87 protein-coding genes, 1 pseudogene and 2 other annotated features (1 of these 90 running past the window's edge) are annotated in these 110,262 nt (G+C 44.7%); of the genes and pseudogenes, 35 read left to right on the top strand and 53 right to left on the bottom strand.

Annotated features, from left to right (window positions below; all coding sequences use genetic code 11):
• Positions 1–342 precede the first annotated feature (342 nt).
• The 3 genes from clpB to rluD all read right to left on the bottom strand — a co-directional run bounded on the left by clpB (position 343) and on the right by rluD (position 4,775).
• Positions 343–2,916, bottom strand: a complete 2,574-nt coding sequence (gene clpB, locus FTW16_RS07365) for an ATP-dependent chaperone ClpB (protein WP_146490574.1) — start codon at positions 2,914–2,916, stop codon at positions 343–345.
• 142 nt (positions 2,917–3,058) lie between these two features.
• The gene (gene pgeF, locus FTW16_RS07360) at positions 3,059–3,799 is read right to left on the bottom strand and encodes a peptidoglycan editing factor PgeF (protein WP_146490573.1); all 741 of its coding nucleotides are present in this window, start codon (positions 3,797–3,799) and stop codon (positions 3,059–3,061) included.
• A 1-nt stretch (position 3,800) separates the two neighbouring features.
• The gene (gene rluD, locus FTW16_RS07355) at positions 3,801–4,775 is read right to left on the bottom strand and encodes a 23S rRNA pseudouridine(1911/1915/1917) synthase RluD (protein WP_019820953.1); all 975 of its coding nucleotides are present in this window, start codon (positions 4,773–4,775) and stop codon (positions 3,801–3,803) included.
• Positions 4,776–4,912: 137 nt separating this feature from the next.
• Here rluD and FTW16_RS07350 point away from each other — a divergent pair, with 137 nt between their 5' ends.
• From FTW16_RS07350 to yjjX, 6 genes are all read left to right on the top strand, one after another.
• Positions 4,913–5,641, top strand: coding sequence for an outer membrane protein assembly factor BamD (locus FTW16_RS07350; protein ID WP_061019010.1), 729 nt, complete (start codon positions 4,913–4,915; stop codon positions 5,639–5,641).
• A 138-nt stretch (positions 5,642–5,779) separates the two neighbouring features.
• A complete protein-coding gene (locus FTW16_RS07345) occupies positions 5,780–7,204 on the top strand; it encodes a lytic transglycosylase F (RefSeq protein ID WP_315897541.1) in 1,425 nt (474 codons plus the stop codon).
• A 424-nt stretch (positions 7,205–7,628) separates the two neighbouring features.
• Positions 7,629–7,964: a ribosome hibernation-promoting factor, HPF/YfiA family gene (gene hpf, locus FTW16_RS07340; RefSeq protein ID WP_004735034.1), complete on the top strand. Its 336-nt coding sequence runs from the start codon at positions 7,629–7,631 to the stop codon at positions 7,962–7,964.
• Positions 7,965–8,074: 110 nt separating this feature from the next.
• Positions 8,075–8,196: a sequence feature (Phe leader region), on the top strand.
• Positions 8,197–8,208: 12 nt separating this feature from the next.
• Complete coding sequence (pheA, locus tag FTW16_RS07335; protein ID WP_060983091.1) at positions 8,209–9,384, top strand: prephenate dehydratase; 1,176 nt, start codon at positions 8,209–8,211, stop codon at positions 9,382–9,384.
• Between the two features lie 333 nt (positions 9,385–9,717).
• Complete coding sequence (locus tag FTW16_RS07330) at positions 9,718–12,096, top strand: putative bifunctional diguanylate cyclase/phosphodiesterase (protein WP_146490572.1); 2,379 nt, start codon at positions 9,718–9,720, stop codon at positions 12,094–12,096.
• Positions 12,059–12,580, top strand: coding sequence for an inosine/xanthosine triphosphatase (gene yjjX, locus FTW16_RS07325; RefSeq protein ID WP_146490571.1), 522 nt, complete (start codon positions 12,059–12,061; stop codon positions 12,578–12,580). The genes FTW16_RS07330 and yjjX overlap by 38 nt, the downstream gene beginning before the upstream one ends.
• A 121-nt stretch (positions 12,581–12,701) precedes the next feature.
• On the opposite strand, the gene trpR is transcribed toward yjjX, so the two are convergent.
• Both trpR and FTW16_RS07315 read right to left on the bottom strand, forming a co-directional pair.
• Entirely contained in the window at positions 12,702–12,995 is a 294-nt protein-coding gene (gene trpR / locus FTW16_RS07320; protein ID WP_048615039.1) for a trp operon repressor, read from the bottom strand.
• Between the two features lie 171 nt (positions 12,996–13,166).
• Positions 13,167–15,116 carry a transglycosylase SLT domain-containing protein gene (locus tag FTW16_RS07315; protein WP_146490570.1) on the bottom strand — a complete coding sequence of 650 codons (1,950 nt, stop codon included), beginning with the start codon at positions 15,114–15,116 and terminating at the stop codon, positions 13,167–13,169.
• A 264-nt stretch (positions 15,117–15,380) separates the two neighbouring features.
• Between FTW16_RS07315 and ettA the strand changes: the two genes are divergently transcribed.
• The 3 genes from ettA (at position 15,381) to FTW16_RS07300 (ending at position 18,566) form a co-directional block, all read left to right on the top strand.
• Positions 15,381–17,048 (top strand): energy-dependent translational throttle protein EttA, encoded by a 1,668-nt coding sequence (gene ettA / locus FTW16_RS07310; protein ID WP_017071393.1) that lies wholly within the window; start codon positions 15,381–15,383, stop codon positions 17,046–17,048.
• 90 nt (positions 17,049–17,138) lie between these two features.
• Positions 17,139–17,507, top strand: coding sequence for a PilZ domain-containing protein (locus FTW16_RS07305; protein WP_146490569.1), 369 nt, complete (start codon positions 17,139–17,141; stop codon positions 17,505–17,507).
• Positions 17,508–17,555: 48 nt separating this feature from the next.
• On the top strand, positions 17,556–18,566 hold the full coding sequence (locus FTW16_RS07300; protein WP_060983086.1) for a M23 family metallopeptidase: 1,011 nt from the start codon (positions 17,556–17,558) through the stop codon (positions 18,564–18,566).
• A gap of 141 nt (positions 18,567–18,707) precedes the next feature.
• Here FTW16_RS07300 and tyrA read toward each other — a convergent pair whose 3' ends face one another.
• The 3 genes from tyrA to nagZ all read right to left on the bottom strand — a co-directional run bounded on the left by tyrA (position 18,708) and on the right by nagZ (position 22,263).
• Positions 18,708–19,835: a bifunctional chorismate mutase/prephenate dehydrogenase gene (gene tyrA / locus FTW16_RS07295; RefSeq protein ID WP_146490568.1), complete on the bottom strand. Its 1,128-nt coding sequence runs from the start codon at positions 19,833–19,835 to the stop codon at positions 18,708–18,710.
• A 118-nt stretch (positions 19,836–19,953) separates the two neighbouring features.
• Positions 19,954–21,027 (bottom strand): 3-deoxy-7-phosphoheptulonate synthase, encoded by a 1,074-nt coding sequence (locus tag FTW16_RS07290; protein ID WP_017059354.1) that lies wholly within the window; start codon positions 21,025–21,027, stop codon positions 19,954–19,956.
• Positions 21,028–21,273: 246 nt separating this feature from the next.
• Positions 21,274–22,263 carry a beta-N-acetylhexosaminidase gene (nagZ, locus tag FTW16_RS07285; protein WP_146490567.1) on the bottom strand — a complete coding sequence of 330 codons (990 nt, stop codon included), beginning with the start codon at positions 22,261–22,263 and terminating at the stop codon, positions 21,274–21,276.
• A gap of 121 nt (positions 22,264–22,384) precedes the next feature.
• Between nagZ and FTW16_RS07280 the strand changes: the two genes are divergently transcribed.
• Both FTW16_RS07280 and murQ read left to right on the top strand, forming a co-directional pair.
• Positions 22,385–23,500: an anhydro-N-acetylmuramic acid kinase gene (locus tag FTW16_RS07280; protein WP_146490566.1), complete on the top strand. Its 1,116-nt coding sequence runs from the start codon at positions 22,385–22,387 to the stop codon at positions 23,498–23,500.
• A gap of 44 nt (positions 23,501–23,544) precedes the next feature.
• Positions 23,545–24,465, top strand: a complete 921-nt coding sequence (gene murQ, locus FTW16_RS07275; protein WP_146490565.1) for an N-acetylmuramic acid 6-phosphate etherase — start codon at positions 23,545–23,547, stop codon at positions 24,463–24,465.
• A gap of 96 nt (positions 24,466–24,561) precedes the next feature.
• Here the strand turns inward: murQ and FTW16_RS07270 are convergent, their stop codons facing one another.
• Entirely contained in the window at positions 24,562–24,912 is a 351-nt protein-coding gene (locus FTW16_RS07270) for a DUF2799 domain-containing protein (RefSeq protein WP_146490564.1), read from the bottom strand.
• Between the two features lie 332 nt (positions 24,913–25,244).
• Between FTW16_RS07270 and FTW16_RS07265 the strand changes: the two genes are divergently transcribed.
• The 3 genes from FTW16_RS07265 to btsR all read left to right on the top strand — a co-directional run bounded on the left by FTW16_RS07265 (position 25,245) and on the right by btsR (position 29,513).
• Positions 25,245–26,735 carry a carbon starvation protein A gene (locus tag FTW16_RS07265; RefSeq protein WP_146490563.1) on the top strand — a complete coding sequence of 497 codons (1,491 nt, stop codon included), beginning with the start codon at positions 25,245–25,247 and terminating at the stop codon, positions 26,733–26,735.
• Between the two features lie 270 nt (positions 26,736–27,005).
• Positions 27,006–28,676 (top strand): sensor histidine kinase, encoded by a 1,671-nt coding sequence (locus FTW16_RS07260; RefSeq protein ID WP_146490562.1) that lies wholly within the window; start codon positions 27,006–27,008, stop codon positions 28,674–28,676.
• Positions 28,677–28,781: 105 nt separating this feature from the next.
• Positions 28,782–29,513, top strand: coding sequence for a two-component system response regulator BtsR (gene btsR / locus FTW16_RS07255; RefSeq protein WP_017106772.1), 732 nt, complete (start codon positions 28,782–28,784; stop codon positions 29,511–29,513).
• Between the two features lie 141 nt (positions 29,514–29,654).
• Here the strand turns inward: btsR and ispH are convergent, their stop codons facing one another.
• The 6 genes from ispH to murJ all read right to left on the bottom strand — a co-directional run bounded on the left by ispH (position 29,655) and on the right by murJ (position 37,497).
• A complete protein-coding gene (gene ispH, locus FTW16_RS07250) occupies positions 29,655–30,611 on the bottom strand; it encodes a 4-hydroxy-3-methylbut-2-enyl diphosphate reductase (protein ID WP_146490579.1) in 957 nt (318 codons plus the stop codon).
• 156 nt (positions 30,612–30,767) lie between these two features.
• Positions 30,768–31,199 (bottom strand): FKBP-type peptidyl-prolyl cis-trans isomerase, encoded by a 432-nt coding sequence (gene fkpB, locus FTW16_RS07245; RefSeq protein WP_102321451.1) that lies wholly within the window; start codon positions 31,197–31,199, stop codon positions 30,768–30,770.
• Between the two features lie 149 nt (positions 31,200–31,348).
• Positions 31,349–31,849: a signal peptidase II gene (lspA, locus tag FTW16_RS07240; RefSeq protein ID WP_004735054.1), complete on the bottom strand. Its 501-nt coding sequence runs from the start codon at positions 31,847–31,849 to the stop codon at positions 31,349–31,351.
• Positions 31,850–32,006: 157 nt separating this feature from the next.
• Positions 32,007–34,865 (bottom strand): isoleucine--tRNA ligase, encoded by a 2,859-nt coding sequence (gene ileS, locus FTW16_RS07235; protein WP_146490561.1) that lies wholly within the window; start codon positions 34,863–34,865, stop codon positions 32,007–32,009.
• Positions 34,866–34,928: 63 nt separating this feature from the next.
• The gene (ribF, locus tag FTW16_RS07230; protein ID WP_017062867.1) at positions 34,929–35,864 is read right to left on the bottom strand and encodes a bifunctional riboflavin kinase/FAD synthetase; all 936 of its coding nucleotides are present in this window, start codon (positions 35,862–35,864) and stop codon (positions 34,929–34,931) included.
• Positions 35,865–35,934: 70 nt separating this feature from the next.
• Positions 35,935–37,497: a murein biosynthesis integral membrane protein MurJ gene (murJ, locus tag FTW16_RS07225; RefSeq protein WP_146490560.1), complete on the bottom strand. Its 1,563-nt coding sequence runs from the start codon at positions 37,495–37,497 to the stop codon at positions 35,935–35,937.
• Positions 37,498–37,748: 251 nt separating this feature from the next.
• Between murJ and rpsT the strand changes: the two genes are divergently transcribed.
• Positions 37,749–38,009 carry a 30S ribosomal protein S20 gene (gene rpsT, locus FTW16_RS07220; RefSeq protein WP_004739529.1) on the top strand — a complete coding sequence of 87 codons (261 nt, stop codon included), beginning with the start codon at positions 37,749–37,751 and terminating at the stop codon, positions 38,007–38,009.
• 321 nt (positions 38,010–38,330) lie between these two features.
• Here the strand turns inward: rpsT and FTW16_RS07215 are convergent, their stop codons facing one another.
• Both FTW16_RS07215 and nhaR read right to left on the bottom strand, forming a co-directional pair.
• Complete coding sequence (locus FTW16_RS07215; protein WP_004735028.1) at positions 38,331–38,624, bottom strand: ArsR/SmtB family transcription factor; 294 nt, start codon at positions 38,622–38,624, stop codon at positions 38,331–38,333.
• A gap of 100 nt (positions 38,625–38,724) precedes the next feature.
• Positions 38,725–39,615, bottom strand: coding sequence for a transcriptional activator NhaR (gene nhaR / locus FTW16_RS07210; RefSeq protein ID WP_146490559.1), 891 nt, complete (start codon positions 39,613–39,615; stop codon positions 38,725–38,727).
• Between the two features lie 389 nt (positions 39,616–40,004).
• Here nhaR and FTW16_RS07205 point away from each other — a divergent pair, with 389 nt between their 5' ends.
• On the top strand, positions 40,005–41,150 hold the full coding sequence (locus tag FTW16_RS07205) for a Na/Pi symporter (protein ID WP_048662115.1): 1,146 nt from the start codon (positions 40,005–40,007) through the stop codon (positions 41,148–41,150).
• 265 nt (positions 41,151–41,415) lie between these two features.
• On the opposite strand, the gene FTW16_RS07200 is transcribed toward FTW16_RS07205, so the two are convergent.
• From FTW16_RS07200 to rppH, 7 genes are all read right to left on the bottom strand, one after another.
• A complete protein-coding gene (locus tag FTW16_RS07200) occupies positions 41,416–41,892 on the bottom strand; it encodes a hypothetical protein (protein WP_146490558.1) in 477 nt (158 codons plus the stop codon).
• A 216-nt stretch (positions 41,893–42,108) separates the two neighbouring features.
• Positions 42,109–43,503 (bottom strand): transcriptional regulator, encoded by a 1,395-nt coding sequence (locus FTW16_RS07195; RefSeq protein ID WP_146490557.1) that lies wholly within the window; start codon positions 43,501–43,503, stop codon positions 42,109–42,111.
• A gap of 124 nt (positions 43,504–43,627) precedes the next feature.
• A complete protein-coding gene (locus FTW16_RS07190; RefSeq protein WP_102425317.1) occupies positions 43,628–44,479 on the bottom strand; it encodes a thymidylate synthase in 852 nt (283 codons plus the stop codon).
• Between the two features lie 9 nt (positions 44,480–44,488).
• Positions 44,489–45,310, bottom strand: a complete 822-nt coding sequence (gene lgt / locus FTW16_RS07185; protein ID WP_008221585.1) for a prolipoprotein diacylglyceryl transferase — start codon at positions 45,308–45,310, stop codon at positions 44,489–44,491.
• Between the two features lie 58 nt (positions 45,311–45,368).
• Positions 45,369–46,160: a sulfite exporter TauE/SafE family protein gene (locus FTW16_RS07180; RefSeq protein WP_146490556.1), complete on the bottom strand. Its 792-nt coding sequence runs from the start codon at positions 46,158–46,160 to the stop codon at positions 45,369–45,371.
• An 8-nt stretch (positions 46,161–46,168) separates the two neighbouring features.
• The gene (gene ptsP / locus FTW16_RS07175) at positions 46,169–48,418 is read right to left on the bottom strand and encodes a phosphoenolpyruvate--protein phosphotransferase (protein ID WP_048615014.1); all 2,250 of its coding nucleotides are present in this window, start codon (positions 48,416–48,418) and stop codon (positions 46,169–46,171) included.
• A 2-nt stretch (positions 48,419–48,420) separates the two neighbouring features.
• Entirely contained in the window at positions 48,421–48,939 is a 519-nt protein-coding gene (rppH, locus tag FTW16_RS07170) for an RNA pyrophosphohydrolase (protein ID WP_017059335.1), read from the bottom strand.
• Positions 48,940–49,554: 615 nt separating this feature from the next.
• Here rppH and mutH point away from each other — a divergent pair.
• Entirely contained in the window at positions 49,555–50,220 is a 666-nt protein-coding gene (gene mutH, locus FTW16_RS07165) for a DNA mismatch repair endonuclease MutH (protein ID WP_146490555.1), read from the top strand.
• 69 nt (positions 50,221–50,289) lie between these two features.
• On the opposite strand, the gene FTW16_RS07160 is transcribed toward mutH, so the two are convergent.
• The 8 genes from FTW16_RS07160 to xerD all read right to left on the bottom strand — a co-directional run bounded on the left by FTW16_RS07160 (position 50,290) and on the right by xerD (position 59,765).
• Entirely contained in the window at positions 50,290–50,601 is a 312-nt protein-coding gene (locus FTW16_RS07160; RefSeq protein ID WP_004735016.1) for a DUF6482 family protein, read from the bottom strand.
• A gap of 204 nt (positions 50,602–50,805) precedes the next feature.
• Positions 50,806–51,057 (bottom strand): DUF1127 domain-containing protein, encoded by a 252-nt coding sequence (locus tag FTW16_RS07155; RefSeq protein WP_146490554.1) that lies wholly within the window; start codon positions 51,055–51,057, stop codon positions 50,806–50,808.
• 585 nt (positions 51,058–51,642) lie between these two features.
• Positions 51,643–52,977 (bottom strand): cyclic-di-GMP-binding transcriptional regulator VpsR, encoded by a 1,335-nt coding sequence (gene vpsR / locus FTW16_RS07145; protein WP_086773746.1) that lies wholly within the window; start codon positions 52,975–52,977, stop codon positions 51,643–51,645.
• A gap of 271 nt (positions 52,978–53,248) precedes the next feature.
• Positions 53,249–54,781, bottom strand: coding sequence for a lysine--tRNA ligase (lysS, locus tag FTW16_RS07140; protein WP_060983067.1), 1,533 nt, complete (start codon positions 54,779–54,781; stop codon positions 53,249–53,251).
• Between the two features lie 98 nt (positions 54,782–54,879).
• A protein-coding gene (prfB, locus tag FTW16_RS07135) for a peptide chain release factor 2 (protein ID WP_102300662.1) occupies positions 54,880–55,978 on the bottom strand; the annotation gives its coding sequence in 2 pieces (ribosomal slippage) (positions 54,880–55,902 and positions 55,904–55,978; 1,098 coding nt in all).
• A 236-nt stretch (positions 55,979–56,214) separates the two neighbouring features.
• Entirely contained in the window at positions 56,215–57,951 is a 1,737-nt protein-coding gene (gene recJ, locus FTW16_RS07130) for a single-stranded-DNA-specific exonuclease RecJ (RefSeq protein ID WP_146490553.1), read from the bottom strand.
• An 81-nt stretch (positions 57,952–58,032) separates the two neighbouring features.
• Positions 58,033–58,824 (bottom strand): thioredoxin fold domain-containing protein, encoded by a 792-nt coding sequence (locus FTW16_RS07125; RefSeq protein ID WP_146490552.1) that lies wholly within the window; start codon positions 58,822–58,824, stop codon positions 58,033–58,035.
• Between the two features lie 26 nt (positions 58,825–58,850).
• Positions 58,851–59,765 carry a site-specific tyrosine recombinase XerD gene (gene xerD / locus FTW16_RS07120; protein WP_017059327.1) on the bottom strand — a complete coding sequence of 305 codons (915 nt, stop codon included), beginning with the start codon at positions 59,763–59,765 and terminating at the stop codon, positions 58,851–58,853.
• A 150-nt stretch (positions 59,766–59,915) separates the two neighbouring features.
• Between xerD and fldB the strand changes: the two genes are divergently transcribed.
• Positions 59,916–60,437 (top strand): flavodoxin FldB, encoded by a 522-nt coding sequence (fldB, locus tag FTW16_RS07115; protein ID WP_048606779.1) that lies wholly within the window; start codon positions 59,916–59,918, stop codon positions 60,435–60,437.
• A gap of 130 nt (positions 60,438–60,567) precedes the next feature.
• On the opposite strand, the gene brnQ is transcribed toward fldB, so the two are convergent.
• Positions 60,568–61,881 carry a branched-chain amino acid transport system II carrier protein gene (gene brnQ, locus FTW16_RS07110; protein WP_146490551.1) on the bottom strand — a complete coding sequence of 438 codons (1,314 nt, stop codon included), beginning with the start codon at positions 61,879–61,881 and terminating at the stop codon, positions 60,568–60,570.
• Positions 61,882–62,195: 314 nt separating this feature from the next.
• On the opposite strand from brnQ, the gene FTW16_RS07105 reads away from it, so the two are divergent.
• Positions 62,196–62,924 carry a tRNA1(Val) (adenine(37)-N6)-methyltransferase gene (locus tag FTW16_RS07105; protein ID WP_146490550.1) on the top strand — a complete coding sequence of 243 codons (729 nt, stop codon included), beginning with the start codon at positions 62,196–62,198 and terminating at the stop codon, positions 62,922–62,924.
• Between the two features lie 107 nt (positions 62,925–63,031).
• Positions 63,032–64,297, top strand: a complete 1,266-nt coding sequence (srmB, locus tag FTW16_RS07100) for an ATP-dependent RNA helicase SrmB (RefSeq protein ID WP_017630226.1) — start codon at positions 63,032–63,034, stop codon at positions 64,295–64,297.
• A 113-nt stretch (positions 64,298–64,410) separates the two neighbouring features.
• On the opposite strand, the gene yaaA is transcribed toward srmB, so the two are convergent.
• Complete coding sequence (gene yaaA, locus FTW16_RS07095) at positions 64,411–65,187, bottom strand: peroxide stress protein YaaA (protein WP_048606773.1); 777 nt, start codon at positions 65,185–65,187, stop codon at positions 64,411–64,413.
• Between the two features lie 208 nt (positions 65,188–65,395).
• The gene (locus tag FTW16_RS07090; RefSeq protein ID WP_146490578.1) at positions 65,396–66,823 is read right to left on the bottom strand and encodes an alanine/glycine:cation symporter family protein; all 1,428 of its coding nucleotides are present in this window, start codon (positions 66,821–66,823) and stop codon (positions 65,396–65,398) included.
• A gap of 709 nt (positions 66,824–67,532) precedes the next feature.
• On the opposite strand from FTW16_RS07090, the gene FTW16_RS07085 reads away from it, so the two are divergent.
• On the top strand, positions 67,533–67,721 hold the full coding sequence (locus tag FTW16_RS07085) for a DUF3545 family protein (RefSeq protein WP_017059319.1): 189 nt from the start codon (positions 67,533–67,535) through the stop codon (positions 67,719–67,721).
• Positions 67,722–67,865: 144 nt separating this feature from the next.
• Here the strand turns inward: FTW16_RS07085 and FTW16_RS07080 are convergent, their stop codons facing one another.
• The 4 genes from FTW16_RS07080 to nfo all read right to left on the bottom strand — a co-directional run bounded on the left by FTW16_RS07080 (position 67,866) and on the right by nfo (position 70,503).
• Positions 67,866–68,417: a hemerythrin domain-containing protein gene (locus tag FTW16_RS07080; protein WP_146490549.1), complete on the bottom strand. Its 552-nt coding sequence runs from the start codon at positions 68,415–68,417 to the stop codon at positions 67,866–67,868.
• A gap of 86 nt (positions 68,418–68,503) precedes the next feature.
• Positions 68,504–69,184, bottom strand: a complete 681-nt coding sequence (ung, locus tag FTW16_RS07075) for a uracil-DNA glycosylase (protein WP_146490548.1) — start codon at positions 69,182–69,184, stop codon at positions 68,504–68,506.
• Between the two features lie 180 nt (positions 69,185–69,364).
• Positions 69,365–69,487: a hypothetical protein gene (locus FTW16_RS24715; protein WP_261383420.1), complete on the bottom strand. Its 123-nt coding sequence runs from the start codon at positions 69,485–69,487 to the stop codon at positions 69,365–69,367.
• A gap of 107 nt (positions 69,488–69,594) precedes the next feature.
• Entirely contained in the window at positions 69,595–70,503 is a 909-nt protein-coding gene (gene nfo / locus FTW16_RS07070; RefSeq protein ID WP_146490547.1) for a deoxyribonuclease IV, read from the bottom strand.
• A gap of 326 nt (positions 70,504–70,829) precedes the next feature.
• On the opposite strand from nfo, the gene grcA reads away from it, so the two are divergent.
• Positions 70,830–71,207, top strand: coding sequence for an autonomous glycyl radical cofactor GrcA (gene grcA, locus FTW16_RS07065; protein WP_017059315.1), 378 nt, complete (start codon positions 70,830–70,832; stop codon positions 71,205–71,207).
• Positions 71,208–71,284: 77 nt separating this feature from the next.
• Here the strand turns inward: grcA and thrC are convergent, their stop codons facing one another.
• The 3 genes from thrC to thrA are packed head-to-tail and all read right to left on the bottom strand — an operon-like array spanning position 71,285 to position 75,998.
• Complete coding sequence (gene thrC / locus FTW16_RS07060; protein WP_146490546.1) at positions 71,285–72,568, bottom strand: threonine synthase; 1,284 nt, start codon at positions 72,566–72,568, stop codon at positions 71,285–71,287.
• Positions 72,565–73,521, bottom strand: a complete 957-nt coding sequence (thrB, locus tag FTW16_RS07055) for a homoserine kinase (protein WP_048615050.1) — start codon at positions 73,519–73,521, stop codon at positions 72,565–72,567. The genes thrC and thrB overlap by 4 nt, the downstream gene beginning before the upstream one ends.
• Before the next feature lie 17 nt (positions 73,522–73,538).
• Entirely contained in the window at positions 73,539–75,998 is a 2,460-nt protein-coding gene (thrA, locus tag FTW16_RS07050) for a bifunctional aspartate kinase/homoserine dehydrogenase I (protein WP_146490545.1), read from the bottom strand.
• A 29-nt stretch (positions 75,999–76,027) separates the two neighbouring features.
• Positions 76,028–76,146, bottom strand: a sequence feature (Thr leader region).
• Between the two features lie 315 nt (positions 76,147–76,461).
• Between thrA and FTW16_RS07045 the strand changes: the two genes are divergently transcribed.
• Positions 76,462–76,938 (top strand): ribonuclease regulator, encoded by a 477-nt coding sequence (locus FTW16_RS07045; RefSeq protein WP_146490544.1) that lies wholly within the window; start codon positions 76,462–76,464, stop codon positions 76,936–76,938.
• A gap of 65 nt (positions 76,939–77,003) precedes the next feature.
• Here FTW16_RS07045 and FTW16_RS07040 read toward each other — a convergent pair whose 3' ends face one another.
• Positions 77,004–77,489: a putative 4-hydroxy-4-methyl-2-oxoglutarate aldolase gene (locus FTW16_RS07040; protein WP_146490543.1), complete on the bottom strand. Its 486-nt coding sequence runs from the start codon at positions 77,487–77,489 to the stop codon at positions 77,004–77,006.
• Positions 77,490–77,536: 47 nt separating this feature from the next.
• Here FTW16_RS07040 and FTW16_RS24710 point away from each other — a divergent pair.
• Positions 77,537–77,638, top strand: a pseudogene (locus tag FTW16_RS24710) (ribonuclease activity regulator protein RraA); the annotation flags it as partial.
• A 429-nt stretch (positions 77,639–78,067) separates the two neighbouring features.
• Positions 78,068–78,784 carry a two-component system response regulator ArcA gene (arcA, locus tag FTW16_RS07035; RefSeq protein WP_004741534.1) on the top strand — a complete coding sequence of 239 codons (717 nt, stop codon included), beginning with the start codon at positions 78,068–78,070 and terminating at the stop codon, positions 78,782–78,784.
• Positions 78,785–78,909: 125 nt separating this feature from the next.
• Here arcA and FTW16_RS07030 read toward each other — a convergent pair whose 3' ends face one another.
• From FTW16_RS07030 to FTW16_RS07015, 4 genes are all read right to left on the bottom strand, one after another.
• Positions 78,910–79,353: a hypothetical protein gene (locus tag FTW16_RS07030; RefSeq protein ID WP_146490542.1), complete on the bottom strand. Its 444-nt coding sequence runs from the start codon at positions 79,351–79,353 to the stop codon at positions 78,910–78,912.
• 7 nt (positions 79,354–79,360) lie between these two features.
• Positions 79,361–81,730 carry an aerobic respiration two-component sensor histidine kinase ArcB gene (gene arcB, locus FTW16_RS07025; protein ID WP_146490541.1) on the bottom strand — a complete coding sequence of 790 codons (2,370 nt, stop codon included), beginning with the start codon at positions 81,728–81,730 and terminating at the stop codon, positions 79,361–79,363.
• Positions 81,731–81,904: 174 nt separating this feature from the next.
• Entirely contained in the window at positions 81,905–83,656 is a 1,752-nt protein-coding gene (locus FTW16_RS07020) for a diguanylate cyclase domain-containing protein (protein ID WP_146490540.1), read from the bottom strand.
• A gap of 91 nt (positions 83,657–83,747) precedes the next feature.
• Positions 83,748–84,701 carry a TIGR01212 family radical SAM protein gene (locus FTW16_RS07015; RefSeq protein ID WP_146490539.1) on the bottom strand — a complete coding sequence of 318 codons (954 nt, stop codon included), beginning with the start codon at positions 84,699–84,701 and terminating at the stop codon, positions 83,748–83,750.
• Positions 84,702–85,232: 531 nt separating this feature from the next.
• On the opposite strand from FTW16_RS07015, the gene gltB (FTW16_RS07010) reads away from it, so the two are divergent.
• From gltB (FTW16_RS07010) to FTW16_RS06965, 10 genes are all read left to right on the top strand, one after another.
• Positions 85,233–89,780: a glutamate synthase large subunit gene (gene gltB, locus FTW16_RS07010; RefSeq protein WP_146490538.1), complete on the top strand. Its 4,548-nt coding sequence runs from the start codon at positions 85,233–85,235 to the stop codon at positions 89,778–89,780.
• A complete protein-coding gene (locus tag FTW16_RS07005) occupies positions 89,780–91,249 on the top strand; it encodes a glutamate synthase subunit beta (RefSeq protein WP_146490537.1) in 1,470 nt (489 codons plus the stop codon). The genes gltB (FTW16_RS07010) and FTW16_RS07005 overlap by 1 nt, the downstream gene beginning before the upstream one ends.
• 445 nt (positions 91,250–91,694) lie before the next feature.
• Positions 91,695–96,158 (top strand): glutamate synthase large subunit, encoded by a 4,464-nt coding sequence (gltB, locus tag FTW16_RS07000; protein ID WP_146490536.1) that lies wholly within the window; start codon positions 91,695–91,697, stop codon positions 96,156–96,158.
• A gap of 16 nt (positions 96,159–96,174) precedes the next feature.
• Complete coding sequence (locus tag FTW16_RS06995) at positions 96,175–97,587, top strand: FAD-dependent oxidoreductase (RefSeq protein ID WP_146490535.1); 1,413 nt, start codon at positions 96,175–96,177, stop codon at positions 97,585–97,587.
• Between the two features lie 170 nt (positions 97,588–97,757).
• Positions 97,758–98,186, top strand: a complete 429-nt coding sequence (locus FTW16_RS06990) for a DUF1499 domain-containing protein (RefSeq protein WP_017070085.1) — start codon at positions 97,758–97,760, stop codon at positions 98,184–98,186.
• Between the two features lie 126 nt (positions 98,187–98,312).
• Positions 98,313–99,008 carry a 5'-methylthioadenosine/S-adenosylhomocysteine nucleosidase gene (mtnN, locus tag FTW16_RS06985; protein WP_017630246.1) on the top strand — a complete coding sequence of 232 codons (696 nt, stop codon included), beginning with the start codon at positions 98,313–98,315 and terminating at the stop codon, positions 99,006–99,008.
• Positions 99,009–99,018: 10 nt separating this feature from the next.
• Positions 99,019–99,972 (top strand): cobalamin biosynthesis family protein, encoded by a 954-nt coding sequence (locus FTW16_RS06980; RefSeq protein WP_146490534.1) that lies wholly within the window; start codon positions 99,019–99,021, stop codon positions 99,970–99,972.
• A 1-nt stretch (position 99,973) separates the two neighbouring features.
• Entirely contained in the window at positions 99,974–100,834 is an 861-nt protein-coding gene (gene btuF / locus FTW16_RS06975) for a vitamin B12 ABC transporter substrate-binding protein BtuF (RefSeq protein WP_146490533.1), read from the top strand.
• A gap of 74 nt (positions 100,835–100,908) precedes the next feature.
• Positions 100,909–101,526 (top strand): TRIC cation channel family protein, encoded by a 618-nt coding sequence (locus FTW16_RS06970; RefSeq protein ID WP_146490532.1) that lies wholly within the window; start codon positions 100,909–100,911, stop codon positions 101,524–101,526.
• A gap of 208 nt (positions 101,527–101,734) precedes the next feature.
• Positions 101,735–102,580 carry a LysR family transcriptional regulator gene (locus FTW16_RS06965; protein ID WP_060983044.1) on the top strand — a complete coding sequence of 282 codons (846 nt, stop codon included), beginning with the start codon at positions 101,735–101,737 and terminating at the stop codon, positions 102,578–102,580.
• Here FTW16_RS06965 and FTW16_RS06960 read toward each other — a convergent pair.
• From FTW16_RS06960 to secA, 6 genes are all read right to left on the bottom strand, one after another.
• The gene (locus FTW16_RS06960; protein ID WP_060983043.1) at positions 102,531–103,310 is read right to left on the bottom strand and encodes a TSUP family transporter; all 780 of its coding nucleotides are present in this window, start codon (positions 103,308–103,310) and stop codon (positions 102,531–102,533) included. The two genes, FTW16_RS06965 and FTW16_RS06960, sit on opposite strands and share 50 nt — an antisense overlap.
• A gap of 195 nt (positions 103,311–103,505) precedes the next feature.
• Positions 103,506–106,736 (bottom strand): carbamoyl-phosphate synthase large subunit, encoded by a 3,231-nt coding sequence (carB, locus tag FTW16_RS06955; protein WP_146490531.1) that lies wholly within the window; start codon positions 106,734–106,736, stop codon positions 103,506–103,508.
• Positions 106,737–106,752: 16 nt separating this feature from the next.
• On the bottom strand, positions 106,753–107,892 hold the full coding sequence (gene carA, locus FTW16_RS06950; RefSeq protein WP_048609692.1) for a glutamine-hydrolyzing carbamoyl-phosphate synthase small subunit: 1,140 nt from the start codon (positions 107,890–107,892) through the stop codon (positions 106,753–106,755).
• Between the two features lie 503 nt (positions 107,893–108,395).
• Positions 108,396–109,220: a 4-hydroxy-tetrahydrodipicolinate reductase gene (gene dapB, locus FTW16_RS06945; RefSeq protein ID WP_186728035.1), complete on the bottom strand. Its 825-nt coding sequence runs from the start codon at positions 109,218–109,220 to the stop codon at positions 108,396–108,398.
• 92 nt (positions 109,221–109,312) lie between these two features.
• Positions 109,313–109,711: an 8-oxo-dGTP diphosphatase MutT gene (gene mutT, locus FTW16_RS06940; RefSeq protein ID WP_076670693.1), complete on the bottom strand. Its 399-nt coding sequence runs from the start codon at positions 109,709–109,711 to the stop codon at positions 109,313–109,315.
• A gap of 306 nt (positions 109,712–110,017) precedes the next feature.
• Positions 110,018–110,262: the 3' end of a preprotein translocase subunit SecA gene (gene secA, locus FTW16_RS06935; protein WP_061019049.1), read on the bottom strand. 2,482 nt of this gene lie beyond the right edge of the window; the window shows 245 of its 2,727 coding nt (coding positions 2,483–2,727); the start codon falls outside the window, past its right edge — the gene reads right to left on this strand; it ends in the stop codon at positions 110,018–110,020.

The following is a 110,262-nucleotide window of genomic DNA, read 5'->3' as shown; positions in this document are numbered from 1 at the left end:
TTTAAATTGTTAAAGAGCTTTACTTGTTGAGCGTTCCTTTTAGTAAGGAGCCTCTCGAAGTGGACGGCCATTCTAGCGAATTGGGTTTCAGTGTCAAACACTTTTTCCAGCTAATTTTTCAAAGCATCTTAAATGCTTATCACCGTCTTGTTACTCAGTTCAAACCGCTTGGTTATCCTTGGCAACGGAGGCGCATTATAGAGAAAATAATCCTTTGCACAAGACCGAAAACAAAAAAAAACCGCCACCGGCGACCGTTCGAACACTATTCACACAAAGCGCTCAAAATAGGTACGATTAAGCCTCAATTTCGGCCAATCGTACCTACCGTTCTTGCTTTAACTATTGGTGAGCAATAATGCGATCGTTGTTTACTAATAGCTGTACTTTCTTATCTGGATTAATTTTTCCTGCCAATATCGCTTTCGCTAACGGGTTCTCAACACTTTGTTGAATAGCTCTTTTCAAAGGTCGCGCGCCATATACAGGATCAAAACCAACTTGAGAAATCAACTTCAGTGCTTTATCCGAGACTTCAAGCTCATAACCATTGTCTTCCATTCTCTTCTTAAGGTGATCAAGCTGAATAGAGGCTATCGATTGAATGTGCTCTTGACCTAATGGGTGGAATACAACACTTTCATCAACTCGGTTCAGAAACTCAGGACGGAAATGCTTACCTACCACTTCCATCACCTCATTCTTTATTCCTTGGTAATCGAGAGTCTTGAAGTTCTCTTGAATTCTCGATGAGCCAAGGTTAGATGTCATGATCACAACTGTATTTCTAAAATCGACCGTACGACCTTGTCCATCAGTTAAGCGCCCATCATCAAGAACCTGCAATAATATATTGAAAACATCAGGATGCGCTTTCTCTACTTCATCTAACAAAATCACAGAGTAAGGCTTGCGACGTACCGCTTCTGTTAAGTAGCCACCTTCTTCATATCCAACGTAACCCGGAGGAGCACCAACCAAACGAGCAACAGAGTGTTTCTCCATAAACTCAGACATATCGATTCGCACCATCGCATCATCACTATCAAACATGAAGTTCGCGAGTGTTTTACACAGCTCGGTTTTACCAACGCCAGTTGGGCCAAGGAATAAAAAAGAGCCAATCGGCTTATTCGGATCAGATAAACCAGCACGGCTACGACGAATCGCATTCGATACCACTTCTACTGCTTCCGCTTGGCCAATAACTCGCTTATGTAGAACACCTTCCATTTTAAGGAGCTTCTCTTTCTCAGCCTCTAACATTTTAGAAACAGGGATGCCAGTTTGCTTCGATAGCACGTCTGCAATTTCTGCGTCGGTGACCTTATTACGCAACAGCGTCATTTCTTGCATTTCAGCTTGAGTCGCAAGATCTAACTGCTTCTCTAACTCCGGGATTCGACCGTATTGCAATTCAGACATTCGATTAAGATCACCAGCACGTCTCGCAAAATCCATATCCATTCGAGCTTGCTCTAGCTCTGATTTAATATGTTGCGTGCCAGAAAGCGCGGCCTTCTCTGCATTCCACACTTCTTCAAGCTCTGCAAAATCGCGTTCTTTGTCAGAAAGCTCTTCTTGTAATGTTCGAAGACGCTTTTCACTGGCTTCGTCATTTTCATTAGTAAGAGCTTGCTGCTCGATCTTCAATTGAATGATCTTGCGTTCGAGCTTATCTAGAGACTCAGGTTTCGAGTCGATCTGCATACGAATACTCGAAGCCGCCTCATCAATCAGATCAATCGCCTTATCTGGCAGTTGACGATCAGAAACGTATCGGTGAGATAACGTTGCTGCTGCAACAATCGCTGGGTCGGTAATTTCTACGTGATGATGAAGTTCATAGCGCTCTTTCAAACCACGGAGAATCGCAACCGTATCTTCCACGGTTGGCTCATCGACGATCACTTTTTGAAATCGACGCTCTAGCGCAGGATCTTTCTCCATATACTGGCGATATTCATCGAGCGTTGTTGCGCCTACACAATGAAGTTCACCACGAGCCAATGCTGGTTTCAGCATATTCCCGGCATCCATAGAGCCTTCGCCTTTGCCCGCACCGACCATGGTGTGAATTTCATCGATGAAGAGAATAATATTGCCCTCTTCTTTCGATAATTCGTTAAGAACCGATTTTAAACGTTCTTCAAATTCACCACGATATTTAGCACCGGCAATCAAAGAGCCCATATCTAATGAAAGTACACGTCGGCCTCTCAAACCTTCAGGTACTTCATTATTGATAATACGCTGCGCTAAACCTTCGACAATTGCTGTTTTACCGACACCTGGTTCACCAATAATGACAGGGTTGTTCTTAGTACGGCGTTGAAGTACTTGGATAGTGCGACGGATTTCGTCGTCTCGGCCAATTACCGGATCTAGCTTGCCTTGCTCTGCTCTTTCGGTCAGATCAATAGTGAACTTCTCTAGTGCTTGACGTCTGTCTTCCGCATTCGGGTCATCGACCTTCTGGCCACCGCGAACTTGTTCAATAGCTTGAGATAATTTTTGCTCGGTAAGACCTAGCTCTTTAAGTAGACTTCCTAAAGGGCCTTTATCTTCAATTGCGGCAAGTAGGAATACTTCTGAAGATATGTAACTGTCTTGACGCTTTTGCGCGACCTTATCACATAGGTTGAACAGCGTTCCCATGGCATTCGATAATTGAACGTCACCACCGATGCCACTTACTTTAGGGACTCGGTCTAATATTTCGCTCAATTTAGAGCGCAATTGAACCACATCAATATTCAGCATGGTGAGCAATGGACGAATTGCACTACCATCTTGATTAAGCAAAGACACCATTAGGTGCACAGGTTCTATATATTGGTGATCACGACCTAATGCGAGCGACTGAGCATCAGATATCGCAATTTGGAATTTACTAGTGAATCGATCGAGACGCATGCCAACCTTCCTACTCTTAGATATGTTTATCTTATGATTAGAAGATGGATACGGTAACGCGGATTTTCAAGGGATAAGAATGAAGAATAGAGCTTATATAAAAATATAAATGAGCTGGATGACTGGTTGCACTAGCTAAAGGTTACTCTAACCAAATAAAGGTAGCTTGGCGTCCAGTAATACCATCACGACGATAAGAATAGAACAAATCAGGATCTGCAAAGGTACAGAGATTTGAATCCGTCACTTCCGACACACCCACTTTTTCAAGTCGTTGTGTAGCAAGTTGAGACATATTCGCTAGCCATTTGCCCGGTTCAGCTTTGGCTGCAAATGCGAGCTTAGCTTGAAGGTCAAAACGAACAAAAGCTTCCAACACATCATCACCTACTTCAAAGACTTGTTTGCCTATTGCAGGACCAAGCCAAGCAATGATCTTATTCTCTGAGTCTAGGTTTGAAAACTTTGCGACTGCATTTTCAAGAATTCCACCAGCAAGGCCACGCCAACCAGCATGAACAGCCGCAACTTGAGTGCCTTTGGTATCAGTAAGAATTACAGGTAAGCAATCAGCTGTCATCGCAGAACAGACAACACCTTTAGCCGTGGTAAATGCACCATCAGCATCAAGAACACTCGCCATAGGTTCTAAAACCGTAATGACATCTGTTGAATGAGTTTGATTTAGCCATACCGGAGCTGCGGGCATATTAGCTTGCTGCTTAAGCCAGGTTCTATTGTTTTCAACAAGCGAAGCATCATCCCCAACATGCGTACCTAAGTTTAATCCTTGATACGCGTCAGTAGAAAAGCCACCTACACGTGTCGACGCAAATGCCTTCACGTTGTTAGGTGCATTCCAGTTAGGGATGATCAACGACATATTAAATGTCTTCTTCTTTATTTTCGCGAGCATCAACACGTAACGCTTCAGCCATCACAACCATGTCATTTGGCACAGGAGCGTGGAACTCAACTTCTTCACCTGTAATTGGGTGAACAAATTTAAGCATAACGGCGTGTAGCGCTTGGCGATCAAAAGAACGAATCATGGTCGTTAGTTCTTCAGATGCACCTTTTGGAATACGAGCACGGCCACCGTATGCAACATCACCTAACAGCGGGTGCTGAAGGTATGACATGTGAACACGGATTTGGTGAGTACGACCCGTTTCGAGGCGCAGACGAATACGAGTATGCTCACGGAAGTGTTCAGCAACACGATAGTGAGTTACCGCCGGCTTACCCAGTTCATTTACGTCCATTAATGTACGCTTAGTTGCATGGCGGCTAATGCCTTTTTCTACCACACCACCAGCGGTCATTTTGCCAATTGCAATTGCTTCATATTCACGAGTAATACGACGCTTAGCAAGAGCACGCACAAGACGAGTTTGAGCTGGAACCGTTTTAGCCACAACCATAAGGCCGGTTGTGTCTTTATCAAGACGGTGCACAATACCTGCACGAGGCACTTCTGCAATCTGTGGGTAATGGAAAAGCAATGCGTTTAGTATGGTTCCATCCGGCGTGCCTGCTCCTGGGTGTACAACCAGATCGCGAGGCTTATTGATAACCAATAAGTCATCATCTTCGTAGACAATGTCTAGAGGAATATCTTGTGCTTCCCAGCGCTCTTCATCTGCAAGTTCAGCTTGCAAGATGATCTCCTCACCGCCCAAAACCTTAACGCGCGGCTTAGTTATAACTTCGCCATCCACTTGGATTTTGCCGTCAAGAAGCCACTCTTTAATACGAGAGCGAGAAAAATCGGTAAATAGTTCAGCGACAGCTTGGTCTAAACGTTGACCTAACTGGCTGCTTTTTACTGTGTCTGTTAATGTGATCTGCTGAGCCATATCGAACTTTTTTAAAAACCGTGAGACTAATACCCATTAGTATGGATAAAATAGAATAATTGCATCATTGTATCTGTTACTGGTTAGAAAGTAACGGAAGCTTACGAAATATTTAATTCAAGGAATCGACGCCTGACATGAAACACCTTACTTTATCGGGTCTATTAGCCGTATCACTCTTGGTTGGTTGTTCAAGTAGTGAAGAGATAGTGCCAGATGTACCACCATCGGTTCTCTACTCTGACGCGCAAGAATCACTGCAGAGTGGTAGCTGGCTTTCAGCAATAGAAAAGCTAGAAGCCCTAGACTCACGTTACCCATTCGGCGCCTATTCTGAGCAAGTACAGCTCGATCTGATTTACGCTTACTACAAAAATGATGACTTGGCACTTGGCCTCGCTACCATTTCACGATTCCTACGTTTGAACCCTACTCACGAGAAACAAGATTGGGTTCTTTACATGCGTGGCTTAACGCACATGGCGCAAGACCGAAACTTCATGCACGATATTTTTAATATCGACCGTAGCGACCGAGACCCTGAGCCGGTGAAACTCGCTTTTGCTGACTTCAAGCGACTACTCGAACGGTTCCCTAGCAGCCCTTACGCTGAAGATGCACAAAAACGCATGTTCGCACTTAAGAATCGCCTAGCCGACTATGACTTAGCAACTGCGGATTTCTACCTACGCCGCGAAGCTTGGATTGCTGCGATCAACAGAACGCAAGAGCTGCAAAAGACTTACCCAGATACCATCGCTGCTCGTAAATCTCTAGAGATTCAGCTAGAAGCTTATAAACAACTAGGCCTAGATGACGCTGTGTTAAGAACAGAAAAGTTGATTGAGTTAAACCCACTACCTTAATCTACTTCTTACATCTCAATCCCAAAAGCGCGCTAATTTACTAGCGCGTTTTTTTTATCCACATATCGCAAACTTGATGAATCGCATATTACACGGTATCTTCAAAAGATAACTTTTAACAAAACATCAACATGGAGTGTGGATGTGAGTAGGTTGTTATTATTTATCTGGGTATCGCTATTTAGCCAATTATCCTACGCATTAGAACTGTCCCCATTAAGCAATAAGCCTTACATGGGCGACTTAGATGTGCTCAAAGCCAAAGGAACGGTTAGAGTGCTAGTTTCTGCCGATCTTGGTTTCTATTACATCGAGGATGGTAAGCCAAAAGGCATCGTGGCAGAAATGCTCTACCACTTTGAAAAAAGCCTTCGTAAGAAACACCCCTACCTCAATGTTCAAATCATCCCCGTACAACGAGATGATCTACTTCCCTCTTTAGAATCTGGCTATGGAGATGTCGCTGTTGCTAACCTTACGATCACCGACAAGCGCTTACAAATCATCGATTTTTCCAATCCAATGATTAAAGATGGGAAAGAATTGATTATCACCGGCAAGAACTCAGAGCCGATCACCGAGATCAAGCAATTGAGCGGCAAAGAGGTATGGATCCGTGCAAGCTCGAGTTACTTCGAGAGTGTACAAAGAGTCAATAAAGAGCTTAACGAATTAGGTTTACCACCACTGCATGTCCACTTCATTGAAGAATCACTGCAAGACTACGAGCTGATAGAGCTAGTCAACCAAGGTTATATTCAGGGCACAATTCTGGACAGCCATAAAGCAAAGCTGTGGATCGACGTAATGGAAAACATTCAAGTGCATCATGATTTGCCCTTACGTGAAAATGGCCAAATAGCATGGGCATTGAGAAAAAACAGCCCTCAGTTAAAGAAAGAGATAAACAAATACGTCAAGACTGCACGAACAGGTACCCTACTTGGAAATGTTATCTATCAGAAATACATCGACAACACTCGCTGGTTAGGTAGAGCACTCAACCCAAATAAAATAGACCGAGTGGCTAAGCTTTCAGATGTCTTTGAAAAGTATTCGAGTAAATACGAATTCGACCCTTTGATGATGTCTGCACAAGGTTTCCAAGAATCTGGATTGGATCAAAGCAGAGTTTCTCATCGTGGCGCTATTGGGGTGATGCAGGTGCTGCCAAGTACCGCTAAAGACAAAAACGTCAACATTAAAAACATACATAAGGTGGATAACAATATCCATGCGGGTGTGAAATACATGCGCTTCATTAAGGACAGATATTTTGACGACCCTGCCATTACGCCAGACAACCAGATCTACTTCACTTTGGCTTCTTACAATGCAGGTCCAGCTAAGATCAGAAAGATGAGGCGCATTGCCAAGCAGAAAGGTTACAACCCAAACATCTGGTTTAAAAACGTAGAGATCATCACTCGCAAATACGTGAGTAAAGAACCGGTAACCTATGTCGCCAACATCAACCGTTATTTTGTAATCTATAAGCAGTTACAAGCTATCAATGCCATCCGAGAGGACGGTACAGCGAGATTACTAAAAACCAACGATTAGTTTGTCTTCAATCCCAAAAGCCTGAGGAACAAAGGCACTAGGGGAAGATAAAAACACAAAAGCCGCATAAGAAAACTTATGCGGCTTTTGCTTATCAAATTCAGAGAAAGCTTACATAGCGAACTATATCACGAGAGCTACATCACAAAACACTATTGAGTAAATTTTCATCAAGTACTTTCAATAAGCTGTAGGACGCCCCTAAAAACTGGTTTAATTTTTAGCGAAGCTTTGTCTCTAAGTTATCGTTTTCCATAAGGATAACAAGCATTTTCCGCCAAAAAGATACTAAGATTTGCGTGAGATCACATTTGATTTTAATGCTCACTCCACCCAACAAAAACAAGATCTAGATCACATTCTTTATTCCTAAAAGTCGTAATCTGAAGTTAACCCATGAGGGATACAACAGAGGAAAACTTCTATGAAAATGAACATCACTGGTAAAAACATCGACATTACCTCTGCAATCCGTGATCACATAGAAAGCAAATTTAAAAAGCTGGATAAATGGCAAGTAGACATCATTGGCTGCCAAGCGAGCTTTAGCGAAGAACCAAATAAGAAGAAAAAATTTGAAGCAGTACTAACCGTACCAAAAGGCCAACTTGTTGCTTCATCAATCCATGACGACCTCTACGTTGCTATCAACGAAGTAGAACAAAAACTAGAGCGTCAACTCAACAAGCTACGCCACAAACCAGAAGCGCGCCGCGCTGAAAAGCCTGAAATCGAAGAGCTAGAAGCTGAAGTAGAATAAGGAAAGATAACAGATTAAAAAATAGCGCCTCAGGGCGCTATTTTTTTGCTTGACGCTCGTAGCTCGCTTGCTTATTGTGTTTAAACATTCATAAAACAATCACTTTTTATGCAAACTCAATCTTTGTTTATTTTTGACTTCTTTTTTCTTCCGTAAATCGGAGGCTAAGTCGTTTTAGAAAAACAAGTCAAAAACGAACAAGAAGCCTCCCACACTAGGGAGGCTTTTTTATAAGGACACATTTATGACTGACCGCTCAATTTCACTGGATGATATCCGCCTTCGTCTTAATGATTTAGATGACGAACTACTGAAGCTACTTTCAGAACGTCGCAAGCTAAGCATCGAAGTTGCTAAAAGCAAGGTAGAAACATCAAAGCCAGTTCGTGATGCAGTAAGAGAACAACAACTGTTGGTTAAACTGATTAACAACGGTAAAGATAAATACGAATTGGATGCTCAGTACATTACCAAGCTGTTTCACACTATCATTGAAGATTCAGTCCTACTGCAACAGTCATACCTACAAAACCTCGCGAATCCGCAAAGCCGTAAACCATTGGCTCGCGTTGCATTCTTAGGTTCTAAAGGGTCCTACTCTCATCTTGCGAGCCGTGAATATTTCAGCCGTAAGAATATGGAATTGATTGAATTAAACTGCAACCACTTCAAAGAAGTAGCGTCGACGGTAGAGTCGGGCCACGCTGATTACGGTGTGTTACCTATTGAGAACACCAGCTCAGGTTCGATTAACGAAGTGTACGACCTACTTCAACACACCACGCTTTATATCGTTGGTGAGCTATCTCAGCCGATTGAACACTGCCTAGTGGCGAAAAACGATATTCGTTTAGAAGACATCAAAACGCTCTATTCCCACCCACAACCTCATCAGCAATGCAGTGAGTTCTTGAGCCGCCTTAAGGGTGTCAGCCTTGAGTCTTGCGCAAGCACGGCTGATGCAATGAAAAAGGTTAAAGAGCTAGATGGAAATGACGTAGCAGCTATTGGTAACGCATCGAGCGGTAAGCTTTATGGGCTTCAGCCAATCCAAGGCAACATTGCAAACCAAACAGAGAACCACACGCGTTTCATCGTTGTAGCACGTAAGCCGGTTGAAGTATCGACTCAAATTCCAGCAAAAACGACACTGATTATGTCGACATCTCAAGAGGCGGGTTCTTTGGTAGAGACACTACTGATCCTGCAACGCTTGGGCATCAACATGACCAAGCTGGAATCTCGCCCAATAATGGGTAACCCTTGGGAAGAGATGTTCTATGTCGATTTAGAAGCACACCTGGATTCAGATAATATGCAGCAAGCGATAACGGAACTAACAGCTATTACTCGCCATTTAAAAGTCCTTGGTTGCTACCCAAGTGAAAACATCAAAGCGACTCAAGTTAAGTTGTCATAGCTGAGAGTGAGTATCAGCTTCTAGCCAACATAAGTATTTGGCCTACAGTAGGCCAAATACTTAAATCACCATCTAGTCGAGTACTATTCGAGCTAAGAACACTTCCCCTAGCATGCCTGTAACATAATTCACTTGTTTCGTAAATTCTGCACGATTATCTCCCTCCACCACTTACTCCTATCTAATAAAAAAACATTAATGGCTTTTTTATCAATAAAGACAAAACCTTACCGCCTTCACAGGAAATCATCGAACTGTGTGTAATTAATAGCGAGTAAGCATTAAGTAACATAAACTTACGCGCTTAAATTATAAATAGTGTTGTCATTAACTATGAAGCTAAGTACTAAAATCTTGCTGCTGATAACTCCTGTGATACTGTTCAGTACCGCTGCTTCTAGCTATATTATTTATTCGACGCAGAAAAGCAGTTTCATCAAACGCGAAGACAACGCACTTCAGCTCAACATGGAAAAGTTAGCTGGGTACTTTCGACAGTCTCGCTCATTCCTCAATAGCTACTCTTACACCTTGACCCAAAGTGATATGGTAAAGCGTTACTTTCTCACTGAACAAAACCTATCTCGCGATCTTGAACTGGTAAGTAATCTTCAAGAAGCCATACATTTTCTGCAAGATGATGATGAAAGTTATACTGGTTTAGCACTTTTAAATGGTGAACGAAAATTGCGCTATTATGCGGATAATAGCAACGATTCACGCTCTCAGATTGACAAGAAAATATTAGAATATGTTGACCAGTACTATCGAGATACCCAAGCAATCTCAGGTACCAAATATATTCAAAACTCTCAAGGCGAAGGGATGTTGGTTCATTATGAGAAGGTAGACAGAAAAGCGACTTTCCCAACCGAAAATAATCAACTAAACGATGCGTTCTTTGTGGTTGTGTCAGTCTCTCTCGACAAGTTTAATACTTTGAGAAAACAGATAGAATTCGACTATCAAACAAGCTTATTTTTCACCTCGGTAGCGGTTTCTCTAGAAAATGATGTCACCCACTCAGTCAAACTTGCGCCAGAACTGTATGCAACGGTAGACCCAGCTCAGTTCCTATTAGAAAACAAACTCGACTCTATTTGGAACAAGCTGAGTGTCTCATTTGTACTATCTGCGTTTGTTACTGTCGCTCTGCTACTCATGCTTTTGTCTCGCAGCGTGATAACTCCGATAACGCGACTCGATCGACAATTACAGCAGGTAGAAAAAAAACAACGTAAGAACATTGAACGCTTGGGCACTCGTGATGAGCTTGGCCGTCTATCACAGCGTTTTTATGACATGTACCAAGAACTAGATAACACCTACCAACAAACCAAGCTTTTGGCCGAGAATGATCAGTTAACCCAAATCGCCAATAGGCATCAATTTCAAACCTTCGTTCAGCAATCATTGCCCAAGCCTAGCTCGAATACCGAAACCTGGGTTCTCTACTTTGACCTAGATAACTTCAAGTTTGTGAACGACAAATATGGACATCAAATCGGCGACTCCATTCTGGTCAGTTTTGCTCAGCGTATTTCCGATATTTGTAGCCACTATAAAACAGAATTTGACGCTCATTGTATGCCAGCCCGACTTTCTGGAGACGAGTTCGTTGTGTACATTAACGCCCCTACTCGCCAAGGGAATATCGCGCATAGATTCTCTGAGAGCTTACTGACGCCACTACAAAAAGGTTTTATCACAGAATCAGGGAGCTTTCCGATCACGGTCAGTATTGGTATTGCGACCTACCCCAACGATGGCCACTCCATCGAAAAGCTACTGTCGAACGCTGATACCGCGATGTATCAAGCCAAACGCGCAGGTAAAAACCAATTTGCTGACTATTCACGAGATTTAGACAAAGCGATTCAACGCCAAGCAAACATTGAACGCGCACTCAGAGACAAGAACTTTGATGATGAATTTAGACTCGTTTATATGCCGTACATGGATTCAACAGGAACCCATGTTATTGGTGTTGAGGTGTTATTACGTTGGAATTCGGAGCAACTAGGCTTGGTTCCACCTGATGAATTCATTCCAATTGCCGAGCAAACAGGATTATTCGATCAGGTTGATCAGTGGGTCATTCAGAATGCATTTGCTTCTTTTCATCGACTTCAAGCTCAATTTGATCACTCAATTCAGTTATCGATTAACTTATCTTCTGCTGGGATTGAAACGACTGATCTTGCTGACTTCATCAAAGAGCACGCCGATTTAAATCGAATTCCGCCAAGTTTGATTGATTTTGAAATTACCGAAACCTTTTACTCTAACTCTGAAGGTTTTCCGCTGCTTAACGAACTGTCATGCATGGGTTATCGACTGGCGATTGATGACTTTGGTTCCGGTTACACCTCTATCACTCAACTGGTGCAGTATCCAACTCAGAAAATTAAATTGGATAAAGCGTTTTTGGATACCTTAATTGAGACAGATAACCAGAACATCGTAAAACCGGTTATCGGGTTGTGTCATGCTCAGGGGAAAAAGGTCACCGCCGAAGGGATTGAAACTCAAGACATGCACCAGTGGTTACAGGATGCACAGTGCGATATGCTGCAAGGCTATTACTTTGGTAAACCCATGCCATTAGAAGAGTTGAGTGACTGGTACCGACAACATCAACTCAATCTAATCGACAACAAAAAGAATCCGACACATGAAATCTGTAATCATCGCATCGCTGAACCCAGCTAAAATTAACGCCGTTAAAAGTGCGTTCTTATCTGCTTTTCCTGATACTGAATTTGATTTCAAAGGCATAAGCGTCCCTAGTGGTGTCGCCGATCAACCGATGAGCAATGATGAAACCTATCAAGGTGCCGTGAATCGTGTTCACAACGCAACTCAAGCTCAGCCTGATGCAGACTTCTATGTTGGTCTAGAAGCGGGAATAGAAACAAACGTCACCTTTGCTTGGATGGTGATCGAAGCGAATGGTCAACGTGGCGAGTCTCGTTCAGCAAGCCTGATGTTGCCACCAACCGTGCTTGAGAAGTTAAAGCATGCAAACGAGTTAGGGGATGTGATGGATGAAGTGTTTGGTACCGATAACATCAAACAGAAAGGTGGCGCCATTGGCTTACTAACACATAACCAACTGTCACGCAGTTCGGTCTATCATCAAGCTTTAATTTTAGCACTGATCCCATTTGTGAATCCTGAGCACTTTCCTATTTAGTGCTTCGTTAAACTTAGAAAGGTTCTGAAAACAATCTTCAGAAACAAAAAACGCTAACATTCAGTTAGCGTTTTTTATCGAATTCGTATTCGCACTATCTAGTGATAGCCTAATTCCGTTATTACTTTAGCAATAGATCGGCGATCACGGCTTTCTCTTGTTCAGACTTGGCCTTTAGCTCATTTGAGCCTCTGGTTATCGTTGCCACGCCTACTCCCAGCATTTGACTTACTTGCCGTTGAGACATATCGCCTTTCATCAACTCACAAAAAATATTAATTCGAGCAACCAAAGCATCTCGCTCGTCAGGTGTCATCATCATGGTCAACAACAATTCGTGCTGATCTTTTTCGACAGCCGTCTTTACCAAGTCCATCAGTTGTTGCCAATTATCATATTCAGGTTGTGATGCCATATCTCTACACTTACTTTTAAATTCTGACTTTAAAGAGTCGCTTAACGATTGAAAGCGTTTAACACTTTATACCGAAACACTTGATGCGATCCAATGTAAAAAGGCAGTAAGTGGAAATGGTTCGCACTCACTGCCTTCATATTACTCAGATTAAGACAAAATACCGAAGCCTTAGTATTTCATTTTTGCCTCATGGGGAGCTAAAAACGTTCCCTGCTCACCCAAGATATCTCGATAGTAGGTCTCAAACATCAAGATATTTTGAACGTAACCGCGAGTCTCTTTGAATGGGATCATTTCGATAAAAGCATACGCATCTAGCTTTTCATCACTGCGTGAACGCCACTGTTTGACACGACTAGGACCAGCATTATAAGCAGCAAACGCAAAGATACGGTTATTATCATATTGAGCCAATAAACCATCTAAATAGTGGCTACCAATCTCAATGTTCTTGCCGACATCATAAAGGTCATCGCTGCCCTGGTACTTAATCTGATGCTTCTTCGCTGTATATTGAGCCGTCTTCGGCATGATTTGCATGATACCGCGCGCGCCAACAGGAGAACGAGCTTCTGAGTCCATGGCACTCTCTTGTCTTGCTAAAGACATCAAAGTAATTGGATCGAGATCGTGCTTCTCGGCGTAGAAATTAAACCACCACTTATGAGCAACAGGAAAACGTAGCGCAATGTTATCCCACATCTTCGCCGAGATGCTCGCTGTTACTGTAAAGTGATTCCAACGCTGCGTCGCGGCATGAGCCGCAAGCATTGATTTCTGATCTTTGTCAGCATTAGTTAACAACCAACGCCATTCACTCTTCGCTGCCGCTATTTTATCTCGGTCAATCAGCTCGCCGATTCGAACCAAAGAAGTGGCGAATGGCTTGACTGTTTCAGCATTGTATTTGAGTGTCGATGTTGGGTATTGAACCGGCTTACCTAACTGCTTAGCCGCAGCCACACTGTAGAAGTTACGCTTCCCTAAAATATCTGACAGTCGCTTATTGCCTTTATCAGTGTCGCCCGTCGCGATTTCAGCTCTGCCCTGCCAATATTGCCAACGAAGCGAAGCCTGATGTTTATCATCCAAGCGCGCTATCCACTCTTTCAGGCCCGTCCAATCGGCATGCTGAATCGCTAAGCGAGCACGTCGTTCGAGCAGAACTTGCTTTGATGAACTCGCGAGCATTTTGTCTCGCCACACCATCAACTCTTCAGAATCGGTGTTGATCAGACGAAACGTTAGATAATCGGCTAGCTCTTGAGATTTCTCTTTCGAAAATTTCTGAGCCTTGATGACATCATCAAACACCTCTTGAGCGCTGCTTGATGACTTCCTTGCTAACTTCTCGAAAGCAAACTCGGTTTGCGCTTGGTAGAATTCATTTACTGGGTGCTTCTTAGCAAACGCGAGTACATTTTCAGGCTTGTTGTACAACGCCTTCATCTGCTTAGCTTGAGTAATTGACTCATCATGCTCCAATTGCTTAATCAAATAGCTCATTAACTTACCGTTACGGCTCTCGAACGCTAACAGCATTCTATCCAGAATCAGCTCATCGGTTCTTAGCCCGGCTTGATCCCAGCTTTGAAATAGAGGGTCACAAGCGTCATCAATACCACTACCACTCAACCAAAGTTGCTTAGCCCCTTTAAAAGCAAGCTCTTGGTTGCCTTGCTCATAATTCGCACGGTAGTAGATACATTGATATTTTTCACCAACAGGCTCTTGGGTTTGAAACTCAAGGATCGTTTCCCACTGTTTTTGAGCCGCCAATAAATCTAAATAAGGCGCACGCATACGATTGGAAAACGGCAGTGCTTTATTCTCTTCAATAAAGGCATCCACTTCAGCAGGTGTGCGATCACCTAAGCCTAATAAGAAGGCGCGATAATCAGTGTAAGGCGTTAACGGATATGTTTGAATTTTGTTACGCAGCGCGGAGTAAGCTTCTAGATCACGGTTGTCTAAAATCTCTTGTGCTCTGTCATAAACATCACGCTGCATTTCAAGCTCGGAGGCATTGCTAGCCATAGCCATCGGAGCCAGTGAAAATGAAGACAAAATTGCCGATGCAGCCACAGCAATTTTCGTATTACCAATGCGGAAAAACATTCGCTCTTTCCTTAGTGCGAGTATGAATACGTGAAGTCTATTTACGCCCGACATCACATCAAATGTAAAGAGATTGAGTGTAAATATTATTAATATTTAACACTTCGCCTCAGAAGCTTATTAAATATAGTTTTAATGACCAATGTGACAATAATAGGTAAGGATTCGTTCAAGAATGGCTTTTCTGTCCTAGGAGTAACATCTTTGGGGATATTGGTATAAAATAGACGACAATTTTGAACAATAAATTAGGATCGATCGGCAATGGCTGAATACGTATATACCATGTCTCGGGTGAGCAAAACTGTTCCACCTAAGCGTCAAATTCTTAAAGACATTTCTCTTAGCTTTTTTCCTGGCGCTAAAATCGGTGTTTTGGGTCTAAATGGTTCAGGTAAATCTACCCTACTACGTATCATGGCTGGCATTGATACTGATATTGATGGTGAAGCTCGTGCACAACAAGGTCTTAAAGTCGGTTACCTACCGCAAGAGCCTGTACTAGACGAATCAAAAACAGTGCGTGAAATCGTAGAAGAAGCGGTTTCTGATGTTGCAGACGCGCTTAAGCGTATCGACGCAGTTTACGCAGCTTACGCAGAACCAGATGCAGATTTTGACGCTCTTGCTAAAGAACAAGGCGAGCTTGAAGCGCTGATCCAAGCAAAAGACGGCCACAACCTAGAGACAGCTCTAGAGCGCGCAGCTGACGCACTTCGCCTTCCTGAGTGGGATGCGAAAATCGAATTCCTATCAGGTGGTGAACGTCGTCGTGTTGCTATCTGTCGTCTACTTCTAGAGAAGCCAGACATGCTGCTTCTTGATGAACCAACCAACCACTTGGATGCAGAATCAGTAGCATGGCTTGAGCACTTCCTAGTAGATTACAGCGGTACTGTTGTGGCGATTACCCACGACCGTTACTTCCTAGACAACGCTGCAGGCTGGATTCTAGAACTTGACCGTGGTGAAGGTATCCCATGGGAAGGTAACTACACGTCTTGGCTAGAACAGAAAGACGAGCGTCTTAAGCAAGAAAAAGCGGGCGAAAGCGCACGTCAAAAGACAATCGAGAAAGAACTTGAATGGGTTCGTCAAAACCCTAAAGGCCGTCAAGCTAAGTCTAAAGCTCGTATGGCTCGTTTTGAAGAACTGACCACTGGCCAATACCAGAAGCGTAACGAAACCAACGAACTGTTCATCCCGCCAGGTGAGCGTTTAGGTGACAAAGTTCTTGAAGTGAACAACCTAACTAAATCGTTTGGTGATCGCGTTCTTATCGACGACCTATCGTTCAGCATGCCTAAGGGCGCTATCGTTGGTATCGTTGGTGCCAACGGTGCGGGTAAATCAACACTATTCAAGATGCTAAGCGGTGCAGAACAACCAGATTCAGGTTCGGTTGTACTAGGTGAAACTGTTAAGCTTGCTTCTGTTGATCAGTTCCGTGACAGCATGGACGACACTAAGACAGTATTCCAAGAGATCTCTGAAGGCGCTGATATCATTAAGATCAACAACTTCGAAATCCCTGCGCGTGCTTACTGTTCTCGTTTCAACTTTAAAGGCAACGACCAACAGAAGATCATCGGTGAGCTTTCTGGTGGTGAGCGTAACCGTGTTCACTTAGCAAAACTGCTAAAAGCGGGCGGTAACGTACTGCTACTCGATGAGCCTACCAACGACCTTGACGTTGAAACGCTGCGTGCTCTTGAAGAAGCACTGCTTGAGTTCCCTGGCTGTGCAATGGTTATCTCGCACGACCGTTGGTTCCTAGACCGTATTGCGACCCATATCTTAGACTACCGTGATGAAGGTCAAGTTAACTTCTACGAAGGTAACTATACTGAGTACACTGAGTGGCTTAAGCAAACTCTAGGCGCGCAAGCGGCAGAACCGCACCGTATCAAGTACAAGCGTATCGCTAAGTAAATTAGCTTGTATTTTGAACAAAGGCCGCGATAATAGCGGCCTTTGATATATCTGGCTTACGTGTTACGCATCGATATAGAGAGATTACTTATGGTTGAAAGACGTCAATTTTCACGAGTTATTTATCAAGTCCCGACTGAGATCTCACAAGGACAAGTAAATGTTTCAGGCTCAGTGCAAGACTTATCACTCCATGGTTTACTCATTCAATGCAATGAATCAAAACAACTTAGCCATGATGTCCCTGTTCAAGTGAGCTTTAAACTCGAAAACAGTGATATCAATATTCAGTTAGCAGCAACGATAGTCTCTACCATCAATACCTCAATGCGTTTACGCATAGAGCATTTAGATATTGATAGTATCAGCCACCTTAAGCGACTTGTTGAGCTTAACGTTGGTGACGATGAACTGCTTTATAGAGAGATTGAACACCTTACCGATTTAGGTAAAGAGTGACATCTCCATTACCCTTTTCTATTAGAAGCATTTAGTTAATACAAAACCATGTCTAAAAAAGTATCAATTACTATTCCCTCTAGTCAGGGGGAGCAGACGTTTTACTTCGGCCGTAAAGCCGTACTCATGTGCACCACTGCGATTTTTTCAGTACCGCTGCTGATTGGCGGAGCTGCGTACATGCACTTCGAGAGTAAACAAGAACTCGCACTGCAAGCGGGTGATGCCCAACAGTTGATTGAAACACTGATTGTTGAAAAAGAACAAACAGAATTTCTTTATGCTGAGCAGGTAGAAACCAACCATTCTCTATCGCAAATACTCACCGAGAAAGAAGGCACGATTCAGCTGCTTGGTAAGCGTGTATTTGATGTGGAATCAGTACTTGGTCTTGCAGATGAAGAGCTGCTTACCGATGATGTTTCTCTAGAAGATCGCATTGATGCGGCTGCAGTCGATTCAGCAGTAAGAGCCACGATGTTCCGGTTGATTCCAAACGATAGTCCAATGGCTTATCAACGTATCTCTTCTTCTTATGGTAGTCGCACTAACCCTATTTCAGGTAAACGCCACGTACATACTGGTATCGATCTAACATGTAAGCGTGGTGAAGATATTGTAGCGCCCGCAGATGGAGTCATTGAAACGGTGCGCCCAAGTAAAAAAGGCTTCGGTAACTTTATTACTATGCGTCACTCGTTTGGTTTCATGAGTTCTTATGCGCACCTACAGAAGTTCAAAGTACGTAGCGGTCAGTTTGTTAGTAAAGGCGATGTGATTGCGAGCTGTGGTAACTCAGGTAACTCAACCGGCCCACACTTACATTATGAAGTACGCTTCCTTGGTCGTTCATTGAACCCTCAATACTTGATGGATTGGACACCTGAGAACTTCAACTACGTATTCGAAAAAGAGAAAAAGGTTAAGTGGGGCCCGCTGGTTCAACTGATTGATAATGTGGTTCGCTTACAGATAAACCTGACGAACGTGCCTTACATTAGCTCGACCATCGACACTGTATCTAGTGAAGATAGCAAGAAACCTATTACGACTAACTAGACACGGCTAACTAGAACCTGTTGATTGGCCTATGATGATCTAATTGCTTTTAGCCTACAGTAGGCCAAATGCTTTCATAGCGTTCAGCACAAACAAAAAGAGCGACCATCAGGTCGCTCTTTTTTATGATTTCAAATCGTATTAACCACGATGAATCGAGTCATGTGCTTGTTTTAAAAGACTTTGGCTCTCTTGCAAGAATTGTTGTGAGTAGTCACCAAACCAATCACTCACTTGGTTGAAACTCTCAACAAACTTGGCTTTATCTTTGCCATCTAGGATTTCTAGCGCTTCTCCGAAACAGCTATGGAAGCGTCGAATCATCTCAATATTCTCATCCGAAGAGAGAATAATGTCACCATACAAGTTCGGGTCTTGAGCAAACAGACGACCAACCATCGCAATCTCAAGTCGGTAGATTGGCGAGCTAAGCTTCAGAAGTTGGTCGATGTTCGGATTCTCTTTACTTAAGTGTAAGCCGTAAGCAAAAGAGGTGAAGTGACGAAGTGCTTGAATCAGTGTCATGCCGTGATCGTGTTCAGCAGCATCCATCTGACAAAGACTCGCGCCCCAAATACCAAATTGATTCAGTAGCCATTGATAGCTTTCAGAACCACGACCATCACTGTAAACAATCACCTGCTTAGCAAGGCTTGGAACATCAGGGCCAAACATTGGGTGCAATCCAACCACTGGGCCTTGGTGCATGTTCATCATTGCTTGTAGAGGTTTAGATTTAATTGACGTCAAATCACATAGAATACAATCACTTGGTAGGCTACCTAGCTTTGCAATTACACCTTCAGTCAAATGAATTGGAACGGTCACCACCACAAGACCAGCATTATCTAAGATCTCATCAGCTCTATCCCAATCTTGGCTGCCAAGGATTTTCACTTCGTAGCCAGAAAGCTTAAACATACGGCCAAACAAGCCACCAAGTTGACCATTACCACCAACGATAACCACTGAACGCAATTCTGGGTTAAGGCACTTAAAACCAGAATCTTTTTCGCTAGCATAAGACTCACGCATAGTACGACGCAAAATATCTTCGATTAACTGTGGTGGAACCCCTATTTTCTCGGCTTCTTGACGACGAGATGCCAGCATCGCAGCTTCACGCTCTGGTACATAAATAGGTAAACCATGTTCACTTTTTACTTCGCCTACTTTCTCTACTAGAGCAAGGCGTTGAGCCAGTAAATCCAACATTTGTTTATCGACAGCATCGATTTGGTCGCGTAATTCGTTCAGTTCAACGGCCATTTTATTCCTTACTAATCTATAAGCCCGTGCCAATCTATAAGCCCACAATCACGCAGGTTCGTTAGCAACAGATCTTAAAATGCCCCATTAGATGAGGCACTTAAATCTAAAACTCTGACTAACCTTTCAAGCGGTTCTCTAAGAACGGGACTAATTCCGTATGTGCATGTTTCAATAGTGCCTCAGTTGAATCCCAATTGATACACGCGTCGGTAATAGAAACGCCGTATTTCATCTCATTGAGAGGTATATCCGAAGATTGGTTTCCTTCGTTAATATGGCTTTCAATCATAAGGCCGATAATCGACTTGTTGCCTTCACGAATTTGGTGAATCACATCTTCTGCAACTAGAGGTTGGCGACGGAAATCTTTACGAGAGTTAGCGTGGCTACAGTCGACCATTAGCGCAGCCTCTAAGCCAGATTTACCCAACTCTTGCTCACATTCGTGTACCGATACTGAATCGTAGTTCGTCTGCTTACCGCCACGTAAAATCACGTGACCATTTGGGTTACCTTGCGTTGTTAGTAGTGCAACTTGACCTTCGCGGCTGATACCCATGAAACGGTGGCTAGAAGAAGCAGCTTGCATTGCATTGATTGCAGTGCCTAGGTTGCCATCGGTACCGTTTTTAAAACCGATTGGCATTGAAAGACCACTTGCCATCTCACGGTGAGTTTGCGATTCGGTTGTACGAGCTCCGATTGCCGCCCAGCTGAATGTATCTGCTAGGTATTGAGGGCTGATTGGATCTAATGCTTCAGTCGCTAGTGGGATTTCCATCTCAGCGAGTTCAACAAGTAGCTCACGGCCAACATGCAGACCATGCTCAATATCGAAAGTGCCGTCTAGATGCGGGTCATTGATCAAACCTTTCCAACCCACAGTGGTTCGAGGCTTCTCAAAGTAAACACGCATAACAATATACAGTTGATCGCTAAGTTGCTCAGATAAGGCTTTTAGGCGTTTCGCGTACTCTTTCGCAGCTTCAATGTCATGGATAGAACATGGGCCACATACAACAAGCATGCGATGATCTTTCTTATGAATGATGTTTGCGATAGTTTGACGAGACTCTTGAATGAAACGACGAGCATTATCACTCAAAGGCAGTTTTGCTTTTAACTCCTCAGGAGTAATCAGTACCTGTTCGTCGATGATATTGACATTGCTTAATTCACTTTTCTGCATAACTCAACCTGTATATTTATTTTTACACCCAACATTTCCATTTGGGCTAACAATCTTTAAAAACACAATAACAGCTAAAAAGACGATTGCAAGTGTAAACAATAAAAAACATTATGTGTAAACTTAAACTTACACGCTAACTTTAACTCACTCTGAGATATAAATAGGTTTAAACCACGGTTCACACATACAAAAAAGGCGATATTTATCATATCGCCTTATCTAAAATTATTATGTGTTTATTTATCACTCACTGCCTAGCATTCGTTTAATCGTCTCTGAGGTCGCTTTCCACCTAGCATCTGAGTGAAGCGTCGACAAATCAAAACTGTGTTTTTTAAGCAATGAGTTGGCTAAAGGCACCTCTTGAATCGCTAAGTGATCAAGAGCTTCAATTTGTGCATCTCGTTTATTACACATCAATATCATGTCACAACCCGCATTCAAGGCCGCTTTTGCTCTGTCGGCTGGTCCGCCCATAATAGCAGCACCTTCCATGGTTAAGTCGTCCGAGAATATTAGGCCTTTAAAGCCAAGTTTTTGTCTCAAGACTTTCTGTAGCCAATACTGAGAGCCACTTGCTGGTTGCTCATCATAATGAGAGAACACCACATGTGCAGGCATCATGGCATCCAATATTCCGGCTTCAATTTGCGCCTTGAAGATTGCCATGTCTGTTTCAAAGATATCGTCTCTAGGGTCATATGGCGTCTCTAAGTGTGAGTCAGCAATTACGCCACCATGTCCAGGGAAGTGCTTTCCTGTTGTAGCCATACCAACCGACTTCATGCCTTTGATGAAAGCGCTGCTATGACGAACAATGGTATCAATATCTTCACCAAACGCTCGGCTACCAATCGCTTTGCAGTCGTGACCTTTATCTAATACCGGTGCAAAACTCAGATCGATATCATGGGCAATCAATTCCGCCGCCATCAGCCAGCCGGCCTGTTCTGCTAACTGCTCACCATTATTCTTAGTCGCAAATTCCTGAGCAGCTGGGATAATTGAAAAGCCGTCACGAAAACGCTGTACTCGTCCGCCTTCTTGGTCAACGCCGATTAAAATAGGACGTTTTGCAACTTTGCGAATCTCTTTATTTAACGCCGATAACTGTTTGCTATCGTGGTAGTTTCGAGCAAATAAGATGAGACCACCAACGGTTGGGTGCTCCAAAATTTCTCTGTCTTCAGCTGTCAGCTCGTAGCCTGCAACATCAACCCACAACGGTCCCATATTTATCCCTTATTAAACCTAATTTCGTAAACTTCCCGAGATTATTCTCTTTAAATTTGCTTTACAATGTTTTTAAACCAATCTGTGGAAGACTTTAGGAATGCAGCGCAAGAGCTTAGGAATGGATCATAAAGAACTGTATATCGGTGTGATGTCAGGCACGAGTATGGACGGTGTTGATACTGCCTTAGTTTCGATTGAAGATACGCAAATCACATTGCTTGCTCATGATGAGTTCCCTATGCCTGATGACCTTAAGGCGCGCCTGCTTGAGGTATGTATTGGTCAGAAAACGGATTTAATAACCATTGGCGAGCTCGACCACCAGCTTGGTCATCTATTTGCTGGTGCGGTTCTGCAACTTCTCAAAAAATCAGGCACTCCAGCATCTTCAGTGACTGCGATTGGTAACCATGGTCAAACGGTATTCCACCAGCCTACCGGCGAATCACCCTTTACCATGCAGTTGGGTGATGCCAATATCATTGCTGCTAAAACAGAGATTCAAACGGTCGCCGATTTCAGACGCAAGGACATGGCGCTTGGCGGACAAGGTGCTCCATTAGTACCAGCGTTTCACCATACGATCTTTCACCCGCAGGACAGCTCGGTTGTGGTGTTGAACATTGGCGGTATCTCGAACATTTCAGTGCTGCGTCCGAATCAGCCAACGCTTGGTTATGATACAGGCCCGGGCAATATGTTGATGGACGCGTGGGTAGATAAACACACTGGTGAAAAGTTTGACCGTGATGCGCAGTTCGCTCTGAAAGGTCAACTGAACCATGACTTGCTCAAACAGCTGTTAGATGAATCTTATTTATCTCTAACACCGCCGAAAAGTACCGGTAGAGAGTTGTTTAACCTGCCTTGGTTAGAGCAACAATTAACAGAATTTAACGACATCTCAGCAGAAGATGTTCAGCGCACGCTTTGTGAATACACCGCATTGACGATAGCCAATGAAGTGGAGACTTATCGCTTAGGTAATCAACCTGAACTGTATGTATGTGGCGGCGGTACGAGAAATCCATTGTTGATGAAAAGGTTGGCTGAACTGCTTCCGAGCTGGGAAGTTGATTCAACGACCAGTAAAGGCGTTGATGCCGACTACATGGAAGCGATGGCCTTTGCATGGCTTGCTCAACGTCATATTCATCAACTGCCAAGTAATTTACCCGAAGTGACGGGCGCAAGCAGGGCTGCCTCTCTAGGCGTTCTCTATCGTGCTGACTAAACAATTTAGAACCATCATTTTAGAATCACCATTTAAGGATCATTATGAGTAACGACGCTCTCATATCAGCGCTCTCGCACCTCGTTTCGGAGGGGAGAAACCCTGATACTATGGATATTGATCTACTCACCTCTCTCGAAGTGGTTGAAAAGATTAACCAACAAGACAAACAAGTACCACTCGCTATTGAGGCCGAGCTTCCACAGATTGCTCAAGCCGTTGACAAGATCGCTCACGCCTTCCAAAACGGCGGTCGACTAATTTACATGGGCGCAGGCACCAGTGGTCGATTAGGTGTGTTAGACGCATCAGAATGCCCGCCGACTTTCGGCGTCTCAGACAAGATGGTTATCGGCCTAATCGCTGGCGGACCAGAGGCGATTTTAAAAGCTAAAGAAGGCGCAGAAGACTCGCTAACTCTCGGTATTGAAAATCTGAAAGCGATTCAATTTTCAGAAAATGATGTCGTGGTGGGTATAGCTGCCAGTGGTCGCACACCTTACGTGATTGGTGCACTCAACTATGCCAATCAACTTGGCGCGGTGACCGTTGCATTGTCTTGTAACCCTGACTCTCCAATTGCTGAAATCGCTCAAATCGCAATTAGCCCGGTGGTTGGCCCAGAAGCATTGACTGGTTCAACACGCCTCAAATCAGGTACAGCACAAAAGCTGGTGCTTAATATGCTGACGACTGCCAGCATGATTCGCATTGGTAAAAGCTACCAAAATCTGATGGTCGACGTAAAAGCAACCAATGAAAAGTTGGTTGCCCGCGCTGCTCGTATCGTTATCCAAGCAACTGAGTGCGACAAAGCACTGGCAGTCTCGACACTTAAAACGACTGATTACGATGTGAAGTTGTCTATTTTGATGATTCTAACAGGGCTAGATTTAGAATTGGCCAAGGCTCAGCTTGATAAGCAAAATGGCTTCTTGAGAAAAGCAGTCGAGAATAATCAATAGTCTGCTGTTGACTGTTACTATCGCTACATACAAAAAGACCAGTGCACATGCGGTACTGGTCTTTTTTAGTTTTAATTTTTTATCGCTAGCTTGGGCTTAATAGTCGTTTGAGAACTCATCCCAGCCACGTTGCCATTCCATACGGAAACGTTGAGCGTCTTCCGTACCAGAACACACGCCTTCATACACCTGACCAGATAAACCAATCTGATAAGCATGGTTCGGATTACAATATTCAGCCACACCTAGGTGGTAACCTTCTGTGTAACTCGCTTGATCGACTGCGCCAAGCTCAGTCATCTCTGAATACGAACGTTGAGTGTGGCCTTTGATACCATCACGATAGCCAATCTCTTGCCAATTGCCTTCAGCTGCTAAATCTTGAACATTGGCGCTGCATCCTGCAAGGCTAAATGCCACGGCGAATAGTGCGATTATTTTTTTCATTTCAGTCCTTTATATTTACCTAGCCACTTCCTGACGAAGCGTTGCATTTGTGGTGATTCTCCGCTGAACACTGGCTGATGTCCACTTATGTCTGTTATCTGCCACTGATATCTATTGGTTACCGCTTAAAGCTGATAAATCACCACTTACCAGAAGCAAGACACATCTCAACATGAATAACCAACCGCTCTGCAAACGTAACAAACCACTCAATCAGTTATAACACCACTTAATTGACTATTCGACCACTCACTCTCATAGCGGAAGTTTCTTCTCATACACTCCTCTAATATACACCCTGACTTAATTAATACATTCAGGGATAACAAATTATGATGTGGTTTCTTACCTGTGTTGCAGCACTCATTGGTGGCTACTTTATTTACGGTGCCTTTATCGAGAAAATTTTCGGTATCAATGAAAAGCGTCAAACACCCGCTCACACTAAGCAAGATGGCGTGGACTACGTTCCAATGTCGACGCCAAAGGTTTACCTAGTTCAGCTGCTTAACATTGCAGGTGTCGGTCCAATCTTCGGCCCTATCATGGGTGCCCTTTATGGTCCGGCAGCGATGCTTTGGATCGTGCTAGGTTGTATCTTCGCAGGTGCGGTACACGACTATTTCTCAGGAATGTTATCTATCCGTAACGGCGGTGCTTCAGTTCCAACCATCACTGGACGTTACCTAGGCAATGGCGCAAAACACTTTATGAACATCTTTGCCATTGTTCTACTGCTTCTAGTTGGTGTCGTATTCGTATCTGCTCCTGCAGGCATGATCACTAACCTAGTGAACGACCAAACTGATTTCGCGATGTCTGCAACAACCATGGTTGTTATCATATTTGCTTACTACATCATCGCAACGATTGTCCCTGTCGATAAAATCATTGGTCGCTTCTACCCACTGTTCGGTGCACTACTTATCTTTATGTCTGTTGGCCTAATCACTGCGATTGGTCTATCTGACGAGCACCAAATCATGGGCGGCTTCGAGATGAAAGACATGTTCACTAACATGAACCCGAATGACCTACCACTTTGGCCAGCTCTATTCATCACTATCGCTTGTGGTGCAATCTCTGGCTTCCACGCAACTCAGTCTCCTTTAATGGCGCGTTGTATGGAAAACGAGAAGAACGGTCGCTTCGTATTCTACGGTGCAATGATTGGTGAAGGTATCATTGCTCTAATCTGGTGCGCACTTGCGCTATCATTCTTCGGTTCAGTTGAATCTCTATCTGATGCGATTGCAAACGGTGGTCCAGGTAACGTGGTATACAGCGCTTCATTTGGTCTACTGGGTGTATTCGGTGGTATCCTTGCTTTCCTTGGCGTGGTTATTCTACCAATCACTTCTGGTGACACGGCGTTCCGCTCAAGCCGTCTTATCCTTGCTGAATACTTCAACATGGAGCAAAAAACGCTACGTAACCGCCTACTAATGGCTCTACCACTATTCGTTATCGGTGGCATCTTGACTCAAGTCGATTTCGGAATCATCTGGCGTTACTTCGGTTTTGCTAACCAATCAACAGCAGTAATGATGCTGTGGACAGCTTCAGCTTACCTACTTCGTCACAACAAACTGCACTGGGTAACAACCGTTCCAGCTATCTTCATGACATCTGTGTGTATCACATTCATTCTGAACAACAGTCAACTAGGCTTCGGTCTACCAATGCAAATCTCAACCATCATCGGTGTGGTGAGTGCATTCGGTATTGCGGCTTACGTTATCAAAATTTCAAAAGGCAAAGGCGATATCGACCTTGCTGATGAAGAAGAAAAAGAAGCAAAAGGCGTAACCAAAACCGCCTAGCTCTTTCAGGATATTGATAAAAAGAGACAAGTCTTCATAAAGAGACAAAAGAACAAGCCAAACACACTTCGCTTGCTCCCGTAATCACCCAGTGATTCTTGGAAATTAAGACTAAAGCCCGTCCACCGTGATGGGCTTTACTGTATCTCAATATTGGCATCTCAGCCTGAGAAGCAATGACCGCTCGATATAACCAACGAAAACACAAGCAAAGCTACCGTTACCACGCAATGAGCTTTACACTTAACAAGCGTCTCAATAGGTGAAAATATGGAACTCATTCTCTCTCTACTGCAACAAACCTGTGTCTACTTAGTGATTGCTTATATGCTAAGTAAAACCCCATTGATTCTGCCTTTGTTGAGCATATCTTCACGCTTAAGTCATAAAGTCAGCTGTTATGTTCTGTTTTCTCTGTTCTGTATTATGGGTACCTATTTCGGACTGCAGATTAATGACGCGATAGCCAACACTCGTGCGATGGGTGCGGTTATGGGGGGGCTGTTTGGCGGCCCTGTGGTTGGCTTTGCCGTCGGCTTTACTGGCGGTATTCACCGTTACTCATTAGGCGGTTTCACAGACTTGGCTTGTGCTATTTCGACCACAGCAGAAGGCTTGATTGGTGGCCTATTGCACGTTTACTTAGTCAGAAAGAACAAAGCCAGCCAACTGTTTAACCCGTTGGTGGTTTTCTCGGTAACCCTGTTTGCAGAGATCATTCAAATGCTGATTCTACTGGCGGTCGCAAAACCCTTCGAACAGTCCTACGCTCTGGTCTCTGATATTGCTGCGCCAATGATCATTGCTAACTCAGTCGGTGCAGCGCTGTTCATGAGCATCATCCAAGACAGGAAAACCATCTTCGAAAAATACTCGGCTACCTTCTCACGCCGCGCATTAACCATCGCAGAGCGTTCGGTAGGTATTTTGCATGGCGGGTTCAATTCCGATAACGCACAAAAAATCGTACGTATCGTTTATGAAGAGACCAATGTTGGTGCGGTAGCGATTACCGACAGAGAAAAAATTCTCGCGTTCGTCGGCATTGGTGATGAACACCATATTCCAAATACCCCAATTTCATCACAAAGCACGCTCACTTCGATGGAACAGAACGACATCATCTACCTTGATGGCAAAGAGAACCCATACCAATGCTCCTTGTCGCAGGATTGTAAATTGGGCTCAGCTCTGATTATTCCACTGCGCGCGGGTAACGAAGTGGTCGGCACCATTAAACTGTATGAGCCAAAGCTAAAACTATTCTCGACCATCAATATGTCGATGGGTGAAGGTATCGCTCAGCTATTATCGAGCCAGATCCTATTTAGCAACTATCAGCAACAACAGACGCTACTGACACAAGCGGAAATCAAGCTGCTGCACGCTCAGGTTAACCCACACTTCTTGTTCAATGCGCTTAACACCATCAGCGCAGTAACACGCCGTGACCCAGATAAAGCTCGAGAGTTGATTCAGCACCTATCTCACTTCTTTAGAAGCAACCTAAAGCAGAACATCAACACCGTGAAGCTCAAAGACGAGCTGGCACACGTCAACGCTTACCTGACCATAGAGAAAGCACGCTTTACCGATCGACTTGAAGTGGAATGGGATATCGACCCGCAGTTGTATGAATCTCAATTGCCGAGCTTTACCCTGCAACCGCTGGTAGAAAACGCCATCAAACATGGGATTTCAAACATGTTGGAAGGCGGCAAAGTGAAAATCTATAGCGAAGCTTTCGAGGGTGGATTCAAGTTAACCGTTGAAGACAACGCGGGTAATTATCAGAAGCCATCTCAAGATCACGTAGGATTAGGTATGGAAATTGTTGACAAACGACTCACTAATTTCTTTGGACAAGATTCAGCACTAAAAATAGAATCTCAGCCACAGCAATTTACTCGAATGAGCTTTATCATACCTATACTAAAATAATGGTATTTTCGGAGACAAATCGCTCCGAGTTGAAACAATTAGAAGCAGACATTTAAAAGATAAGCGTGAATCAAGCAGGGATAGAACCAAGATGAAGATTGTAGGATGTTAAAGGCATTAGTTGTCGATGATGAGCTTTTTGCTCGCGAAGAACTGATTGAGCTGCTAACCGAAACCGGTGAAGTGGAAATCATTGGCCAAGCGAGTAACGCGATCGAAGGACTGAAACAGATCAATCTACTCAAGCCTGATGTCGTGTATTTGGATATCCAAATGCCGCAGGTTACCGGGATTGAACTGTTAAGCATGCTTGACCCAGACACCATGCCTTACGTGGTATTCGTTACCGCCTACGACCAATATGCGATTCAAGCCTTTGAAGATAACGCATTTGATTACCTACTTAAGCCAGTCGAGCCTTGTCGATTAAACAAGAGCGTTTGTCGTCTAAATAAAGTCATCAAACAAAACCAGAAAGCACCAGAACAGAACATCTCAGCGATTGCTCCCTGCCACTTAGAGCAGATTCCGTGTATTGGTCATAACCGCATTGTGATCATGGCAAGCCAAACGGTCGAGTGCGCCTATTCCGATATCAGTGGTGTGCATGTTCGTAGCTCATCGCAAACCGCGACCTCACAGTTAACGCTAAAGATCTTGGAAGAAAAAACCGATTTGATCCGCTGTCATCGCCAATATTTGATCAACATAAAATCGATCCAAGAGATCAAACTGCTAGAGAATGGATTAGCGGAGATCATTACCCTTACTGGCTTTGAAGTCCCTGTTAGCCGTCGTTACTTAAAGACTTTAAAAGAGCAACTCGGTCTCCAGTAACGAGTTAGAAGTTCGACGCCTTGTTCCAAAGTACGATCAAAAAAGCCAACGTATCAACGTTGGCTTTTTACTGTTTGCAAATCGATAGTGTTTACAAATCGATAGTGTTTGCGAATCGATCTTGTCACCAATCAATAGCGATTAGTCGACTTGCTTAATCTGCAGCTCTTTCGGCACTTCGAAGAACATGTTCTCTTCACGACCTTGAATCTCTTCAACCTCGGTAGCACCCAGCTCACGAATACGATCTAAGATTTGGTTTACTAACTCTTCAGGAGCAGAAGCACCGGCTGTTACACCGATTTTCTTTTTGCCTTCAACCCACTCGGTTTGAATGTCTTCAGGACAGTCAGTTAGGTAGCCTGGCGTACCTAGCTTCTCAGCCAGCTCTTTTAGGCGAGTTGAGTTAGATGAGTTCTTAGAACCAACAACAATCACTACATCAACGTCATTCGCCATCTCACGCACGGCATCTTGACGGTTTTGAGTCGCATAACAGATGTCGTCTTTACGAGGGCCTTGAATCTCAGGGAATACACGACGCAACTCTTCAATTACATCTGCCGTTTCATCAACAGACAAGGTAGTTTGGCTAACATAGTGCAGGTTACTCGGATCGTTCACCACTAGATTCTGTACGTCCTCTGGTCTTTCAACCAAGTACATACCACCAGTTTGGCTCGCGTACTGACCCATAGTGCCTTCCACTTCAGGGTGACCCGCGTGGCCAATCAGTACTACTTCCATATGTTTGCGGCTCGCACGAGCAACCTCCATATGAACTTTAGTCACCAAAGGACACGTCGCATCGAATACCGTTAACTCACGCTCTTTCGCTTCTTTACGAACCGCTTGAGAAACACCGTGAGCCGAGAAGATCACGATGTTGTCGTCTGGTACTTCACTCAGTTCTTCGACAAAAATAGCACCACGCTGTTTGAGCCCCTCAACAACAAAGCGGTTGTGTACCACTTCATGGCGAACATAGATCGGTGGCTGATACATTTCGAGTGCACGCTCTACGATGCTGATCGCACGATCGACACCGGCACAAAAGCCACGAGGGTTAGCTAACATTATTTTCATTTCATTGCTCATCATTTACCGCGGTACTAAGGTTGTTTCTATAGAGTTCGCCGTCAGCGAGGTTCGCATTCTACAGTGAAGCGTCTAGACAGTGAAGCTCTGGGTGACATCACAGCTGTAAGGCTATCTTGTTCTAGCGTGAAGACAGCTATTCTAACGTTAAGATAGTTATTCTACCGCTAAGATGTTGACGTCAAACGTAACGTCTTGACCAGCAAGTGGGTGGTTAAAATCAACCGTCACTGAATCACCTGCGATGTCAGTAATAATCCCTGGGATTTCCATACCGTCAGGACCAGAGAATGCCATGATAGTGCCCACTTCAACTTCAGAATCGCCAACAAACTTAGCACGATCCATATAGTGAATATGATCAGGGTTTGGCATACCAAACGCGTCTTCTGCTTTCAGTTCGATAGATTTTTCAGTTCCAGCTTCAAGTCCGAGTAAGCACGCTTCAAAGTTCTCACTTAGACTGCCATCGCCCATGACGAACTTTGCTGGTTTGCCCATATTTTCCGTACTATCGGCAACTGAACCATCCTTCATTTTAATCGTAAAATGTAGAGTTACTGCTGAATCATTTTTAATTGCTGCCACGTTACTTTCCTTAGATTTCTTTATTATTTGAAAACGCCATTTGCTTCGCTCTCATATTACTTGCAGCATAAAAAAAAGCGCCGTCGGAATCAACCGACAGCGCTTAGGGCTATTCTATTCTGTGAGTCATAGACTGACTTTGAGGCAAGCTATTTGCTTTCGTCTTTCTTACGGAAACCATCTAAGATGATCATCGCAGCACCGATACAGATTCCCATATCCGCTAAGTTAAATGCAGGCCAGTGGTAAGTGCCCCAGTAGAAGTCTAAGTAATCGACAACAAAGCCATGTACGACTCGGTCAAACACATTACCTACTGCGCCACCAATGATGATCGCATAAGCAATGTTATTCCACTTCTCTGCTGCTGGTAGTTTGCTCATCCAGTACGTCAGCATGCCTGTTACCGCAAAGGCGATACCCGTAAATAACCAACGCTGCCAACCACTTTGATCACTCAAGAAGCTAAACGCTGCACCGTAGTTATGCACATACAGAAAGTTAAAGAATGGCAGCACCTCAATACGGTTTGCCCAGCCATAACCCATATTGTCCATGACAAAGAGTTTAATGCCGATATCAGCCAAGAAGACCAATAGAGCCAGCCATAACCAACGTACACCAGATTGTTTTAACGAAACTTCACTCATTTCAATTCCTAGTATTTACGAAGTTGATATTCATTGTTAGTCACCTTAAGTGGCTTTGATTACCGACTTGGTTAAACACATTTCCTATAACTAAAAATAACCCCAGTTGATACTGGGGCTATGATTTTTACAAAAAGTTCAGTCTTTCTCTGAGTCGTTATGCGAACTTACGCACTTCGCCTTCACCGTCGATGTTCGACACACAACGACCACAAACTTTCTCGTGACCTTCGATAGTGCCTACATCTGGAGTGTGGTGCCAGCAACGATCACACTTCTCAGCTTCAGTAGCTGCAACTTCAACGAATAGACCAGCAACGTCTGTCGCTTGCGCTGCATCAGACTTCTCGCTCAGTGGCTTAACAACAGCTGCAGAAGTGATAAGTACGAAACGTAGCTCATCTTCTAGCTTGTTGATTTTCGCCGCTAGTGCGTCGTCAGCGTATAGAGTAACTTCAGCTTGCAGTGCACCACCGATCGTTTTCTCTTTACGAGCATCTTCAAGAAGCTTGTTCACTGCGCCACGAACAGATTGGATTTCAGTCCAGAATTCGTTGCTTAGCTCTTCGCCTTCAGCAAGACCAAATAGACCTTCGAACCACTCACCTGTGAATACGAACGTGTCGCGATCACCCGGCATTTCATTCCAGATTTCATCTGCAGTGAACGACATGATAGGTGCCATCCAACGAACGAGAGCTTCTACGATGTAGTAAAGCGCAGTCTGACAGCTACGTTGAGCATGGCTGCCCTGCTTCGCTGTGTACTGACGGTCTTTAATTACGTCTAGGTAGAAAGAACCCATTTCGATAGAACAGAACTGCATTAGACGTTGAGTCACACCGTGAGTATTGTACTCGCCGTATGCTTTAACAATCTCTTCTTGTGCAGCTTGAGCACGACCAACAGCCCAGCGATCAAGTGCAACCATCTCTTCAGCAGGTACTAGGTCAGTTTCAGGGTTGAAACCGTTCAAGTTCGCTAGGAAGAAACGAGCCGTGTTACGAATACGACGGTAAGCATCCGCTGAACGCTTTAGGATTTCATCAGAAACCGCAACTTCACCTGTGTAGTCTGTAGAAGCAACCCATAGACGCAGGATATCTGCACCTAGCTTGTTGGTTACATCTTTAGGTGCAACAACGTTACCGATAGATTTCGACATCTTACGGCCGTTACCATCCACCACAAAACCGTGTGTTAGTACTTGCTTGTATGGTGCTTCGTCTTTCATCGCGATAGATGAAATTAGAGAAGACTGGAACCAGCCACGGTGTTGGTCTGAACCTTCAAGGTAAAGATCAGCACTGTGAGTGCGCTCTTCGTTCGGGAAGTTGTACTCTTCGCGAGAATCAACAACAGAGAAGTGCGTAACACCTGAGTCGAACCATACGTCTAGCGTATCCATTACTTTTTCGTACTTATCAGCGTCTTCTGCGCCCATAAGTTCAGCAGCGTCTACATCCCACCAAGCTTGAATGCCTTTCTCTTCAACTAGCTTCGCAACTTTTTCAATAAGCACTGGGCTTTCTGGGTGAAGTTCTGCTGTTTCTTTATGAACAAACAGAGCAATTGGCACACCCCAAGTACGTTGACGAGAGATACACCACTCAGGGCGACCTTCAACCATACCTTCGATACGGCTTTGACCCCATTCAGGCAACCACTCAACACTCTTGATTGACTCTAGTGCTTTTGCACGTAGGCCAGCTTGATCCATAGAGATGAACCATTGTGGTGTTGCACGGAAGATGATTGGAGTTTTGTGTCTCCAACAGTGTGGGTAGCTGTGCTCGTATGCGTGGTGATGCAGAAGTGCACCTTTCTCTTTTAGAACTTCTAAAACAGAGTCGTTCGCTTTGAATACATGCTGACCAGCAAATAGCTCAGTATCTGGCAGGTAAACGCCGTTTGAACCAACTGGGTTAGCGATTTCTAGGTTGTACTTCTTACCAACTACGAAATCCTCTTGACCGTGGCCAGGCGCAGTGTGAACCACACCAGTACCTGAATCCGTTGTCACGTGGTCACCAAGAACAGCAGGAACAGTAAAATCGTAGAACGGGTGGTTGAACTGAGAAAGCTCAAGATCAGCACCTGTAGCAAAACCAAGGTTATGGAAATGCTCGATACCTGCACGATCCATTACGTCTTTTGCTAATTCAGAAGCAACAACGATACGTTGAGCAGGCAGGTCGCCATTCGCTTCAACTTGGATAAGCACGTATTCAAGATCATCACGTAGACATACTGCGCGGTTCGCCGGCAGAGTCCATGGTGTTGTCGTCCAGATAACGATTGAAATTTCGCCTTGACCCGCATGACCTTCAGCTAGAGTAAATTTCTCTAGAAGTGCCGCTTCGTCAGCTGCAGTAAATTTCACATCGATAGATGGAGAAACTTTATCTTTATATTCAACTTCAGCTTCAGCCAGAGCAGAACCACAGTCAGTACACCAGTGAACTGGTTTGAAACCTTTAAGAAGGTGACCTTTGTCTGCGATTTTGCCTAAAGAACGAATGATGTTCGCTTCAGTGCCAAAATCCATAGTGCGGTAAGGTTTGTCCCACTCGCCCATGATACCAAGACGTTTGAAGCTCTCTTTCTGACCTTCAACTTGACCCGCAGCGTACTTACGACACTCTTCGCGGAATTCAGCAGCCGAAATCTTCTGACCAGGCTTACCTTTCTTCTTCTCAACCATTAACTCGATTGGAAGACCGTGACAGTCCCAACCAGGGATGTACGGTGCATCAAAACCAGAAAGGGTCTTAGATTTGATAATAATGTCTTTAAGAATCTTATTCAGCGCGTGGCCAATGTGAATGTCGCCGTTCGCGTATGGAGGGCCATCATGTAGTACGAAAGATTTTTTACCTTTCTTTGCCTTACGGATTTCGCCGTAAAGATCTTCTTTGTACCAACGCTTCAGCATTTCTGGCTCACGATTTGCCAGATTGCCGCGCATTGGGAACCCTGTTTCTGGTAAGTTCAGGGTATCTTTATAATCACTCATCGATTCTTAATTCCGTTATATTGGGCGAAGTTAGACATTATGTTAATCGGTGGAATCATCCGATTAATTCTTTAGCTGAAGCAGCCACACCCTTGCGGCTTCAGCATCCAATTCTATTTGATTCTTTAGTGCGTCGAACGATTCAAATTTTATCTCGTCGCGCAGTTTGTGCAAAAGTCGTACTTCTAACTGTTTACCATATAAATTGGCTTTAAAGTCAAAAAAGTGCACTTCTAATTGCTGCCTTACCCCATTAACTGTTGGTCGTTGTCCAATATTAGCAACGCCACCGACAGGAACACCATCGATATCCAAAGCTTCAACAACATACACTCCCGATACAGGAGAAACACAACGCTTTAATGGAATATTAGCGGTAGGGAAACCGATAGTTCTCCCTAGTTTTCGACCATGGGACACTCGACCACTAATACTGTAATCACGTCCTAACATGGTAGCACTTGCAGCCAAGTCATCGACCGCTAATGCATTTCGTATCTCAGTACTACTTACTCGTAATTGGTTTAAGCAATAGCTTTGGGTGCTTACCACCTCAAAACCGTACTTCTCGCCCGCCTCTTTGAGCATAGCGAAATTACCAGTGCGACCTTTACCAAAGCAAAAATCGTCACCAACCACCAAGAACTTCACACCAAGCTTATCAACCAAAAGATCTTTAATGAATGCTTCTGCGGATAAACTTGCAAAATACTGATTAAAATTGACACACAATAAGCGACTGATATCTAGCTTACTCAGTTGCACGTATTTGTCTCGTAAGCGAGTTAAACGTGCTGGCGCTCTATCTCGGGCAAACAGCTCCATAGGCTGCGGTTCAAACGTCATAACAACAGAAGGTAGCCCTAATGCTGCAGCTTGTTTAGAAACCTGACTCAGAACCTCTTGATGTCCTAAATGAACACCATCGAAGTTACCTATGGTTAATACACAGCCATGATGCTGCGCTTTAATATTGTGTATACCTCGGATCAGTTCCATTATGATCAGCTAAAACCTGTTATTTGCATCATTTATTGTGTGAAACCGACGGATTATATACTAATCAGTATTAATCTGTCGCTGCTTTTAAATGTTTTACTCGGATACCTAAAACCAGTACCGAAACAATATAAACAAAGCCACCAAGTCCAATCAAGCCTGTTAGCATCAGCGCTCTCTGACTAAAGCTCCATTCAAGCCACTGTTGCATATTATCTAGCTGCCACAAAATAGCCGCAACCATCACACCGCCAGAGACAATTAACTTCGCGCAGAACAACAAAGTCGTCTTTGTTAGTTTGTAGACGCCAGCAAGGTGTAAGCCGCGATATAGCAGTGCCATATTCACAAAGGCAGACAGCGCCGTCGCAATAGCCAAACCCACATAACCATAGAAATAAGCAAAGATCGCGTTAAACACCATATTGGTCACCATTGCGATAATGCCGTACTTAACCGGTGTTTTGGTATCTTGGCGAGAGTAATAGCCCGGGGCTAAAACTTTAATCAACATGAAGTTAAGCAAGCCTGACGCGTAAGCTACTAATGACATCGATGCCTGCTGTACATCATGTGGAGAAAACTCACCGCGCATGAATAGCACCATCAGCATTGGTTTAGCTAAAACGATAAGACCTAACATCGCAGGAATACCAAGCAGCAAAACCATGCGCACACCCCAGTCCATGGTATGTGCGAACCCTTCCCCTTGAGCGTCTACGTGTTTACGAGACAAAGCAGGAAGAATCACGGTCGCAATCGCGATACCAAATAAACCTAATGGGAATTCAAGCAAGCGGTCTGAGTAATACAACCAACTGATAGAGCCCGTCGCTAGGAAACTGGCAATGAAAGTATCAAACAACAAGTTAATTTGACTAACAGACACACCAAACAGAGCTGGGATCATTAATGTGCGGATCTTAACGACGCCCGGATCTCTCCACCCCCATTTAGGCTTAACCAATACACCCGCTTTAATCAGGAAAGGCATTTGGAACAGGAATTGAACTAAGCCTCCAAGAAAAACGCCGATGGATAAACCAATTTCAGGTTGTTCTAAATTAGGAGCAAGAAACCAAGCACAAGCAATGATCATCACGTTCAAGAACACTGGAGTAAAAGAAGAGACCGCAAACTTACCTAATGTATTAAGAATGGCCCCAGATAAAGCTACGAAGGTGATAAACCACAAATAAGGAAAGGTAATCTTGAGCATAAAGCTCGCTAGCTCAAATTTTGGCGCTGATGGGCCATCATTTAGCCAGTCGATAAACCAACCCGCACCAAACATCGCGGTGATCACGCCAGAGCCCAATACCCCGATAACGGTGACGATAGACACTAAAACTCCGAGCGTACCCGATACTTTGGCAATTAAATCTCGAGTCTTATCTTTATCACCTGCTGCGTGATATTCCGTTAATACAGGAACAAACGCTTGAGAAAACGCACCTTCTGCAAAAAGTCGACGTAAGAAATTAGGAATTTTATTAGCGAAGAAGAATACATCAGCACTCGCTCCAGCCCCCATCAAATTTGCTACTACTACATCACGTACTAGCCCCAACACACGGGAAACAAAAGTCATTGCACTGACAATCAGGCCTGACTTTAATAGTCGTTTACTCACAGAAACCTCTGACACTGGTTGATTACTTTCAAGCGAGGATAAATACTATCCTATCCTAAGAAGCATATTTATTAGCATTGGTCTAAAAATGCTGTTAGAATCCCCGCCATCTTAACCGCGATGACCTTTCCATACCAAAGTTTGTTTGGCTACGATTGGTTTTTGCACAAATCATTTGACAATTAAGCGCTAATGAGGGATAGTCCTCGCCCTTAAATTGTCACCGAACTAAGTTTTTGGGAGTTAGACCCTTGGCAAACAGTAAATCTGCTAAGAAGCGCGCTATCCAAGCTGAGAAACGTCGCCAGCACAATGCTAGCCGTCGTTCTATGATGCGCACTTACATGAAAAAGACTATCGCAGCTATTGCAGCTGGTGATAAAGAAGCTGCAACTGCTGCTCTTGTAGAAGTTACACCACTTCTTGACCGTATGGCGACTAAAGGCCTTATTCATAAGAATAAAGCTGCACGTCATAAGTCTCGTTTCGCTGCTGCAATCAAAGCTCTTTAATAGAAATTTGATTACAACGCAAAACGAAAAAAACCGGCCTAGGCCGGTTTTTTTATATCTAAATTTTGAATAACGCTTTTTTTTACGTGCTAACAGCAATTTTACTTACCGATAGACAATTAAGCAGATAGATAAAAAACAATCAGGAAAATAAAGAGAGAAGCAAATTGGTACGTAGATAGATAGATAGATAGATAGATAGATAGATAGATAGATAGATAGATAGATAGATAGATAGATTTTAACGTTCGACATGAAATACTGACACTTCCTTGTGTCATTCCATCGCTGATAAGAAATCCCCCTCCCACCAGCAATTAGCTACTTACAGTAAATACCATGCAGTAGATTAATCATCGCTTTGACTTCTTCGCTGCTCAATGTGTAATACACGGTTTGAGCTTCTTTGCGAGTTTCGACCAAACCATCTCTTCTCAACCAAGCAAGATGTTGAGATAAAGCAGACTGACTCAGTTCCAACTTGCCACACAACTCCCCAACCGACAGCTCAGTACCATGTAATAGGCACAAGATCTGTAAGCGACGCTCGTTGGCCATGGCTTTGAGTAGAATCACAGCTTGCGCTGAGTTCTTCTCCATCTCTTTTAAGTTCATAGTTTGGCTCCCTACAACCTTTACGCCAACTACGGGCTATCAGTATTTCCGGCATATGGTGGCGTTATGATAATCGATATCAATTCATTAACAAACCGCCTCACTCGAACAATTTGCTAAAATCTGCGTCGCATACGTTTTTTACTGCTGGATGTTGGATCATCCTCTCAGCAAATATGACGTAGTACTCCTCCTTTAACTCTTCAATACCACACAATAATTGCAGTGACGTATCTTCCTCAACTTCAGACATATAAAGCGTCGGCGCTAAGAATATTGCGTCATCGTGATAACGAGCAAAAGCCTTCATCAATGCCGCGTCATCAAACTCTCCCAAAATATCAGGTTTAAGTCCTTGTCTATCGAACCATTGCAGTACTTTACGTCCCATCGAAGTTCGGCTTCCTGGGATCAAAAGCTTTCTTTGTTCTAATACTGCGGGGAAGTTAACACCTTCAACCTGACCTGAACTAAAAAAGCTCATTCCACTCTCACCCAATTTTTTACTAAACAGACCCGGGCTTTGACTAGAGTCCACCGGACAGTCAGACAAGATCATATCGAGTTTATGTTGTGAAAGTTGCTCAAGTAACATTTCATGGGTCGATTCAAAACAGCGTAAATGAATGCTGTTATCAGGGGGAATGGTCGACATCAGTATCTTACTGACGAGCCTTTTAGAGAGTGCATCTGCAACGCCAACATCAAACAAAATATTGGAGTGCTGGCTGTAATTCACGATATCCAGCATCTCGTAACTCAGGCCAAACATACGATCGGCATATTTAAAGACCAGCTGTCCAAGCTCTGTAGGCTCAACACTGCGGCCATTACGCTTGGTCAACTTGCCATCCATGCGCTCTTCTAAGGCTTTTATCTGCCCCGTTACCGTTTGTGGTGTTAAGAATAGGGCTTCTGCAGCTTTAGTAACTGAGCCTTGCTTGCAAACCATCCAGAAGTAATACAGATGGTTATAGTTGAGGTGCGACATAGATGTGCCGTAATAAAAGAGTAGATAGCCTTTTATATCAAATATGACACCGCCACTCAATAAACTCGGAAAAACCAAACCTAACTAAGTATTACTACCTATTTTTACGAAGTGTCTGATTTCATAATGTAATATTTCAGTGAATATTTTCAATTTTTCTCCAACTTTCAAGATCTACATCACCAAGTTACAAACCACATAAAATCCAACAAAAACAATTAGTTAAAATGGCAGTATTTACTGTCAAAATATTTAAACAGTAAATTATCACAAAAAAAACCAACCTAAACCAAAATGTAATATTACTGAAATATTTGTTCTCTAACATCACGCTCAGATTAAACAAACAGACCAAACACAGACTTAAACGGTCCAATGGAGAATACATTATGAACCAAGCTACTACTGCAGCAGCGCCTATCTCGAGCACTACTCGTTGGCTACGCTGGGCTAACTTGGCATTCATGCTTTACCTACTATTACTTTCAGTTTCAATGGTTGGTACAGGCTTCAAATGGGCAACAGGCGAGCAAGCAAAGGTTCTTTTTGAATTTGCTTCACACCCAGTTGCAGGCTTAATGATTGGTTTAGTAGCAACAGCGCTGATTCAGTCATCTAGTACAGTTACTTCAATTATCGTTGGCCTTGTGGCAGGTGGTTTACCTGTTGAGCTAGCAATCCCAATGATCATGGGTGCGAACATTGGTACTACGGTAACCAATACGCTAGTTAGCCTTGGTCACGTTCGTTGTAAAGAAGAGTTCAAGCGTGCATTCGCAAGTGCGACAATTCACGACTTCTTTAACCTATTAGCTGTGGCTATCTTCTTACCACTAGAGATGGCGTTTGGTATTCTAGAGAAGATTTCTCACTGGTTAGTATCACCAATGCTAGCAACAGGTGATATGAGCATGGGGGGTCTTAACTTCATCAAGCCAATCACTAAGCCAGTAGTCAGTGCGATTAAAGAGCCTCTATCAACATTTGGCGACACTGTTGGCGGCATCATGCTTATCGTTCTAGGTATTGCGACTATCTTCGTAGCCATCACAGTAATGGGTAAGCTAATGAAGAGCCTAATGGTTGGTCGTGCTCGTGAGATTCTAAAGAACGCAATCGGTCGTGGCCCTATCCACGGTATCGCTTCTGGCTCTATCGTTACTATCCTTGTTCAGTCTTCTTCTACGACAACAAGCTTGATGGTTCCGCTAGTAGGTTCAGGTGTTCTTAAAGTACGTGACGTTTACCCATTCACTCTGGGAGCAAACATCGGTACATGTATTACCGCTCTACTTGCAGCAACAGCAGTATCTGGTGAGTTCGCAGTATTCGCACTACAAATTGCTCTAGTACACTTGGTGTTCAACATCATGGCAACGGTATTCATCTTCGGAATCCCGTTCCTACGTGAACTTCCAGTTAAAGCGGCTGACATGATTTCGGATATGGCTGTGAAGAACAAATCTGTAGTAGCAGGCTACCTTGTTGCGGTATTCCTTGTACTGCCTGGTACAGTGTTAGCTCTGACTGCTTAATAGCAAAACAAACATCGCTTATAGCAAAGCCCGCAACCTAGGTTGTGGGCTTTTTCTTTTCTGCACAGCGGATGCGAGTAGCGAAGGGCCAGAAGCAGATTAGAGATACGGGTAAGCGAGTAACGAAAAACACGAACTGTGATAGTCGTACTTGGTATATCGCCGACTCAAACCTAGGTATGTTTTTCGTATTCCTAATCTCATTTACTCGTTTCTATTCTTAGATCTTCGTATCTCGCATCTCGTGCACTCGTATCTAGCTACCCTACTTACCCTGCTCATTACGCAGGTACATGATCGCAACCATGCCAAAACCGATAAATTGCCATAGATACTGTCCATCGCTTGCGCCAGTGATGGTTTGAGTGAAAGCCATACAAGCAGTCACAAACAAAGAAGAAAATGCAGCATAAAGTAACCACGGACGGTCTTTCCCGACCATGAACTCACCTGCAAATACAGAGCGAATAACCAGTAAAAATGGAACACATTGCAACGCAATCAGAATCGGAAACATAAAGTCGAACGTTGGGCTAAGTAAAGCATGACCGACTTGGCTCTTATCCCAAGTGCCTACAATATAGCCTTTCCAACCAGCCCAGGTGTCTCCCGCATATGCGGTATCCGGCGAAATGAAGCCAAGTAGTACGCCCATCACTTTATCGATAAAGCCATTTTTGAACCAAAAGACGAATAAAAAGATCTGAATCGGTATGATCTGAAAAGCAAACTTCTTCAACATGTATGTACCCCAAATAGTGAATTATTTGGTGACCAGTATGTGGAATTAGGTGTTTTTACGCTTGATGCAAGGCAATCGAGCCTGAGTCCAAACAATAATCAAACATGTTAAGAAGCCTGTCGGCACAGGGAAACCTTGCGGGAATACCGGAACTATCAGCGCTCACTCACACCTTCACTTAGAAGGGATATTAGGCATTTAGGAAAGGTTTGTTTTTTATAAAGATTCAATAAGATCAAAGAGTTGACCGTCATGCTCTTTTTTCACTTCGGTGTAGCGCTGATAGTTGTATTGCGAGCCTTTTGGATTATCCGAAAGCTTGTCAGCAACACTCAGTAGATAGAAGCTGATTGGGCTCGGCGTACTTTCAGCTGCATAAGAAAGGTAAGGAAAAGCTTGATTGGCATGTTGGTTAATTAACAATGCAAGCCCTAGGGTCAGATTGGCAATATCACAACGTGGGTTCATCTCAAAGGCTTGCTTTGCCAGTTGTAGAGCACGTTCGCGATCTTCTTGCTCACTGTTTTGCAAATAGGCCAAAGACTCGGAATACGACAGTAAAGCATTGACCAAATAATTATCTCGCCCTTGCTGTTGAATCATATCCAACTGAACCGCTATGTTTTCAAATGGCTGACCACCTTTGCCTTGGTAAAACAGTGATATCCCCTCAGAAATAACACTCCAATCCTCGTAATTATCAATAGAGGTCACTCGATGACTTGCCACGCCGTATTCTGAGCTCATAGGAGCAATAATGGCTTTGATCTCGAGAATCACATCCCCAATGGCATCGAAGAAATTACCTTGGCTGAAGCGCTTTTCCACTTTCTGACTTTGATTGGGCTGGCGGTTGTTTTGTACAAGCACGCTCAGTACATACTCTCCACCCTTTTGCTTGAGCCAACCTTTGAGTTCGATACCATTGTTGGCCAGTGATTGCTTACCTTGTTTAGATAGCTGAGAAAAGTGGTAACCCGATAGGTTTTTAGCTGAGTTCAGCCCATAGAAAAGATAGTTATACACACTCTCCGACATCTCATAATCGTTCGTAGAATCGAGTGTTATATCATGGATATAAACAGGAATTACATCATTTTGATTAGCAGAAATAACAGTGGTGTCATTAGTTGGGACATCGAGTTGCCACGCCCAGGTAGCTATTAAGCCAACAGAGAATACCGCTGTTGTAATCAGGGCGATGGTTTTCTTTTTCGACTTAGCGACAAGGGCCTTAGGTTCAAGCTGAGAGACGTCCTCGACGGGAGTTGGTTCGATGCTCGGCTGAGTCACCTCAACATCGAACAGGTAACCTTGCTTAGGAATGGTCTGAATAATCTGATATGGGCGTGACTTATCCTGAAGCTGACTGCGCAGTAAGCTGATGACCTGTCTGACCAAGTTGTCAGACACTTGAGTTCTTTGCCACACATCCGCGGCAATCTGCTGCGTACTCACCACTCGCCCACGATTCTCAATGAAATAGCTCAGCAATTTAGCTTGCAATGGCTCTAGATGAATCGCCTCATCATCAATCACCAACTGATTCTTATCAGGGTAAAATGAAATAGGGAAGTCATGTTGCAATACAAAGCAATGCGAGCGAGTCATAGCAGTTCTGTAGTTAGAAAAGACCCCACAAGGTTATTGGTTTTATAAATGGTAAGCAAGCCAAGCATCACAAATAAAAAAGGCTGCACAGTGGCAGCCTTTCAATCAAACAAAACAGATTCAATTAAACCGAGAATGGGTACTTAATCGCTTCGTGGCACTCGTAACCTTCAACCCAGAAGTCATCCATCGTTACCCAAGTTTCTAAATCCTCAAGAGACTTAATCTCAGGGTTGATGTGGAACGTAGGGCCCGCTAAAGGCTCACGCTTCAGCTGAATATCACGCATTGGCGCCAGTTGATCTTCATAGATATGAGCATTAACTAGCTTGTGGTAAGCAACACCTGCTTTTTTACCGGTGATTTGTGCCATGATCGCTAGGAACACGTACACTTGAACCATGTTGAAGTTCAGGCCTAGTGGTACATCACAAGAGCGCTGAGTACTGTTTAGGTACAGAGTGTCACCAAGTAGAGAGAAATGGTGGCTGTACATACACGGACGCAAGCATCCCATATGGAACTCGCCTGGGTTGTAGAAGTTTAAGATCTCACCACGGTCATCAATACCGTTCGTCAAATCATCAACAATCTTCTTCAGTTGGTCGATATGACCGCCGTCAGGTTTTGCCCATGCACGTCCTTGAACGCCATAAACACGGCCCATGTCATCTTCACCCTTGCGGTAAGGATTATTCAGCCATGCTTCGTTCAGGTTCGAGTTCGCATCCCAAGTTTTAGTCCCTAGCTTACGAAAATCTTCAGCATTATCGTAACCACGGATGTAGCCAAGCAGTTCAGCAACTGCCGCTTTCCAAAAGCTCTTACGCGTTGTGACAAGTGGGAACTGGTTGTTACCAACATCATATTCAAGGTCAGCATTGATCACGGTTAGGCAGCGCTTGCCCGTGCGTTCATTTTCAATCCAAGTACCGTTATCAACGATACGCTGACAGAGATCTAAATACTGTTTCACACCAATTCCTTACTTCGTCTGTTGTGGTAATTCGTCTTTGTAGTGACCACGCTTGTATGCCCAAACCATCATCAGCGCACCGATGATAACCATTGGCAATGACAGGATTTGTCCCATAGAGATAAAGCCGCCGAACAAGCCTAGATGTGCATCTGGTTCACGTACGTATTCGACTAAGAAGCGGAATGTACCATATCCTGCAAGGAATAACCCAGATACAGAACCAAGAGGACGCGGCTTTTTGATAAACCAGTTCAAGATGAAGAACAGCACAATACCTTCAAGCGCCATTTCATAAAGCTGAGATGGGTGACGAGGAAGTGGACCGCCATTCGGGAATACGATAGCCCATGGTACATCCGTAACACGGCCCCATAGTTCACTGTTCATGAAGTTACCTAAACGGCCCATACCTAAACCAAAGGGTACCAATGGTGCAATCATGTCTGCGACGCCAAAGAAAGTGCGACCATTCTTTTTCGCATACCAGAACATTGCGGTAATAACACCAAGCAAGCCGCCGTGGAAAGACATACCGCCAGTCCATACCTTAAATAGGTAAAGTGGATCCGCTAAGAAAAGGTCAAAGTTGTAGAACAGTACGTAGCCAATACGACCACCCAGCACCACACCTAGAAAGCCAGCGAACAATAAGTCAGACACTTGCTCACGAGTCCAACCGCTGCCCGGTTGATCAGCTCGGCGATTTGCTAGCCAAAGAGCAAACATAAAACCGACAAGGTACATTAGGCCGTACCAACGAACTGAGATTGGTCCTAGTTCAATAAGAACAGGATCGATATTTGGGAATTCGATAAAACCCTGAGACATACTTGGCTCTCTATCTAAATTGATTAACGGTTAGCTCAATGGCTAACAGAAAAAGACACTACAGCAGCATTGTGGCTGCTATAAACATTAAAAATACCGCAAAGAATTTCTTCAGCACAGGGGTTGGCAATTGAGTGGCCAGTTTCGCACCTACTCGAGTGGTCAAAACTGAGGTACAAGATATCGCGATCAAAGCCGGCAGATAAACGTAACCTAAGCTATACGTAGGAAGATCATCGACAGAAGATCCATGCCAAATGAACCCTAGCATTCCCGAAATCGCGATAACACAACCGCATACCGAAGATGAGCCGACGGCTTTACGCATTTCCACACCGTGATGGTTAAGGAAAGGTACCGATAAAGACCCACCGCCAATACCCGCTAAGCTTGATACCAAACCAATCCCACCACCACACAACACGGTTTTAGCTGAACCCGGCATCGACTTTTGGCTCTTAGAGCGAATCGACAACAACATTTGCAACGCCAATACCAATACAATCACACCAAAGACTTTTGGTAGGTATTGAGCTGGAATCACATCGGCCACGAAAGAACCGAGGAAGCCACCTATAACGACACCTGGCATTAACCACTTAACGACAAACATCTCTACGTTACCCAACTTTAAATGGTTAATCGCAGACGATCCCGACGTAACAATGATGGTTGATAGCGAAGTAGCCAATGCCATTTGCATTGCAAACTCTTGAGGGATACCCGCTTTAGGAAGCAAAAACAGTAAGGCAGGAACCACCAGCAAACCACCACCAATGCCTAGCAAGCCAGCTAAAACACCAACAATAGCACCAAGGCCTGCTAGCAAACCTATCAGTTCATATGACACGTTAAATCCTATTTTTTACCTGCTCGAATGAAGCCTGTAAACTCACGCTCTTCGAAATAGTTCAGCATCATACTATAGATGTCACTACCATACGGTTTTGAAAGTGCCTTATTTGCCAAATCCTGTAATTCAGCCAAGTTCGATTGACGAATCAAATATTTGGTTCTTGCGACATTCGAGGTATTCATACTTAACGTCTCATACCCCAATCCAATCAATAGCAGCGCGCCCATCGGGTCACCGGCTAACTCGCCACAAATACACACAGGTAATTGATATTGCTTACAAGTATCATGAATTTGTTTTAATGCCATGATCACCGCAGGGTGCATTGATTCATAGACATCGGATACTCGTGAATTGTTCCGATCAACCGCTAATAAATATTGGGTTAAGTCGTTAGTACCGACTGAAACGAAGTCGACCTTATGCGCAATCAACGGCAATATGTACAGCATGGACGGCACTTCAATCATGATACCAACGCGAGGCATACGCACTCGGTTATCAAGCTCATGCACTTCGTCATACGCTTGTTCAATCAGCTGTAGCGCGTCATCCAATTCCTGAGCACCTGAGATCATCGGCAGCAAAATACTCAAATTATGGCTTTCACAACTCGCACGTAGCATGGCACGTAACTGAATAATAAAGATGTCAGGATGATCGAGCGTAAAACGAATACCACGCCAACCAAGGAATGGATTGTCCTCTTCGATAGGAAAATAAGGTAAGGCCTTATCACCACCGATATCGAGTGTACGCATCACCACTTGTTTCTCTGGGTAACTTGCCAGCACAGAACGATACTGCTTGAATTGTTCATCCTCTGACGGGAATCTTTGCTGCAACAAGAAAGAGATTTCAGTTCGATACAGCCCTACTCCATCAACGCCTTGGTTGATAGCGATGTTAGTGTCTGCACTCAAGCCCGCATTAAGCAGGATCTCGACTTGCTTGTCGTCTTGGGTTTTTGCCGGAAGGTACAGCTCGCGATTAACCATAGAGGAGAGCTCACTCTCTTCCAGAATCAGCCCTCGATACTCTTTGAGCAGGCTTTTAGTCGGCTCAATAAAGATCTCACCGCTATACCCATCAACAATCGCTCGCTTACCATTAGCTTGAGCTAGGTTGAGATTTACCCCCATGACTGAAGGTATGCCAAGCGCTCGAGATAAAATCGCTGCGTGCGAGTTCGCCGCCCCTTCCAAAGAAATAACCGCCAAGAGCTTTTCTTTGGGAATAGACGCTAATACCGAAGCGGTTAACTCACGAACCACTAGAATAATCGGCTTATCTAAGGTGCGGAGTTCATGTTCAGAGTTATGGAGGAAATAGAGCAGCCTTTGTCCGAGCTCTCGGATGTCTTGCGCTCTCTCACGAAGATACACATCTGACATACGAGCAAAGCGATTCGAATAGCTCTCAACAACCTGTCTTAATGCCCAATCGGCTTTATCGCCCTTCTGAATTTGACTCTTCAGATCCTTACGCAACATAGGATCGTTGAGTAAGTGAGTAAACAGGTCAAAGATCGCCAACGCATCTTTATTGATTTCGCTATCTAAGCGCTTTCGCATGCGCTTAAAGTCATTGAGGGCGTTTTCAACCGCTACCGCCAACAGCTCATGCTCTCTCTCTACATTGAGCGTCGAAGCAGGATAAACATCGGTGAGTTCAGGCTGAGTATTGTCCCACCACAAATCACCAATCGCCACACCCGATGAAGCTGCAATACCTTTAGTCGCAGGTAGTTTCTGTTGCTCTAACAGCCAATGACCTTGAGTTTGGGCGTGCGCCACAATAACGGCAAGTTGTGCTGAGAGCGTGACAAGGAAAGATTCTTCCATCTCACTGAATAAACGAGGGGTCTTCTGTTGAATAACCAATACACCAAGCACTTGCTTGCGGTGGATAATCGGAGTTCCGAGAAAAGAGTGATAGACGTTTTCTCCAAGCTCTGGAAAAAACTTATAAGCAGGGTGAGCGGACGCTTGTGCAAGGTTGATAGGTTCAGCACTTCTTTTAACAAGGCCAACCAGACCTTCGTCAAAACCAATGTGAATGCTATTACCTTTGAAGATCAGGCCTTGAGTTGCCATCAACTCAAGGCGCTGCATATCATTATTTGCCAAATACACGGTGCAACATTCCGTCTGCATCGCACTGCATGTCTCTTTAACCAAAATATCAAGAGCCGTCGACACATCTTCAACTCTTGATACGTGTTCAACTATTTCCCTTAGTTGACTGAGCATGCTTAACCTCTACGCAATTTGCGCTTTCCTTTTATTTTTCGCTCTTTAAACGGCATTGCTAAAGATGCGAACTCTTTCATCGCTCGACGGTACACATCTCGCTTGAAAGAAACAACTTGTCGAACTGGGTACCAGTAACTCACCCAACGCCAACCATCAAACTCAGGTGTACTTCCACGCTGCATATTGATATGCGATTCATCGCAATCTAAGCGCAAAAGGAACCACTTCTGTTTTTGTCCAATACAGACAGGTTTAGAATCCCACCGAACCAGTCGTTTGGGTAGCTTGTAGCGTAACCAATGACGACTTGTCGCGACGATCTTTACATCCTTTTTGGTAAGGCCAACCTCTTCATACAACTCGCGGTACATTGCTTGTTCCGGAGTCTCACCTTCATCTATTCCCCCTTGAGGGAATTGCCATGAATGTTGCCCGTATCGTTTAGCCCAGAAGACCTGACCATGGTTGTTACAGATTACAATACCAACATTTAATCGGTAACCATCGCCATCTATCACTGGCCAACCTCTATCTAAATTTTTAATTACTCTGATTTTTCCACATATCCCCAATCGGAGCAAACTTAGTGACGTGATAAGCGCTATATTTATGAATAATAACTAGGAATATGGATAAGTTTTGCTCAAGTTCTAGTTACCCACACAATAGTGAGACATAGACCACATTTATTCACCTTTTCTGTGAATAACTATGTGAAGAATTACCCGCAATCGTTTTTTTTAATCCATAGATTCATCAACACCAAAAACGACAAATCAATTAAATTCATTTTATTTTCATATAAATCAATCAATTAAAATATTATTTTGGTTTTAAAAAACATTAGCAATGTAAAAGATCTTTCAGAAATCTGACATGGTTAAAGATCAACCACTCCGATGTTTATCCACACTACCAAGTGAAAGATTCATTTTGAACCCCATTTGGCAAGCATTTTATCCACCATAAACCCCTGTTTATTTATCCACTAAATTAATATTTCAATTAATTACCTTTATGTCCTGTGGATAACCCTGATTTTGATCCCTTCATCGCAAGGAGATCATTTCTTAACCAGTCGTCATTTGGTGATAACTTCTGATAAAATCGTTTTTTTGATCATGCCTTTTATTATGAAACCAGAACCACAAACACAACAAGAGCTGTTAGAGCGCGCATATACTATCGCCGGAATGACCTTTAAAGAGCTTGCTGATGAAGCCGAGATGGTGATGCCAAATGACCTTAAGCGTGATAAAGGCTGGGTTGGGCAGCTATTGGAGTGGCACTTGGGTGCACCTGCAGGCAGCAAGCCAGAACAAGATTTTGCCAAGCTCGGGATCGAGCTAAAAAGCATTCCGATTGGCTACTCTGGCAAGCCACTCGAAACCACCTTTGTGTGTGTTGCGCCTTTGATGGGCGTGCAAGGCATAACTTGGGAAACCAGCCACGTTCGAAACAAGTTATCTAAAGTGTTGTGGATCCCTGTCGAGGGGGAAAGAGAGATCCCGCTAGCTGAGAGGCATGTAGGCTCCCCTTTATTATGGACGCCTAGCCAAGCTGAAGACGAACTCTTGAAAAGAGATTGGGAAGAGCTGATGGAGTTGATTGTTTTAGGCAATGTTGAGCAGATAACAGCAAGACACGGTGAAGCACTGCATTTACGTCCAAAAGCCGCCAACAGTCGAGTGTTAACAGAAGCTTACGGTGCAAGTGGAAAACCAATCAAAACTAAACCACGTGGTTTCTATCTACGAACTCAATTCACCCACAAATTGCTGACAACACATTACGCATAGGTCGTTTTAACACGCCTCAAAGATCTGATGATCAATATGTTATAAACCGTCGGTACTAAAAAACGAGTTCTAATGAGGTTTGAGCGCCAGTTCAATGTCGCAGTAGCTTTGGCTTGGTTCATTACCAAACTCGTCATACGCGTTGTGCAAGCGAAGGTAGGCCTTTTCAAAGCCGAGCCGGAGTAACTCCTCTTTCACTTGATCCAAGGATCCAAAGTGAAGCGGCTCGCCATCTTGCTTTACCGGTTCTAGCTTGTGTTTATACTCCACCGCCAATAGATACTCTGAGATATCAGAACAACCAATAACGTACACTTTGGGTGTTTGATAAGAGTCTTTGTGCTCTCCATGTAACCACATGTCTAATTGATGCTTTTGCATAGCCAGCCTCCCTTGCTCTCTAAAGCTTAGTAGAACTCTATTTCTTTACTAGGGCGTGTTGATTTTTCTCGATTAAAAAACCAAAAAAGAGAAGCAAAAGCTTCTCTTTTTTGGTCAGTTCTAGTTCAAAAGCTTACACTTTCGACGCCATAACTATCCCTGTGACTTATCTAAGGGGTTGAAAGGTGCTATCAACCCCGCAGATTACGTCGGTATTCGAGCACTTAGAACACGACGAAGGTGACGTACTCGACGTTCAATAGTGACGACTTCTGGCTCAGAAAAACCAAGAGGTCGACCGTCAGCTTCAAGACCAATATCTCTTAATAAGTGAGTATTGTTCCATGGTAGATCATATGAACTACGACGGACTTTTCGTTGCCATTCACGCTCTTCACGACGAAGGTCTGCACGGATAAGGACTGTTGCTAATTTTAAATATACTGAGTGACGCATAATAACTCTCCAGTTGTTGAATAAACTGAGGAAAAATAGCGTGTTAGATAGTATGAGGGCTTCTCATTTAGCTGCTATTTTTCCGCAGCCAAATAAGGATACGGATCTATTAGTTAGGTTTATCTTGGGTGTTTCGATCGGCCATGGCTGATGTTTGTGACATAACAGTCACCATGTCAGAACACGGATCAAACGAAGCGCAAATATGCTGTATAAAATCGAAATGTTTCATTTGCGCCTCCAAACTAACTAAAAAATCCAAAAAGAAATGGGTAGTAAAAGCAGACAAGTCTTTGTTAAACCGCTGCTTTCACGGTTAAAGTCTAACCAAGTGAGTATATTATTCAACCGATAATTGGTTAACATTTTCAAAACAATGCATTCACCTAAAATATCAGTTGCATATTCATTTATATATAAGATATTCACTATAATTATATAAAATCACAGCATATCTCTCTTAGTCACTGAGAGTTCATCTCTCGATTGTTCGAACATAAACGCATAGATTAGCAACAAAAAAGCCACGCATGATGCGTGGCTCTTAAATTTACACTAACAGACTGAATGACTTAGCAGAGAATTCTACACAACACCCTCAGAAATAAGGCTGTGTTTATTCAGCAAACGGTACATAGTTGCTCGTGATACTCCAAGCTCCTTGGCCGCCAACGAAACCTGTCCACCATAGGACTCCAATACAATCAGCAATGCATCGCGCTCTGAACGCTCACGAATGCTTTTCAAGCTACGGCGTTCATCATTCTGTTTTGGTAAATCGAGTTGGTGATCCTCAATGATCACGGCATCAGACATCAACACAACACGCTTAATCTGATTCATCAGCTCACGGACGTTGCCTGGCCAGTGATAGCGATTCATCGAACGAATGGCATCGTCTGAAAAGCTCTTAGCCTGAGCATTAAACTCTTTCGAGTACTCACGAAGGAAATGATTCGCAAGTACTGAAATATCACTCACACGTTCTTTCAGGCTAGGGACATGAATACGCAGAACATTGATGTAGTGGTAGAGCTCTTCATTGAAGTCACCTTCGATCAACGCCTTCTCTATATCAGAGGAATTCGCAGCCAGAATACGTACATCGACAGATTTAGGCCCATTCGCGGTTTCAATCTTACCTTCTTGCAAAAAGCGCAACAGATTCAATTGTTGATTGCGCGGCATTGCTAAAACATCATTGAGTAAGATGGTTCCACCGTCAGCTTCTTCCAACATACAAGGTGTTGTAGCTGGCTGTGCTGAAATACCAAACACCTCAGCCTCTATTCTCATTTCAGATAAGGCACGGCAGTTAACCGTTAAAAATGGTTTCTGAGCTCGTGACGAGTTTTGATGAATAGAACGTGCAATCGTCTCTTTACCTGCCCCACTCTCGCCATAAATTAAGATACTTACATCTGTCGGGCCAATACGCTTCACTTGGTCTCTCAGGCGCTTCACAGCTACAGAATCACCTAGTAGGCCCATGTTGTTATTGATGCCGTAGTTTGGCCATACCTTCTGCTCAAGCTTAAGCATACCCAGTTGGTGACCAATGGTACTTAACAACTGAGCATCTGGTATTGGTGCCGTGAAAAAGTCGATACAGAAGTTAACGATAAACTGGCAGATCGTATCAGAGCTTAATTGAGATTCACGGATAAAGGCGAGCCATCTCACCTGCTTGTTATTGCTCACAAGGTTAGCAATACCATTGAGACTGAACTCATCATGACTAAGATCGACAATACCAATACATGGGCCGATATCAGCAATCAAGGCATCGGCTTTTCGTAAATCTGCACACTGGGTACACTGCCAACCCACTTGTTCTAACACTGATAACCAGGGTTCGTACGCACCACCAACGACGATAAGAGAACCTGGTAAGGAATCCATCTTAAATTGAGTTCCCATCCTTCTTCCTTATTCTATTTTTATTTAAATCAGGCTAATACGAGTCAATGCTTCATCGTTCGACAAAGTGCCACAAGATCGTATTCAGCGCAGAGACGTATAGTAGTGAGACTATCTTAGATTTTATGTCTCAATAGTAAGACTATGTCAGAAATAACTATTTTTCGAATCAAGAGTGCGGTACAGACTAGGTTTTGAAGCCCAAAAACAGAAAAAGCCACCCGAAGGTGGCTTTTTAATTTTATGGGCTGCTACGACCCTTAAGCGAGAATTACGCTTGTGGACGCATTGCCGGGAACAAGATCACGTCACGGATTGTGTGCGTGTTTGTAAATAGCATTGCTAGACGGTCGATACCGATACCTTGACCCGCTGTTGGCGGTAGGCCGTGCTCAAGAGCTGTGATGTAGTCTGCATCGTAGTACATTGCTTCGTCATCGCCTGCGTCTTTCGCGTTAACTTGCGCTTTAAAACGCTCGTCTTGGTCTTGTGCATCGTTAAGCTCAGAGAAGCCGTTCGCTACTTCACGGCCACCGATGAAGAATTCAAAACGGTCTGTGAAGAACGGGTTGTCATCGCTACGGCGAGCTAGAGGAGAGATGTCCGCAGGGTAGCCAGTGATGAACGTTGGTTGAATTAGCTGAGGCTCAGCCGTTTCACCAAAGATCTCTTCAAGAAGCTGACCACATGTCCAGAACGTTTCTACGTCTACGTGTACAGATTTAGCGATAGCTACCATCTTCTCACGGTCTTGCAGATCTGCCTCTGTTAGCGCTTGAATCTCTGCGTGCTCAGGGTTGTAGTGTTTGATTGCATCGAACATGCTCATACGAGCGTAAGTGCCACCGAACTCAACTGTTTCATCACCGTAAGGCATAGAAGTAGAACCAAGAACGTCCATTGCTGCCGTGCTTAACATCTCTTCAGTCAGATCCATAAGGTCTTTGTAGTCAGAGTACGCTTGGTAGAATTCCATCATTGTGAATTCTGGGTTGTGACGTGGAGACAAACCTTCGTTACGGAAGTTACGGTTGATCTCGAATACACGGTCAAAACCACCAACCACTAGACGCTTAAGGTAAAGCTCAGGTGCAACACGTAGGTACATGTCGATGTCTAGTGCGTTGTGGTGAGTGATGAATGGACGTGCAGTCGCACCACCCGGGATCACGTGCATCATTGGCGTTTCAACTTCTAGGTAGCCTTTTGAGCTCATGAAGTTACGGATTGAAGATACAAGCTTAGAACGCACGATGAATGCATTGCGAGAATCTTCGTTCACGATTAGGTCAACGTAACGCTGACGGTAACGCATCTCTTGGTCAGTTAGACCGTGGAACTTCTCTGGTAGAGGGCGAAGTGCTTTAGTCAGCAATTCAAACTCTTCCATGTTCACGTAAAGGTCACCTTTACCTGATTTGTGAAGCGCACCTTTAACACCGATGATGTCACCGATATCTAGGCCTTGGTACTTCTCTTTCAGTACTTTTTGTACGTCTTTCGCTGCGTATGCTTGGATACGACCAGAAGTTTCTTGAATCGCAAGGAATGGACCACGCTTCGCCATAACACGACCAGCGATCGCAACGATGTGGTTGAGCTCTTCTAGCTCTTCCTTAGTCTTCTCACCGAATTCCGCTTGAAGATCGCCAGCTAGGTGCTCACGACGGAAGTCATTTGGGTGACCGTTAGCTTTGCAGTTTTGGCGGATGTGATCCAGCTTGCTGCGGCGCTCAGCGATTAGTTTGTTCTCTTCAGGTGAAGAAGCTTCTTGTGCGTTTTCGTTTTGAACAGCATCAGTCATTAGAGATGTACCCTGCTTTTAAAATTTGGACAGCTATATTTTTGCAAATATAGGCATTTTTACCAATATTATTGGTAAAGCTTAATAGTTGGTAAAGCTTACAGACCTGATTTCAGGCTAGCTTCAATAAACTTGTCTAAGTCACCGTCAAGAACCGCTTGAGTATTACGGTTTTCGATGCCGGTGCGTAAATCTTTGATACGAGAATCATCCAGTACGTAAGAGCGGATTTGACTGCCCCAACCGATGTCTGATTTCGTTTCTTCGCTCGCTTGTTTTTCAGCATTTTGTTTTTGAATCTCAAGTTCAAAAAGCTTAGCACGTAGCTGCTTCATCGCTTGATCTTTGTTCTTATGCTGCGAACGGTCATTCTGACATTGAACCACGGTGTTAGTCGGAACGTGAGTAATACGTACCGCCGATTCCGTGGTGTTTACGTGCTGACCACCAGCGCCAGAGGCACGGTATACGTCAATACGTAGGTCAGAAGGATTAATGTCGATCGTAATGTTGTCATCAATCTCAGGATAGATAAACGCAGATGCAAATGAAGTATGACGACGACCACTTGAATCAAATGGTGACTTACGAACTAGACGGTGAACACCAGTCTCTGTGCGTAACCAACCGTAAGCGTACTCACCAGAAATACGTACCGTTGCGCCTTTAAGGCCAGCAACATCACCATCCGACACTTCGATAACTTCAGTCTTGAAGCCTTTCGAATCTGCCCAACGTAAGTACATACGCAACATCATTGAAGTCCAGTCTTGAGCTTCTGTACCGCCCGAACCTGACTGTAAATCGATGTAGCAATCTGATGCATCGTGATCACCAGAGAACATACGACGAAATTCCAGCTTCTCTAGCTTAGCTTCTAGCTCAGCCAGTTCTGGTTCAATTTCGTCAAACGTTTCTTGATCTTCTTCTTCAACCGCAAGCTCTAATAGGCCATCAACATCCTCAACACCTTGGTCAAGTTGGTCGATCGTTTCTACTACCGCTTCCAATGCAGAACGTTCTTTACCTAGCGCTTGAGCACGCTCAGGTTCGTTCCATACATCCGGCTGTTCTAATTCTGCGTTTACTTCTTCTAGACGCTCTTGCTTAGCGTCATAGTCAAAGATACCCCCTCAGGATATTTGTGCGCTCAGACACATCCTGCAGACGGTTTTTTATAGGATTGATTTCAAACATTTTAGCTCATCATTTATGAGTAGAATTTAACCGAAGAATTGTACTCAAAAGTGTGACGGAGATACAGAATTTTTTAGAGTGGTGAACCAAGATTCAACAACTTAATCGGATATAAAATTGACAGGCAGAAAAAACACCTAAAATTTGTAAGGGCAGAAAGGAAAACAAGCCCTGTTTTTGAACAGAGCTTGTTGAATTTAGCGCTAAATGATTAACATTATTCAGCCGAGAGGTGGCTATTTAGCTTCGATGTGATCAATCATCAACTGCAGCGATTGGTTACCACGAAACTCGTTGATATCGAGCTTAAATGCAAGGTGAACCGTTTTCACTGACGCATCAGGCCAACGACGCAAATCCACGTTAAAGGCAATACCATCAATCATCACATTGGTTGGGTGGCCTTTGTATAACGGCTCGAGCATCAGCTTAAGGTGCTTTTCACCCACCAGTTTTTGATGTAGCACTTTAAACTCACCGTCGAAGATGGGCTCAGGGAATGCTTGTCCCCAAGGACCACCTGAACGCAACGTTTCAGCGGTGTGCATCGAAAACTCTTCAGGTAACAGCTCACCATCAGACAAAATAATGCCCTTCAGTGCTGTTTCTCCAAGCTCATTCTTCACGACATCATTGAACAGCTTGCTGAAGCGTTCAAAATCCTTTTCCATGATGGTTAAACCCGCCGCCATTGCGTGGCCACCAAACTTAAGAATCAAGCCTGGGTTTTGAGTGTCAATTCGGTCTAAAGCATCACGCATGTGCAAACCCGGAATCGAACGACAAGAGCCTTTAATACTACCTTCGCCGCCATCTGCAAACGCAATCACTGGGCGGTGGTATTTGTCTTTGATACGCGAAGCCAAGATACCAATCACACCTTGGTGCCAATCACGTTGGAACAGGGCTAAACCAGAAGGCAGGTCGTCTTTACCAAACTCAAGGCGCTCACAAAAAGCCATCGCTTCTTGCTTCATGCCCTCTTCGATCTCTTTACGAGTTTGGTTCAATCCATCCAACTCACTCGCCATACGACGCGCAGCATGGATGTTGTTACTCATTAGCAGCTCAACACCAAAAGACATGTCATCCAGTCGACCAGCTGCATTGATACGAGGACCAAGAGCAAAGCCAAAATCAGACGCCACCAAACGCTTAGCGTCTCGCTTAGCAATTTCGATCAAGGCTTGAATGCCCGGACGAGCTTTACCCGCTCGAATACGTTGTAACCCTTGATGAACCAAGATTCGGTTATTCTCATCGAGCGGAACAACATCGGCAACAGTACCCAACGCCACAAGGTCAATCAGTTCCATCAACTTAGGTTCTGTCATGCCGTGTTGAGCAAACCAGTTCAACTTACGCATGTGAACACACAGCGCCATCATCAGATAGAACGCAACTCCTACACCCGCTAGAGCTTTTGAAGGAAAAGCGCAGCTCTCAAGGTTCGGGTTCACCATCGCATCAACCATTGGCAGTTCATTACCCGGCAAGTGGTGATCGGTAACCAGGACTTCTAGTCCTTTCTCTTTGGCAAAACGCACACCTTCAATCGAAGATACACCGTTATCAACCGTCATGATCACTTCAGCGCCAAGCTCGATTGCCTGTTCGACAACCTCAGGGCTCAAACCATAACCATCTTCAAAACGGTTTGGTACCAGATAATCGACGTTAGAGCTACCCAGCATACGCAGTGCCAACACCGACAAAGCTGAACTAGTCGCGCCATCGGCATCAAAATCACCGACAACAATAATGCGCTTCTGAAGCTTAATCGCATTGAAAAGCAGCTCTACTGCGGCATCAATACCGCCCAGTTTCTGATAAGAGTGCAAGCCTTTCGCAGCAGTCTCTAGTTGGTCAGCATTGTCGATACCACGACTCACATAGATGCGCTTTAACAAGTCAGGTAAGTGAGCAGGTAAAACTGAAATGTCGACCTCAGGACGGCGTTGGATCTCTATCATATAAAAATGGGCCCAATATCAATCAGGCCACTCCTTAAATCAAAAACATGGGGGGATAAATTGGCAATACAGAAAACGAGATTATTGCTCTAAACGTTGAAGCAGTTGTGCTGGCGGTAAGTAACCACTCACCAACTCACCACTTGCTAGCACGATAGCCGGTGTACCATTGATGCCAAGTTCACGACCTAATTGGTACTGTTTAGCGATGATCTGCTTCTGTTCTGCTAGGTCTTTGCCAGACGCTGGCATTTGACGGTTGACTTTGGCGTCGTGCATCGCTGTTTTTGGATCATCAGCCGCCCAGATTGCCGCCATTTGATCGGCAACTTGCCCTGTCGCACCTTGGCGTGGGTAAGCCATGTAACGAACGGTAATACCCAGATCGTTGTAGCCCTGCATTTGGCTGTGCAGACGAACACAGTAGCCACACGTAATGTCAGTAAATACCGTCACAACATACTTTTCGTTATCTGCTTTATATTCGATAACTGTATCCGACATTGCTGCTACTTTTTCTGCATTCAACGGAGCTTGACGCTCAGCCAAAACATCACTGAACTTGCCGTTGTCATCCAAAGAGTAAAGTGTACCGGCTAGAAAATGGTCGCCCTCTGGAGAAGAAAAGATAATGCCGCTGTTGGTTTGAACTTCTAAAAGACCATCGATATCCGAAGGAACAATCTTATCGACCTTAATGCCGATTTTTTCAAAACGCTTAGTTAACGCTGCAGTATCAATAGCTTGAGCTGGAACTGGAACTGGAGCAGCTTCTACGGCTGTTGATGTTGTTTCTACTTTCGCTTCTGATGCATTACATGCAGTAATCATCAGAGGAAGCGCTAATAGAGGAAGACGGCGTAATACGCTCATTAAGTTCACCTTAAAAATAAATGGATTTAAGCACGTGGGTGATGCTGTGCGTGAATTTGCTTCAGCCTTTCAGTCGCCACGTGAGTATAAATTTGGGTTGTCGATAAGTCACTATGCCCAAGTAACATCTGTACGACCCTGAGATCTGCACCATAGTTCAGTAAATGAGTCGCAAAAGCGTGTCTCAATACGTGTGGTGACAATAGCTCCGTGTCGATACCAGCGACGACCGAGTAATGTTTGATACGATACCAAAACGTCTGACGGGTCATTTGCTTAGCGCGTTTACTCGGAAAAACCACATCAGAACTGTTTTCGCCAAGTAGATGTGGACGACCTTGTTCAATAAAAGTCTCTATCCAATCCACCGCATTTTCACCCATTGGTACCAAGCGTTCTTTGCCACCCTTACCAATAACACGCACCACGCCCTGTCTTAGGCTGATGTTTTCCATCGTCAAGCTAACCAGCTCTGTAACACGCAAACCGGTTGCATAGAGTAACTCAAGCATCGCCTTATCGCGAAGCTCAATCGGATCGTTCGGATCTGGCGCATCAAGCAAAGCATCTACTTGCTCTTCGCTCAAGTCTTTTGGCAAGCGTTGCGGCAGCTTCGGGCTGATCAACAATGCGCTTGGATCATCACCTCTGATTTTCTCGCGATGTAAGTATTGAAACAGGCGACGAATTGCCGACAACATACGAGCACGAGAAGTCTGTTTAAAATCAGCGTCGGCTAACCAACCTTGATAATCCTGTAAACCTGAAAGGCTAATGAAGTCGAGGCGGTAATTGTTCTTTTCCATCCACGCTAATAATTTGGACAAATCGGTACGGTACGAGACAAGCGTATTCTCCGATAATCCTCGCTCCATCCACATAGCATCTAAAAACTGCTCAACGAGACCGTGGTCTGCGCTCTGCCCTTGAGGCGACTGCATAGTGTTACTCACAATATTGGAAACTGTTTTGAGAGTATGCCAGAGCAAATATGAATGCCATAAAAATTACGACTTGAGCGGATAATCGCTGCAATCGAAGTCGATTTATGGTTAGAATTCGCCATCTGAAATTAAAATCGAACGTTTGCTATGAAAATTGGATTATTTTACGGCTCAACCACCTGCTACACAGAAATGGCAGCAGAGAAAATTCGCGGCATTATTGGTGAAGACCTAGTTGATATCCATAACGTGAAAGAAACCCCTCTTTCATTGATGGCGGACTACGACCTTTTATTGCTGGGCATCTCGACTTGGGACTTCGGTGAAATCCAAGAAGATTGGAATGAACTGTGGGAAGACATCGCAACCACGCCAATGAAGGGCAAGGTTGTGGCTCTGTTTGGTTTGGGTGACCAAGAAGGCTACGGCGAATGGTTCCTAGATGCGATGGGTCTATTGCATGATGAACTGAAAACCGCAGGAGCAGAGTTCGTTGGCTTCTGGCCAAACGATGACAGCTACGAATTCGAAGCGTCTAAAGCGTTAACGGAAGACAAATCTCAATTTGTTGGTTTGGCGCTTGATGAAGATTCACAATACGAGCTTAGCGACGACCGTATCGCAAGCTGGGTTGAACAAGTACTGGTTGAGTACAGCGAAAAACTATAACCAAACAGAAGTGCCCCCAGCTAAGTAGCTGAATATAAAAAGACCACAGAATACAAAAAGGCCTCATTACTGCGAAGTAATGAGGCCTTTTCTATTTCATCTCGAAGGACAATCTAATCTCAACGGAAGATTAAACAGTCTCTTCAGCCATCTCTTGTTCTGTTGATTTCCCAACAAAGAACATACAGATGATTGAAGCAGTCGTTGGAAGCAACCAACCCATACCAATCTCAAACAGTGGCAGCATCTTAAGTGCAGACACGTCTACACCCGCTACTTTAGCACCATCAATAAGAGCAAACAGCAGTGACACTAATACCACCACGCGGTAAGCCGCTTTTGGATTAGGGAAACGGCTACGCAAGAACGTCAGTGCTACTAAAGCGATAGCGACTGGGTACAGTGCAAACAGTACTGGTACAGACAGAGAAATCAATTGAGAAAGGCCAACGTTCGCAACAGTTGCACAAGCTACACCATTGATGATTACCCAAGTCTTGTAAGACAGAGGCGTTAGTGAGCTGAAGTAATCAGAACATGCTGACACAAGACCAATCGCCGTCGTTAGACACGCCAACAGTACGATCACAGAGAGTACTAGCTGACCAGAAGGACCAAACAACGATTGAACGTAAAAGCTTAAGATAGCACCGCCATTGTCCGCGCCGGCTGCTACTGTTGCACTTGTTGCACCCAGGAAGAATAGAGAGATGTAAACAAACGCTAGACCCGTTGCGGCAATACAACCCGCGCTAATTAGGTACTTAGTTGTCGCTGCACGGTCAGTAATGCCCTTGCTACGAATCGCATCAACAATCAGCATACCAAACATCAAAGCAGCAAAAGTATCCATGGTGTTGTAACCTTCCAGGAAACCTTTGGTCAGTGGCTGAGTAATGTACTCACCGTGAGCCGCAAGAATATCGCCTTGAGGATTAACGAATACAGCAATCGCCAGTACAACCAAACCAACAAACAGTGCTGGTGTTAGTACCTTGCCAATGACGTCAATAAGCTTACCTTGCGACCAAGAGAAAAACATCGCTACTACAAAAAATGCAATCGAAAAGAGAGTTAGGTGAGCTTGAGAGGCATCGATGAAGAACGGTTTCACCGCCATCTCATAGGCAACAAGGCCGGTACGTGGTGCAGCAAATGCAGGACCGATAATGATAAAGATCAGTACAGCCATGATGGTTGCTGCTTTCTTAGGAAGATCTTTAGTTAAGTGACCCCAAGAGCCACCAGCCACTGCGACCGCGACGATAGTGATTAACGGCAGACCAACGGCAGTCAGCAGAAAACCAGACATAGCTGGAAGGAAGTGATCACCAGCCAATTGACCAGCTAGAGGTGGGAAGATGATATTACCCGCACCCAAGAAAAACGCAAAAAGCATAAAGCCCAATGCCATTATATCTGTTAGTTTTAGACTCTGTTTCACAGATAATCCTTAATTATATTTATGAGTTTATGTTGTGCTTACATGAATGTTACAGCTCAAAGCTGCCAATCAATCTATAAAATAGTCGCGCATAATGACGAAACAACTGGCTAGCTGCAAGTCACCACACAAAAACACCATATAAATTTGCATATGAGAACAAAAAGCAGTGAATTCCACTAGCTATTGAAAAATAGCCACAATTATAAACTAACCATAATTCACAACAATAGTTTCCCAAGCAGAACATTGATTCATACAAGTGGTTAACATTAGAGCTAATCACTTAAAATATCTCGATACTCAGAACATTAATGAAAGACAAAACAGTGCAAACTAAAAGCTTCAATTTTAAGCATTTCTCAATTTACGGCGGGCAAAGCGGTATGCCAGTCAGTACTGATGGCGTATTACTTGGCGCATGGGTAAGCCTGCCACAAAGATCATGTGTACTCGATATTGGAACAGGAACAGGTCTGCTGGCCTTAATGGCAGCGCAGCGTTTTGAGGATGCTTCAATCTCCGCGATAGATATTGATCAACACGCCATTGATGCTGCCACAGTCAATATTGATCAGTCGCCTTGGCAAGATCGTATCTCCCTTCATCACGACAGCGTGTTAACGGCCGACTTTCCACAAAGGTTTGATGCGATCATCTGTAACCCGCCCTACTTCAACTCTGGAGAACAGGCGCAGCAAAGCCAAAGAGCCACCGCCAGACACTCCGACAGCTTGGATCACCTAGCGCTTGCCCAGCGTTGTTTTGAGCTAACCACTGAATTCGCGACTGCCAGTTTCATCCTACCGACGCCTGAAGGGGAAGGTTTTATCAAGTTTGCCGAGCAATGTGGTTGGTATCTAGCAAAACGCCTTGATGTGAAAACAACAGATAAAAAGCCAGCTAGCCGAATTCTATTTGAGTTATCTAAAGATCCTGCTTGCGAGCAAGATTTGCAGCGCGAATCGCTTACAATTCACCAGCAAGATGGTTATAGCGAAGCATTTATTGCGCTCACTAAAGATTTTTATCTCAAGATGTAGCAAATACCATGTGATCCTAATCACTAATGCTTCTATAATGTCCGACTACTCTTTTTTATCGTCTGCTTTTTGAGGCAGAAACATTTATTGCTTGTGGAGAAACAACAGTGATCAGAACCTTTGCAGAACTCGATCTAAACCAAGAGCTGCTTAAAGCAATTGACGAAATGGGCTATGAACGTCCAACACAGATACAAGCTGAAGCAATCCCACAAGCGTTAGATGGAAGAGACGTTTTGGCTTCTGCGCCAACAGGTACTGGTAAAACAGCATCATTCGTACTGCCAGCACTGCAGTACCTACAGGATTTCCCACGCAAGAAAGCGGGCCCTGCTCGTATGCTTATCCTGACGCCAACTCGTGAACTGGCAATGCAGATCACTGACCAAGCTCGTGAGCTTGCGAAATACACTGCGCTAAACATCTTCACCATCACAGGTGGTGTGATGTACCAAGAGCACGCTGACATCCTTGGCACAACGCAAGACATCGTCGTGGCGACGCCAGGGCGTCTGATGGAGTACATCGAAGCTGAGCGCTTTGACTGTCGTGCTATCGAATGGCTGATCCTAGACGAAGCAGACCGCATGCTAGACATGGGCTTTGGTCCTGTTGTTGACCGTCTGTCCGCAGAGTGTCGCTGGCGTAAGCAAACTTTACTGTTCTCAGCAACGCTAGAAGGTAAAGGTGTTGAAGGCTTCACTGAAGATCTACTGAAAAACCCTGCGGAGATCGATGCGAAATCATCACTTCGTGAGCGTAAGAAGATCACTCAGTGGTACCACCGTGCAGACACAGCAGAGCACAAGCTAAACATCCTAAAGCACATCATCACAGAACAAGCTGAGCGCAGCATCGTGTTCTTGAAGACTCGTGATCGCCTAGGTGATCTTCGTGCTCAACTAGAAAGCGCGCAAATCCCATGTGCATGGATCCAAGGTGAAATGCCTCAAGATCGTCGTAACAACGCGATTGCTCGTTTCCGTGACGGTTCGGTAAACGTACTGCTAGCGACTGACGTTGCAGCTCGTGGTATCGACCTTCCAGACGTAAGCCACGTAATCAACTACGACATGCCACGTACTGCTGACGTATACCTACACCGTATCGGCCGTACGGCTCGTGCTGGTAAGAAAGGTAACGCGGTTTCTATCATTGAAGCGCACGATCAACTAATGATTGAGCGTGTGGCTCGTTACACAGACGAACCAATCAAAGAACGCTTCATCGAAGGCATGCGCCCAACGCACAAGAAAGCGGCCGTGACGAAGAAGAAGAAGCCGAAGAAAGAAGATAAGAAAGCGGTAGCGAAACAGAAAATCGCTAAGAAGAAGAAAATCGCTAAGAAAAAGAAAGCGGTTAAAAACAAGTAATCTAACGCTTTCAACGATTCAATAAAAAGCCCCATGCAGTTCGCTGCATGGGGCTTTTCTCTATCTAGTGGGTATCTCGCTATATAAGCGTGAATCCCTTTAATCAGTAACGTCTAGTTTTGCTCTTCGCGCTTGAAGACCAACTCTTTCGCGTTCGACTCTTCTTCAACGAAGTAGTAACCCGCCGTATCAAACTGGGTCAGCGCTTCAACCGAGTCAATCTTGTTCTCGATAATGTAACGAGCCATCATGCCACGCGCTTTCTTGGCGTAGAAACTGATTACCTTGTACTGACCATTCTTACAGTCTTTAAATACTGGGGTAATCACTTGGCCATCCAAGTTCTTCGGCTTCACGGCTTTAAAGTATTCGTTCGATGCTAGGTTGATCAACACATTGTCGCCTTGAGCATTCAACGCTTCATTTAGCTTGTCTGTGATGATGTTACCCCAGAACTGGTACAAGTTAGTCCCACGAGCATTCGCTAAGCGTGTACCCATCTCTAGGCGATATGGCTGCATCAAATCTAACGGCTTAAGCAAACCATATAGGCCAGAAAGCATGCGCAGGTGGTTTTGTGCGTAGTCAAAATCTTCATCCGATAGCGTTTCAGCGTCTAGGCCAGTGTATACATCGCCCTTAAAGGCTAGGATTGCTTGGCGTGCGTTGTCTTGGGTAAAGGTCTCGCTCCACTGCTCAAAGCGCGCTACGTTCAACCCTGCGATTTTATCGCTGACTTTCATCAGTGCAGAAATATCGACTGGCGTCAGCTTACGGCACTCTTCAATCAACTCAGCAGAGTGTTCAACAAACTCAGGTTGACTAAAGCGTTCCGTCGCTAATGGTGATTCGTAATCAAGTGTTTTGGCTGGAGAAACGACAACTAACATAACTTTACCCTAATCGGTTATCTAACTGGATGCTGCTAGAGTATAGAAAAAACATCAACTTGTCTTTATGACTCTTCCTATTGTTTCGATAGGGAGAATGAGCTTCGATAGACAGAATGAGACAAATGACAGGCAAAGAAAAAGGCTAAGGTCGAAACCTTAGCCTTTCTAATCACTTTAGGATGAGCCGTTTATCGCCCCAACAAGATTACTTCTTGTTGTTGTCCCAAATACCGTCTTCCAGCTGAGACTTAAGCTCTGGGAAGTCATTCGAATCGAATGTTGGTACTTTACCCGCGTCTAGTTGGCGGTTGTAGTCTTTCGCTAGCTTAATCACGATTCCTGATAGCAGGATAATCGCCACCAAGTTAACAATCGCCATTAGGCCCATTGATACGTCAGCCAGTGCCCATACCGTTGGCAGTGTCGCTAGAGAACCGAACATAACCATACCCAGAACAACGATACGGAACAGCACTAGGCCTTTCTTGTTGTTGTGCTCAAGGAAGATAAGGTTCGTTTCAGCGTACGAGTAGTTTGCAATGATTGAAGTGAAAGCGAAGAAGAAAATCGCTACCGCTACAAAGATGCCGCCCCATTCGCCCACTTGTGCTGTTAGCGCACGTTGCGTTAGTTCGATACCCGTTACTTCACCGTGTGGTACATACTCACCAGACATCAGGATGATTGCGACTGTTGCTGAACAGATAACAATGGTATCCATGAACACGCCTAGCATTTGCACGTAACCTTGTGATGCTGGGTGCGGTGGGTAAGGCGTAGCAGAAGCTGCTGCGTTTGGCGCAGAACCCATACCCGCTTCGTTCGAGAACAAACCACGTTTGATGCCGTTAATCATCGCTTGTGCGATTGCGTAACCTAGGCCACCCGCAGCTGCTTCTTGCAAACCGAATGCACTCTTGAAGATAAGAGCCAATACTTCAGGCACTTTCTCAATGTTCGCAAACATCACGTACATAGCGATCGCTAGGTAAGCCAATGCCATGATTGGAACGATGATTTCTGCAGTACGAGCAATCTTACGGATACCACCGAAGATAACGAATGCAGAGATAATTACGATACCAACACCAACGTAGCTACGCTCAAGGTCAAATGCTGTGTTCATTGCGCTTGCAATCGCGTTTGCTTGAACCGCGTTGAATACAAGACCAAATGCAATGATTAGGAAGATAGAGAATAGAACCCCCATCCAACGCATGCCTAGGCCTTTCTCCATGTAGTATGCAGGGCCGCCGCGGTAGTTACCGTCGTTATCACGCGTTTTGTATAGCTGAGCCAGTGTGCTTTCAGCAAACGATGTTGCCATACCTAGCATTGCGATTAGCCACATCCAGAAGATAGCACCCGGGCCACCAGCGGTTAGTGCTACAGCAACACCGGCCATGTTACCCGTACCTACACGAGCAGCGAGACTAGTACAAAGAGCTTGGAAAGAAGAGATACCAGCACTGTCTGCTTTACGGCTGTTCTTTAGAACAGAGAACATGTGGCCGAAATGGCGGAATTGAATGAAGCCTAGTCGTACAGTGAAGTAGATACCCACACCAACCAGTAAGTAAACTAAGATAGATCCCCAAAGGAGATCGTTCATCAAATTGATTAAGTCTGTCACGTGAACCTCGTAATTGAGTTTAAGCACCGATCATGCTTCCTAGCCTTCCTCTTAATCGCCTATGCCTCTGTCAATGTTGTGTCGGCACTCTTGTTATATTCTTGCGGCGATTGAGACTGTAAATGTCGCTTCATGCATCCATTTTACGTATCAGTGTATTTTTTGACGGGCGGATAATGCAGCGAGACGGCCTAAAAATCAATATGCAAATACACTTATATTAAAATGACATTTCACTAATAACACACCTTTTGTTAACACAACATTCAACAATGCAGCTCAATAAAAGTCACATTATCGGGACATAATATCAACAACAGCCATGGCACCGCCCCAACAGGAACATCATCCCATAAAAATGACGTCAGCCTAGGTTTTACAAGGTATAGTGAAGATATTCGTTTTTTTCTAGGCCAATGATATCCCTATACCGCACGGCACCATATACACTTCAATGCATTGTGATCAAAACGCTATTCCATTCGCACAATGAATTAACATTCAATAACCCCCAATTTAATCGTTTACTTAGGTTTGTTTGCTTATTTTTTGCACATAAAAATTCTCACAATGTGTGAGCATGCATGAGAAAACAGAACAAAAGCTTCATAGATTTGAAACAAATGAGAAACAAATCAAAGTTATTGTAAACCTAAATATGATATTTATTGGTTCGTAAGAACTAGTCCCACGGAAGGAGATATGGCTTATGGATAGCTTTCAATTCGATGAAGTATCAGAACTAGAAATGCCTCGTGTAACTCAAAAATCACGCTCAAAACCACTCAAGCGTAAGTGGCGTGAAATCGAAGCCATCAACGATCGTAGACAGCTTGAAAAAGAGCTGAGAGAAATGAATCTAGGACTCGATTTTAGCCTAGACGATATAAAGCTTTAATCAGCACGATAAGAAATCAGATAGCAAAAGGCACCTATTTAGGTGCCTTTTTTCGTTGATGAGGTGACATTTCTCCCTGTGAGTCGATTTGAAATCCCAGTTATCAGAGAAAGCCCCTCTACTATAGAGGCAACTGCCGACGCACTAAACGCACTCTTGTTCATTTTGTCGAACACGGGCTGCGAGTTGACGATACTGATCAGCAATGGTCTCTCCAAAGACAGGGTCATCTTCCGGTTGAAGCCATTGAGATTCAACTTCTTGCCAATCTTTCACCGTGAACGCCTCAACAATCATTGGTAACACATGCTTCTCTTCATATTCCATATGCTTTCGCTGAGCTTTAACAAACGCTTCAAGCTGCTCAATAAAGACTTGCTGAGGAACCACCGCATCTTGAAGGATCATATCGACCACTCCTAAAAATTCCGCCGTTTTCTCAGAAAGCAATTGATGCTCTAACTCCAAGTCTTCAATCACTTGGTCACCGCCATATTGTTTAAGGTAGTAGCGATAAATAACGTCTTCTTTTGGGTGATGGACCTTCTCTGAATGATTCATCAGGTAATCAACCACCTCAGCGATCAAGCTATAGTTTATTTCTCGCTCTTGTTTTAGAAGCTCTAACTTATTGTTGAGTATCGCGAGCAAACGAGCCATATAGCCATGCTCTCGTCTTATCCTTTCAATCATCATAGTATTGCACTCCATTACACCTACTGTTTATAAGTGTATACGAAGATGCTCATTTATGATTTGACTCTGCTCAGAAAATCACCAACCTACACTTCTGTTGGTAAACGCCAGTCAATAGGTTGTTGATCCATATAAGAAAGTAACTTGTTAGTTGTTGAGAAGTGCTGACAACCAAAAAAGCCACGACGGGCGGATAATGGCGATGGATGAGGCGCAATCAACACATGGTGCTTACCTACATCGATCGCTTGTCCTTTCTTCTGGGCGTGTGCACCCCATAATAAGAAGATGATAGGTTCAGAGCGCTGATTGAGCTCAGCAATGACGGCGTCGGTAAAGATTTCCCAGCCACACTTCGCATGTGAGTGTGCTTTTGCTTCTTCTACTGTAAGGACCGTGTTCAACATCAACACCCCTTGCGATGCCCAAGAATCGAGATAACCATGACTAGGAATCTCAAAGCCCTCTATATCTTGAGCAAGCTCTTTGTACATATTGCGTAGAGAAGGTGGGATTTTCACGCCAGGAAGCACTGAGAATGCTAAGCCATGAGCTTGGTTAGCACCGTGATAAGGATCTTGCCCTAAGATAACCACTCGTACAGATTCAAAAGGCGTCATGTCAAAGGCACTGAATACCTGATCTTGTGGCGGGTAGACTGTTTTCCCACTATTACGTTGCTGTTCAACAAACGCGAGGATACTCTCAAAGTACTCTTTGTCACGTTCATCATTAATAATGGATTCCCAAGTCTTTGGTGTGCTCATCGTTTTACTTCCCAATCATCAAGGTTTCTAGGGGCTTTCGCCAGACAAAAAAATAGCGGTATCGGCTAACTGTCCTAAATAAGGCTCTAGTTATACCTCATACAGCTATCAATAAACATGATGTGTAGGGTTCGCTTGTTGATGAATCATATTAATGGGTTCAATTTAAGTTTATCTCGGTTAGCCACTCTTCTGGGGAGTACGATGGTGACCATGACTATGGATGTGACGGTTCGGTGCTGGCAGACGCGCTGCAGCATGGACTGTTGAAGAAGCACTTGGGGTATAAGTTATAGAATACATAATGGCACCCTCCTCTATTGTTACAGTGAACTACATATTCAACTAAACACTATGAAAGAAAGATGCCAATTTTAGGAATAGAAGGAAATTATTTTTTCCTCTATATATTACGCTTCTTCACTCACTTCCATTGCTGAGCGATGAAACATTCTAAGTTGTTGAATTTCCTCTTTCCAGATCGTCGAATCAATGGTTTCTAAGATGAGAGGGATACCATTAAAGCGAGAATCCGAAGCAATATACTCAAAACAGTCCCAGCCAATTTCGCCTTTTCCTAAAGAATGGTGTCGATCGACTCGACTCGCGAACTCAGCTTTTGAATCATTGATGTGCATTGCTCTTAGATAGTGCATACCCACAATGCGATCGAACTCTGCAAAAGTATGCTCACACGCCGCTTTTGTACGTAGGTCGTAACCAGCAGTAAAGGTATGGCAAGTGTCTAAGCACACACCAACACGTGACTTATCTTCCACCTGATCGATAATCTCTGCTAGGTGCTCAAACTTCCAACCAAGGTTAGTGCCCTGCCCTGACGTATTCTCGATCACCGCGATCACATCAGGAACCGCTTGATGAGCGAGATTGATCGATTCAGCGATCTTTGCCAAGCATTCGCTTTCTGAGATTTTCTTTAAATGACTCCCAGGATGAAAATTCAAAAGCGTTAAGCCAAGTTGATTACAACGCTCCATTTCATCAATAAAAGCCGCACGTGATTTCTCTAGCTTCTCTTCTTCTGGTGCTCCTAAGTTAATAAGGTAGGAGTCATGAGGAAGAATGTGTTCAGCGCTAAAACCTAACATTTTGCAATTGGCCTTAAAGGCGCTGATTGTTTTAGCTTCCAATGGTTTTGCAGCCCATTGTCTCTGGTTTTTGGTAAACAGTGCGAACGCATTAGCGCCAATCTCACGAGCACGCATAGGCGCCTGATCGACACCACCAGCAGCCGACACATGAGCGCCAATAAACTTCATATTTGTTTCCGGTTTTGAGGATGAATTATTGTTTGTCATTAAATCACTTTACACTTTCAGAATGCTTAATAAATAAAGGGTCGTATCGGTTGCAGGTCAATAAAAACACAACAAATGTAGTAAACTTACAACAAATATGGCTGTTAAATATTTTTTATACTTTAAAATATTTTGTAATTACTTTGTTTTCAAAGGTTTTATTGATTTGCCTCAATATAATTACCTTTGTAAAAATATGGTTTTTGGTTGTTTTTTGACTTAAATCAATGATAACCTCATGGGTATTAGGTATATATTACCCAGCTCAATAAAAATCGAAAGTTAACACCATAATCAAACCACATTCAGTGGACTAGGAGATAGTTATGATCCAAGGTATTCAAATTACTAAAGCAGCAAACGATGACCTACTAAACTCAATCTGGCTACTAGATAGCGAGAAGAATGAAGCTCGTTGTGTTGTTGCTACTGCAGGTTTCGAAGCTGACCAAGTTATCTCAGCTGCAGACCTAGGCGAGTACGAAAGCCGTGAAGTTGCAATCGAAGCAGCACCACGCATCGAAGGTGGTCAACACCTAAACGTTAACGTTCTTAAGCGTGAAACGCTAGAAGATGCAGTTGCTCACCCAGAGAACTACCCACAGCTAACAATCCGTGTATCGGGTTACGCTGTACGTTTCAACTCTCTAACAACTGAACAGCAACGTGACGTTATCGCACGTACGTTCACTGAGTCTCTATAATTTTTAGAGCTTAAATTAGAATACAAAAACGGCGCTCATTGAGCGCCGTTTTTATTTGTTCGAAAAACAAATGGACGTTACGGTTGAACTCGACGAAGCACTGCTTTTAGCGCTTCAAAATCGTTATCAAGATCTTCAGACAACAACTCCATTGCCGCGTGTTTTGCTAGCGGGCCAGGCAGTTCGATATCAGAACCTAGGATATCATCAACCACTTCTTTGAATTTCGCTGGGTGTGCTGTACACAGGAACAAACCAGTTTCGTTCTCTTGCAGTTGCTCATCCAATAGACGGTAAGCAATCGCACCATGTGGTTCACATAGGTAACCTTGTGCTTTTAGGTCACGTACTGACTCAGCGCTCTGCTCGTCAGATACTTTACCTTTACCTAATGTATCTAAGCCCCAACCTTTCAGTTGGCAAAGCTCTTCAATACGAGGCCAGTTATTTGGTTGGCTTACGTCCATCGCGTTCGATGTTGTCGCAACGGTCGTTTTTGGATCCCATTGACCTGTTTCTAGGTAGCGAGGAACCGTGTCATTTTCATTGGTTGCTGCGATGAAACGCTTAACAGGTAAACCGAGTGCTTTAGCCAATAGACCAGCCGTTAGGTTACCAAAGTTACCACTTGGTACAGAGATAACGAGGTTTTCACGCTGCTCTTTAGTCAGCTGAGAAGCCGCTTCAAAGTAGTAACAGATCTGAGCCATTAGACGACTGATGTTAATAGAGTTTGCCGAGTTAAGACCAATCTCTTTACGCAGTTCTGCGTCATCAAATGAGTCTTTAACCAGAGCCTGACACGCATCAAAGTCACCATCGATAGCGACAGTGTGAATGTTCTTACCCAGCGTACAGAAAAGCTTCTCTTGCAATGGGCTGATCTTGCCTTTCGGGTAAAGAATCACAACATTGATGTCTTCCATGCCGTAGAAAGCATGCGCAACCGCCGCACCAGTATCACCTGATGTTGCTGTTAAGATAGTGATTTGACCACCATCTGAAACGGCTGCTAAAGACTGAGCCATAAAGCGGCCGCCGAAATCTTTAAACGCCAGTGTTGGACCGTGGAAAAGCTCAAGCGCGTAAACGCCATCTTTTACTTGGTTGATTGGAGCAGGGAATTGGAACGCTGCATCCACCATTTGGTCGATCTGTTCTTTTGGTAGTTCATCGCCAATCAATGCTGACAGAATCTTTGAGCTACGAGGGACAAAGTCCTCTGCTAGCAGCGCATCGATATCATCAAACTTTGGCAGCTCAGATGGAAAAAATAGACCTTGATTACGACCTAAGCCTTGACGAACGGCTTGGCCAAAAGAGACTTTCTCGTCATTTTCTTTGATGTTGTACAGCTTCATAACTCACTTCCTGTAACGATCGAACCTTGCTTATCTAAGCGACAAACGTGAACGAATCCTTCTTCATTTTGTACGTAATTTTGTTCTAACCAGCGTGCAACACGCTCGGCGACATCTTGTTCTTTGCAAATGCTAAATAGAGTTGGGCCACTACCAGAAATACCAGTAGCCAATGCACCTGCCGACAGCGCGTATTTACGAGCGTCAGCAAACCCTGGAAGCAGTTTCTCACGATATGGTTCAGCGATCACGTCTTTGATCATCTTCGCCGCCAGTTCAGGTTGACCTGAGTGACACGCGTGGATAAAGCCCGCTAAGTGGCGACCATGAGCAATGATATCCTGACGACGGTACTGAGATGGTAGGATCTCTCTCGCTTCTGCCGTTGAAACCTTAATGCCCGGATAAGCCATCACCCAGTACCAATCATCAAAACATGGGACTTCTTGGCTAATGATGCCTAGCTCTTCAAGCATTAACTGCACACCACCAAGATAACATGGTGCAACGTTATCATAATGGATACCGCCTGAAATCTTACCTTCCATTTCGCCCATCAGAGCAAGCAGTTCCGTTTCATTCAGTGGTTGACCGTGAAAACGGTTTAGCGCATCAAGTGCCGCTACGATTGAGCATGCACTTGAACCTAAACCAGAACCAATAGGCATGTTCTTTTCGAGTGTCATTTCCAAAGGCTTTAGCGCTACGCCTTTTTTATCAAGCTCTCTAGAGAACACCACCCAGCAGTCGTAGACGATGTTTTCTTTGGCTTCAGTCGGCAGCTTAGAAACAAAGCTACCTGCTGTTTTAAGTGAGAATGGTTCATCACCTGCTTTAACCATAACTCGGTCACCCAGCAGTGTGCCATCCACTGGAGACACAGCGGCCCCCAGCACATCAAACCCTACACTGACATTACCGATTGATGCAGGAGCATAAACGACAACATCCATATCACTTGAACTCATTCCTAAACTCCTAATTTCCAACCAAGAGTACGCATCACATCAGAGAATACGCCTGCTGCTGTTACTTCAGTACCGGCACCGTAGCCACGAAGTACTAGCGGGATTGGTTGGTAGTAACGGCTGTAGAATGCCAACGCGTTCTCGCCATCTTTAATCTTGAACATTGGGTCGTCGCCATCAACAGCTGCGATACGAACCTTACATTTACCATCAGCAATCTCACCAACATAACGAAGTACTTTGCCTTCTTCTGCTGCGATAGCTGACTGCTCTTGGAAGTAAGCATCTGCTTCTGGCAAGCGAGCCATGAACTCTTCAACCGTACCTGAATCGTCAAAACCTGGTGGTAGTGCTTGGTCTACTTCAACGTCTTCAAGTTCAAGTGCCATGCCGGCTTCACGAGCAAGAATAAGCAGCTTACGCGCCACATCCATGCCTGATAAGTCATCACGTGGATCCGGTTCAGTAAAGCCATTATCTTTAGCAATGTTGGTTGCTTGGCTCAGTGTCATGCCTTCATCAAGCTTACCGAAGATGTAAGACAGTGAACCAGAAAGAATGCCGTTGAACTTCTCAAGCTCATCACCTGCAGAGATAAGGTTCTGAAGGTTTTCGATTACCGGTAGACCTGCACCTACGGTTGTTTCGTACATCAGCTTACGACGTGAGTTACGCGCAACTTCACGCAGCTGATGGTAGTAAGCCATGCTTGCTGTGTTTGCTTTCTTGTTTGGTGTTACCACATGGAAACCAGCCGCTAGGAAATCAGCGTACTGCGCAGCAATATCTTCACTAGACGTACAGTCAACCAATACTGGGTTGATGATATGGTTACGTTGAACCAGAGCCGCTAAACGCGCAAGGCTGAATTCTTCAGTCGCACTCGACATACGGTCACGCCACTGCTCTAGAGGCAAGCCTTCACTGTCTAGCAACAAACCTTTGCTGTTTGCTAAACCACATACGCGAATCACGATGCCTTTTTCAGCCAGTTTGCCTTGTTGACGTTGGATCTGGTCAACAAGCTCGCCACCAACACCGCCAACACCCACAACGAATACGTCAAGGAAGTGCTTAGAGTTGAATAGGTTCTCGTGACACGCCTTGATAGCTTCAGAAATCTTGTCTTCAGGGATAACCGCAGAGATAGCACGCTCTGAAGAACCTTGAGCAATCGCAACGATGTTCACGTTCACTTCAGCTAAAGAAGAGAAGAACTGAGAAGCGACACCGCGTGAAGTACGCATACCGTCACCCACCAGCGTTACAATCGCTACGTCGTCCATGAACTCAACGGGCTCTAGTAGGCCATCTTTAAGTTCAAGTTCAAACGCGTCTGACAACACTTGTTTCGCTTTCACTTTGTCAGCCGATTCAATACAGAAGCTGATGCTGTACTCAGAAGAAGATTGAGTAATAAGGACAATAGAAACGCCAGCCGAAGACATCGCGCCGAATACGCGGCTTGCCATGCCTACCATGCCTTTCATACCAGGGCCTGATACGTTAACCATTGTTAGGTCACTTAGCGTAGTAATACCTTTGATTGCTAGGTTATCTTCGCCAGTGTCTTGACCAATCAAAGTACCCGCACCCTGTGGATTAAAGCTATTTTTGATCAGACAAGGAATATGGAATTGCGCGATAGGTGCGATAGTCTTCGGGTGTAGAACCGAAGCACCGAAGTAAGAAAGCTCCATCGCTTCTTGGTAGCTTAATGACTTAAGAAGACGAGCATCATCGACTAAACGTGGGTCACAGTTGTAAACGCCGTCTACATCTGTCCAGATTTCACAGCAATCAGCACGCAGACATGCAGCTAGCACTGCTGCTGAGTAGTCAGAGCCATTACGGCCAAGAGTGACCAATTCGCCTTTATCATTACCGGCAGTGAAGCCCGGCATGATGTTAACGTGACCTTGTGGAAGTGGCGATTGACGGAAGTTCTGAGTAGACACATCCACATCAACCATAGCTTCAAGGTGATCACCTTTAGCGTATAGGTATTGAACTGGGTCAATCAGGCTTGCTGGTTGGCCTTTTGCTTCAAGTACCGCTTTCATTAACTGGATAGAGATTCGCTCACCTTTACTGATGATGCGAGCATTGACGTGGTTCGGGCACATACCAAGTAGGTTGATGCCGTTCACGAACTGCTTTAGCTGAGCAAGAGAGGTATCAACCTGCTCTTGGAACGCAGTACCATCAATAGAAGGTACAACCGCTTTAATCTCTGTAAACAGCGCAGCGAATGAAGATTCGATCTCTGTAATCTGTGCGTCTGCTTCACCATTTTTCAGTGCAGCTTCAATAACAGCGACCAACTTATTGGTTGTTTTTCCTGGAGCCGATAGTACAACGGCTAGCTCTTCTTGCTGGGCATTATTAGCGATGATATCCGCCGCTCGTAAAAAACGATCTGCATCAGCTAATGATGAACCTCCAAACTTTAAAACGCGCATCCCTTTCTCCATAAGTCATAAAAATGGTACAAAAAAAGGCCTGTATCTTGTTGGATACAGGCCTTTTTTTTAAAATCCGTTACTTAGCAGCCTGCCCCAACAATGTTAATGTCGGTAATAATAATGGTTGTGGTCATTACTAGGTGGCTTACGTGCTGCATATCAAATTCTCTGCTTGTGCTTTACTCTACGTGTATCAATTTTTACCACTAGACGTCAATGAAAAGTTGCGTTTTTTTTACATTCGCACCATTTTTCAGAGCAAACCATCATTTTAGGGATAAAACACCCTGTATTAACCTTCAATTAAGATACTGAATTGACTCACCGAGCAAATATAAGTAGCTAATTGCATATTCTAATAACAAAATGCTATATCGATTGTGCGGCGAGCGTACAAATTCTGTGCTTTAATTGAACGATAACGTTCGAAAAACAATAATAATGACATCAGGAGTGGGAAGTGAAGAGATTACTTATTCTTATAGCCTTGGCTATGCCTGTTGTTTGTTCAGCGAACAGTTTACCTCTTCTAAATAGTTTGCCTCTGCTTCCCGGTCAAATCGATCGCTCTTCTCATAAATTTTTTATCTCCACCCAAAACGCATCGAATGAAAGCTTCGATACTTGGAAAATAGACAGTGGCTATTCATATAGTTTGTTTTCGGATGTGGATCTTTATGTCGGTACACGTATCAATAGTGCTGCACTGAAACAGGAAAGCGGATTCTTGAGTGGTGTCAGTTATCAGTTCTCAGAAAGAGTCTCTTTCAACAGTTCTCTACACACCTATAAAGATGAAACCGAAGACAATGAGAAATCGGTGGCCGCAGAAGTTTCTAGCCGAGTACAGCTGACCGACAATTTAGATTTGCATGCCACTCTTGATTATGAAGAGTGGCAGCAAGGTGTTGAAGTGGGATTAGGATTTCGCTTCTAATCCAATTAACTTGATATCGATGAATATGTTACGTATTCAAGCCTCTTTTACTAGTTACGTACCAGTTATGATTCAAGCAATAGCTCAGATGAAATTAACACACCATTCCAATCGGCATAAATGTAATCCCCAGGCTGAATCAGTTGATTGTGTATCGATAGCGTAACATTCACTTGGCCTACGCCGCGCTTCTCCGTCTTGAATGGCGATGCACCCAATGCCTGAACACCAAGATCCATTTGCGACATCATGCCAACATCACGCACAGCACCGTTTACAATCACGCCTTCCCAGCCATTTTCTATTGCGAGAATCGCGAGTTGATCACCAAGCAGCGCCTTTTGGCATGAACCATTCCCGTCAACAACAAGCACTTTGCCACAGCCGTCTGTCTCTAAAACCTCGCGAACCTTGGAATTATCGTGATAACAACGAACTGTTACAATTTTTCCAAAGAACGTACCACGTTGACCGAAGTTCTGTAATGGCATATTCAGTAGGGTGACTTTGCTTTCAAACTCATCACACAAGTCAGGTGTTATATCGTGCATATATCCTCCGTGAGTAAGGCGCTACCTGTTAAGTCAGGTGAGCCTCTATGCTTTTATATGTTATTAAAATTAATCCTTTGTTTTCATTGTTCTATGCTCAATTTATTACTCAATAAAAGTTGATTGAGCATATTTATCTACTAGACTCTTAGGAAAGCTTTCAGCTTCCTTGGTTAATAATCCGGTCTTTAGCAACCGAGATGTCCGAAGCATCTCGAATAATCATTCTTGTTTTGGTACTAAATAGTCACCATAACATTGGTTAAGTTGTAGCCATACTATTAAAGTTTGTTGCGATACGGCAATTGATGTAAATCAACAAACTGAATGGAATTAACATTCTCGCGTTGTTAGCATGCTGTTAACATTATAGAATCCTCTGCAATCACTAAAAGAATGATTGAAAGGCGTACTGGATCTACGTTATTGGGCAATACTTCAAGGAAGGCAGATAGCTGGAAGTAAGTGTTTTTTTGAAAACTTTAAGTTATCATCAAAAATACATTACCTGTATGTTATGTTTTTGCCTAGAATTTATTCTATTAGCACAGTTTCGTCACAAATTTAGGTACCGCCAAATGCAAACCCCGCAGATTCTTATCGTTGAAGATGAGCAAGTAACTCGTAACACTCTAAAGAGTATTTTTGAAGCAGAGGGATATGCTGTTTTTGAGGCTAGCGACGGTGAAGAGATGCACCAAGTGCTATCTGACAACCAAGTTAACCTTGTAATTATGGACATCAACCTTCCAGGTAAGAATGGTCTACTACTTGCGCGTGAACTACGTGAGCAAGCAAACGTAGCACTTATGTTCTTAACTGGTCGTGATAATGAAGTTGATAAGATCCTTGGCCTAGAGATCGGCGCTGATGACTACATCACTAAGCCTTTCAACCCTCGTGAACTGACTATCCGTGCACGCAACCTTCTGAACCGTTCAATGAGCACAAGCTCTGTTCAAGAAGAAAAGCGCAGCGTTGAGAAGTACGAGTTCAACGGTTGGGTACTAGATATCAACAGCCGTTCTCTGGTTAGCCCAGATGGCGAAGGCTACAAGCTACCTCGTTCAGAGTTCCGTGCTCTACTTCACTTCTGTGAGAACCCAGGCAAGATCCAAACACGTGCAGACCTTCTTAAGAAGATGACTGGCCGTGAGCTTAAGCCACACGATCGTACTGTAGACGTAACAATCCGTCGTATTCGTAAGCACTTTGAATCTGTTTCTGGTACGCCAGAAATCATTGCAACGATTCACGGTGAAGGCTACCGCTTCTGTGGTGACCTAGAAGACTAATTCGATTGGCGTTTCTGGTCGTTTAACACTCGGTGTTTTTAACAGTAGAAGCGCAATCAATAGTTATTAAAAAGGGAGAATGCCAACGCATTCTCCCTTTTTTATTCTTCTTAATTGATAAGGCTTTAGTAAACCGTATCAACCTTAACGTCTTTCTCCACCAGCCACTTCACAGTTTCACCGTCTCTCAGCTCAACCGCAACATCAACAGGCTTTTCGCTGTCGATCTCTAACTGCCATACAAACGCCACTTCCCACTGAGTCTCGCTATGTGTTCTTAGATCAAGGTCGTCAGCCGTTACTAGCAAGGTATCTGCACCTTGCTTAACGGTCACGCTCTCCACCGCAAGTGTTGCTGGTAGCTGTGAGTCTGACTCTAGGTAGATAGAACCGTGTAGTGTCTTATCTTGAGCTTCTCCAATCGTTGGCATCTTGTTGTGCCAAAGGTTGCTTTTCATTGTGACTGTTGCTGCAGATACTTCTACTTGATTATCTTGCTGCCATTCTACTTGCGGCGCAGAACAACCCGCTAATGCCACTACGCATGCGGCGAATGCTAATTTTTTCATTATTCTTCTACCTTTGATTTAACCAACTCTTTAAGACTTCAATGTCATTCTGGTATTCGTTATTTATTTCATCAACCCAATCTGAAATGTTCTCCCACCACGCAGGCATATCTGGAGATTGAGCTTTCTGAGCCACTTGCTGGATACGTTTCAGGCCAATGGACCCTGCTGCACCTTTAATCTTATGTGCCTCGGAAACGATACTGGCTTTGTCTTTCGCGACCATGTTGGAGTTCAATATTTCCATATACTCCGGCATCATATCTTCAAACATCACGATGCTATCCAAAACCGGTTTCGGTCCAACAATATCAACATAAGACTCTAGCATATCAATATCAAGCAAAGTGGTATCAATAGCTGAAAGAACAGGCTTACTTGCATCGACTTTCTCAATAATCTCAACCTTATCCGTGCTATCGACTTTCTCAATAACCTCTGGTGCATCTTCGATAAGTTCACTGATGACATCTTGGATAGCTCGAACCGACAATGGTTTACTGATCGCCTCGTCCATGCCTTTCTGGAAGTACTCTTGTTTGTTATTTAACACGTTGGCAGTTAACGCAACCAAAGGTGGTAACTGGCTGTACTTCTCGCGGTAGTACTGAGCGATGTCGAAGCCAGTCATGTCTGGCAGTTGGATGTCCAACAGTACCAAGTCATAGTCTTCAGGGTTGAAGGCAATTTGCGCCTCTTTACCCGTCATCACCACCGTCACTTCGTGACCCAGGCTTTCGAGTAGAGAGCGAGCCACCGTGATGTTCAGTTCAATATCTTCGACCATGAAGATCTTAAGGTTCGACTGCTTTCTTGGTGTTTTAATCAATGCTTGAGTATCGTGATTAACAGGCACACGAATCGAAACCGTAAAGGTACTACCAAAGCCCTCTTCACTGGTCACTTCAATGTGCCCATCCATCATATTGATCAGCTGTTGTGAGACAGCAAGGCCAATACCTGTGCCCACCGCATGCAGATTATCCGTTCCGGATTTGACCTGATAATACATCGCGAAGATCTTCTCGATTTCACTTTCAGGGATACCAATCCCGGTGTCTTCTACTTCCATCGTGATGTTGGCAAAGTCGCCATCAATGTCGGCGCTGACTGTCATCACCACGCCACCATCTTTGGTGAACTTCATTGCGTTACTTACAAGGTTCCACAACACCTGTCTTAGGCGAGTGCCATCGACTTCAACGGCAGCAGGAAGATCAGACAACCTTTCTAGATCGAACCTCAACCCTTTTTGTTCAGCCATCAATGCAGAGATACTTTCGATCTCAACAACGAAATCTTCAAAGTTGATTGGGGTTGGGAATAGCTCAAGCTTACGACGGTCGAACTTATCCATATCGATAATATCGTTAAAGATATTACCCAGTGTCACTGCGCTTACCTTGATGGTTTGCATCTGCTTGCGCTGCTCAGTGGTCAGTTGGCTATCGAGCAGCATGCGGCTCAAACCAATGATGCCGTTAAGCGGTGTTCTTAGCTCATGGCTAATGGTTGATATAAAGGTGGTCTTATCACGACTGGCTTTCTCTAGCGACTCTTGATGCTCTTTACGCTCGGTAATATCACGGCCGAAACCCACTAAGCCTAAGTGGCGACCATCTTTACTGTAGAAAGGTACTTTACGCAGTTCGAAGTAGCTCTTACGTCCGTCAGGATATTCAAGCCACTGGTCATAAGTTAGCGCTTGGTTATCGGCAAACACCTTCTTATCGGTTTCCACAACTTGTTGAGCGACCTCTTTACTGTAGACATCCCAAGGCGTCAAACCGACTAGCTCTTTTTCTGTCTTGCCGGTGAGCTCTTCAACCGCACGGTTACAACCAGAGAAAACACCTTCTTCATTACGGTAGTAAATAAGGTCAGGAGAAGCATCGATAAACGAGCGCAATAGTGCCGTTCGCTCTGCCAGTTCAAGCTGAGTTCGCTCACGTTGGAACACCTCGTTCTCAAGGTCGTGCATCGCTTCTGCACGTGCTTCCTCCGCTTTTTCACGCTCTTCAATTTCTTGATTAAGCTTCTCAATATTGAGCTGCAATTTATTGTTGAGCTCTTGGTCTCGCTCTCGCATGTCGCCAAGTTTAGAGACCAGTTTCGCTAGACGCTGACGAGACTCTTCCAACTGGTCAACGACCACCGATAAGAAATAAACCGCCCAAGGCGTGATCACTAAGCCGAAAAAAACTGAACGGACAATGTCGATATCATCAACATTACCTTTAAGTGCGAGGGTAATGCCGACTTGCACAACAACAGCGAGGGCAACAAGCGCTAAGGCGAGTAAGATAGAAAAGCGGACAATCCCCAGCTTTACGAGTAGATCCACGTAATACTGGGCAAGATTTTTCATGGGTTTCATTTAGCGCTCCATGCGATAAGACTAGCAACATTCTACCCTGTTTGAAGATAGGAGGTAAGCTAGCTACATCACACGCAGAAAGAGATCAGCGGCAATATCGCAGGTTAATCCAATTAATATAAATACTGAACAACCAAAACAGACAAAGGTGGACAAATCACCGATTTTATAGAGTTAGCGAATTGAGGATGGATGCACCATAGAACGGTTTCGACCGTCAGATTTTGCTTGATACAGCGCACTGTCAGCCAAGGCAACAGCCGATTCCATTTCATCATCAGGTGTCGGAATGTAAGAGATAATACCAATGCTCACCGTGATGAATTCAGAGACTGTCGACTTCTCATGCGCAAGTTCCAATTTTAGGACTTCGTCATGAATACGCTGCGCCACCAACTGAGCACCGTCGGTCGTTGTATTTGGCAGAATAAAGCCGAACTCTTCGCCACCATAACGAGCCACACAATCAGATGAACGATTCAACACCTGCTTAAATGCCTGCGAAACCTGAATCAAAGCATCATCACCTTGTTGGTGTCCGTAAAAATCGTTGTAGCCTTTAAAGAAGTCGATATCACACAACATGATCGTCAGTGGTAACTTCTCACGCACATGATAATGCCACAGTGTAGAGAGCTGTTCGTCGAAACGGCGTCGGTTGGAAACCTGGGTCAAACTATCCATAAAGCTGAGACGTTCAAGTTCAAGGTTGGCCTCTTCAAGCTTCTGCTCAGCGAGATAACGCTCGGTGATATCACGCGCCATGATCAAAACACCATTAGTACTGGATACTGGATCTCTAAACGGTGATTTCACGACATCGTACCAAGTGTATTCTCCATCACTAGAGACGACCTTATCGATATAGCGTAACGATTTACCATGATGAAGCACTTGATGATCAGTGTCTGAGATACGCATATACATACTATTCGGAACGACATCTTGCAGGCGCTTACCCACTAGGTCACTGACCGCAGAGATACCAAGCGCCGCCACAAACGGTTTATTACACGCTTGATAAACCATGTTTTCGTTGAAGATACCAATCGAGTCTGGGCTCGCTTCCAAGATGTTTTGCAATATGGTGTCACGTTGCGCAAGTGCCACTTCGGTATCTTTACGCTTCTCCATTTCGCCACGCAATTTCTGCTGCATATCATGCCAATCGGTCACATCATGACTAATAGAGAGCGTGCCGATGGTTTCTCCATCTTGCGAGAGCAATACACTTTGATAAGTTTCGAGCAAACACCCTTTGCCGTCCTGATCGGTTGTCCACGAACGCTCACTAACACGGCCTTTTAATGCACCACCAGAAACACTCAAGGTGCCCTCTTCCGGGCGACCGTGCCAAAATTTTTTAAACGAGCGATTACTCGCGACCAACTCACCCTTTTTATCTTTCACGTAGATCAGCTCAGACAAAGAATCCAACGCGGTACGAGCAACATTCAGTTCTCGAACTTCTTGGGACAGTTCTTCGTTAGTGTTTTTATAAGGTGAGGCGTGAATCATCCAAGCCTGCTTATTTCTAAAATGGATCTTACGACCGACCAAGTTGATCTTGAACGACTCAAATTCAGAAAGCGCCCACAGGGAGACCTGCTCGAAGGCTCGAGAGTTAATGTGATTGGTTAAGTAGTGACGAAAGCTGCTCTCACTTTCCACAGTAGGAAAGCGAAAATTAACACCGATTTGGCGGATACCAAGCAACTGCATGGCTTGGCGATTGGCATAGAGTATTTCGCCACTTCGAACATCAACAAAGTAGAGTGGCGACGGGGTAGCAAGTAGAAGCGTTTCGATATGCGACTGATAACGAGAATAGAGATGCCAGCAGATGAGAGCAATCAGCAATACAACAACGATATAAATACCGTAGCCATACGCCCTGTCCCACAACCAAGTCATTACCAGTTCCATTTACTCTCAATCTATACCATAAAATCTGTGAGGGAAATGTTACCACTATTTGTTGGTTTTATCTGCTGTTACCTACAGTCACCCATTTCTATTAATTGGCTGCGTTTAAAACAGGCAACGTGTACTCGAATGCAGAACCAGTTTTGATGCCTTGAGCACCGGTTTTATCGAGCGAACGGCCTATTTCAGTCATCGCTAACCAGCGGTTCTCGCACCACAAAGGAGAGAGTAACGTTGGGCGTCTCGCCGCTGAAGAAACACGGTGATAAACCACCTCCGCAGGCGTGCGTTGAATGATCTCACTCGCGATATCAATATACTCTTCAAGGCTTGGGGCTTCTAGCTTTCCTGCCTTCCACGCCTTAGCCATGGTACTGCCCTCTACTATATGAAGGCCGTGCAGCTTAATACCATCAGTTCTCACCGCTAATACCTTGTCTAAGGTTTCAAGATTATCCGCTTTGGTCTCTTTGGGCAGGCCGACAATAAGGTGAGTACATACCTTGATGCCTAAAGCTCGTGCGCGCTGGGTGATCGTTTCATACACCGCAAAATCATGTCCGCGATTAATTCGCTTGAGGGTTTTATCATTGGCCGTTTGTAGGCCGAGCTCGAGCCAAATCTCATAGCCTTGTTTAACGTAGCCCGCTAATAGATCCAACACCGCATCAGGCACACAGTCTGGTCGCGTGCCAACACAAAGGCCGACGATCTCTGCACCGGGTGCTTTTAGCGCCTCTTCATACATATTCTTGAGCACTTGCACCTCTGCATAAGTGCTGGTGTAAGCCTGAAAGTAAGCCAGATACTTCTTGGCACGAGCAATCTCACCTGCGCGATCTTTTAACTGGTCAGCAATGCTTTGAATTTGAGTTTGTTCATCAGCAAAGGAGGCCACGTTGCAAAAAGTGCAGCCCCCGCGACCAATGGTTCCGTCTCGGTTTGGGCAGCTGAAACCACCATGAAGCGTCAGCTTGTGAACCTTCTCGCCATAACGGCGTTGAAGATCTTGGCCGATAGTATTAACTAACTCATGTAATTGCATATTTTCAAAGCACTCAAGTAAATAAGAATGAATATCAGTCTTTTTTTTGAAAAAAAATTACATCCCTGCAAAATTCGACCAATTAGTTTACTCAAGGATTTTTGCGAGCAACCTAACAAATATCAATAAACATGCAAAAAATCGGCTCTATTTGCCTAATGTTGCACATTTGTTAGACATTAAATTCAAAATAAAACGAAAAAAATGGTCTACATGGTTCAACTTTCATTGCAATTCGCCTAAACAAAATTGTAGGATACTTACACATATTGGCTATTTTTGAGTATTTACTTACAACTAAAACTTGCTAATAAGTCGGTGATATCCATATCCCACCTATATAAACCACTAGTTTGTGGTTAAAAATAAACGGATATCACTAAGGATTGTTTTTCTCGCAATACTTTTCCTGCGAGATACGGAAAGGATTCAAACCGCCAGCATAGGCAGGTTTAGACCCATAAATATAAAAGGACAAGGCTGACTTTATACAAATAAGTTGCGCCTAGATTTAACTGGAAGGATGTATCTATGGTAGATCAAGAGCAGAACTCACAGGGTCTGTATACTCCTGAATTGGAGCATGACGCTTGTGGTATCGGTTTTGTTGCGCATCTAAAGAATCGCAAATCTCATGATGTAGTAACTCAAGCACTCGATATGCTTGCACGTATGGAACACCGTGGCGGCCAAGGCTGCGATCCGTGTTCTGGTGATGGTGCAGGTATCCTGCTACAGAAGCCGCACGAATTCTTACTAGAAGAAGCCGTAGAGCTTGGAATTAAGCTGCCATCTTTTGAAAAATATGGTGTTGGTGTTGTACTTTTCCCTAAAGATGAACACAAACGTGCACAGTGTCGTGACATTCTAGAACGCAATGCACAACGCCTTGAGTTAGAAGTTATCGGTTACCGTGAGCTTCCAACTGACAATTCAATGATTGGTGCTGACCCACTAAGCACTGAACCTCAATTTGAACACGTATTTATTTCTGGCGGCCCTGGTATCACACCAGAAGAACTTGAGCGTAAACTGTATGTTCTACGTAACTACACGGTTCGTGTATGCCTAGAAAGCGTTTCAAATATCGGTGATGACTTCTACATCAACTCTATGTCTTACAAGACATTGGTGTACAAAGGTCAGCTAACAACTGAACAAGTTCCTCAGTACTTCCTAGACCTGCAAAACCCAACCATGGTGACAGCTCTAGCACTTGTACACTCTCGCTTCTCTACCAATACATTCCCACGTTGGCGTCTAGCTCAGCCTTTCCGTTACATCGCGCATAATGGCGAAATCAATACGGTTCGCGGCAACCTGAACTGGATGAAAGCACGTGAAGCAATCCTAGAATCGGATCTGTTTACACAAGCTGAAATCGACATGCTACTGCCTATCTGTCAGGAAGGTAGTTCGGATTCATCAAACTTCGATATGGCGCTTGAGCTACTTGTTCTTTCAGGTCGTACTCTGCCACATGCGTTGATGATGATGATCCCGGAAGCATGGCAAGAAAACAAAAACATGGATCCGACTCGTCGCGCGTTCTACCAGTACCACGCGAACGTTATGGAACCATGGGATGGCCCAGCATCTGTATGTTTCACCGATGGTGTTCAAGTAGGTGCAACACTTGACCGTAACGGTCTGCGTCCTTCTCGCTACACAGTAACTAAAGACGACTTCCTAGTAATGGCGTCTGAGTCTGGTGTTGTTGAGATCGCACCTGAAAACGTTGAGTACCGTGGTCGTCTACAACCAGGTCGTATTTTTGTGGCTGACCTTGAGCAAGGCCGCATCATTTCTGATGAAGAAGTGAAAGACAGCATTGCTAAAGCACAACCTTACGAAAAGTGGGTTGAAGAGAACCTTCTGAGCCTGAAAAAGCTACCAGATGCGAGCAACGAATTTAGCCAACCTTCTCCAGAGAAACTTCTCCACAAACAACAATCGTTTGGCGTGAGCTCTGAAGAAGTAAACGAAATTATTCTACCTCTTGCGAAAACAGGCTACGAGCCACTTTCTGCAATGGGTGCTGACTGGCCGCTAGCGATTCTATCTCACCAATCGCAGCACCTTTCAAACTACTTCAAACAGTTGTTTGCACAAGTAACCAACCCGCCGATCGACCCGATTCGTGAGCGCATGGTTATGTCTCTGAACACTTACCTAGGTAAAGACCAGAACTTACTTGCTGAAACACCTGAGCACTGTCAAAAAGTAGAACTTGAGTCTCCAGTACTGTCTAACTCAGAGTTAGAAAAACTGCGTGCAATCGATAACGAGCACCTTCAAGCGAAGACGCTGGACATCGTATTCCAAGCAAATGGCGACCAAGGTAAGTTAGAGCGCGCACTTAAGCGTATCTGCCAATACGCAGAAGACGCAGTGATTGATGGCTACTCTATCATCCTACTGACCGACCGTGCGGTTAACTCTAACCATGCCGCTATTCCAGCAATGCTGGCGGTTGGCGCGGTTCACCACCACCTAATCCGTAAAGGTCTACGCGCTAAGTGTGACATCGTTGTTGAAACGGGTGACGCTCGTGAGACACACCACTTTGCAACGCTTATCGGTTACGGTGCGAACGCAGTTAACCCGTACCTAGTTATTGAAACGATTGTTGAACTGCAACGTACGAAGAAGCTAGATCCAAACGTACACCCACGTGAGTTATTCGATAACTATCGTAAAGGTGTTAACGGCGGTCTACTTAAGATCTTCTCTAAGATGGGGATCTCTACGCTGCAGTCTTACCACGGTGCACAAATCTTTGAAGCACTTGGTATCAGCAAGTCAGTGGTTGAAAAATACTTCACTGGTACGGTTTCTCGTATTCAAGGTCTAACGATCGACGATATCGCACGAGAAGTACTGGTTCGTCACCGTGTTGGTTACCCAGCTCGTGAAATCCCAGCTCAGATCCTTGATGTTGGTGGTGTTTACCAGTGGAAACAACGTGGTGAGAAACACCTATTCAACCCTGAAACGATTTCTCTACTTCAAGAATCAACGCGTAACAAAGATTACGGCCAGTTCAAGAAGTACGCAAAAGCAGTCGATGACCAAGGCGACAACGCAGCAACACTACGTAGCCAACTGGATTTCATCAAGAACCCTGCAGGCTCTATTCCTCTAGCAGAAGTAGAACCAATCGAGAATATCCTTAAGCGTTTCGCAACCGGCGCAATGAGCTTTGGTTCAATCTCGCATGAGGCTCACTCAACACTGGCTGTTGCGATGAACCGCATTGGCGCGAAATCAAACTCAGGTGAAGGTGGTGAAGATCCAGCACGTTTCGAACGTAAAGAAAATGGCGACTGGGAACGTTCAGCAATCAAACAGGTGGCTTCTGGTCGCTTTGGTGTAACGTCTTACTACCTATCTAACGCTGATGAGCTACAAATCAAGATGGCTCAAGGTGCGAAACCTGGCGAAGGTGGTCAACTACCAGGTGATAAGGTTGATGACTGGATCGGCGCAACTCGTCACTCGACTCCGGGCGTAGGTCTTATTTCTCCACCGCCACACCACGATATCTACTCAATCGAAGATTTAGCTCAGCTGATCTACGATCTGAAAAACGCGAACCGTAACGGCCGTGTCAACGTGAAGCTAGTATCGGAAGCAGGCGTAGGTACGATTGCATCTGGTGTAGCGAAAGCGAAAGCTGACGTGGTACTTATCGCAGGTTTTGATGGTGGTACGGGTGCATCTCCGATGTCTTCTATCCGTCACACAGGTCTGCCTTGGGAACTGGGTCTAGCGGAAACTCACCAAACACTACTGAAAAATGGCCTACGTAACCGTATCGTTGTTCAGTCTGATGGTCAGATGAAAACACCACGTGACCTTGCAGTAGCAACGTTACTTGGCGCTGAAGAATGGGGCGTAGCAACAGCAGCTCTAGTGGTTGAAGGCTGTATCATGATGCGTAAGTGTCACAAGAATACATGTCCTGTTGGTATCGCAACACAGAACAAGACTCTGCGTGAGCGTTTCGACGGCCGCGTAGAAGACGTAGTCACTTTCTTCCAATACATGGCTGAAGGTCTGCGTGAAGTAATGGCTGAACTTGGCTTCCGTTCTATCGATGAGATGGTGGGTCAATCGCACAAACTTAAAGTTCGTGATGACATCGGTCACTGGAAGTACAAGAACCTAGATCTAACACCTGTACTGCACATTGAGCAGGCGCGTGAAGAAGATGGTATCTACAACCAGACACAACAAAACCACAACCTAGAAGACGTTCTAGACCGCAAGTTGATTCAAGCTGCAATTCCAGCTCTTGAGAAAGGTGAAGCCGTGAATGCGACCTTCCCTATCATCAACACGGACCGCTCTGCAGGTACCATGCTGTCAAACGAAATCTCGAAGGTTTACAAAGACCAAGGTTTACCACAGCCAATGAACGTTAAGTTCCACGGTAGTGCTGGCCAGTCTTTCGGTGCGTTCCTTGCGAAAGGCGTGAAGTTCGAAGTAGAAGGCGACGCGAACGATTACTGGGGTAAAGGCCTATCTGGCGGTACGTTGGTACTGTACCCAGATGCGAAATCTACCATCGTTGCTGAAGATAACATCGTGGTGGGTAACGTGTGTTTCTACGGTGCTACTTCAGGTGAATCTTTCATCCGCGGTATGGCTGGCGAACGTTTCTGTGTTCGTAACTCTGGAGCGAAGGTTGTTGTTGAAGGCGTTGGTGACCACGGTTGTGAATACATGACTGGTGGTGTTGCAATTATCCTCGGCTCAACAGGTCGTAACTTTGCTGCTGGTATGAGTGGCGGTGTTGCCTATGTTTGGGATAAAGCGGGTGACTTCGAAACCAAGCTTAACTCTGAACTTGTAGACCTAGATCCAATTGAACAAGAAGATAAAGATCTTCTACTAGATATGCTAACGAAGCATGTTGAATTCACAGGAAGTGAAGTTGCTCAGTCTTTCCTAGACAACTTTGAAGCAAGTGTTGCATCACTGATTAAAGTAATGCCACGCGACTACAAAGCGGTTCTTGAAAAGCGTAAAGCTGAAGCACAACAGGCACAAACGGAAGAAGTGGAGGCAGTATAATGGGTAAGCCTACTGGATTTTTAGAACACGGTCGTGAGCTTCCAAAGAAGCTCGACCCGTCAGTTCGAATTGAAGACAACAAAGAGTTCGTACTTAACGAAGAGTTTGGTGACAAAATCAATACTCAAGCCTCTCGTTGTATGGACTGTGGCGTACCTTTCTGTCACAGCGGTTGTCCGATTGGTAACATCATCCCAGAATTCAATGACGCAGTTTATCGTGACAGTTGGGAAGAGGCTTGGAACATCCTAAGTTCAACCAACAACTTCCCTGAATTTACAGGTCGTGTGTGCCCTTCTCCTTGTGAGAGTGCCTGTGTACTGGGTATCAACCAAGACCCAATCACCATCTGTAATATTGAGAAAACGATTGTAGAAACTGCGTACCGTGAAGGGTACGCAAAGCCTAAAACACCACGCTCTCGCACTGGTAAAACAGTGGCGGTGATCGGTTCAGGTCCAGCAGGCCTAGCTGCAGCTGAACAACTAAACAGTGCAGGTCACTCAGTGACAGTATTTGAACGTGATGAGAAAGTCGGTGGTCTACTGCGCTTCGGTATCCCTGATTTCAAACTGGGCATGGATGTCATTGATCGCAAGATCAACCTAATGGCTGAAGCAGGCGTTGATTTTAAAGTTAACCAACACATTGGTGTTGATGTTAATGCTCAACAACTGCGCCAAGAGTTTGATGTAGTGCTGCTAACAGGGGGGTCTACGGTTCCGCGTGACTTACCAATCCCGGGACGTGAATTGAAAGGCGTTCACTTTGCCATGGAATTCCTTGGTCAAAACAACCGCCGTGCTAACGACTTAGACCTTAAGACTGAAGAGATTCACGCTAAAGATAAGCACATTGTGGTTATCGGTGGTGGTGATACAGGCTCTGACTGTGTAGGCACATCAAACCGTCACAAAGCAGCAAGTATTACTCAGGTTGAGATCATGCCGATCCCACCAGAGAAACGCCCAGCAAACATGCCTTGGCCCCAATACCCAATGATCATGAAGACCACGACTTCTCATGAAGAAGGCTGTGAACGTCACTGGAACATCTTGACTAAAGAGTTCATCGGTAACGATCAAGGTCAAGTGACGGGTCTACGTATTGCTGACATCGTTTGGCAAGATGCGAAACCTGGTGAGCGTCCAGGTTTTGATGAAGTCGCGAACTCTGAGCGTGTTATTCCTTGTGACATGGCATTCCTAGCAATGGGCTTCTTACACCCAGAGCCAACCGGTGTGCTTGCTCAACTAGACATAAAACTGGACGAGCGCGGTAACGTCGCTTCTGAAGGTTTTGCAACGAACCAGAAAGGCGTTTTCGCTGCTGGTGATATGCGTACTGGTCAATCTCTAGTTGTACGTTGTATTAATGAAGGTCGTGAATGTGCAATTGCCATTGATGACTTCTTAATGGGTAACTCAAACTTAGAAGCGAAAGCAGATTCACTCATGCTTTCCGCATAATATTTCTCGGGCTAACGTCAATGACGTTAGCCTAGAGGAAAAGCAACACCCTTCCTAACTTTTATATTTGGCTAGCACTCGATGCTAGCCTTTTTTCTCTCTGCTTTCTGGCTCTTACGATATTCCCCTCGCTGTACATGTTAAATCTTATTAACATCTATCTATTATATCTCTTTGATATCGCTCTACTATTTTAGATTATTACGTGGTTAATCGCGTTTACGCATGATAATTAACCATGAACTTGACCTTAAACACAATTAGCTATACGTTGTAAAGCTGGTGAAAATAAAACCAATAGGTTTTGTTAACACAACCGATAACGTTTTAACTGGCTAAAACAAACAATCAGTTTATGTAAGAACAAGCTTATAAAAAATAACAAGTATATGAATAGTTAGTCATTTACTGTCTGGATGACAGAGAAGCAAAAGGGAGAATTGCAATGGCTCTATATGATCCTAGTCTTGAAAAAGACAACTGTGGATTTGGTTTAATAGCGCAAATGGAAGGCCAACCGAGTCATAAGTTGGTACGAACTGCTATTTCAGCCCTCGATCGCATGACACACCGTGGTGGTATCGCTGCGGATGGTAAAACCGGGGATGGCTGTGGCTTATTACTACAAAAGCCAGACTCTTATCTTAGAATTATTGCAGAAGAGAATAACTTCAAGCTCGGCAAGCAATACGCTGTCGGCATGATTTTCTTCAGCCAAGATCCAATCAAAGCGCAAACCGCGCAAGACATCGTCAATAAAGAGCTCGCTCAAGAGACCTTAACTGTTGCAGGTTGGCGCGTAGTGCCGACCAACACCGACGTATTAGGTCCGATTGCCAAAGATTCGGTACCCAATATTCAGCAAGTCTTTATCTCAGCCCCTGCGGGTTGGCGTGAACGCGATATTGAACGACGCCTTTATATCGCTCGCCGTAGAATTGAAAAGCAGATCACCGAAGACAAAGATTTCTATATTTGTAGCCTTTCGACACAAGTCATGGTTTACAAAGGTCTGTGTATGCCGGCCGATCTTCCGCGATTTTACCTCGATCTTGCTGACTTACGCATGGAATCGGCGATATGTCTGTTCCACCAGCGTTTCTCAACCAATACACAACCACGTTGGCCATTGGCTCAGCCATTTCGCTATTTGGCGCACAATGGTGAGATTAATACCATTGAAGGTAACCGCCAGTGGGCTAAAGCTCGTGCTTACAAATTCTCTTCACCGCTGCTGCCCGATTTACAAACGGCTGCACCCTTTGTGAATGAGATAGGCTCAGATTCATCGAGCCTAGATAACATGCTCGACTTGTTCCTTGCCGGTGGTATGGATGTGTTCCGAGCGATGCGTATGCTGGTGCCGCCCGCTTGGCAAAACCACCCAGACATGGATCCCGATCTACGTGCATTCTACGACTTCAACTCCAAGCACATGGAACCCTGGGATGGCCCTGCTGGCATCGTACTTTCTGATGGTCGTTATGCTGCATGTAATCTAGATAGAAATGGCTTACGTCCTGCGCGTTATGTCATCACCAAAGACAACCTGATCACCTTAGCATCCGAAGTCGGTATCTGGAACTATGCGCCAGATGAAGTCGCAGAGAAAGGTCGCGTTGGTCCGGGAGAATTACTCGTTATCGATACACGCCGAGGCAAGCTATGGCAATCTAATGAAATCGATAATGATCTAAAAGGGCGTCATCCCTACAAAGAGTGGATGGAAAAGAACGTTCACAAGCTAACACCATTTTCTGAGCTTGATGATAACCAAGTGGGTAAGCGTAGCTTCGACGATGACACGCTCAAGACCTACCAAAAACAGTTTGCGATGAGCAACGAAGAGTCCGATCAAGTATTACGCGTGCTTGGTGACATGGGACAGGAAGCGGTCGGCTCAATGGGCGACGACACGCCAATGGCAGTACTCTCTTCGAAAGAGCGACTAGTCACTGATTACTTCCGTCAGAAGTTTGCACAGGTCACCAATCCACCGATCGATCCTTTGCGTGAAAAGCACGTGATGTCTTTAGCGACCAGTATCGGCCAAGAGATGAACGTGTTCTGCGAAACGGACGGTCACGCCTACCGTGTGACATTTAACTCACCAGTTCTGCTCTACTCTGACATGCAGCAACTTCTACAGTTAAATCAAAAACACTATGGCCACGCTATTCTTAGCATGCACTATGACCCAGCAGAAAAAGATCTCGAACAAGCCATCAATGACTTGTGTGATAGTACGGTACAAGAAGTGCGTGACGGTGCCGTTTTAATTGTGCTTTCAGATAAAAACTTAGAGAAAGGTAAACTGCCGGTTCCAGCTGCGATGGCTGTCGGAGCTGTGCAAACCAAACTTGCAGACAACAACCTACGTTGTGATGCCAATATCGTGGTTGAAACCGCAACTGCACGTGACCCTCACCAATTTGCAGTGCTGCTTGGCTTCGGTGCAACCGCAGTTTATCCATACCTCGCTTATGAAGCGTTAGGAAAAATGTTGGATGATGGATCTTTAGATAAAGACTATCGTACCGCGATGCAAAACTACCAAAACGGCATTAACAAAGGTCTGTATAAGATCATGTCGAAGATGGGTATTTCTACGATTGCTTCATATCGCTGTTCGCAGCTTTTCGAAGCCGTTGGCCTACATTCCGATGTTGTTGAGCTCTGTTTCCGCGGAGTTACTACACGAATCCAAGGCGCAAGCTTTAGCGATTTCCAGCAAGATACCTATAATTTATCTCGTAAAGCCTGGACTAAGCGTAAGCCAATCGAGCACGGTGGTTTACTGAAATACGTCCATGGTGGCGAATACCACGCTTATAACCCAGATGTGGTAGGGACGCTGCAAACGGCAGTTAAAACCGGCGAAACTTCGGATTACCTATCTTTTGCGAAACAAGTAAATGCTCGCCCTGCCGCTATGCTGCGTGACTTAATGAGTCTCAAAAAAGCCGATAAGCCACTAACGCTTGAGCAAGTAGAGCCAAGCAGCGATCTTTTTAAACGCTTTGACTCTGCTGCGATGTCGATTGGGGCCCTGAGCCCAGAAGCCCACGAAGCATTAGCTATGGCGATGAACCGTTTGGGCGGTTACTCAAACTCAGGCGAAGGCGGTGAAGATCCACGACGTTTTGGCACCGACCGTAACTCGCGTATTAAACAGATAGCTTCTGGTCGATTTGGCGTAACACCACATTACTTAACCAATGCAGATGTTCTGCAAATCAAGGTCGCACAAGGGGCGAAGCCAGGCGAAGGCGGTCAACTGCCAGGTCATAAAGTCACGGCAGAGATTGCTAAGCTGAGATACTCCGTGCAAGGGGTGACACTGATCTCTCCTCCTCCACATCACGATATTTATTCTATCGAGGATCTAGCGCAGCTTATTTTCGATCTTAAACAAGTGAACCCCAAAGCCTTGGTTTCAGTGAAGCTAGTTTCTGAGCCGGGTGTAGGCACAATCGCAACTGGCGTGGCAAAAGCCTATGCCGACCTGATCACCATTTCAGGCTACGACGGCGGTACCGCGGCAAGCCCACTGACTTCGGTGAAATACGCTGGCTGTCCTTGGGAGCTAGGGCTAGCGGAAACCCAGCAAGCTCTGGTTGCTAACGGGCTTCGCCATAAGATCCGCCTGCAAGTCGATGGTGGATTGAAAACGGGTCTCGATGTGATTAAAGGCGCGATTTTAGGTGCTGAAAGCTTTGGCTTTGGTACCGCACCAATGGTCGCAATGGGTTGTAAGTTCTTACGAATTTGTCACCTAAACAACTGTGCGACTGGCGTCGCGACTCAAGATGAAACACTGCGCCGCGAATACTTCAAAGGCCTGCCTGATATGGTGGTGAACTACTTTACTGGTTTAGCCGATGAAGTTCGCCAATACCTTGCTGAGCTTGGTGTAGAAAAACTCACCGATCTAATAGGTCGTACTGATTTACTAGAAGCCGTTCAAGGCCTCACAGCGAAACAGAGCAAACTCGATCTATCTTCAATACTCGAAGCTCCGGTATCTCCAGAAGGTCACCCGTTATTTTGGACCGAGCCAAACGCACCATTTGATAAGGCTCAGCTCAACCAGCATATCCTTGATGATGCACTCGATGCGATTGAGAAGCGACAATCCACCAGCCTCTACTACAACGTGATCAATACCGATCGTTCAATAGGCGCCCGTATCTCAGGCGAAATAGCGAAACGTTACGGTAACCAAGGTATGGCAGGCTCACCAATCAAATTGTATCTCGACGGTACCGCAGGCCAATCTTTCGCAGTTTGGAACGCCGGTGGCGTCGAGCTTTACCTAACGGGTGATGCCAATGACTATGTCGGCAAAGGCATGGCGGGCGGTAAGGTGGTTATCAAACCTCACCAAGGCACTGCATTTGTTTGTAACGAAGCGACCATTATCGGCAATACCTGCTTGTATGGCGCAACCGGAGGCAAGTTATTTGCTGCAGGTACTGCAGGCGAACGATTTGGCGTGCGTAACTCTGGTACCGTCGCTGTGATTGAAGGCGCAGGTGATAACGCTTGTGAGTATATGACAGGCGGTATTGTGGCCATCCTTGGCGCAACTGGAGTGAACTTCGGCGCAGGTATGACGGGGGGCTTCGCTTATGTGATGGATAAGAACGAAGACTTCCAAGGCCGAGTGAACAACGAGTCGGTCGAGGCACTTTCTCTATCTGACTTATACATCCACCAAGAACACTTACGTGGCTTGATTGCAGAGCACTTAGAAGAGACGGGCTCAGTACACGCTGAAGCGATTCTGGCGAACTTTGATGAATGGATTCCGAAGTTCTACCTAGTGAAGCCAAAGACGGCGGATCTCAACACCTTGCTCGGTCACCAAAGCCGAAGCTCTGCTGAACTTCGTGTTCAAGCGCAATAATTGGAAGGAGCCAATAATGAGCCAGAATGTATACCAATTTATTGATGTGAATCGCGTAGACCCAGCGAAGAAGCCAATCAAGATACGTAAGATTGAGTTTGTAGAGATCTACGAACCTTTTACTAAGCAACAAGCCAAGGCGCAAGCTGACCGCTGTTTAGACTGTGGTAACCCTTACTGTGAATGGAAGTGTCCAGTCCATAACTACATCCCTCAATGGCTCAAGCTTGCCAATGAAGGCCGCATTATCGAAGCAGCTGAACTGTCTCACCAAACCAACAGCTTGCCTGAGGTTTGCGGCCGAGTCTGCCCTCAAGACCGTTTGTGTGAGGGTTCTTGTACCCTCAACGACGATTTCGGCGCAGTCACCATCGGCAACATTGAAAAATACATCAATGACAAAGCGTTTGAGATGGGCTGGAAACCAGACATGTCGCATGTCGAGTGGACCGACAAAAAGGTCGCAATCATCGGCGCAGGCCCCGCCGGTCTTGCTGCTGCTGACATCTTAGTTCGAAACGGTGTGAAGGCCGTAGTATTTGACCGCTATCCGGAGATCGGTGGCCTGCTCACGTTTGGTATCCCATCGTTCAAACTAGAGAAAGGTATCATGGAAAACCGTCGCCGTATTTTTAGCGGGATGGGCGTTGAATTTAAGATGAATACCGAAGTCGGTAAAGACGTTCAACTACAACAACTGATCGATGACTATGATGCCGTTTTCTTAGGTGTCGGTACCTATAAAAACATGCGTGCTGGGTTAGACAACGAAGAAGCTCCGGGCGTTTATGATGCCCTGCCATTCCTTGTTTCCAATACCTACAAGGTCATGGAACTCGATAATCCAACGCCATTCATCGACATGAAGGGTAAAAAAGTGGTTGTGCTTGGTGGTGGTGATACCGCGATGGACTGTGTCCGAACTTCGATTCGTCAGCATGCAGCTAACGTCATTTGTGCTTATCGCCGAGATGAAGCGAACATGCCAGGCTCTCGTCGTGAAGTGAAGAATGCGAAAGAGGAAGGCGTGAAGTTTATGTTCAACCTTCAACCATTAGCACTGGAAACCGATTCATCCGGTCACGTTACTGGCGTCAAAGTGGTGAAAACGGCGCTAGGTGAACCCGATGAAGCAGGTCGTCGTCGTCCGGAACCTGTAGCAGGCAGTGAACATGTTCTTGAAGCAGACGCCGTTATCATGGCATTTGGTTTCCAACCTCACGCGATGGAGTGGCTAGAACCTTTCGGTGTGGAATTGGATCAATGGGGACGAATCAAGGCTCCCGGACAACAAGAGTTTCAATACCAAACCACCAATAGCAAGATCTTTGCAGGTGGCGATGCGGTTCGAGGATCTGACTTGGTAGTGACCGCTATCGATGAAGGCCGCAAAGCCGCTGAAGGGATATTAGATTACCTAGAAGTGTGATTGGGTTTCCTTTATTACTCAGTTCGTTACTATAAAAAAGGATCCAATTATGGATCCTTTTTTGAATTAGATTCGTTTATCACAAGCACAACGAAAATACGTAAAACAATTACAAATAAGCCAATACCGATAACTACAATTAGAATTAAAAACAAGCCATAGGAAACACTATGAAAAAAGCCGCTCTCCTCTCGCTATCACTTTTAACGTTAACCGCTTGCAGCCAAGGAATCACGGACATGAAAGACAGAACTTCATCACCTTGTGGAGACAAACCAAACTGCGTATCAACTCAAGATGACCGTGAGCAGCATGCATTGGCCGCGTTTGAGTTATCAGATTCAGCAAACCTAGATGCGATTGAGCAGGTTGCACTCACCTTACCGGGGTCAAAAACCGCGAGCAAAACAGAAGATTACCTGCGTGTTGAATGTACCTCTCGCATCATGCGTTTTGTCGATGACTTAGAACTTAAAATCACCGATGGCAAACTGATCGTACGTTCTGAGTCTCGTACTGGTCATTCTGATTTTGGTGTGAACCGAAAACGTGCTGAACAACTTCGCGCAAGCCTAAAAAGCGAAGGCCTAATCAAATAGATAAAAGAATACGTAGATAAATCGCAGCTATTCGGATGAGAAGTGCCTCAGGGCTGTCGCTCGACACTTCTCTTCCATGCTACAATTTCGCTCTACTGTTTAAATATTTTTATTAAGAGACTACACATGAAAATCGGCATCATTGGCGCAATGGAGCAAGAAGTTGCGATCCTAAAAGCAGCAATTTCAGACATTACTGAAGTTAATAAAGGCGGTTGTACCTTTTTCTCTGGTCAGCTAAATGGTGTTGACGTTGTTTTGCTTCAATCAGGCATTGGTAAAGTAGCAGCAGCAGTTGGTACTTCAATCCTTCTAAGCGAATACCAACCAGATGTCGTTCTAAACACTGGCTCTGCTGGCGGTTTTGATTCAACACTGAACCTTGGCGACGTGGTTATCTCAACTGAAGTTCGTCACCACGATGCAGACGTTACGGCTTTCGGTTACGAAATTGGTCAAATGGCAGGTCAACCTGCAGCATTCAAAGCTGACGACAAGCTGATGCAAGTTGCTGAACAAGCGCTATCTCAAATGGAAGATAAGCACGCTGTTCGTGGCCTTATCTGTACTGGCGACGCATTTGTATGCACAGCTGAACGCCAAGAGTTCATCCGTAAGCATTTCCCATCAGTGGTTGCTGTAGAGATGGAAGCTTCTGCGATTGCTCAAGCTTGTCACCAATTCCAAGTTCCATTCGTGGTTGTACGTGCAATCTCTGACGTTGCAGACAAAGAATCACCAATGAGCTTCGAAGAGTTCCTGCCGCTAGCAGCACAAAGCTCTTCTGAAATGGTTATCAAGATGGTTGCCCTACTAAAGTAAGCGACTAGACATGCAAACACTGTTTGATCAGGTATTTGCCAATGGCGTGCTCCTTGTAATGTGGGGAGCACTGCTTTTTCATTTAATTTTACCTATTCCTCATGCCGCACACCCCACGACCTTATGGCATAAGTTTGCTGAGCTTTTAGCAAGCAAGGTTAATAACAACCAAAACTATTCCCAAAGCTTAATCTCGGGCACGTTAGCCTGGGGATTAATGGTACTGCCAACTCTGGTTATTCTGTTGGCCTTGCAACCTTTGGTTTGGCAATCTCAACTGTTTGAGTTAGCACTGTTATTACTCGCGATTGATTGGCGTAATAATGAAAAGCTGGCTAATCAGTTGATCAAAGCACTTGGTCGAGAAGATAAAGCCGCCGCTCGTCAGTTACTGGCTCCAATTGTCAATCGTCAGACCGAATCACTTTCATCACTTGGCCTAGGCAAAGCCGCCACAGAAACCATCATCATGGGTTACGCTCGTAACGTAGTTTGTGTGCTGTTCTGGTACGCCGTCGGTGGTGGTATCGCCGCTTTGATGTATCGCCTGATTGTCGAGTTAGCTCGAGCTTGGTCACCAAGCCGTAAGCAGTTCTCTCCTTTTGGCTCAACGGCAATCAAGATCGTCGCTATCCTAGAATTTATACCCATGCGCTTATTTGCCTTGATGATCGTCTGTGGTGATAAAGCGTCTCATACATTTAAGATGATGCTTGTTCAAAGTCGCTCTTGGCCTCTACCCGGCCCGGCATGGTTAATTACAGCCGTAGGGAACAAGCTGGAGTTATCATTGGGTGGCCCTGCCATTTATGACAACACCAAAGCCATTCGAGCAAAATTAGGCGGCAGAATCGCCCCATCAGCACTGCATTTATCTCAGGTTCAAAAGCTACTTTTTGGTCGCATCGCTATCTGGATATTCTTACAAAGCCTAGCCTTACTCATTATTCACCAAGGGATTTAAAGTGAAACCCTCTCAACTTGTTACACGATACTCTGCCCTCGCATTCACTCTCAGCTTCAGTTTATGGGCACCCACTTCATTTGCGACAGAAGTAGCAACAGCCGAACGTGTTATCAGCCTCGCTCCTCATGCGACCGAGCTAGCGTACAGCGCAGGCCTAGGTGACAACCTTATTGCGGTGAGTGAACGAAGTGATTACCCACCACAGGCTGATAAGCTTGAGAAGGTGGCAAATTATCAAGGCATCAAGGTTGAGAAAATCATCGCACTGCAGCCAGATCTGATTCTCGCATGGCCTGCAGGTAACCCGCCTAGAGAACTCGCGAAACTAGAGCAGTTTGGTTTCAATATTTACTACTCAAAAACCAAAAGCCTAGACAGCATCGCGACCAATATTGAACAACTGAGCCAATACGCAAGCGACCCGAGTATCGGTGAAAATAATGCCAAGCAATACAAAGAACAGCTCAACGCGTTAAGACTAAAATATAAAGATGCCGAACCGGTAAACTACTTTTATCAGCTTAGTGAAAAGCCGATCATCACTGTGGCTCAAGGGCATTGGCCAAGTGAGGTGTTTGAGTTTTGTGGTGGCCACAATATTTTTGAAGACAGTGCTTCCCCCTATCCGCAAGTTGGTATTGAACAAGTTATATTAAGAAAACCGCAAGTGATCTTCACTTCTCAGCACGCGATTGAGAATGGAACCATGTGGCAAACATGGGAAGATGAGATCCCAGCAGTTGTTCAAAATCAGATTTGGTCACTCAATTCTGACTGGATTAATCGCCCGACAACGAGAACTTTGAAAGCGATCCAACAAGTGTGCGATTTCTTCGATAGAGCTAGGCAAAATCACTAACTATTTGCTGCGTTTTTTCGTACAATTCGCCACCGACCTGTCCCTATAATTTTAACTATAAGAGCACCAGTATCATGGACTCCATGCTGCTTTATATTATCGATTTATTTGGCACTGCCATCTTTGCTATTTCAGGCGTTTTTGTCGCTGGCCGTCTTAAGATGGACCCCTTTGGCGTAGCCGTTCTAGGCAGTGTAACCGCAATTGGCGGCGGTACTATTCGTGACATGGCATTGGGTGCAACTCCAGTGTTTTGGATCACTGACACCACCTACCTTTGGGTAATCATCATTACCTGCTTGCTGACCATGATCATCGTAAGGCGTCCCAAACGTCTGGCGTGGTGGATACTGCCAGTATGTGATGCAATCGGCCTAGCGGTGTTTGTTGGCATTGGTGTAGAAAAAGCGCTTATCTATCAAGATTCAGCACTAGTGGCCATCATCATGGGTGTCATCACCGGCTGTGGTGGCGGTATTATTCGTGACGTACTTGCCCGTGAAGTACCGATGATCCTACGAAGCGAAGTCTACGCGACCGCTTGTATCATCGGCGGTGCATTCCACACTATGGCTATTCGCATGGGGCACGATTCAGAGACGGCATTTTTAGCCGGTGTATTCTCAACGCTGCTGATCAGGCTTGGGGCTATTCGTTGGCACTTATCACTGCCGACCTTCGCCATCAAATAGACCATTACCAAATATTAAGAAAGGCTCCTCAAAGGAGCCTTTCTTAATTTGAGCTCCCCCCAACACAATTATTATGCTCTCGCGTTACACGTGCGAGCATAACTAAAAATACCTAACTTGGTTCAAAGCTTTAGTTTCAAGTCTAGAGAATGGATTGCGTTTCAGGTAAGTTGACACAATCATTCCCAACTTTCATGAATATAACCCAATGCTACTCGAAGGAATCGAAACTCTACTGGTATTGAGTAAAGCAAAGACCATGAGCCGCACAGGCAGTTTGCTTTATATCAGCCAATCAGCGGTCAGCAAACGGATTGCGAATTTAGAAAAGAAGCTAGGTAAAAAGCTCATTGAACCGAGTGGCCGACAGATAAAACTCACGCCGGATGCAATTGCATTAATCGAGAGTATTGGCCCTACATTCAATGAACTTCGTGGTCTTATTTATGAACAGCAAGAGTTGGAAGATACCACTCTCATTACTTTAGATAGCTCTAAGTCGCTGATAGCGGGTTATTTAGGTGAAATGATGGGGCAATTTATCCAACAAGATAAGTACATCACCATTACCACCAACCACACGCCGAGAATCATAGAGCGAGTACAATCTGGCAAGGCGACTTTGGGATTGTGTGCTGGCTTACTGCCACCGCATCATGGTTTGATGGCATTCCACCTGTTTGATGAGCCGTTTTACATAGTGAGTAAGTCACCGCTAACGGAGCTTCCTCCATTGGTGATTACCAACGATATGACCAATCCTGCCAACTCTTATCAGCTCTCTGTATTAGAGAAGTTTGGCATTAAACCCTTGATGGAGATGGATGCTTATACCGCAGCCGCGCAACTTGCACTTGGTGGAACTGGACCAGCCTTAATCCCGCTCTCTATCGTAAAGACGCTCAATATTGAGTCTCAATACCTATTTAGCTTTCAAGAACTAGAAGGCCTTATTCGACCGATTCATATCTGTGTCAGACCAAATAGCTATCAGTCTCCACGAGTTAAAGCACTGATAGAATCCATTGTTGATGCTGTTCCCAAAGCAGTTTAGACGCCATTAGCATCGACATTACGATCACAAGGGGGCGAATCCATTTCTGCCCTTTTGTCACCACTACTTTAGCGCCAAGCTGGGCGCCCATAAAGCCGCCGACCGCCATCACTAATCCCAGCTCCCAAATTGGCAAGCCTGCTAAAATAAAGAAGATCAAGGCTGCGATATTCGAAGTGAAGTTAAGTACCTTGGTGCGCGCAGTAGCATCGACTAACGAAAAATGGCCAATAGCAACAAAACAAACTGTGAAGATAGAACCTGTGCCCGGACCAAAGAAACCATCATAGAAACCAACACCGCCGCCAACACATAACGCAAACATCGCCTCAGAGATCTTCTGTTTACCCTCAGACGCTCTGGTTTGTGGTGCTAACAGGAAATAGAGAGAGATAGCGATAAGCAGCAACGGTATCACACTAGTCAGTAGGCTCGCATCAATGTGCTGGACTAACTCGGCGCCAATGGCAGAACCAATAAAGGTACAAAAGATCGCGAGTCGCATCTCTTTAATACTGACTATACCGTTACGCACGAAATACCAACTCGCAGAAAAGCTACCAAATGAGCTTTGGAGTTTATTGGTTGCCAGTGCCTGCGTTGGTGGTACTCCGGCCGCGAGCAATGCCGGTAGAGTCAGTAACCCACCGCCGCCAGCCATTGCATCAATAAAGCCTGCTGCCGTTGCAACAACAAACAAGATAGCCAATATTTCTAGAGTGATTTCCATATACCCAGCGCCTTAAATTCTCGTATAGCGACAAGTTACCACTCACGGCAGATGAGCAATAACGAAACACAAGATTGTAACCTATTCCAAATATTCATCATTTAGTTACCGCAGAATAACAGACATAAAAAAGCCCACTCCGAAGAGTGGGCTTTGAGCATTTATATCCGCTTAACAGCGATACACTTGGGTCAATTAAGCTTGAGAAGCTTTAACCTGAGCGTGTAGCTCTTGAACTGAAGTTACTGACGTCTTCGCGTCTGCAGTGTGCGCCATACAAGTCGCGAATGCAGCATTTAGCGTCGTCGTGTAGTTAACTTTCTCAGCCAATGCACCACGGCGAAGTACTTTAGAATCTTCAATCGCTTGACGACCAGCAGCTGTGTTCACGATGTACGTGTACTCGTTATTCTTGATACGGTCAAGAATGTGAGGACGACCTTCGTGTACCTTGTTTACTAGACGTGGGTTGATGCCCGCTTCGCCAAGGATAACCGCTGTACCGTGTGTTGCGTCTAGCTGGTAACCAAGCTTAGATAGCTTAGATGCTAGGTCAACAACACGCTCTTTGTCGCCTTCGCGAACAGAGAGCAATGCACGACCGCCTTCAGGGTAGATGTGACCACAACCCAATTCAGCTTTAGAGTATGCTTCTGCGAATGTCGCGCCAACACCCATAACTTCACCAGTAGAACGCATTTCTGGGCCTAACAGTGGGTCAACACCAGGGAACTTGTTGAATGGAAGTACAACTTCTTTCACTGAGTAGTAAGGTGGGATGATTTCTTTCGTAAAGCCTTGAGACTCTAGAGATTGACCAGCCATTACACGAGCGGCAATCTTAGCGATTGGCGCACCCGTTGCTTTAGATACGAATGGAACCGTACGTGCTGCACGAGGGTTAACCTCAATTAGGTACACTTCATTGTTCTTAACAGCAAACTGCGTGTTCATCAGACCACGAACACCCAACTCAAACGCTAGCTTTTCAACTTGCTCGCGCATTACGTCTTGGATTTCTTGGCTTAGCGTGTATGCAGGAAGAGAACATGCTGAGTCACCTGAGTGAACACCCGCTTGCTCGATGTGCTCCATGATACCGCCGATTACAACGCGCTCACCGTCACAAATCGCATCAACGTCTACTTCAACAGCGTCATCTAGGAAGCTATCAAGTAGTACTGGAGATTCGTTTGATACGCTAACTGCTTCGTTGAAGTAGCGACGTAAATCTTGCTCGTCGTATACGATTTCCATCGCACGACCACCAAGTACGTAAGAAGGACGAACAACAAGTGGGAAGCCGATTTCACGAGATTTCTCTACCGCTTGCTCCATTGTTGTTACTGTTGCGTTTTCTGGCTGAAGTAGGCCTAGGCGGTCTACAGCAACTTGGAAACGCTCACGGTCTTCTGCACGGTCGATTGCGTCAGGGCTAGTACCGATGATTGGTACGCCAGCCGCTTCAAGAGCACGTGCCAGTTTAAGTGGCGTTTGACCACCGTACTGAACGATAACGCCTTTTGGCTTCTCAACACGAGCTATTGCTAGCACGTCTTCTAGAGTTACCGGTTCGAAGTACAGACGGTCAGACGTATCGTAGTCTGTAGAAACTGTCTCAGGGTTACAGTTAACCATGATAGTTTCGTAGCCATCTTCACGTAGCGCTAGTGATGCATGTACACAACAGTAGTCAAATTCAATACCTTGGCCAATACGGTTTGGACCGCCACCTAGAATCATGATTTTTTCTTTGTCTGTTGGGTTTGCTTCACACTCGTCATCGTAAGATGAGTACATGTAAGCCGTATCTGAAGAGAACTCAGCTGCACACGTATCTACACGCTTGTATACCGGGTGGATATCGTACTGGTCACGTAGACGACGGATTTCGCTTTCCGCTACACCTAGAATCTTAGATAGGCGCGCATCAGCAAAACCTTTACGCTTAAGCTTGTTTAGCTCGTCTTTATTTAGACCAGCAAAGCCTTTCGCTTTAAGTTCTTGCTCTAGCTTAACGATATCTTCGATTTGAACTAGGAACCAACGGTCGATTTGCGTCAGGTTGAATACACCGTCTACCGACATACCAGCACGGAATGCGTCAGCGATGTACCAAATACGCTCTGCGCCAGCTTCTTTAAGTTCGTGACGGATAGTCGTTAGAGCATCTGGTGCGTCTAGGTCTACCATTTCGTCAAAACCAGTCGCGCCAACTTCTAGGCCGCGGAGTGCCTTTTGTAGAGATTCTTGTTGGTTACGGCCGATAGCCATAACTTCACCAACAGACTTCATTTGTGTCGTTAGACGGTCGTTAGCACCTGCAAATTTCTCGAAGTTGAAACGAGGAATCTTAGTTACTACGTAGTCGATTGTTGGTTCGAATGATGCTGGCGTTGCGCCACCAGTGATGTCATTCATTAGCTCGTCTAGCGTGAAACCAACAGCCAGTTTCGCTGCAATCTTAGCGATTGGGAAACCTGTTGCTTTAGAAGCTAGTGCTGAAGAGCGAGATACACGTGGGTTCATCTCGATGATAACCATACGGCCATCTTTCGGGTTGATACCAAACTGTACGTTTGAACCACCTGTTTCAACACCAATCTCACGCAGTACTGCTAGAGATGCGTTACGCATTAGTTGGTATTCTTTGTCTGTCAGCGTTTGTGCTGGAGCCACTGTGATTGAGTCACCCGTGTGAATACCCATTGGGTCGAAGTTTTCAATCGCACATACGATGATGCAGTTATCGTTTTTGTCACGAACCACTTCCATCTCGTACTCTTTCCAACCGATAAGTGATTCATCGATAAGAAGTTCGTTTGTTGGAGATAAGTCCAAACCACGACGACAGATTTCTTCAAATTCTTCTTTGTTGTAAGCGATACCGCCACCAGTACCACCCATCGTAAACGATGGACGAATGATACAAGGGAAGCCAACCATGTCTAAAACTTTATAAGCTTCTTCCATCGTTTTCGCTGTATCAGCAGTTGGACACTCAAGGCCAATAGCTTTCATTGCTTTATCGAAGCGTGAACGGTCTTCTGCTTTATCGATAGCGTCAGCCGTTGCACCAATCATTTCAACACCGAACTCTTCAAGAACACCGTGCTTTTCTAGGTCTAGAGCACAGTTCAATGCAGTTTGGCCACCCATTGTAGGTAGAACTGCATCAGGCTTCTCTTTAGCGATGATATTACGCACAACTTCCCATTGGATAGGCTCAATGTAAGTTGCATCAGCCATGTCAGGGTCAGTCATGATTGTCGCTGGGTTCGAGTTTACAAGAATAACTCGGTAACCTTCTTCGCGAAGTGCTTTACAAGCTTGAGCACCAGAGTAATCAAACTCACATGCTTGACCGATAACAATCGGGCCAGCACCTAGAATTAGAACACTTTTAATGTCAGTACGTTTTGGCATTATCTACTACTCCGGATTACGCTGTGTGCTGTTTAATTAATTCAATGAAGTGGTCGAATAGCGGTGCCGCATCTTCTGGACCTGGGCTTGCTTCAGGGTGACCTTGGAAGCTGAATGCTGGTTTGTCTGTACGGTGAATACCCTGTAGAGAACCATCAAATAGTGATTTGTGAGTTGCACGCAGTGTCTCTGGAAGGGTTTCTTCGTCAGCAGCAAAGCCGTGGTTTTGCGAAGTAATCATCACAACATCACGATCTAAATCTTTAACCGGGTGGTTTGCACCGTGGTGACCAAACTTCATCTTCACTGTCTTAGCGCCTGACGCAAGAGCAAGAATCTGGTGACCTAGACAGATACCGAAGATTGGCAAGCCTTTTTCTAGGAACACTTTTGTCGCTTCAATTGCGTAAGTACATGGTTCTGGGTCACCAGGGCCATTTGAAAGGAAAACACCGTCTGGGTTCAGAGCTAGTACTTCTTCAGCAGAAGTTTCAGCTGGAACAACCGTTAGGCGGCAACCGCGGTCAACAAGCATTCGTAGGATGTTTCGTTTTGCACCGAAGTCATAAGCAACAACGTGGTATGGCAATTCAGAGTCTGCTTTCGCTTCAGGAAGTCCACCCGTAAGCGTCCACGAACCTTGTTTCCATTGGTACGCTTCTTTTGTTGTAACTTCTTTCGCAAGGTCCATACCTTTCAGGCCAGGGAATTCTTTTGCTTTAGCTAGAGCCAAAGCTTCGTCTAAATTGTTGCCAGCTACGATACAACCGTTCTGAGCACCTTTTTCACGAAGAATACGTGTCAGCTTACGAGTATCGATATCAGCGATACCAACAACGTTTTGCGACTTAAGGTAATCAGAAAGGGATTGTTCATTACGGAAGTTAGAAGCGATTAGAGGGAGATCGCGAATCACAAGGCCTTGAGCGTGGATTGAAGAAGATTCTTCGTCTTCGGAATTGGTTCCGGTATTGCCAATGTGAGGGTAAGTAAGAGTAACGATTTGTTGAGAATAGGAAGGATCAGTGAGGATTTCTTGGTACCCCGTCATCGAGGTATTAAAAACGACTTCACCAACTGCAGAACCTACAGCGCCAATGGCTTCACCGTGAAATACTGTCCCATCTTCTAGGACGAGTAGTGCTGACTTCTTCAAGACAACCTCCAGAAATAAAAATGCATTAAAATTGATTTAATTTGCAAATCTACCTTCCTGCAACACCAGAAACTGCGTGTTTATGGAAATTAGACAAATTGGCGGTATTTTAGTGATGTGCGTGATACGTGTCAACATTTAACGTAAAAGAAATTAAACATTTGTAAGGACTAATCCAATTTACACCATCAAAGCTTCAAAAGTTCAACTTTCATGCTCATTTAAACCGAATATTATGATTTTCTAATTTTCACCCCTCATTTTAGCTAAGCATAGAGTAATAAAAATATCAGCAACAAAACGCAAACGATAAATACAAAGAGAAAACATGATAATTTAAAGATCTAAAACAGAAAACATACCAAAGGCAATATAAATAACACTTAAACTAAGGGAAAATGACGATAATAAGAAAGTAAAAGGAGGATAGTAGAAGAAGGATCACTGTAAAAAAGGGACTAAATAAAGAAAGCGCCGGCAGTTGCCAGCGCATAAATATCTATTTACAGATCGTTCAAACCAAGGACGTCAGTCATGGTATAAAAGCCAGCAGGTTTGTCATTTAACCAAACTGCTGCCTTGATTGCACCATTAGCAAAGGTCATTCGATCTGTGGCTTTATGAGTAATTTCGACTCGCTCACCGATATCAGCAAACATAGCGGTATGCTCGCCAATAATGTCGCCAGCTCGAATTGTCGCAAAACCAATCTCATCTTTTGTACGCTCGCCAGTAATGCCTTCACGTGACCACACGGCTACATCGTTTAGCTCATTGCCCATCGCACCAGCAATCGCTTCGCCCATGCCAATCGCAGTACCAGAAGGTGCATCAACTTTATGACGGTGGTGAGCCTCAACGATCTCGACATCACAATAATCGCCCATCACTTTAGCGGCCTTCTCTAGCAGCTTAAATACCAGGTTCACACCGACACTGTAGTTAGGTGCCATTACGATAGGCATCTCTCTTGAAGCTGCATCAATCACCTGCTTCTCTTCTTCAGAGAAACCCGTCGTACCGATGATCAGCTTTTTACCATGACGTTTACAAAGTTCAATATTCGCTAATGTGCTAACAGGTGCAGTAAAATCGACAATCACATCAAACTCTTCGATCGCTTTAGACAAGTCATCCACTAGAGCAACATCAAAACGACCTTCACCGCATAACTCGCCAACATCAACTCCGACCAAAGATGACTCTGGACGCTCTGAACCAGCACCAACACTTGCTTCTGAATTATGATGAGCGGCTTTCACCAAGTTGCGACCCATACGGCCCGCTGCTCCTGCAATTGCAATTCTTACCACTGCGAATATCTCCATTGTTTTGGTTACCGTTACCACTTATCTCTTGCAGCAACGTTCAATCGATTAATCTCTTTAAACTAACAACAATCTCAAACTCAGGCTAGCAATTACGAAAACTCTTTTATTACTCGCTCTAAAATTGGCACATTCGCTTCAGGGAATGCGTATTGGCTCAATGATTCAAGATCGACCCATTCACCTTGTTGCCCTTCTTTACCATAAGGCTGTTGCTCGAAATCAGTCACAAGGATGAAATCAAACTTAAGCGACTTGTCACTGTAATCAAACTCAAGATGTTCAAACAGAGACTGTTCAGTCACATTGATACCGATTTCTTCATCAAGTTCACGAGTCATCGCCTGTTCAATGGTTTCGCCTACTTCTACTTTACCACCAGGAAATTCCCAGAAACCGCCTTTATGCTTGTCGTCTGGGCGCTTAGTAATAAATACCTGTGACTTATCTTGGTTAAAGATAATTCCAGCTACAATGTGGATTCTTTTCATTGATGGTGTTCCTTTTGTGCCCTTACCGTCATTCCCTACAATGAGGAACGAATTAGATAGGGAATCTGTTCTTTTGTTAGTTCCAAAGGTCCACGACTCGCTCGTCCCTCACTCTCGAGGATGACGCCATCGAAACCTTATTATTTTCATATACAAAAAGAGCCGCCTAAGCGACTCTTTTTATCAGTAAGTTTGTGTGAAGCTAAGCTGTGACGTGTTGAGTGCGAGGAGGAGGCACGGAGCTTACGTTAGTAAGTGAGTACCTCCGACACTGCAATCATCCGTTACAGCAACGATTCACCAAGCTTAGTCAATTTTACCGTGACACTGTTTATATTTTTTGCCACTTCCGCATGGGCATGGTTCGTTACGACCCACTTTACGCTCATCACGTACTACCGTTTGTGGAGATGCAGCTTCAGCTTCATTATCGCCTAGCTGGTTTTCAGCTGTTGCATGTTGTGCTTTTGCACGACGCGCCGCTTCTTCAGCTTGGGCTTGACGTTGCGCTTCCATCTTTTCAACTTCTTCTTGTTGCTGAACGCGAACTT

The sequence above is a fragment of the Vibrio sp. T20 genome, assembly GCF_007858795.1.
Classification (GTDB): Bacteria; Pseudomonadota; Gammaproteobacteria; order Enterobacterales; family Vibrionaceae; genus Vibrio; species Vibrio satsumensis.
This window is presented reverse-complemented; position numbering and strand designations above follow the sequence as displayed.

Coding starts and splice junctions, on each gene's coding strand:
- clpB (WP_146490574.1), bottom strand. CDS start 2,916: ATGCGTCTCGATCGATTCACTAGTAAATTCCAAATTGCGATATCTGAT.
- pgeF (WP_146490573.1), bottom strand. CDS start 3,799: ATGTCGTTGATCATCCCTAACTGGAATGCACCTAACAACGTGAAGGCA.
- rluD (WP_019820953.1), bottom strand. CDS start 4,775: ATGGCTCAGCAGATCACATTAACAGACACAGTAAAAAGCAGCCAGTTA.
- FTW16_RS07350 (WP_061019010.1), top strand. CDS start 4,913: ATGAAACACCTTACTTTATCGGGTCTATTAGCCGTATCACTCTTGGTT.
- hpf (WP_004735034.1), top strand. CDS start 7,629: ATGAAAATGAACATCACTGGTAAAAACATCGACATTACCTCTGCAATC.
- pheA (WP_060983091.1), top strand. CDS start 8,209: ATGACTGACCGCTCAATTTCACTGGATGATATCCGCCTTCGTCTTAAT.
- FTW16_RS07330 (WP_146490572.1), top strand. CDS start 9,718: ATGAAGCTAAGTACTAAAATCTTGCTGCTGATAACTCCTGTGATACTG.
- yjjX (WP_146490571.1), top strand. CDS start 12,059: ATGAAATCTGTAATCATCGCATCGCTGAACCCAGCTAAAATTAACGCC.
- trpR (WP_048615039.1), bottom strand. CDS start 12,995: ATGGCATCACAACCTGAATATGATAATTGGCAACAACTGATGGACTTG.
- FTW16_RS07315 (WP_146490570.1), bottom strand. CDS start 15,116: ATGTTTTTCCGCATTGGTAATACGAAAATTGCTGTGGCTGCATCGGCA.
- ettA (WP_017071393.1), top strand. CDS start 15,381: ATGGCTGAATACGTATATACCATGTCTCGGGTGAGCAAAACTGTTCCA.
- FTW16_RS07305 (WP_146490569.1), top strand. CDS start 17,139: ATGGTTGAAAGACGTCAATTTTCACGAGTTATTTATCAAGTCCCGACT.
- FTW16_RS07300 (WP_060983086.1), top strand. CDS start 17,556: ATGTCTAAAAAAGTATCAATTACTATTCCCTCTAGTCAGGGGGAGCAG.
- tyrA (WP_146490568.1), bottom strand. CDS start 19,835: ATGGCCGTTGAACTGAACGAATTACGCGACCAAATCGATGCTGTCGAT.
- FTW16_RS07290 (WP_017059354.1), bottom strand. CDS start 21,027: ATGCAGAAAAGTGAATTAAGCAATGTCAATATCATCGACGAACAGGTA.
- nagZ (WP_146490567.1), bottom strand. CDS start 22,263: ATGGGACCGTTGTGGGTTGATGTTGCAGGCTACGAGCTGACAGCTGAA.
- FTW16_RS07280 (WP_146490566.1), top strand. CDS start 22,385: ATGGATCATAAAGAACTGTATATCGGTGTGATGTCAGGCACGAGTATG.
- murQ (WP_146490565.1), top strand. CDS start 23,545: ATGAGTAACGACGCTCTCATATCAGCGCTCTCGCACCTCGTTTCGGAG.
- FTW16_RS07270 (WP_146490564.1), bottom strand. CDS start 24,912: ATGAAAAAAATAATCGCACTATTCGCCGTGGCATTTAGCCTTGCAGGA.
- FTW16_RS07265 (WP_146490563.1), top strand. CDS start 25,245: ATGATGTGGTTTCTTACCTGTGTTGCAGCACTCATTGGTGGCTACTTT.
- FTW16_RS07260 (WP_146490562.1), top strand. CDS start 27,006: ATGGAACTCATTCTCTCTCTACTGCAACAAACCTGTGTCTACTTAGTG.
- btsR (WP_017106772.1), top strand. CDS start 28,782: ATGTTAAAGGCATTAGTTGTCGATGATGAGCTTTTTGCTCGCGAAGAA.
- ispH (WP_146490579.1), bottom strand. CDS start 30,611: ATGAGCAATGAAATGAAAATAATGTTAGCTAACCCTCGTGGCTTTTGT.
- lspA (WP_004735054.1), bottom strand. CDS start 31,849: ATGAGTGAAGTTTCGTTAAAACAATCTGGTGTACGTTGGTTATGGCTG.
- ileS (WP_146490561.1), bottom strand. CDS start 34,865: ATGAGTGATTATAAAGATACCCTGAACTTACCAGAAACAGGGTTCCCA.
- ribF (WP_017062867.1), bottom strand. CDS start 35,864: ATGGAACTGATCCGAGGTATACACAATATTAAAGCGCAGCATCATGGC.
- FTW16_RS07215 (WP_004735028.1), bottom strand. CDS start 38,624: ATGAACTTAAAAGAGATGGAGAAGAACTCAGCGCAAGCTGTGATTCTA.
- nhaR (WP_146490559.1), bottom strand. CDS start 39,615: ATGTCGCACCTCAACTATAACCATCTGTATTACTTCTGGATGGTTTGC.
- FTW16_RS07205 (WP_048662115.1), top strand. CDS start 40,005: ATGAACCAAGCTACTACTGCAGCAGCGCCTATCTCGAGCACTACTCGT.
- FTW16_RS07200 (WP_146490558.1), bottom strand. CDS start 41,892: ATGTTGAAGAAGTTTGCTTTTCAGATCATACCGATTCAGATCTTTTTA.
- FTW16_RS07195 (WP_146490557.1), bottom strand. CDS start 43,503: ATGACTCGCTCGCATTGCTTTGTATTGCAACATGACTTCCCTATTTCA.
- lgt (WP_008221585.1), bottom strand. CDS start 45,310: ATGTCTCAGGGTTTTATCGAATTCCCAAATATCGATCCTGTTCTTATT.
- ptsP (WP_048615014.1), bottom strand. CDS start 48,418: ATGCTCAGTCAACTAAGGGAAATAGTTGAACACGTATCAAGAGTTGAA.
- mutH (WP_146490555.1), top strand. CDS start 49,555: ATGAAACCAGAACCACAAACACAACAAGAGCTGTTAGAGCGCGCATAT.
- FTW16_RS07160 (WP_004735016.1), bottom strand. CDS start 50,601: ATGCAAAAGCATCAATTAGACATGTGGTTACATGGAGAGCACAAAGAC.
- FTW16_RS07155 (WP_146490554.1), bottom strand. CDS start 51,057: ATGCGTCACTCAGTATATTTAAAATTAGCAACAGTCCTTATCCGTGCA.
- vpsR (WP_086773746.1), bottom strand. CDS start 52,977: ATGGGAACTCAATTTAAGATGGATTCCTTACCAGGTTCTCTTATCGTC.
- lysS (WP_060983067.1), bottom strand. CDS start 54,781: ATGACTGATGCTGTTCAAAACGAAAACGCACAAGAAGCTTCTTCACCT.
- recJ (WP_146490553.1), bottom strand. CDS start 57,951: ATGATAGAGATCCAACGCCGTCCTGAGGTCGACATTTCAGTTTTACCT.
- FTW16_RS07125 (WP_146490552.1), bottom strand. CDS start 58,824: ATGAGCGTATTACGCCGTCTTCCTCTATTAGCGCTTCCTCTGATGATT.
- xerD (WP_017059327.1), bottom strand. CDS start 59,765: ATGCAGTCGCCTCAAGGGCAGAGCGCAGACCACGGTCTCGTTGAGCAG.
- fldB (WP_048606779.1), top strand. CDS start 59,916: ATGAAAATTGGATTATTTTACGGCTCAACCACCTGCTACACAGAAATG.
- FTW16_RS07105 (WP_146490550.1), top strand. CDS start 62,196: ATGAAAGACAAAACAGTGCAAACTAAAAGCTTCAATTTTAAGCATTTC.
- yaaA (WP_048606773.1), bottom strand. CDS start 65,187: ATGTTAGTTGTCGTTTCTCCAGCCAAAACACTTGATTACGAATCACCA.
- FTW16_RS07085 (WP_017059319.1), top strand. CDS start 67,533: ATGGATAGCTTTCAATTCGATGAAGTATCAGAACTAGAAATGCCTCGT.
- FTW16_RS07080 (WP_146490549.1), bottom strand. CDS start 68,417: ATGATGATTGAAAGGATAAGACGAGAGCATGGCTATATGGCTCGTTTG.
- ung (WP_146490548.1), bottom strand. CDS start 69,184: ATGAGCACACCAAAGACTTGGGAATCCATTATTAATGATGAACGTGAC.
- FTW16_RS24715 (WP_261383420.1), bottom strand. CDS start 69,487: ATGTATTCTATAACTTATACCCCAAGTGCTTCTTCAACAGTCCATGCT.
- nfo (WP_146490547.1), bottom strand. CDS start 70,503: ATGACAAACAATAATTCATCCTCAAAACCGGAAACAAATATGAAGTTT.
- grcA (WP_017059315.1), top strand. CDS start 70,830: ATGATCCAAGGTATTCAAATTACTAAAGCAGCAAACGATGACCTACTA.
- thrC (WP_146490546.1), bottom strand. CDS start 72,568: ATGAAGCTGTACAACATCAAAGAAAATGACGAGAAAGTCTCTTTTGGC.
- thrB (WP_048615050.1), bottom strand. CDS start 73,521: ATGGATGTTGTCGTTTATGCTCCTGCATCAATCGGTAATGTCAGTGTA.
- thrA (WP_146490545.1), bottom strand. CDS start 75,998: ATGCGCGTTTTAAAGTTTGGAGGTTCATCATTAGCTGATGCAGATCGT.
- FTW16_RS07040 (WP_146490543.1), bottom strand. CDS start 77,489: ATGCACGATATAACACCTGACTTGTGTGATGAGTTTGAAAGCAAAGTC.
- arcA (WP_004741534.1), top strand. CDS start 78,068: ATGCAAACCCCGCAGATTCTTATCGTTGAAGATGAGCAAGTAACTCGT.
- FTW16_RS07030 (WP_146490542.1), bottom strand. CDS start 79,353: ATGAAAAAATTAGCATTCGCCGCATGCGTAGTGGCATTAGCGGGTTGT.
- arcB (WP_146490541.1), bottom strand. CDS start 81,730: ATGAAACCCATGAAAAATCTTGCCCAGTATTACGTGGATCTACTCGTA.
- FTW16_RS07020 (WP_146490540.1), bottom strand. CDS start 83,656: ATGGAACTGGTAATGACTTGGTTGTGGGACAGGGCGTATGGCTACGGT.
- FTW16_RS07015 (WP_146490539.1), bottom strand. CDS start 84,701: ATGCAATTACATGAGTTAGTTAATACTATCGGCCAAGATCTTCAACGC.
- gltB (WP_146490538.1), top strand. CDS start 85,233: ATGGTAGATCAAGAGCAGAACTCACAGGGTCTGTATACTCCTGAATTG.
- FTW16_RS07005 (WP_146490537.1), top strand. CDS start 89,780: ATGGGTAAGCCTACTGGATTTTTAGAACACGGTCGTGAGCTTCCAAAG.
- gltB (WP_146490536.1), top strand. CDS start 91,695: ATGGCTCTATATGATCCTAGTCTTGAAAAAGACAACTGTGGATTTGGT.
- FTW16_RS06995 (WP_146490535.1), top strand. CDS start 96,175: ATGAGCCAGAATGTATACCAATTTATTGATGTGAATCGCGTAGACCCA.
- FTW16_RS06990 (WP_017070085.1), top strand. CDS start 97,758: ATGAAAAAAGCCGCTCTCCTCTCGCTATCACTTTTAACGTTAACCGCT.
- mtnN (WP_017630246.1), top strand. CDS start 98,313: ATGAAAATCGGCATCATTGGCGCAATGGAGCAAGAAGTTGCGATCCTA.
- FTW16_RS06980 (WP_146490534.1), top strand. CDS start 99,019: ATGCAAACACTGTTTGATCAGGTATTTGCCAATGGCGTGCTCCTTGTA.
- FTW16_RS06970 (WP_146490532.1), top strand. CDS start 100,909: ATGGACTCCATGCTGCTTTATATTATCGATTTATTTGGCACTGCCATC.
- FTW16_RS06965 (WP_060983044.1), top strand. CDS start 101,735: ATGCTACTCGAAGGAATCGAAACTCTACTGGTATTGAGTAAAGCAAAG.
- FTW16_RS06960 (WP_060983043.1), bottom strand. CDS start 103,310: ATGGAAATCACTCTAGAAATATTGGCTATCTTGTTTGTTGTTGCAACG.
- carB (WP_146490531.1), bottom strand. CDS start 106,736: ATGCCAAAACGTACTGACATTAAAAGTGTTCTAATTCTAGGTGCTGGC.
- dapB (WP_186728035.1), bottom strand. CDS start 109,220: ATGGAGATATTCGCAGTGGTAAGAATTGCAATTGCAGGAGCAGCGGGC.
- mutT (WP_076670693.1), bottom strand. CDS start 109,711: ATGAAAAGAATCCACATTGTAGCTGGAATTATCTTTAACCAAGATAAG.